The sequence below is a fragment of the Deinococcus peraridilitoris DSM 19664 genome, assembly GCF_000317835.1.
GTDB classification, from domain to species: Bacteria; Deinococcota; Deinococci; order Deinococcales; family Deinococcaceae; genus Deinococcus_A; species Deinococcus_A peraridilitoris.
The window spans coordinates 3,349,910-3,445,000 of sequence record NC_019793.1 but is presented as its reverse complement, the minus strand read 5'-3'; the positions used below and the strand labels follow the sequence as shown (position 1 = coordinate 3,445,000).

The following is a 95,091-nucleotide window of genomic DNA, read 5'->3' as shown; positions in this document are numbered from 1 at the left end:
CGCCTTCGGCGCGCAAAACCAGCAAGAAGCGCAAGCTCGGCGCTTGCGCTTCTTGGGTCAGGATGGGTTCAGTTCTGGGGTGCCAGGCGAAGATACGCCTTGTTCGTGGCATCTTCGATTGCCTTGGCAATGGTGACCAGCCGCTCGTCGCCCAGCGCGGGCGCAATGAATTGCACACCTACGGGCAGTTCCCGTCCCTCTAATGTTTCGTAGCCCGCCGGAATCGAGAGCGCCGGCACACCGGCGAGATTGACCATCACCGTGTCGATGTCCGCCGCATACATACTGAGCGGGTCGTGCGTCTTCTCGCCCAGGCGAAAAGCCGGAAACGGTGAGGTCGGCGTGATGAGCGCGTCGAAGTGCCCGAATGCCCGCGCGAAGTCATCGGCGACAAGACGGCGCACCTTCATGGCTTTGGCATAAAAGGCGTCATAGTAGCCGCTTGAAAGCGCATAGGTGCCCATCAGGATGCGGCGCTTGACCTCGGGCCCGAACGCCGCACCCCGGCTGCTGCTCATGGAAGAGTTGACATCTGTTTGTCCCGCCGCGCGGTGGCTGTAAACCATGCCGTCGTAGCGTGCCAGATTGCTGCTCGCCTCGGGCGTGGCAATCAGATAGTAGGCCGCGACGCCGTAGTGCAAGGTCGGCAGACCCACTTCGGCAACGCTGGCGCCCAGGGATTCCAGCAGGGTGCAGATTTGTTCAACTGCGGCCCTTACGCCGGGGGTGTTGCCGCCTTCCAGGGCCTCGCGGACCAGCCCGAATTTCATGCCCCGCACCTCACGGGTTAACGCTGCCCGAAACGCCGGAAGCGTTTCGAGGCTGGTGGCATCCCGCGCGTCGGGTCCCGAGATGACGTCCATCAGCAGGGCCAGGTCTTCCGCGCTGCGCGCGAAAGGACCGATCTGATCGAGGCTGCTCGCGTAGGCCACCAGGCCGTAACGGGAAACCCGGCCATAAGTGGGCTTGAAGCCGTACACGCCGTTAAACGCTGCCGGCTGCCGGACGCTGCCGCCCGTGTCCGATCCCAGCGCGACGGGCACCATCCCGGCGGCCACCGCCACGGCGCTGCCACCCGATGAGCCGCCCGGAACGCGCGTGTGATCCCAGGGATTTCGGACGACCCCGAAAGCGCTGTTTTCACTGGACGACCCCATGGCGAATTCGTCCATGTTGGCTTTCCCAACCACAACCGCGCCTGCCTCGATCAATCGCTGAACGGCCGTCGCGGTGTATGGACTATGGTAGTTCTCGAGTGCGCGACTTCCACAGGTCGTGCGCGTACCCTTGACGTTCAGGTTGTCCTTGACCACTACGGGAACGCCGGCCAGGGGCAGCGAAACACCTGCCCGAAGGCGTTTCGCGACAAGCTGCGCCTGTTCTGGCGCGCCCTCCACGGTGCTGATGAGGGCACCGAGATGAGCCTGAAGCGAGATCTGCTGAAAAGCCTCCTCCACCAGGTCGCTGGGCTGGCGCTGACCTTGCAGAACAAGTTGGGCAAGTTGGGACGCGGAAGCTGACATTGACACATCTTAAAGGGTGCCCCCGCACGCGGCACGAGGCGGGCCAAGCAAGTTGGGGATCGTGCCCGCATCCGCGCCGAAGAGGAATGCAGGGGCTTCACAGGCCGTCTCCCACGTCGCCCGGGCGCATTACTCCGGGCGAACCAGCACGGTTTCTCCCCCACGCAGCTCATGCAGGACCATGGCTTGAGGAGAAAGCAGCAACTGGACTCCCAGTCCTGGCGCCGTATTGACCGGCAAGGTCATGACCCGTGCGTCCTGAGTGCGAAAAATCACCTTGCCCGAGAAGACACCCAGCTGATTTTCCCAGGCTTGCACAACGCGCTCGTCGATCACTGCTTCGCGTCCCCCCCCGTGCCATACGCTCAGCGTCAGGCGGGCAACGCGAACAGTGCGAGGGATGAGCAGGCCCAGTCGGGCCAGCCGGGCAGCACTGGCCTGTAAGGTCGGGTCACCGGCAAGGCCGCCGAGGGTCGCGCCTTCGCTCAAACGCGTCAGGGCCAGCTTCTCGAAGCGGCTCAGCGTAACCTCGCCCGACGGGACAGCAGCATTCCACTTGGCCGCACCATCAAAAATCAGCTCCGGCACCGGCAGAAGACGCAGTGCACTCAGCAGCCATTGATAAAGCGATCCCGCCTCTCCTGGTGCAGCGTCGCCCGGACGAAACACAAAACCGCCCCGCTGATCACTGAGCAACAAGGCCAGCGCCGCTTCGTTTCGGGCGCCTCCCAGCCACGCTTGACTCGGACGCCCCTGATGCATCGCCAATCGGAAAAGTCCCTTGGGATGATGCACCTCGAACCAGCCGCTTCGCTTCGAGGCCGCCAGCGTCACGAGCAGCTCGACCACGTCATAATCCTGCAGGCTGCCGACAACTTCCGACCCGGCCAAGCCTCAGCCCCTCAGCAGACCAGCGAAGTCTGTCGATTCGAGTGACGGCAACTCCTCCAGCGAGTTCAGGCCAAATTCCAGCAAGAACTTCTGGGTCGTTCCGTACAGGAGCGGTTTCCCGATGGTGTCAGAGCGCCCGACGACCTTGACGAGCTCACGCTCCTGCAAGGTCACAATAGTGCCGGCCGAGGCGCCACGCATCGCCTCGATCTCGGCGCGCGTGACCGGCTGCCGGTACGCGATGACCGCGAGCACTTCGAGCGCTGCCGTCGACAGGCTGGGAAGGGGGGGCGGCGCCAGCAGTGGTGCCAGCCGACCACTGAGGCTGCCGGGCACGACCAGACGATACCCGCCCGCGATCTCTTCAAGCCGGAAGCCCAGCGCCGCTGCTTCGAGCGCCGCACCGTACGCCAAAAGGGCCTGTCGGACCGCCTCATCCGGCAAACCGAGGACCTGCGCGAACTCCTTGATGCTCACGGGTCGTCCCGAAGCGAGCAAGGCCGCCCCCAGCAATTCACGGCTGCTTACGTCATGCACAAGGTGTCCTCGATCTGACGCAGGCTGACCGATCCTATCCGCAGCACCTTATGGGTCAGCGCGTCGTACACCGTGCTGGCCTCACCGGAAGTCGGCGCGCCGGGCAGCACGAAATCGGCCAGCTCAGCGCTCACTGCCGCTGGATAGGACGTGATGGGCGGCTCACCAGAACGGTTGAGGCTGCTCGCCGCCAGCATCCCGACAGCTTCGAGCAGATACCGTGCGTCGGATGAGCCTGGAACGCGAAGTCCAACTTTGCCGTCCCGGGTGAGCCAGCCCGGACAATCCGCGTGCGCTGGCACCACCAGCGTCAGGGCCGCCGGCCACAAGCCGCACAACCGTTTCCAGGTCGTCGAGCTGGCAAAGTCGGGACGCACCCAGGTTTGTGCCTGCTCCTGTGAATGGCATAACACCTGCAACGCTTTCTCCCCCGGTCGGCCCTTCTGCCCGTACAGTCTGAGTACTGCGTCTTCAACGCGTGGATCGGCTCCAATACCCCAGACGGTATCGGTACCAAAGGCCACCGTCCCACCCTGCTCTAGGACCTGCAGGGCGTGCGCAAGGTCGTTGGCTGAAAATTGAGCATGCATGCTGTCTCCACCTTGTTCTGTGTTGATGAAAGTTCATAGAGTTCAATGCTCATGGAACTATAATGGCGCTATGCCCGTTTTTGAGTACCGAGTGCGCGACCGAAATGGCAAGGTTTTTGCCTCGCAAATCGAGGCGGATACCATGGCTCAGGTTCGAGACGCGCTGCGCGCCAAAGAACTGTTCATCGTCAATATTAAGCCGCCCAAGACCGGCTTGCAGGGTGATATCAAAATTCCTTTTCTGGACAACCAGCCTCCTGGGCTGAAACAGGTGGCGCTGTTCTCTCGGCAGCTTGCCACGATGATCAACTCGGGTGTCCCGCTGGTGCAGTCCCTTGCCATCATGCAGCGCCAGATGGAGCACAAGGGATTTCAAAAGATCATCAAGGAAATGCGCGCCGACGTCGAATCGGGCACCCCACTCTCGGACTCGATCGCCAAGTACCCCAAGGTCTTTTCGCGGCTGTACCTCAACTTGATCCGGGCCGGTGAAACCTCCGGCACGCTGGACCTGATTCTCGACCGCATCAGTACCTTTCTGGAGAAAGATCTGGCGCTGCGGGGCAAAATCAAAAGTGCCATGACCTATCCGGTTATCGTGCTGGTCTTCGCGCTGGGCGTCACCTACTTTCTGCTCACCACCATCGTGCCGCAGTTCGCGCAGATTCTGATTCAGCTCGGCGCGCCCCTGCCGCTGATCACCCGCATCCTGATCGCCGTGGCCGACTTCCTGACCTCCAAATCTTGGATGCTCGGGTTGGCGGGAATCGTCGTGTTCTTTGCCTTCCGGGCGTATTACCGCACCGATCAGGGCCGGCACGTCATCGACGACATCAAGCTGCGGGTCGCGGTGCTCGGTCCGCTGATCCGCCGTTCGGCGGTGGCGTCGTTTGCGCGCACCTTCGGTCTGCTCATCACCAGCGGCGTGAACATCATCGAAAGCCTGGAGATCACCAAGGGCACCGCCAACAACATCATCGTCGAGGACGCCATCGAAAACGCCAAGAACGTCGTGATGGTCGGTGAACAGATGTCCGGCTCGCTGGCCACTTCCAAAGTGTTTCCGCCCATGGTGGTGTCGATGGTCTCGATCGGCGAAGAGACTGGTGCACTCGACAAGATGCTCGACAAAGTGGCCGATTACTACGACCGCGAGGTCGACGAGGCGGTCGACAGCATGACGGCCGCTATCGAACCCATCATGATCGTCTTCCTGGGAGGCATCATCGGCATGATCGTGGCCGGCATGTTCCTCCCGATGTTTTCGATCATCGGCCAGCTCAGTCAGTAAGCTCTGTTGCCACAACGGCGGGTGCGCTCCTGCGTGGACAGGTCAAGGCTGATGAATGCGGTAAAACCGCTTACTGTACACATTGACCTCCATCGCGTCGCGCGTCACGATGTGCCCAGCCAGGGGCCCTGCCATGATCTCGAAGCGCTCCAGATCGGCTTCCCGACTGAGCAACCGGCGCTGGGGCGCAATGTCGTCGATCACGAAAAGAGGCGCCTCGACTTCAAGCCACCACTCCTGCGGGTCATGCCAGACCAGCGCGGTGGTGCCCAGGCGCGTCTTTTCGTAGCGGAACAGTTCCCGCTCGTCCACGGACTTCACCGGCAGTGAGCGCGGATCGGCCGTGAGGTTTTGAATCAGGGCAATCAGCTGCGCACCACGCGCGGCGCGAGGTGACGCGGTCAGCCACACTCCACCTCCGACCAGCGCGATCACCGCCAGCGCCAAAATCGCCACGGGCAGCCCGACAACTGGCCCGCGTGAATCAGAAAGTGGATCCGGCGACCCCTCTGTTGCCGCAGGTGCGCTCGGCACGACCGAGGGCCGGGTGGAGCGACCGGTTGCCGCGACGAATGCAGGCCCCTTGGGCAAAAAGGGTTCCTCGATGTGGCGGTAGGACAGGAACGCCGCTCCGTAGGCCAGCAGCAGGGCGGCCACCGTCAGCCCGGCGAAGTGAGTGAGGTCCTGGATACCCATATACCCGTAACGGGGCTGGTGAAGCAGCCGGATCAATTCGAGAATCAGGTAATGCCAGATGTACAGCCCGAAAGAAACCCTGGCGGTGAAGCGAAAGAAGGTGTTGTCAAACGCGCGCCCAACCACGCGACTGAAGGGCAGTGACGCCAGCAGCGCGGCCACCAGCAGTGGAAAGTACGGAAAGAAGTACGGCTGATCGCCGATGCTGAGCGCGAAGTCAGGCAGACGGCGCGCGAGCCACAGCAACATCAATACCCCCACTGCCGCGCCCACGGCAAGCAGGTCGTAGCGGATGTGTCGAGGTGTGGCGCTCAGCTGCCCATGAGCGATCAGCCCGGCAGCCAGGACCCCAAAGACGTAATGTCCGAAGAGACCCACCGGGTTGTAGCGCGGCATCCAGTACTTGGCGCCTCCGACGATGCCGTACTCCCAGCCACGTGCGAAAGGGGACGGAACCAGGTTCGCGAGAATCCACTGGTGAAGGAGCATCGCGAGTGCCAGCACCCCCAGCCAGTACAGCAGTGCCCACGCCAGTCCTCGTTGTGGCAACCCGCGAAAGAGGACCAGCATTCCGAGCGGCATCAGGGCGTAGCAGACCACCTCGAAACCGATGCTCCACAGCGGACCGTTCAGGTCGGCAGGAAAAAATGTCAGGTAATGAAAAGCCGACGTGAACGTCGCGGCACTGACCAGACGCAGCCAGGGCTGTTCGGCACTCTGCACGAACGCGACGCTGAGCAGCACGCTCAGTGCCAGGCTGGCGTAAAAACCCGGCAGGATGCGCAAGGCCCGACGGCGAAAGTATTCTCGCAGTCCCGGGCTCGGCTGCCCCGTCAGGTAACGGCGCCAGAAAGGGAGTGACAGCAGCATGCCCGACAGCACGAAGAAAGCGCTGACGCCCACATGACCAGTAAGCACGAAGGCCTGGACTTCCTGGAGCAGTCGAGGCTGCGCCGACTGATCAAGCCGCTGCGCCAGGTGATGTGCAATGACCATCAGGCACGCCACTGCACGTACGCCGTCCGCTCCGAAAAGCAGCCTTTCAGCTGGGTGCCCGGACGCGACAGCCGTTCTTGGATACGGAAAGCGCCTCGGCAGAACCGGCCGCTTTGCATTTGTGGGCGCCGTGCTGCTGAGGTTCATGCCACGCTTGACCTGATGCGCGGTGACCATGAATACCAGCAGCGTCGGTATGGTCGCCAGGGCGACACCAAAACGAAACGCGCCGGTCCCATCGCCATCCGGGCGGATGACCGTGCTCATGGCCTGCAGGATCAGCTGGGTTTCGGGTTGCTTGAAGACTGCCAGGGCGTTCATGCTGCTGTTCCAGGTCCCGATAAAGGTCAGCAGCCCGATGAGCACCAGCACCGGCTGGGCAAGTGGCAGGATCATCTTGCGGTAGATCAGCCCTGTGCCCGCTCCGTCCATGCGCGCGGCTTCGATGATACTTCCTGGCACGGCGCTGGCGAGGTACTGGCGCGTCAGAAAGATGCCAAAGGCACTGGCGGTGGCAGGCAGCCACATGGCGCGTGCCTGATCCATCCAGCCGAGCACGTGCATCACCATGGTGGTGGGGATGATGTTCAGCGCAGAGGGAAACAACATGATGCACAGCACGGCGGCGTACAGCGCGCGGCGATACCGGAATTCCAGCAGGGCAAAAGCGAACCCCGCCAGGCTGGAGGTCAGCATCGCTCCCAGCGCTGCAAGTACGCTGACGTAGGTGGTGTTCCAGATGTTCCGCCAGAAGTCCGGCACGCGGCCCATCAGGTCGGCGTAATTGTTCTGAAATTCCTGTCCGATGGCAAGAGGAATATTTTCTCCGGAACGGGTGAGGCCGAGGATGACGGACAGGACGGGCAGCACCGACACAGCAATCGCCACGGCCAGCACGAGCTTGAGTACCACTACCGTAGCTTTGTGCAGGTGCAGTGCACCCGGATCTGCTTCACCGTGGGCAGAAACGTCAAGACTCGTGAAGTGACGTCCGATCAACAGGTACACCAGAAAGACGACCATCAGCACCGCGGCAAAGAACGTCCAGGTCTGGGCGGCAGCCAGACCGAAGTCCATCTCGAAAAAGCCAGTGCGAAAGACATAGCCGGGCAAGGTGGTTTCACGCAGACCAGCAAAGGCGGGTTGGAAAACGTTGGCCTGCACCCCCTGCAGAAAGCTGATGGTAAAGGCCACAAAAATCATGGGACGCATCAGTGGCAGCGCGATGGCGCGAAACTGCCAGCCCAGGTTGGCGCCGTCCACCTTGGCCGCCTCGTACAGGCTGGGGGGAACGGTACCCAGGGCCATCAGATACAGCAGGATGTTCCAGCCCAGCGTGATCCACAGTTGCGTGATGGCGTTGTAAGCCAGACTTTGATCGAGCTGGGGAATGAACGCGCCCAAAGCGGGCAGACTGGAAAGCGCGCCCACCAGGGCTTCCAGTGGTCGGTACACGATCAGGAACACCAGGCCAATTGCCCCCCCGGCGGCCATTGGTGAGGTGACGTACGGCAGGAACAGCACGGTGCCCAGTACGCCCTGTGAACGGCGATAAACGAGGTGCAGTGCGAAAGCCAGCGGAATGGCGATCAGGTGCTGCGGAACGGAGGCGGCCAGGCCGGTGCTCAGGGAGCGCCAGAGTGCCGGCCAGTAAAATGGGTCGGTGGCGATGTACTGGTAGGCCCACAGGCCATCCCAGCGAATTTTGCTTACCCCGGAGAGTGGATTCCAGTCACAGAATGAGATGTAGAGAGAAAACAGCAGTGGAAAAATCCCGAAGGCCAGCGTAAGTCCAAAAAAGGGCGCGATCAACGCATAGGCAGACCAGGAAAACCCGCCACGCGAAAACCCGGTTCTATAAGGCGTGCGGACAGTTTTCGATGGGGACACGATCTTCCTTTCATGCCCGGGAGGGTCCTCAAATGGGGACGAGACACCGGCTGAAAACGTTTTCACCCACTACTACCATGTTTCCACTCTCCACAGCGCTGATCTGTATTGCCAACCGACGTCATGCCGCCACCTTCTGCACACCAACAGAAAAGTGGCGCCTTAATCCGCGATCCCACCTGGCCACCAGGGCCACGTTGCGGCGCACTGTGTATGGGGCACCTGTCCCGGTCGCCGCACGTCTTCAGTGAGGCTTGACGCACTGCGCGTTGGACAGGCCCCTGGCGGCTCCCCGCGCCACGTTATCGCACATGACCACGTTGTCGTTTACTGGGCGCAGGGCAAACCCATGTCCCGGTCCGTGGACTTCGGCGACGTTGCGCCGGAACACATTGCCCTGTCCCCAGCCTTTGGCCACATCATGCGTCTGGAACCCATCTCCAGGGGAGTTGGTGCCGCGGTTGCCCTGCACCAGCCAACCATTGCCCTTGACGTCCACCCACGAATCCGCGCCGCGCAGTGCAGATCCGTCGAAGGTGTTGTCGAGCACGTATCCACCAGAGCTTCCCTCCTTGATGTCCAAGGCTTCTGCTGTCGTGAAGCTGACGGTGTTACGCGCAATGACATTACGGTCGCTCCGGTCCGGCTTGCACCGCGTGTATCTGCACCAGTTGGACACGGCGGAACCAACATAGATGCCTTCGCCGAACTTCTCGCGCCTGAGCCCGGTGTGACGGACGGTATTTGCAAGCACGAGGTTGTCGGTGCTGTGCGTACGCAGATGGATCGCCTCATCGCCAATCTGCTCGACCGTCAGTCCCTGGAACACCGAGCCGACGGTGCTGTCCGCCACCAGCCCTTTCTGGCCGTTGCGAATCGTGAAGCCGACGAGGCGCCAATGGTCGCCACCGTCGAGGTGGAACACATACCCACTGCGCGGTCCATCACCCGCGAGTACGGCACGCGGACTTCCGCACAGGTAGATGGGCGAACCGGGAGAGCCGGAGGCAGTAGCGACGAAGCGGCCGGCATATGCTCCGTCCTCGAGTGCGATGACGTCTCCCCCTTTCACGTGTCGCAGGGCACCGGCAAGACTGCTGGCATCCGAGACAACACGCGTGGGCCGTGGGCACGCCACCTCACGGATCACGGGTACCCGGTTCAGGTTGACGGCCACGGCAACGGGCTGTGCTGCTCTCCTTGCAGCTTGAGCTGCCCCTCGGTCAGCATCGCTCCGGCGGTCATCCAGAAGTGTTCTCTGGAGCGCTGCACTGCCCTCCAATGCGATTACAGCCGTCAAGGCAGCGAGCCACGCCAACCAGAATTTCGCGCGAAGCCGGGAAACGTTCATGGCGAAGCCCGAAAGCGGACCAGGGCGAAGCTTCGACGGTACGCATCAATCATCGGCTGGGTATACCACGACCACAGTGACCAAATTGCCAGGGCAGATACCACGAGTGCGAGCGACCCGTCCGCTCATGAAACGGGTCAGGGTCGCTCGCAGCTCAGATTCTGCCGGTGGGTTCGTTACGCTGCCCGCGTGACGTGTGCTTGCCGCGTCGCTTTTATCGACGCCCAGACCGACAGCAGGATGAAACCCAGCCCGATCAGTCCGGTGATGAGTTCGGGAATGTGCACCGCGCGATTCATGTGCAGCAGCATGATGACGGCAAGCGCGCCAATGCCGTAGTGTGCCCCATGCTCGAGGTACTTATACTGCGCGAGCGTGCCCGCTTCCACCAGCCACACCGTCATGCTACGAACGAACACTGCACCGATCGCCAGACCTGCCGCGATGATCACGATTTCCTTGCTGATGGCGAACGCTCCGATCACGCCGTCGAGCGAGAAGCTCGCGTCGAGCACTTCCAGATAAAGAAAGCTCATGGCACCCGCCCGAGTGGCGGTTTGTGCGACCACCCCGGCCGTGGGGCGCGGCGGGCGGGTGGCGTCGTTCGCGTCATTGTCACTGGGTTCGAAGAGGCCCGCGAGGGACTTGACCAGCAGGTATGTCAGGATGCCCAGACCACCGGAGAGCAGTGCTTCGTATTTTTCCCCGGGCGCCACAAAGAACGCCACCAGCCCCAGCAGGGCCGTGAGGGTGATCGACACTTCGATTTTGTCGAGGTGACCTGCGCGTGCGAGGCGGCGTTCAATCGGCCCAATCCAGTGCAGGTCCTTTCCCCGGTCCAGGAAATAATGCAGGAACACCAGCAGCAGGAAGGTCCCACCGAAGGCACTGATCATGACGTGCGCGTCATGGAGATGCGCGCTGTACGCCTGAGCGTCGGTGAAGGCCAGCGAAACCACCTGCCCGAAGCCCAGCCCGGCTGTGACCATGACAATCAGGATCGGGAAGACGAAGCGCATGCCGACCACCGCGATGGCAATTCCCCACGTCAGGAAGCGTCTGCGCCACACGGCGTCCATGGTATGCAGGACTTTCGCGTTCACGACGGCATTGTCAAACGACAGGCTGACCTCCATCACGCCGAGTACCACCGCGATGAACGCAAACTGCAAGGCAATGGTGATGTTTCCGGTAGCCAGGCCATAAACGGCGGCCCCCACAATGCACAGCAGGCTGAAGAGTATCCCGAACCCGAAGTGCTTAAGAAACACGACGCGCCCCCGCTGCCGGGGGCCACGTCGGCATTCGGTTGAGGTTCTTGATGTGAAGTGACGTGGAAACGCAGCACATGAGCAGTCGTGACGCCACACCCAGAAGGGTGTGGCCTGCAAAGCAGGAAACGAACATGAAACCTCCGGCGTGGGTCTTGCCTTTTCTGCACGCACCGGGTCGTCGTTGACGCCGTATTGACGATGCGTGCACCTCTTTGAGGCGGCTACTCCCCCAACTGAGACTCGCGCCGGGAATTGAGCGCAGCTTAGCGCACGATGCCGTTGATCACATGAGGGCGCAAGCGTGAATTTTGCTGAATGCACGTTCACCCGATCCACCTGGTCCTGCCAGGGATCGGCGCAGAAAACGTCCGGTGGGATTCACATCAGGACCGTTGCCGTATATCCAGGCAGCAGGACAGCGTCGAGTTGATGCAGGATGCCGACCGGCCTGTTCACACCACGCGGAAAGATGGATCGAGACCGCCAGGAGGTCGGAAAAGTGCGGAAGTGGAAATCCTGAATCCATTCAGCGCTTCTTGAGGCGTAAAGCATCCCAGCTGCCGTCGTTCGCCCAGCCTCCATCCACACTCAAGGCGTGCCCATTCACGAATCCGCTCGCCTGCGGATCCGCGAGGTACGCAATGGCTTGGGCAATGTCGTTCGGGGAAGCGAAGCGGCCCATCGGCACGCGGTTCACGATGTCCGCGTCGGTATATGCGCCCGCTCCCATGTCCTGCTCGTCCATCTCGGTTTTGACCCAGCCGGGACACACGGCATTGACGCGCACGCCGCGCCCGCCCCATTCAGCGGCGAGCGTTCGGGTAAGGCCGATCAGACCATGCTTGCTGGCGTTGTAGGCCGCGCGGTCCGCAATGCCCAGCAGACCCGCGACGGAGGCGACGTTCACGATGCTGCCCGACCCCTGCGTGAGCATGACGCGCCCCAACGTGCGGCACAGCAGGAAGGGCCCGAGCAGATTCACCGCGAGCACCCGTTCGAACTGTGCGCGGCTGATATCTTCAGCGGGAGTGATGTTGCTGATACCCGCGTTGTTCACGAGCACGTCGATGCGCCCGAAGTGCTCCAGGGCCGTGGCCGCCAGACGCTCGGCGGTACCTTCGGCGCTGACGTCACCCAACACGACCGTGACCTTCGCGCCCAGCAGCTCACGCTCCGTTTCGGTGGGAGAGCGGACGTCATTGACGATCAGGCTGTATCCGCGCTGCGCGAGCACTTGGGCGGTACGGCGGCCAATGCCTTGCGCGGCGCCGGTGATCACGGCGACGGGTGAAGTGGACGTCATGAAGTGAGTCTGGCATACCCGGCGCCAATTGGTTCCGGGTGCGCTGCTCGGGGAGTTCAGGCCGACCGCACGCCGTGCACTGCATGATCACCCCTCTGTGTGAAAGGCGACCTGAGACGCACGAGTCGTCTGTGCAGTTTCATTTCGTGCGTGCCACCCCACCCTGACGGATGATTCCGTATGCCGCGCCTCGTATTACCGGCGGTTTCGGCTTCATGAATGGGATTCAGTGCTCTACAGACAGCCGCAGGGCCAGCGCTCCAAGGGTAATGAGCAGAACCGGAACGGTCAGGACCACGCCCACCCGAAAGTAGTAGGCCCAGGTGATTCGGACTCCCTTGCGGGCCAGCACATGCAGCCACAACAAGGTCGCAAGACTGCCAATGGGTGTGATCTTGGGTCCCAGGTCGCTGCCGACGACATTGGCGTAGATCATGCCCTGCTTGATGGATTGCGGAACGTTCGCCGCGTCAATGGAGAGCGCGCCGACCAGAACGGTGGGCATGTTGTTCATGACACTCGCCAGCAACGCCACGATGAATCCGGTACCGATGGTTGAAATCCACAAACCGTGCTGCGCGAGCGTTTCGAGGATGCCGGTCAGATGACCGGTCAGGCCGGCATTGCGCAAACCGAATACCACCAGATACATCCCGAGCGAAAAAATCACGATACTCCACGGAGCGCCGCGCAGCACGCTGCGGGTACTGATGACGTGCCCACGGGCAGCGTAGAACCACAACAACGCCGCGCCGATCACCGCAACGACGCTCACGGGAATGCCAAGTGGTCCGGCCGCAAAATACCCGATCAGGAGAACTCCAAGAACAACCCAACCGACCTTGAAGACCCGGTGATCCCGAATGGCGCTGTCGGGCGAAGCGAGCACGTCGGTGCGGTAAGTGACGGGGACACTGCGCCTGAAGTACAGCAGCAGCACGCCCAGACTGGCCAAAACAGAAGCGATGTTTACCCAGAACATCACCGAGGCGTATTCCCCGAAGCTGATGGCGAAGTAGTCTGCCGAGACGATGTTTACCAGATTGCTGATCACGAGTGGCAGGCTGGCGGTGTCGGCGATGAATCCGGTGGCCATGATCAGTGCGAGGGTCGCGCCGGCCGAGAAACCCAGCGCGAGCAGCATCTCCAGCACGATGGGCGTCAGAATCAGGGCGGTACCGTCATTAGAAAACAGCGCGCTGACACCGGCGCCAAGCAGCACGACCAGGGCAAAAAGCTGCTTTCCCCGCCCTCCTCCCCAGCGACCGACGTGCAGCGCGGCCCACGTGAAAAAACCGGCTTCGTCGAGGATCAAGCTGATGATGATCAGCGCGATAAAGGTAATCGTGGCGTTCCAGACGATACTCCATACCACGGGAATGTCTGCGGGATGCACGACGCCTGTCAGCAGGGCGAGGATGGCTCCGAGCGTGGCACTCCAGCCAATGCCGAGGCCACGTGGTTGCCAGATCACCAGCACCAGGGTAAGCAGAAAAATCGAAATGGCGAACAACATCCGCTATTGCGCTTCGGCGCCAGGGGTGACTTCGTACGTCTCGGGGACTACGGTGCCGCTGTTCAGGGCAACGACGAACGCTTCGAATTGCAAACGCATCTGGTCCCGTACCGCGCGCCAGCATTCGAGGCTGCCGCCGGACGGGTCCACGAACGGGTAATGCAGTCGGATCGTCGCGCCAGGATAGTTCGGGCAATTCTCAGCAGCGCCGTCGCACACCGTGATCACGTAGTCGAAGTTCCACGGGTCCGGGACATCAGAAAGCGTCTTGCTGGTATGCCCCTGGAGATCGATACCGAGTTCCCGCATCACCTGAACGGCTGGAGCTTTCACATGGGTTGCCTCGGTGCCGGCGCTGTGGACCTCCAGGTCAAGGCCTTGTTGCCGGGCAAAGCTGCGGACCAGGCCTTCGGCCATCTGGCTGCGGGCAGAATTGTGCGTACAGAGGATCAGGACCCGTGTCATAAACCCAACCTAACAAACTGATTTGTTCTGATACAACCCTGATCGGGCAGCCGTGAAGACATCACGCAGCACTTCGCCTCCCAGGGTGTACAGCACCTCGTCGACAAGCCTGTAGTAGCTGTTCTTTCCACGCGACTCGCTAACGACGATTCCAACCTCGCGCAGGATGCCAAGGTGATACGAAACTTTCGATTGAGGCAGCTCCAGCTGCACTTCCAGATCACAGACACAGCGCTCGCCGTCGGCAAGCATCCGAACGATTTCGTAGCGAATGTCGTGCGCGAGTGCTTTGATGCGACTAAGCGCGACTGATTCTTGCGCAACGGTCCGTATCATCAAACTGATTCTATCAAATATACGCTTCCTACCCCGAGGTGGGCGCAGATTCGCGGTATCTTTTCAGACTCACATTGCACAGCGCCCTGCCGAACCCTCCGAAATCTGAGGTTCAGTCGGCCAGACAGACGGTGTGCAAGGTGCTCACATGCTTGTCTGCCGCACCTTCTGCTTCGACGGCGACAGCCAAGGCCCGGGACACTGAGGCAAAAACTGACGCCCACGGCTCCCGTGAGCGCCAGCCTGCGACCCTGCGCCTGCGCAGTGTCAGACGGAGATACTGCCGAGAAGCTGGTGGCAGGCCTGCTCACATCGGTGACAGGCATCCGCACATGCGGCGCAGTGTTCCATGCTCATACTCTGCGCGTGCCTCCGGCATTCGTCACCGCAGGCTGTACCGGCTGTACAGGCTGTACAGGCTGCCAGCTGCGCTCGCATCACGACCTCGGCGCGCTGCGTACGGCACGGTCCGTCACGGTAGGTAAACGGTTCGCAAACTGCCATTTACAGGGCTGCCATGATGCTGGAGGTTCTGTGGAGCGCGGTGCCCGTCGGCGCGTAACTTTCGCACCGACAAGAGGAAGCACGTGCCACGTGCTTCCTCTTGTCGGTATGGGGTTATCGCACGCAGCAGCCGGTCGTCACCGTCCTCGCCATCCACCTTGCTCAGCGCAGGGGAAGAGCTCCGGCCGTCGGCATCGGTGCACTGCTCTGGAGGGTGAAGTTGCGGTTCCAGGAATCGGAGAGCCTGGGGTTGGCCCAGACGGAGGTGCCGAGACGGCTGCTGTCCTTGACGCCGTTGATGGTGACTTTGTACTGACCGTCGAGCTGGTAGAAGACGTTGCCGCTCTGGTTGATCGGACCATCGGTCCACACGGTGTCCTTGGTGGCGCCGCTGCGGGTCACGATGATGTTGTCGCGCAGGGTCAGGATGTCCGTGCCGCACCCTTCGCCGCAGAAGACCCCGACGTTGGTATTGAAGACCGTGTTGTGGTTGAAGACCGTACCGGGATTGGCCCCCCAGCTGCTTCCCCAGCCCCGGATGACGAGCGCTTCACCGCGGCCGTTGGTGTTGAGGGGCGCGTAGATGTTGTACTCGAAGCGGTTGTACTCGCTGCGGTTGCTGCTGCTGCCGCCCAGTTCGGTGAAGGTGGTGTCGTTGATCGAGGTGTTGTGGTGGAAATAGTTGCGCTTGGCGTAGTACAGCTCCAGGGACGCGCCTTCCACCCCGTAATCCTCGCTGCAGGCGGTGTTGCCCTCAAAGTAGTTGTGCGCCACTTCGTTGTCGTTGCCGTTCACCAGCACACCCCACGCGCCGCTGTCGTTGTCGCCGCCGTCGTCGTTGTTCTTGCTCATCACGTTGTTGTTCGTGAAGCGCGAGCGCAGGATCTTGTTGTTGTTGGCGCCGTCCTCCAGGTGCACGCCGGCGGTCAGGCCGTACGCTTCGGCATTCTGCAGGGTGTTGTTGTTGCTGCCGCTCACGAACGAGAAGCCGATGCGCCAGCCGATCGGCCCGTAGCAGCGTCCGCTGTCGACCGAATTCGGCTTGTCGGCCGTGGCACGGAGGTTCTGGATGGTTTTGTGGCTGCCACTGATCGTCACGGCGCCCGGGTTGCCGTTACGGATGAGGGGCAGGTCACCGCTGCCGTACGCGTCGACGATGATGCGTGCGCTGCTGGTGCCACTCCAGCGCAGGTTGAGGGGACCGTTCCAGCTGCAGCCACGCTTGAGCAGCAGGCGTTCACCGGCGTTGAGCCAGCTGTTATTCACCTTGCCGACACTTCTCCAGGCGCTGCCGGTCGAGGTGCCGCTGTTGCTGTCACTGCCGTTCGAGCAGTCCACATAGTACGTCCGGCCAGTGCTGGTGGTGGTGTCACCGCTGCTGCTGGTGCTGCCCACACCGTGAACGACGGCTTCGGTGATGGCGATGGCACTGTTCTCGGTGTTGCCGTAATTGGTGACCCGGATGTAGCGCGCACTTTGATCTGAGACGTTATACCGTTCGAGGTTGGTGGTGCTGCCACTGCTGGTGACTTTGCTCAGCACCTTGGTCCAGTTGCTGCCGTCCTTGCTCAGTTCGACATCGAAGGTGGCTTTGCGGTTGGCGCCGCGGTAAAAGGCCAGGCTGATGGAGTCGATGGTCTTTTCGCTGCCCAGGTCGTAGCGAACCCAGCTGCCCAGGCTGCTGGCGCTCCACCAGGTGCTGAGCTGGTCATCCCAGGAGTACCTGCTGGCGTTGCTGTCACTGGTGGCGCTGCTGGCCGTGCTGCCTTTGATGGGGTGAGCATCTGCGGGCAGGGCCAGCGCAATCAGGGGCGCGGTCTGAGCGACTTCAGGAGCAGGAGGGGTGGTGCTGCCACAGCTGGCAAGCAGGGCCGTGAGGCCAATGAGGCTGAGTTTCAGTGTGGACTGGGTGGTTGAGTAGGACACAGGATTCTCCTGAAGGGGTCAGCTTTGGTCGGTTGAAGCGCGACTCTGATCCTCGCCTCTGATGCTGGAATGAGTTTGACCTAAAGTTTTATTAAAAGAATTTGCCCAAGGCACACTACAGCAGCTTCTAATCATTCAAATTTTCGTCCGGCGTATTCTTTTATCTTTGTTAATATAGGTGAATGAGTACAGGGGGAAATTCAGTTGCGTCTAAGACAACATTCTCAAGCAGCGGCTCATTTGGTGCTCATTCCACGGCAGGAGCAGGGTGTTCTCATGATTGAAGATGCCAACCTGACCTTAATTTCTCAGTCAGATTCGCTGTCGCAAGTCGTGCCTTGCCCTTCCCAACGAGATCAATACCTTTCCTCACGGTGATTCGGGCAAAAAGTCCGTCATAACAAAGTCACCGCAAGCGTTACAACAGCTTATGCACCGCATACGTCCTAAAGATCGGCGTACCAGCGTGCTGGCCACCTCTACCCGGACCGCTCCACACCTCGTCTTGTGGACCAACGAAGCAGATGTAACGACCAAGTGTGGTCCCCCTCGCCTCAGGAGGCAGCATGACCGACGTATACGAACGGCATCCTCGACCACAACTGGCCCGCAGCCGCTGGGTCGACCTGTGCGGGACCTGGAATTTTGCATTTGACGATGCCGATCAGGGTCTCACTGAACGCTGGTTCGAACGAGGCGTGAGCGACGCACAGATTGTGGTTCCTTTTCCACCCGAATCGTCGGCCAGCGAAATTCACGACGCGGGTTATCACGCGATCCTCTGGTACGCCCGGACGTTTCAGATCGCCGACACCGAGCGCTCAGGCCGACTCCTCCTGCACTTCGGCGCTGTCGATTACCGTGCGCGTGTCTGGCTCAACGGGCAGCTGGTCGCCGAGCACGAAGGAGGGCACACGCCCTTCACGGCAGACGTGACGGACGCCCTGGCCAGCGGGACCGAGCAGCTGCTGGTGGTCAGGTCCCAAGACGACCCCACCGACCTCTCTCAACCCCGCGGCAAGCAGGACTGGCAGCAGCAGCCGCATGCCATCTGGTATCACCGCACGTCGGGCATCTGGCAGCCGGTCTGGCTTGAGTGGGTTGGGGGCCTGTATATCCAGGAAGTGCGCTGGACCCCCGACGCCGACCGGACCGAACTGCGGCTGCAGGTCCGGCTGAACCGCCCGCCCACACCTGGCACCCACCTGCGTGTCAGGCTGACCCTGCGCGGCGAACTGCTGGCCCTGCAGGATGTACATGCGCTGTCACGCAGCTTCACCTGCACGCTGCCCTTGCAGTTCCTTTCGATCAACCCGGAACGCGACGACCTTTTGTGGTCCCCGCGCCACCCCAACCTGATCGAGGCACACCTGACACTGCAAGATGGCGAACGCCCACTGGATGAGGTTTTCTCGTATGCCGGTCTGCGCAGTGCCCAGGTGAAGGGTGGGCGCTTTTTGCTCAACGGTCTGTCTTACTACCTGAGGCTGGTCCTGGCACAGAATTATTGGCCGTCATCGCACCTGGCAGCGCCGAGCGCGCAAGCCTTGCGCCGGGAAGTGGAGCTGGCCAAGGAGATGGGCTTCAACGGCGTCCGCATTCACCAGAAGATCGAGGACCCACGTTTTCTGTACTGGTGTGACCGCCTGGGCCTGTTGGTCTGGGAAGAAATGCCCAGCGCCTACGCCTTTACCCCCGAGATGTGCGAGCGCCTGACGCGCGAATGGCTCGAAGTCCTTCGGCGCGATTACAGCCACCCCTGTATTGTCACCTGGGTACCGATGAACGAGTCGTGGGGTGTGCCAAATCTTGAAGGCGACCCGGCCCAGCGCGCATTTGTACGCGGGCTCTATCAGCTCACCCGGGCGCTTGACCCGACCCGGCCAGCGATGGGCAACGACGGCTGGCAGTTTGTCGGCGGTGACCTGATCGGCGTGCATGACTATGCGCCGCACGGCGAGACACTGCGCGAACGCTTTGGTACACTCGGCGCCCTGGAGCACACACTCCGGCAGGTACAGCCATACTTCCGCAATATCCTCAGCGACGATCAGGCGCGCTCACAGGAAGCGGTCGTGCTGAGCGAGTTCGGCGGTCTGAGCTTTGCTCCCGGCGAGGGTGAGCGCTGGTTCGGCTACAGCACGGTACAAAGCAACAAGGAACTGCTCGACCGTTACCAGGAGCTCGTGGAGGCCGTCCTGCACTCCGACGTGCTGGCAGGTTTCTGTTATACCCAGCTGACCGATACCGAGCAGGAGACCAACGGTCTGCTCAGCGCAGAACGCGAGCCCAAACTTCCGCTCGCCAGCCTGCGCGCGATCAACAGCGGCTTCGCCCGCTCGCTGCCTGGTGACGTGCTCGGCAACATTCACCAGGAAGCCCAGGCCCGCCACGAGTCCGGCCAGGAATGAACCACGCCTGGCAAGGGGCGCTCCCGGCACGGTCTGCGCGGGCGCCCTACTCCCAGGCCGACTCCAGCAGACGGCGGGTTTGCTGCACGGCCGTCTGCCAGATCCGTGCCATGTGACGGCCCTCGACCTGATAGGGCCCGCCAAAGTTGCCGTCACCCAACTGAAGGCGAATGTCTTGCGGGGAGCGCCCCTTGAGCTCGCTCCAGTTAATGGCCGCCTTCGCGTTCTCGGGCATCTCGACACCCATCAGACGGGTCCACGGGAAGTTCTCCATCCACGAGGCGTGCGACGCCACGGGATGCACCTCCTGCACTGCCGCCCAGGTCTGTGGAGCAATCCACCAGTCGTGCCATTTGACCCGGGCACCGGGCGAGCGCGCGGTCCATCCGGGCAGAAGTTGCTGGGCCGGTGAATTTCCGCCATGTCCGTTAATGATCAGAATGCGGCGAAAGCCCGTTTCATACAGGCTGCCCAGCAGCTCGCTCAGCAGGGCGGTGTACGTCGCGTAACTCGCGCTGACCGTCCCGGGGTAAGCCATGAAGTGCGGGGTGATACCAAAGGTCAGCGCCGGAAACACCGAAATATTCAGTCCCTCGGCCACGTCACCGGCCAGTTTGGTCGCCAGAATGGTGTCGGTGGCGAGGCTCAGGTACGCGTGCTGTTCGGTGCAGCCCAGCGGCAGAATGCATCGGTCGTCGCGCAGCAGGTACTCTTCGACCTGCATCCAGTTCATGTCGGTGATCCGCACAGCAAGATCATAGTCAAACGAACGGTCACGGTTTCGCGAACTTCGCAACTGCCCCGGTCTGCGACAGGCGAACCCCTCGTAGACCTGCAGGGCTGCACTCTGGATGAAGAGCACCAGAACCGTCCGGAGGACGCCTCTCAAGCGGGCCGCGCATAACGGGCTTATGAAGCACACCTTGTTATGGGCTGGACTGGGCGTCGGAGCCCTGCTGGCATACCGTCGCCTGACCGCAACCCCGCTCGAACTGGCAGGAAAGGTGGCGCTCGTCACCGGCGGATCACGTGGCCTGGGCCTGATCCTTTCTCGGCAACTGGCCGCCCAGGGCGCTCATCTTGTCATCGTGGCGCGTGATGAGGGCGAACTTCGCCGCGCCGAGGAAGAACTCGCCGATCGGGGGGCGCGGGTCCTGGCCATCGTATGTGACGTCGCCGACCCCGATCAGGTCACGGCCGCCGTCAAGCGCACCGTCGACCACTACGGCCGTCTGGACATCCTGATCAACAACGCCGGCATCATTCAGGTGGGACCGCTCGAAACGATGATCCTTGAGGACTATCACGCCGCGATGGACGTGAATTTCTGGGGAGCGCTTCACTTCATGCTGGCGGTTCGTGACACCATGAAAGCGCAAGGGGGCGGAAGAATCGTGAACATCGCCAGCATCGGCGGCAAGGTGGCCGTGCCGCACCTGGTGCCCTACGCTGCCAGCAAATTTGCGCTGGTAGGTCTCAGCGAAGGCTGGCGCGCAGAGCTGCTGAAAGACAAGGTGCTGGTCACGACCATCTGCCCGAACCTGATGCGCACCGGCAGTCCACGCAATGCCGAGTTCAAGGGACGCCACGAACAGGAATACCAGTGGTTCGCCCTGAGCGACAATCTACCCGGGTTGTCCCAGAGCGGCGAGAGTGCGGCGGCGGAAATCATCGACGCGCTGCGCTTCGGTCGCGCCGAGGTGGTCACCGGAATTCCGGCAAAGCTGCTGGCAACCTTTCATGCGCTTTTCCCCGGTCAGACAACCAACCTGCTGGCGGTCGCCAACACTTTCCTGCCTGCACGCGGTGGCATCGGCACGCAGAGCCGCAAGGGCTTCGAGAGCGAAACCCCGCTCACACGTCGTTTTCCGCTCAAGGAACAAGCAGAACTCGCGCACAACCAGGAGTGAGCGAAGTAAATCGGGAAAACGTGCATGGGTACGTCAGCCGCCTGCTCCGCCCGCACGCTCGGGCCCTGCCGATCAGAGGTGACCCTGCGGGCCGTTTTCCCAGCCAGCCAGGATGTGGACGTGGGTATGAAAAACTTCCTGTCCTCCCTGCTTGCCCACATTCACCGTCAGGCGGTAGTCGGGCGAGAGGCTGCGCGCCACCTGGATGGCCGTCTGCATCAACTCACCCAGCTCGCTGGAGTCGTGGATGTCGTCGAGACGGGCGCTGAAGCGCTTCGGAATGACCAGGACGTGAATGGGCGCCCGAGGCTGGATGTCACGGATGGCAATATAGGCGTCGTTCTCGAAAACGATGTCGCTGGGAATTTCCCGGTCAATGATCCGCTGAAAGATCGTCTTGTCGCTCATACCCCGAGTGTACCCGCGAAAACAGCTCCCGTACGCCCTGCAGCGGGGTAACGTCACCCCGAGCGACGCGGGAACGCACGCACTGCAGCGAGGCGTGACCGACGTTTCGGACGAAGGCGTGCCACACTTCCTCACGCAGCAGATCCTCGAACCACGAGACGGTCTGTGCGTCGCGTTTTTCCTGAATTCGGTGCGGCCCCAGCCGTTCCAGGTAAAACCGAACCGCTTCCCATACCGCTGGCACGCCTTCTCCGGAGAGGGCGCTGGTCTGCAGCACGCGAGGTGTCCAGAGCGCACCATGAGGGGTCAGCAGCCGCAGGGCGTTGCGCAGGTCGCCCTGCGCTCGGTTGGCGGCAGCGCGGTCGGTCTCGGCCTTGTTAATCACCACCAGATCGGCCAGCTCCATGATGCCTCGTTTGATGCCCTGCAACTCATCTCCGGCGTTCGGCAGGGTCAGCAGCACGAAAAGGTCAGTCATGGCGGCCACCGCGACCTCGCTCTGCCCCACCCCGACGGTTTCCACCAGAATGACGTCATATCCGGCCGCTTCGCACAGCAGCAGGGACTCGCGGGTACGCCGCGTCACGCCGCCCAGGGTACCCGCGCTCGGGCTGGGCCGGATGAACGCCTGGGGATGCACGCTCAGGCGGGACATCCGGGTCTTGTCACCCATGATCGAGCCTCCCGTGCGCCCAGACGAAGGGTCCACGGCCAGCACTGCCACTCGGTGGCCCGCCTCCGCCAGCAGCAGGCCCAGGCGCTCGATGAACGTGCTCTTCCCCACCCCTGGCACGCCCGTCAGTCCGACCCGCACAGAATGGCCCGTGTACGGCAGCAGCTGGATCAGCAGCTCCTGGGCGGCCTCCGCGTGATCTGCGCGCGCACTCTCGGTCAGCGTGATGGCCTTGGCCAGCGCCCGCCGGGAACCTTGCCGCAACTGCGCTGCCAGAACGTCGATCATGGTGTCGACCCGAACCGCACGATCGAGGTGTCTCCAACCTCGCGGGGCATCAGCTCACCGTTTGGCGCTCGCGCAGCAGCCTCAGCACTTCTCGTGCCGCTTGCGGAATGACCGTACCCGGTCCGAAGATGGCCGCCACTCCCGCCGAGCGCAGAACGTCGTAATCCTGCTGCGGAATGACTCCACCGGCGATCACCAGCACGTCCTCGGCGCCTTCGGCGCGCAGCGCTTCGATCAGGTGCGGGATCAGGGTTTTATGACCGGCGGCCTGCGAACTGACCCCGACCACGTGCACGTCGTTCTCGACTGCTTGCCGGGCAGCTTCCTCGGGAGTCTGGAACAACGGGCCCACGTCCACATCGAAGCCCAGGTCAGCGAACGCGGTAGCGATGACCTTGGCGCCACGGTCGTGACCGTCCTGCCCCATCTTGACGACCAGCAGCCGTGGGCGGCGTCCCTCTTCACGCCCGAAGGCTTCCACGTCATCCAGCACAGCCTGAAAATCCTGGTCTCCCTCATACCCCTGGGCGTAGACACCGCTCAGGGTGCGGACCTCGGCCTGGTGGCGGCCCCATACGCGTTCCAGGGCGTCTGATACCTCGCCGACGGTGGCGCGCGCGCGCATAGCCTCAACGGTGAGGGCGAGCAGGTTACCTTCACCGCTCCGGGCACCCGCTTCCAGCGCCGAGAGCGCTTCCTCGACCCGCCGGGCATCACGGGAGGCACGCAGTTCCTGCAGCCGGACAATCTGACCTTCACGCACCCGCCCATTGTCGATGTCAAGCACTTCGACCTTGACGTCATCCGGTGCGCGGTATTTGTTGACACCGACGATGACGTCCTCACCCCGGTCGATGCGGGCCTGCTTGCGTGCCGCGCTTTCCTCAATGCGCAGCTTGGGCAGCCCGGCCTCCACCGCCCGCGCCATCCCGCCCATCTCCTCGACTTCCCGGATGATCTTCAGGGCTTCATCTGCCAGATCCCGGGTGAGTCGCTCCATCATGTAAGACCCCCCCCATGGGTCCACGACATACGGGATGGCCGTTTCCTCTTGAATGATCAGCTGCGTGTTGCGCGCGATGCGGGCACTGAACTCGGTGGGCAGCCCGATGGCCTCGTCGAAGGCGTTGGTGTGCAGGCTTTGTGTGCCGCCGAACACCGCCGCCATGGCCTCGATGGTCGTGCGGATAATGTTGTTGTAAGGATCCTGTTCGGTCAGGCTCCAGCCGCTCGTCTGACAGTGGGTGCGCAAGGCCTTGCTGAGGGGATTGACTGGACCGAACTGTTCCATCAGCTGTGACCACAACAGCCGTGCGGCGCGCAGTTTGGCCACCTCGACGTAGAAGTTCATGCCGATGGCAAAGAAGAACGACAGTCGGGGTGCGAATTCGTCGACGCCCAGCCCTTTGGCGAGGGCGGCACGAACGTACTCCAGGCCGTCGGCCAGGGTGTAAGCCAGTTCCAGGGCGGCGTTGGCGCCCGCTTCCTGCAAGTGATAACCGCTGATGGAAATCGAGTTGAACCGTGGCATTTCGCGCGCAGTGTACTCGATGATGTCGGCCACGATCCGCATGGAAGGCGCCGGAGGATAGATGTAGGTGTTGCGCACCATGAACTCTTTGAGAATGTCGTTCTGAATGGTGCCGCTGAGCAACGAGCGCTCGACGCCCTGCTCTTCGCCCGCCACGATGAAGGCACCCAGCACCGGCAGCACCGCGCCGTTCATGGTCATGGAGACGCTCATCCGGTCAAGGGGAATTCCGTCGAAGAGCAGCTTCATGTCCTCAACGCTGTCGATGGCGACTCCGGCTTTGCCGACGTCACCCACCACGCGGGGATGGTCGCTGTCGTACCCCCGGTGCGTGGCCAGGTCAAAAGCCACCGAGAGGCCCTTTTGACCTGCGGCCAAGTTGCGCTTGTAAAACGCGTTAGACTCCGCCGCCGTCGAGAAACCAGCGTACTGCCGGATGGTCCAGGGGCGCCCGGCGTACATGGTGGCGCGCGGCCCACGCAGGAAAGGGGGTACACCAGGCAGGGCGTCGAGCGCTTCTGGAGGCAAATCCTGCACCGTGTACAGCGCTTTCAGGGTCAGGCCTTCCGGGGTTCTGGTGTTGAGCGCTTCGGGTTCCCGCTTCATTTCCCGACGTGCCAGTGCCTCCCAGGCGCTGAGGTTGTGCTTTTCGTCAAACTTGGTCATTGGTCACCCTCCGGCGAAAATCCGCAGCCAGGCCCAGGCCAGGACGTAAAACAGGAAAAAGCCGCCGGTAAACAGGGCAATCGGGGCCCACAGGACTTGAAAGGCCGCGACGACCATCGCCAGAAAATCCCGCCAGTCGAAGTCGGGCACCGCAGCCCCACGGACTCCTCGCCCGCTGGCCTGCGGCCCTGTTGGGCCCGTCGATTTCAGGACGCGCGCGTCCGGTTGCTGTTCGGTCACCCGCTTATGATGGCACACTCTCTAACGAGCGTTTGGGGGCACGGCTGGGGGCCTCACGCGTCCCGATCACTCAGTTGGCGTACTTCACAGTGACGCTGTAGATCCGGGTGACCTTACCTCGCGCCGGCACGTCGACCCGCACGAGCAGTCCCTGCAACACCCGCTCGACCTGACCGCTGACGGCGACGTTCCCGTCAATGAGCTCGCGCAATTCCGCGCGCAGTGCGCGGTCCTTGTCGTTCTGCACCGTCAGCGTCACACGGTAGGACGCGCCATTCTTGTCCTGCGTGAGCACCTGCACGCTGCGCGTGAAGCTCACATCAGGGTCGGCGCCCAGGTCGAGTTCAGCCGCCTCACCGATCGAGGTGTCGTTCAGACGCACCTGACCGACAATGCGGCCCTCATCCCGCACGGTCATCATCCCGGCTGGCAGCAGCACGTCAGAGCGCAGACGGTAGTTGCGGTTGAGCTTGCCGCTTGCCGCGCTCACCGAAAACCCGCTGGTCAGCCCGGCGTAACGCTCGAAACTCACCTTGGGCGTCAGAAAGGGCACGGACAGCGTGCTGTCAGGCAGCAGCGAAAAACCCTGCGCCAGGGTGTAGCGGTACAGGCCCCGGCTTTCACCTGCGGGTGTGACCTTGGGCGCGGCCACTGCGTCTGCGGGGCCCGCTTCCATCACACCACCCCGAGCAAATGGCTGCACGGGCGGCTCGCTCACGTTGACCTCCCCGGCGAGCAGTTCGCCGGTGCTGACTTCCACAGCTTCGTCACTCGAATTGCGGATCTCGGCCAGGGCTGTCAGCGAGGCGGTCGTACCGCTCACCTTGAGGGTGTAGCGGGGCTTCCAACTGAGGGCGCGCGTCAGGTAACTCAGGGTGGCGCTTCCGCCCGCGGTCACGCGGAAGGTGACGCTCGGGGTGGGAGCAAGGGCATTCTGAGGCGGCAAGGCATCAAACGCGAGCTGCTCGAAACGGACATTGCGGTAACGGCCCGCGGCGTCGCGGATCAGCAGGTCACTGGCCCGAATGAGCGTCACGCGCTCCGCGCGGCCATCTTCCATCAGGGTGACGTGCTTGCCTTCCTGCGACGAAAGCCAGGAGAACTGCTGGCGCTGTAAGTGCGCCAGCACATTTACGCCCTCCAGATCGAGACTTCCGGGCAACACCTGGTTCCAGACGTTCTGGGACAGCGTCACCCGAAACTCAGGTGCGCTGACCTGAACGCGCTCGCGCACCTCGGCGAAGGTGGAGTAGATCCGCACTTCGGCAGCCGAAGCCGAGCCCAGCAACAACACTCCGAGCCAGAATCGTTTCATGGATTCAGTCTTCACCCTAAAAGCTGATTCCTCATGAGGACGGCCTCCGCCTTTCCCCGGCGCGGCCCCAAGGACCGAGGGGCATAAAAATACAACAAGGCCCGCAGTGATGCGGGCCTTGTCACCGGACAGCTGAGTACAGCCTCCAGAAAATTCAGAGAACGTCGTCGCGGATACAGGCCTTGAAGTGACCGGGGGCCACTTCGCGCAGCTCGGGCACAACATTGGCACACTCGGGGATGGCGTAGCGGCAGCGGGTGCGGAACACGCAGCCTGAGGGTGGATTGATCGGGCTGGGAATGTCGCCTTCCAGAATGATGCGCTTGCGCTTCACGGTGGGATCAGGCACGGGAGCTGCAGACAACAGCGCCTCGGTGTACGGATGCTTGGGGTTCAGGTAGAGCTCTTTGCTGGGCGCCACTTCCATGATGCGGCCCAGGTACATCACGATCACGCGGTCGCAGATGTACTCCACCACGGCCAGATCGTGGGCGATAAAGAGCACTGTCAGGCCCAGCTCTTCTTGCAGATCCTGAATGAGGTTCACGACCTGCGCCTGAATCGACACGTCGAGCGCCGACACCGGTTCGTCAGCCACGATGAAGCTGGGGTCCACTGCCAGGGCGCGCGCGATACCGATACGCTGACGTTGACCACCCGAGAACTCGTGTGGGTAGCGCCGCATGCTTTCGGGGACCAGACCGACCTTGCGCAGCAATTCGCCGATGCGCTCGACGCGCTCCTTGCCCGGGTGCAGATTATGAATCTGCAGCGCCTCGCCGATGATGTCGGCGACCGTCATACGCGGGTTGAGGCTCGCAAAGGGGTCCTGGAAAATGATCTGCATTTCGCGGCGGTAATCACGCATCTCGGCTTTGCTGAGCTTGGTGACATCCACGCCGTTGAAGACCACTTCCCCGCCGGAGGGCTCGATCAGGCGCAGCAGCGAACGTCCCACGGTGGTCTTGCCCGAGCCGGACTCGCCGACCAGTCCGACCACCTCGCCGCGCTTGACCATGAAAGAGACGTCTTGCACGGCCTGTACATTTGCAACCACGCGTGACAGCAGACCTCCACGAATCGGGAAGTACTTTTTCAGGTTGCGCACGTCCAGCAGGGGCTGGCCCATCGGGGGCAGTGCGTCCATGCGCACCTGATTCTTGGCGGCAGCCTTTTCAGCAGTGGTCACAGTCCCCTCCAGAGACGATGAGGATGAGTCAGGACACGCGAGCGGTCGCTCGCGAGCGTTCGGCCGGTCACAGTTCCCTCCAGCGGATGCAGCGTGACATGTGGCCCTGGCCAGTGTCTTCGAGCGCGGGCACGGCTTTGCGGCAGTCCTCGACGGCGAACTTGCAGCGTGGCTCAAAGGCGCAGCCGGGCGGCAGGCTCAGCGGGTTGGGCACATTGCCGGGAATGGCTTCCAGGCGCTCTTTCTTACTCGACGCGTGCCCTTCGTACTCGGCGGCATGATCGACGCGCGGAATGGAGTTCAGCAACCCCATGGTGTACGGGTGCTTGGGCGACTTGAAAATTTCGATCACGTCGCCCTCCTCGACCACCCGCCCGCCGTACATCACCACAACGCGGTCGGCCATTTCGGCGACCACCCCAAGGTTGTGGGTGATGAACAGGATGCTCATACCAATTTCTTCCTGCAGTTTGCGCATCAAGTCGAGAATCTGCGCCTGAATGGTCACGTCGAGGGCCGTGGTGGGCTCGTCGGCAATCAAAAGCGCCGGATTGCACGACAAGGCCATGGCGATCATCACACGCTGACGCATGCCGCCCGACATCTGGTGCGGATACTCGTGCACGCGCTTTTTGGGGGCGGGAATACCGACGAGTTCCAGCATGCCGGCGGCCATGTCCATGGCCTCCTTTTTGCTTTTGCCCTGGTGCAGCATGATTGCTTCGGCGATCTGGTCCCCGACGGTGTACACCGGGTTGAGGCTGGTCATCGGCTCCTGGAAGATCATCGAGATGTCGTTGCCACGAATGCGGCGCATCTCGGCTTCCGGCAGTTTGGTGATGTCCTTGGTGCGACCGTCCTTGCCGGTGAAGAGCACTTCGCCTTCCACGATCTTTCCGGGAGGCGAGGCGATAAGCCGCATGATCGAGAGACTCGTGACCGACTTGCCCGAGCCGGATTCGCCTACCACGGCCAGTGTCTCGCCTTTGTTGAGGTGAAAAGTTACGCCGTCCACCGACTTCACCACACCGTCGTCGGTGTAGAAGTAGGTTTTCAGGCCATTCACCGCCAGCAACGTATCCGTTGCGACTGTAGTCATTGCCACTCCTTTAATGCTTTCTGAAACTGCACTGCAAGAATCATACCAAGTTTTTGTATGTCTGGACGTGCCGTCAGGGCGTACCCGCAAGGTTTCGCGGGGAAGTATCCCCGCGAAACCTGACGTTTGCGTCCAAAGCGGTGAACGGATCTATTGACGTTTCCTTGGATCGAGCGCGTCACGCAACCCGTCGCCAAGCAATTGGTAACACGCCACCGTGAACACGATGAAAAAGCCTGGAATCAGAACCCACGGACGGTCCGTAATCGACGACAAGCCGCCTTCGCGCGCCTGATTGAGCAGACTGCCCCAACTCGCGTACGGCTCGACAGCCCCAATGCCCAGAAAGCTGAGACCCGACTCGGCCAGGATGGTACCTGGTATGGCGAGACTGGTCGACACGATCAGGAACGTCGTGATCGAGGGCAGCATGTGCCTGAAAATGATGCGTTTGTCATCCGCGCCGAGAGAAGTCGCTGCTGCCACATAATCAAGCTGCCGCACCGAAAGCAGCTGGCTGCGCACCTCACGCGCCAAACCGCCCCAGCTGATGAATGCCAGGATCCCCAGAATGACGTAGAGCGCCAGAATCGGGTTCATGTCCGCCGGGAAGATCGCCCGGAGGGAAATCAGCAGAAACAGACCTGGAATTGCGGCGATCACCTCGACCAGACGCATGATCAGGTTATCAATCAGACCACCGAAATACGCGGCGATCGCGCCCATGATAATCCCGATGATGGTTGAAACCAGAACAGCCCCCACACCGATGGTCAGCGAAATCTGCGCCGCGTAAAGGCTCCGGCTGAAAAGATCTCGACCGAAGGTATCTGCCCCCATGATGTAGAACCGCCCCGGCTCCTGTACACCGTACAGGTGCAGGCGGCTGGGGAACAGACCGAACATCCGGTATTCTTCACCCTGCACGAAGAAGTAAATCGGATAACGCTGGCTGGTGTCGGGCATGTACTCATTCTGGAACGTCTCCAGGTTGAGTTGTCGGCTGTAGCCATACACAAACGGCCGGGTGAAACGTCCGGTTTCCGGATCACGGAACTGAGGCGGGGTCGGGGGGTGGAACTTCGTGATGTTGTCCGTGCTGTACTTCGACAGCGGGTCCGGAGCAAGAAAGGGCGCGAAAATGGCGATCAGGTACAGCATGATCAGCAGCCCGCCGCCAATCTGTGCGAGGCGGTGCTTGCGAAACTGTTTCCAGGCGATCTGCCATTGCGATTGGGACGTACTCTTGTTCACCGACGGAGTTTGCGGGGTGGAAACCACAGCGTCAGGCATAACGGATCCTCGGGTCGACCAGGCTCAACAGAATATCGCTCAGCAGATTACCGAAAATCAGCAGGATGATGCTGACCAGGTTGAATCCTGCCAGAACGTACAAGTCTCGGGAAGCGAGTGCGTCGAGCAACATCGGAGTAATGCCAGGATAACTGAACACTACCTCGATCAGGCCCGCTCCCCCAATCAAGGCCGGCAGAAGAGAACCGATACCGGCGATGAACGGAATGATCGCGTTGCGCAGCGTGTGCTTGTAAATCACCTTGAATTCGTTAAGCCCCTTGGACCGCGCAGTACGCACGAAATCCGAATTCATGTACTCCAGCATCTGCCCACGCAGAACCCGCGTGAACCCTGCCATGGTACTGAGTGCCAGCACGATTGCCGGTATCGCCACATGCTTGAGGACATCCAGGAACTTCCCGAATGGCGTGAGCTCGTTGTAATTGTTCGATGTCATGCCACCCACTGGAATGTCCCAACCGGTCGCAAAGCGCACCTGCAGAATCACGAAGATCACCAGGATCGCCAGGAAGAAGGTGGGAAAACCCAGCAGGATATACATCATGGTGCTGGAAACCTTGTCGCCCAGGCTGTATTGACGAACAGCCCCGTAGACCCCAAGGGGAATGGCCAGCAGGTAGAAGATGATCTGGCTGAGCAACACCAGGTACAGCGAGTTCATGACCCGTGGCGCGATGACCTGGGCCACCGGCTGTTTGTACGCGAAAGAGTCGCCCAGATTACCCTGCAGCAGTTCTTTCATCCAGTAGAAGTACTGCACGATCAGCGGCTTATCGAGGCCGTAAATACGCCGCAAATTGTCGATCTGCTGTTGAGAGATGTTGGGGTCGAGCAGCTGAATGGTCAAAAAGTCACCAGGGGCCAGTGAGATGATGAAGAAAATCAGCAGCGTGGCACCGATGACCGTCGGTATTGAGTTGACGAGCCGCCGAAGCATGAAGGGCAGCAAGACGTACCTCCAGAGGATGAGGGTAGCCCACAAAAAGGGCTACCCCAAGAAGAAACAAACCGGTTGAGAACTCAGCGCCTTACTTGATGTACGTCAGGGCCTGAACGCGGTGGCCGTAGTAGGCGTCCATCATTTCACGCGGGTACTGGCCGCCAAGGCGGCTGTTGTACGCGACGTGAAAGTTCGGGGCGGCGAGGTAGACCACCGGCTGCAGTTCGGATTCGACCTTGACGAGCTGCGCGCTGATCTGCTTGCGCTTGGCGACGTCGAGTTCCTGGTCACCCTGGAAGTACAGCTTGGACATCAGTTGCTCTTGCGCGGTGAGGCACTTGCCCGAGCGGTTGTACGAGTGCAGGTTACCAGTGCAGGGAACCACGTTGCTGCCGTAAGGCCAGATGTTGGCGCCACCCGAGAGACCGAGCAGAATCGCGTCGAAGGGGCGCTTGTCACCGGTGCTGGTCAGCTGGTTTACGAGGACGTTGAAGTCGATCGCCTGCGCGTTGACCTTGACGCCAACTTTCTTGGCTTCGTCGGCAAAGACGCGCATCAGGCCTTCACGCTGGTTGTTGCCGGCGTTGGTGGCGAGGCTGAATTCCAGGCGGCGGCCCTGAGCGTTCACCAGCCAGCCTTCGCTGTCCTTCTTGGTGTAACCCAGTTGTCCAAGGAGTTTGGTGGCTTCCGCGAGGTTGTACTGGTAGCGGGGAGTGTTCGTAGGGGCCCAGGCCTTCTCGAAGATGGGGTACAGGCTGTAGTAGCTCGGGGAGCCCAGGCCACCGTACACCAGGTCAACCATCGCCTGGCGGTTGGCGATGTGGCTCATGGCGCGCCGGAAGCGCACGTCACGGAAGAGCTTCTGCTTGTCCGCGTTGTCGCCCTGGTTCCAGTTGAAGGTGATCCAGGTGCTGCTGGCCTGCGGGCTCACGTTGGCGATCAGGCTTGCACGCAGGTTGCCGCCGTCGATGGCACGCTTGATCTGCGCCAGCTGGTCGGCGGTGGCCACGGGCACGGTGTCCAGTTCGCCCGCCACAAAGGAAGCAATGTTGGCGTTCTGGTCCGCGACGATTCGCACCGACATCCGGTCGAGGTAGGGCAGCGCGTTGCCGGCGCTGTCCTTGTTCCACTCGCCCCAGTTGGGGTTCTTGCGGAAGACGGTACGCTCACCAGCACGGTAGTTTTCAACGACCCACATGCCGGCCGACACGATCTGGTTGGCGGGCGTGTTGAGCGTCCAGAGGTTCTTGATGGCAGCTGCGCCACCCGAGGTATGGGCCTTGCCGAAGACGTGGTCGGGCCAGACCTGGTAGGACATGCGGCTCAGCGCGGAGGAGCTGACCTGAGGGAAATCGAACTGCAGGCGGTAGGTGTCAAGCTTACGCACCTGGATGGGCTTGTCCGACAGGAAGAACGAGGCATACGAGTTGCTGCCCACGTCTTTGTCCATATGGATCTTCATGGTCGTGACGAAGTCATCGGCGGTGATTTCCTGACCGTCGCTGAACTTCATTCCTTCGCGCAGCTTGACTACGAAGCGCTTGCCGTTGTTGCTGACAGTGGGCGCCGCTTCGGCCATGTGAGGAATGAACTCATCGCTGGTTGGATCTTGCAGGAACAGCGTCGCACCCGAACCCATACGCAGCGGAATGCTGTCGGCTTCCGAAGAAGTGAAGGGGTTCATCGACTTGAAGTCGGAGATGGCGGAGAGACGCAGCTCGCCACCTTTTTTGGCTGCACTGGGAGCGTCAGCCGACCACTTGGCGGGCCACACGAATGGCGCCGCAAGAGCGGACGTCAGCGACATCGCCACGGCAACAAACAAGGCTTTCTTCATAGGTCCTCCTGGGCTGGTTACTTCTGATCGATACACCGATGACATGCCTCTCGGCATTGAATTCACCAGGGTGATGTATAGGTTTCCAGCGATGCTACTATAGGGTGAACCACATGAGCCGTCAATAGCCCAGCCTCTCACGCTGAATCGAAACAATGGTGTTCCACACGTTGTTTTGGCCATCGCGGGCGGAGCTTCTCCATGGCTCGAAAGCCAAGGAGACTTTCCTGGTATACACGTTCGGCCGCCTCAACCTCAAAGCGCACAAGCAGAGCAGACGCTGCTTCCCAGGCCTGGGAAGCAGCGTCTGTGAATACAAAATTGATCAGCGCGGAATGATCGCCAACAGCAGGCAGATCACCATGAACAGGCCGCCCGCCACCGCAGTCAGGCGCACCAGTCCCCCCTCAACGCCCTGACCGCCGAACAGGTTACCGCCACCCCCCATGCTGGCCGACAGGCCCGCCTGCTTGGGAACCTGCAGCAACACAAAGAATACCAGCACGACACAGACCAGGGCCAGCAGCACTTCCAACAGAATCGAGATCATCGTGACTTCCTTTCAGATTGCGCGCACGGCGCCTGATCGATATGGCTGCATAACTTTGCACGAAACTGCAGCGTTTGTGGCCCAAATTTTGGATGCCGGTACAGCAAGGTGGGGGCCAAACGGCCCCCACCCGATACGTATTGCGCTTGGTGCCGAGGAAGGGACTCGAACCCTTACGGTTTCCCGCTCGATTTTGAGTCGAGTGCGTCTACCAATTCCGCCACCCCGGCCCGCATCCCGCTCAACAGGCCAAATGGGACGTGGAGATGCTATCAGCTCGGCGGAGGCACGTCAACGCGTTTTTGCGCGTACAGCGACGCCGACGCGAAATCCGATATCACGCCTCAGCTGCGCTCCTGGAAACCGGACACGTTCGACCACAGCGTACGCGCGCTCCACGGCCTCATCCAAATCGTCTCCCCGGGCCTGTACTGCCAGCACCCGCCCGCCAGCAGCGACGAGTTGCCCATTCTGAAGCGCCGTGCCCGCATGAAAAATCCGTTCGGACGCCTGCAGGGCGGGCAACTCCACGACAGCACCCTTGTGCGCTTCCCCAGGGTAACCGGGCGCTGCCATCACGACGACAGCGCTGGCGCCGTCGTCGAACTGCACCAGCTCCGGCGTGAGGCGTCCATTGAGGCAGGCCTCGATGATCTTCAGAAGGTCGCTGCGAAGCAACGGCAGCACCGCCTCGGCTTCCGGGTCACCAAAGCGGCAGTTGAATTCCACGACCTTGGGCCCCTCCGCCGTCAGCATCAGACCGGCATACAAGACGCCCACGAACGGCGCTCCTTCACGGCGCAGTCCGGCAAGGGTGGGGCCAAGAATCTCGCGCTCAATGCGGGCATGCTGCTCGTGCGTGAGGGGAAACGGACAAATCACACCCATGCCCCCCGTCATGGGACCGGTATCGTTCTCGAAGATGGTCTTGTGGTCCTGCGCTGTCGGCATGGCCACGGCGCGGGTGCCGTCCGTAAAGGCGAGAACCGTGACCTCCTGCCCGACCATGAATTCTTCCAGCACTGCACAGGCGTCGGGCTGGCTGAAAATGTCAAGCAGCGCCGTCTCGACCTCGTCACGGGCATGGCAGATTGTTACGCCCTTCCCGGCACGCAATCCGGCATCCTTGACCACCAGTGGAAGTGGAAAGCGCTCGGCTGCGTCCCGCGCCGCCGTCAGGTCGGTCAGACTTTCATGGCGTGCGGTGGGAATGCCGTGGCGTGACATAAAGGCTTTTGACCACGCTTTGTCGCCCTCGATCCGCGCCGCTTTGCGGGTCGGTCCGAAGATTCGCAGGCCACGAGCCTCAAACTCGTCGACCACGCCGGCCACCAAAGGAACTTCAGGACCAACGACAGTCAGATCGACCTGCTCGCGTTGTGCAAGATCGGCCAGCGCTGAAGGCGACTGCACAGCCTCGACGATCCGTGCAAACTGGGCGATGCCGGGATTGCCGGGCGTCGCCAGCAGCGCCGAAAGACTTGGCGAGCGCGACAATGCTTCTGCCAGGGCGTGCTCACGCCCTCCACTTCCGATCAGTAACACCTTCATCGATACTCCTTTGGCGCCTCGCATCTTTGGCTGATCGCCTGGACGCCTCACAGCTCAGTACGTCGTCGTGTCCCACTCGTCTGCCGTGACCGCCAGCGCCCGGGCGCAATGGGCTCCGAGCCCCAGCGTCTCTGCCTGCACCAGCAGTTCGCCACGCTTTTCCCAGCGTGCACGCCGCTCACTGAGCGAATCGAGGGTTGTCCAGGCGAGGCGAAGCTCGTCAGTGGAGCGCGCCAAAGACGTCAGAGGGGTGAGATGACCTTCAAGTGCGTCCGCGACAGCGTCTTCCCTGCCCCAGTCGCGCAGCAGGCGTGCGGCCCGCACGCCTTGTGCGTCCGCCGCAACGTTCACGCCGAACTCGGCCTCGATCTCACCAGGCTGCGGGCGGGGAAACGCCAGGCCACGCAGCACCAGCCGCACGGCCTGCGGATAGGCTTCGTGCTCGGCGGGCAACAGGCGCCGCGACAGCGTTTCCTCGGTGTCACCCGCCTGTACAGGCACTCGCTTTTGCAAAATCACCTCGCCGGTGTCGCAACCGGCGTCGACAAAATGCACGCTGCAGCCGGTGAATGCGGCTCCGGCGTTCAGTGCCTGGGCATGCGCATGCAGGCCGGGAAAAGCGGGCAGCAATGACGGATGGATGTTGAGAATGCGGCCGTGCCAGGCGCGCGTGAAGCCGGGTGACAGCAGGCGCATGAAGCCTGCGAGCAGCACCAGCGTAACCTGACGCGAGCTGAGCAGCGTTTCCACCGCCGCTTCGAAATCCCGTGCGCCGCCCGGAGGCCAGGGCACGTGCAGCGCTTCGATACCGGCTGCACGTGCGCGCTCCAGGGCTGGAGCGTCACGCTTGTTGGAAATCACCACTGCGACCTGTCCGGGAAAGGCTTCCAGCAGGGCCGCGAGGTTGGAGCCCCTTCCGGAAGCCAGCACCGCCAGTCTCGCCGATGGGGCGAGCGTCATCACCGATCCTCGGACGGGCGGGCGTCGTGCTTACCCCAGTAGCGCGTGAGGCCCTGTACGCTCATCCACGCGGGGCTGGCAAAGCGCATACGCTCGGCCAGATCCGGTCCTTCTTCTGACAGCTGGGCTTCGAGCCGGTCGACGAATGTGCGGGTCAAATCATCCGAAGTCTCGGCACGTGCCAGACTGTCGCGCACCACCTGCGCGTCACGCTCCATATTGGCGAGCAGCTGTCGCCAGTGCTCCTGCACATCGCTATAACTGCCAAAGTGCGTCAGGTGCACGACCCGCGCGTTCAGGGCCATCAGCCGCTCCAGGCTTTCACGCCACAGCTCGAGATCGATGTCCGGAGGCGGCGTGGGTGCGCGGGGAGACTGCGAGTTCGACAGCCGCACGCCCGCCACGTCCCCACAGAACAGTTCGTCGCCAACGTGCCAGGCAACGTGGTGCACCGCGTGACCGGGTGTATACAGCACTTCGAGCCTTACCCCGCCGAGGGTGAGTGTCTCGCCGCCGTCGACGGTGACCAATCGTGCCTCGGGCACGGCAGGCATACCCCCCCACAACGGGTCCATCTGCTCACCGTAAATCTGCGTCGCGCTCGCCAACAGGCGCTCGGGCCGGACGAGATGAGCGGCGCCGCGCGCGTGAACGTACACGGTGGCGCCACTTTCGCGTGCGATGTTCCCGGCCGCCCCCGCGTGGTCAAGATGAATGTGGGTCAGCAGCACGTGGCGAACCTCACCGAGCGTAAAGCCCAGGTCACGCAATCCCGACCGCAACGCCCCCAGGCTACTGCTCGGACCAGGATCGATCAGGATCAGCCCTTCCGTGCTCTCCAGCACGTAACAGGCGATCACGCCCGCTACCCCCTGAAAGTGCAGGTCGATGGTGTGCATCACGCAAACCCCGTCAGACGCGCCAGGACCAGCACCCCCGCCACCGCGAACTGCACCATTGCCACCAGGCGCAAAGTGCGCGCGCTGCCCGTGGCGCGCAGGGGCCCGATGGCAGCGTACAAAATGGCCAGAGCCGACAGCAGCACGAGCAAGACAAAAACCCACAACATGGCGGAAGTCTACCGGATCATGGCAACGCACGTCACAGGACATCCGTGCCGACGAGGCGGTCCTACTTCACGGGGCGGCCCGACAACTCGACGATCAGCGCGTAGTCGTCGCTTTGCTGCGGATCGTCCAGGGCAGCTTTGTTACGGCCCACAAAACCGCAGCGCTCGCAGCGGTGCACGATGATCCAGCCTTTCTTGGCACTATGCTCCACTCCTACCGGCCGCAGGGGGCCCCGGCAGGGATTGGCGCGGTCACCGGGAAACTCGTCGACGTGCAGGCTCCACAGGCACACCGGACAGTGGTTGCGCACGCTGCCGCTCCGCAGGGGCGCGACCTCGGCGCCGCAATGAACGCAGGTGAAGCCTTCGTTGGTGCCCTGCACCGTAAAGCGGCGACTCAAGGCCGCTCACCCCGACGGGCCTCCAGGTACGTCTCGACGTCGGGCAGCGCGATGAGCGCAAAACCACATCCGATGAAGGCCAGGCCAACAAAGAACACCACAAAGCCCCAGTCGGAGCCCGTCGATGCGATCAGACCCAGCAAGGCGGCCAGCATCCCCCCGATGAACGCCAGGGCCACCGTGAGGTGACGCGCCCAGCGCGTCCCGCGGAACGCCTGTCCGAACAGCCCGGCGGTGAGGCCCAGGGTCAGGAGGTGCCCGCCCACACGCCGCAAATCTCCACGCAGCCACTCGGCGAGCATCGGTGCCAGGATGAGCACCAGCAGCATGCCCAGAATCAGGAGCAACTGCCCTCGTCCACGAAGCACGGCGCCTGGAATCGTCACGAGGCTATTTGAGCACAAGGCGTGTGAACGCTGTGCGACCCGCATCCTGAAGTCGGCAGCCTCCCCCGCACCTGCTCATTCGTGCCGGACGCGCTTGCCCACCCACACCTCGACGGCGCGCAGCCCCAGCAGGACCAGCAGCGACAGGATTGTCACCCCCACCGCGAGCAAGTACTGCTGCACCGCGACGCTGATGCCGATGGCGGCAGACATCAGCAGTGACGCCGCCGTGGTGAGACCTTACACGTCATCGCCTCGGCGGGTCCGCAGGATCGACCCGGCAGCGATAAAACCCACCGCAGCGACGACAGCTTCGACGACCCGGATCGGGTCACTGCGCACATCGGCGGCCAAGGGGAGGAACTGGCGCAGCAGCGCTTCACCAAGACCCACCAGCAAAGCCGCCGCACCCGCGATGAGCATGTGCGTACGAAAACCAGCCGGACGCTGGGCGAATTCACGCTCCAGGCCGATCAGTCCGCCGAGCAGCATGGCGAGCGACACTTCCAGCAGGATGCCCAGTTGCGCGTTCCACTCCATATCTGCCGCCGAGCATAAGGTATATGGAAGCGAAACACACCCACCATCGACCCGTATGGCCTGAGATATGACCGCTCCACGGCGGAGCTGCGAATTGCGGGGTGGTGGGCGTGAAGCGGGTGCGGAACACCAAGAAGCAGTAAATCCCTGCACTGCAGGTGATGGGTTAACCTCCGGCCAGGAGTGCTGGGACTTCTCAGGAGGCAACACCATGAACATTGCGGAGAGACAATCGATCAAAGAGCAGTTCAGTGAAAGCGAGTGGAGCGATATCCTGAAGGGTCCGAATTGCGCGGCCCTGTACGTGATGTCGGCGAGCCCCAGTGGAGCGCTGGGGCTGCGCGCCGAGACACGGGCAGTCAACGACATCCTGGTGAATCTCGTACGGAACAATCCGGACAGTGCCCTGCTCGGCGCCCTCGCCCTCGATTATCACTACGCTCCTGAAGCGGCAGCTCCAGCACAGGAAGCCGTGAGCCACGTGGCCGAAGTGAGCGGCGCAGCCCTCGCGGGTGTGCGCCAGGCACTGCTGCTCGTTGACAGCCGTGCCAGCAGCCAGGATGCACAGGAATACCGCCAACTGCTGTTGCAGACCGCCATTGGTGCTGCAAAGGCTTCGGCCCAAGGCGGTATTCTGGGCCTGGGCGGCGTACAGGTGGACAGCGATGAACGGCGAGCCCTGCGTGAGCTGGAGGAGTTGCTGGCGACCAGCGCAGAGTGAAGTTCTTGCTTCAGGCAACAAAGCCGCTAGGGTGCTGAAGCGCGGCAAAGCGCGAAGCGCATGGGAGGATCACCTCCCATGCGCTTCGCGCTTTGCCACCTTATTCTGATGACGGCCCTTCTTCACGCTGCCGTCCGAAATCACGGTTCCCTGGGCGGTCAGCCGTCCCGCCCTGTTCGAAGACGCCACGGATGAATCTCCGCGTGAACTTGAGTTACTCACGAGAGCCCCGGGATGCATGCGCTATGAAGCCCCGTTCACCGACCTCAACTGTTTTCTCGACGAGAACCGCGGAGCGCGGCCGAACGAATTCACGCCGAAACACGCGACCATCAGAGCGTCGTCAACTTACTCCTGCCACCACGTATCGAGCGGCATGACGGGAAGTTGGCGTTTGTGACGGCTATTCAGGAAGTAGCGTTCGAGCCGCGCAGCCACCTCGTCGCTGACGGGCCGGCCTTCCAGATAGTCGTCGATTTCGCGGTACGACAGGCCCAGCGCTTCCTCGTCGGGCAATCCAGGTCGGGCTTCTTCCAGGTCGGCGGTCGGTATTTTCTCAAAGAGGCGGCGTGGCGCACCCAGGTACTCCAGCATGGCGCGCCCCTGCCGCTTGCTGAGGCCCGCAATGGGCATCAGGTCGGTGGCGCCGTCGCCGTGCTTCGTGAAAAAGCCGGTGATGGCTTCGGCCGCGTGGTCGGTGCCCACCACCAGCAGGTTTTCCTGCCCGGCGACGGCATACTGCGCCAGCATCCGCTCGCGGGCCTTGATGTTCCCCTTCACGAAATCGCCGACCGGCGCCCCGAGTGCCCGCTCGACGCTGCTGGCCGAAGCGTCCACAGCAGGCTTGATGTTCACGGTGACCGTGCGCTCGGGGCGAATGAATGAAAGCGCCAGCTGAGCGTCGTCTTCGTCGGCCTGTACGCCGTAAGGCAGACGCACGGCGATAAAAGTGAAGTCACCTCGCGAATCACCATTCTGACCCGCGTTCAGTTCCTCGATGGCGAGCTGCACAAGCCGCCCGGTGAGGCTGGAGTCCTGCCCGCCGCTGACGCCCAACACAAAGCCGCGGGCGGGAGTGGTGAGCAGATAGCGTTTAAGAAACTCCGTGCGTCGCCGAATCTCCATTGCCGGGTCAATGACCGGCTGTGCGGCAAGCTCGGATAAAATGCGCGCTCTGAGGCTGTCGGGTGCGTGGTTCATAGGGGAAGTGTGGCACAGGGGTGCCCGCTGCTGGCACCCTGGCGTGACCGTCAAGGTTTGCTTGAGGCCGCGCCGGACAGTTCAGGGCCCCGGACGGACTTCATGAGTTAGGCTTGACCCTTGGAGTTTACCGTGACCAATGCCCTCACAAAATCAGAAACCATCGACTCCGCCATCGACCGTATCGGACTCGGACGTTTTCAGTGGCGCCTGCTGGCAGTAGGCGGCCTCACTTGGGCCGCGGACGCCATGGAAGTGCTGCTCGCCGGCTTCGCACTGCCGGGACTGGTGGCCGAATTCGCCTTTCCACGCACCGGAACCAACGCCACCCTCTTCGTGTCAGCCGCTTTTGTCGGCATGTTTTTCGGCGCGCTGTTCTGGGGGCCCGTGGCCGACCGGATCGGGCGGCGGCGGGTGCTGCTCACGACCGTTTTTCTGGGCGTGCTGTTCGGACTCGCCACCGCGCTGGCCCCGAGTTTCGCACTGGTGCTGCTGTTTCGCTTCCTGACCGGTTTCGCCATCGGCGGCACCCTGCCCGTCGACTACGCCCTGATTGCCGAGTACGTCCCGACCAAGGTACGAGGACGTTTCCTGGTGTATCTGGAAAGCTTCTGGGCCCTGGGAACCATTGCGGTGGCCGGCCTGTCGTGGTGGCTCTTTACCTCGCTGCCACCCGAGGGCGCCTGGCGCTGGGTGGTCGGCCTCGCCGCGCTGCCAGGACTGGTCGGTCTGTGGATTCGCCGCACGATTCCCGAATCACCGCGCTACCTGGCCCTTCAGGGAAAGCGTGACGAGGCGCGCGAGGTGTTGCGTCAGGTGGCAGCGTACAACGGCAGTGCGGTTGACATCGGAGAGCTGGCTCCTCCGGCGGGCCGTGCCGGCACACCGCTCTCCGCTCTCTGGAAGCCGGCCCTCGTGCGACGCACGGTGCTGCTGTCCGTCACCTGGTTCTGCCTGTCGCTCGGTTATTACGGCATCTTTACCTGGCTGCCGACGTTTTTCCGCCTGCAGGGACTGGATCTGGGGCTGGTATACCGCAACACCCTGATCCTGGCGCTCGCCCAGATTCCCGGTTACATACTGGCGGCCTATCTGGTCGAGCGCGTGGGGCGCCGGCCCACCCTGGCGGGTTTTCTGCTGGTCGGCGCGCTGGCCAGCTTTCTCTTTACACTGGTCGGCAGTGGTGTGGCGTCGCTGGTGGTGAGCGCCCTGCTCTCAGCGGCGCTGCTGGGCGCGTGGGGAGCGCTGTACGCCTTCACACCGGAACTTTACCCCACCGAGTCCCGCTCCACCGGTATGGGCTGGGTGAGCAGCATGGCCCGCCTCGCCAGCATCTTCGCCCCCACCGTCGGCGCCGTTCTGCTCACTTCGGCCCTGCCGCTGGCCCTGAGCATCTACGCTTCCTTCTTTGTGGTGGGCGCGCTGGCGGTGTTGTTCATCGGCCAGGAAACGCGTGGGCGGCGTCTGTCGGAGACGGCCGCCGAGGCCAGCAGCACGTGAGCACGCCACTGAGTCCGCTCTTTACAGACCTCTACCAGCTCACCATGCTGGCAGGTTACTTGCGCTGGGGGCTGCACGAGCAGGAAGCAACCTTCGACCTGTATTTCCGCCGCTCCCCGTTTGGCGGGTCATACGCGGTGTGGGCTGGTCTGGAGAGCGCTCTTGACTACCTGACCCAGTTGCGTTTTGAGGACGAGCACCTTGCCTACCTGCGCAACTTGCAGCTTTTTGACGAGGCCTTTCTGGCTTACCTGCAGAGTTGGCGCTTCTCGGGCGAGGTCATCGCCTTTCCCGAAGGTTCGGTGGTCTTTCCGAACGAGCCGCTGCTGACGGTGCGCGCCCCTCTTGGCGAAGCGCAGCTGGTCGAGACGGCCCTTTTGAATCTGCTGAACTTCCAGACCCTGATCGCCACCAAAGCGGCGCGCGCTTTTCTGAGTGCGTCGGGCAGCCCGCACGGGGGCAGCGTCGTCGAGTTCGGCGCGCGGCGGGCGCAAGGGCCAAACGGCGCCCTCCTCGCTGCACGTGCGGCCTTTATCGGCGGGGCCACCGGCACCAGCAACGTCGAGGCCGGGCAACGGTTTGGCATTCCGGTCGTGGGAACCCACGCTCACGCCTGGGTGGAAGCCTTTCCCTCGGAAATTGCCGCATTTCGGGCGTATGCCGACGCATTTCCCGACGATTCCACCCTGCTGATCGACACCTTCGACACCCTGAAGAGCGGCCTCCCAAACGCCATCACGGTCGCGCACGAACTCGCCGGGCGTGGGCACGCGCTCAGGGGTGTGCGACTCGACTCGGGCGACCTCGCTTACCTGAGCCGGAGAGCGCGCGAAATGCTTGACGGCGCGGGCCTGGAAAACGTCAAGATCGTCGCTTCCAATGACCTGGACGAATTCGTGATCGATTCGGTGATTCGTGAAGGTGGGCGCATCGACGTATACGGAGTAGGGACCCGGCTGGCCACCGGCGGTGGCGAGGGTGGCGGCGCGCTGGGAGGCGTCTACAAGCTCGTGCAGCTGGGAAGCACGCCAAAGATGAAACTCACGGCCGACCGTGCCAAATCCACCGTGCCAGGCCGCAAGCGGGTATGGCGCGCGCGGGACGAGGCTGGCACCGCGCTGCTCGACGTGGTGTCACTGGAAGGTGAGAGGCCCCAGAAGGGACAGCTGGTCACCGACCCGGCAAATCCGCTCAACCGCACCCGGCTGCCCGAGCGCTGCACGCTGGAAAGCGCCCGTCGGGTGGTCCTGGAGGCAGGAAAGCGCACCGAACCTGCTTCACCCCTGAGCGAACTGCAGGCCTATGCCGCATCCGAGCTTCGCCGGCTGCCTGAGGGAACGACCCGCCTGCTCAATCCGCATGTGTACCGCGTGGCCCTCAGCGAAGGTCTGCAAAGCTTGCGGGCCCGCATGATCGCCGAGCTCGAAGCCGACGCGCCCGGCGCATGACTGGCGTGCGGCTCGGGGTGTACATCGGGCGTTTTCAGCCTCTGCACAACGCGCATCAGCAGGTCATGCTCGAAGCGCTTTCGCAGGTAGAGCAACTGGTGGTGATTCTCGGAAGCGCCCGTGCGGCGCGCTCGATCAAGAACCCGTTCACCGTTTCCGAACGTCAGGACATGATCACCGCGGCCCTGCAGCAGGCCGGAGTTGCGCCCACACGTCTGCACTTCATGGGGGTGCGTGACTTCTGGGACACGCCGGCCTGGGCTTCGGCGGTGCGTGAAGCCGTGAGTCACGTGCAGAACGGCGCACACGACCTGATTCTCTTCGGCCACGAAAAGGACGCCAGCAGCGCTTACCTGCGCGAATTTCCCGACTGGACCTTCCGGCCCACCCAGGTGCGCTCCGCCCTCAGCGCTACGCCGCTGCGACGCGCCTGGCTGCGGGGTGACTGGGTGACGCTGGAAGACGCCGTCCCTTCGGCCGTGCTGTGCTGGTTACGGGACTTTGCCCGGCGAGCAGAGTACGCCGCGCTGCAGGAAGAAGCGCTTGCCCTGCACCACTGGAGGGCAGCCTGGACCTCGGCGCCGCATACCCCGACGTTCGTCTCGGCGCATGCCCTCGTGCAAAGTGAAAGGGCGGTGCTTTTGCACCGCCGGGTCCAGATGCCGGGCCGGTCACTGTGGCAGCTGCCCGGCGGCCTGCTGCATCCACAGGCCAGCCTGCGTGACTCGGCCACGCGGCACCTGCGTGAGCAGACCGGTCTGGACACGTCCCTGCCTCCCCCGGAGATCGTGCTGACTTTCGACCACCCCGAGCGTTCACTCCTGGGGCGCGAAGTGGCATACGTGCATGCCTGGCGCATACCGCACCATCGCTTTGCGGCCAGCGCCTCGTCACACTGGCTTCACGATGACGAGGCGCTGGCCCAGCCCGAACAGTTTTACGCCGATCATTACCGACTGCTGGAACTGACGCTCGAACGCCTGGAAAAGCGAGGAGGATGACCCCGTAGGGCGACTTCTGCGGGCTTCTGCAGCTCCGTCCTGGCCCACTGGTACAACGAAACCAGGAGGAGTTTTGCTGGAACTCCCCCTGAAGACCCGATGTTATACGGTGACAGGCTCGGTGTACTCGCCGTATACCTTGCGCAGCACATCCATCTGTTCGCCCAGCGTGGCGTACGCGTGAGCACACTCCAGGAAGGCAGGCATGGTGTTGGCGCCGTTCACGGCCGCGTCGCGCAGCATGTTCAGCGCTGCCTCGTGGCGCTGTGGATCGCGTTCGCGGCGTACACGCGCGAGCCGTTCGGCCTGCACCCGCTCAACTTCCGGGTCGATCAGCTGAATGGGCACCTGGACAGGTTCGGTCACGAAATCGTTCACGCCCACGATGATGCGGTCCTTGCTGTCGACTTCCCGCTGGTAGCGGTAGGCGGCCTCGCCAATCTCATTGGCAAAGAAACCCAGGTCGATACACTTCTCGACTCCGCCCAGCGCCCGGATCTGCTCGATGTAGCCGAGAGCGGCGGCCTCGATATCGTTCGTGAGCTTCTCGACGTAATAGCTGCCCGCCAGCGGATCGACCACGCCCGCCACGCCGGTTTCGTAAGCGATGATCTGCTGGGTGCGCAGGGCGATGGTGGCCGCCTCCTCGGTGGGCAGGGCGAGCGCCTCGTCGTAGCTGTCGGTGTGCAGCGAGTTGGTGCCGCCCAGCACTGCCGCGAGCGCCTGAATGGCCACGCGCGCGATGTTGTTGAGCGGCTGCTGGGCTGGCAGACTCACCCCGGCGGTCTGGGCGTGCGTGCGCAGCATCCAGCTTCGGGGATTCTTGGCACCGTAGCGTTCCCGCATCTGACGCGCCCAGATGCGGCGGGCAGCACGGAATTTGGCGATCTCCTCGAAGAAGTCGTTGTGTACGTCCCAGAAAAACGAGATGCGCGGTGCGAACTCGTCGATGTCCAAACCGCGCTCAAGGGCCTTCTCAACGTAGTGGAAGCCGTCGGCGAGGGTAAAGGCCAGCTCCTGCACCCCGGTCGCTCCGGCCTCGCGGATGTGGTAGCCGGACACCGAGATGAAATTCCACTTCGGCAGGTTCTTCGGTCCCCATTCAAAGGTATCGATGACCAGCTTCACGCTGGGCGCAGGCGGGTAGATGTACTCCTTCTGGGCGATGAACTCTTTCAGGATGTCGTTCTGAATGGTTCCGCCCAGGTTGGCGAGATTGGCGCCTTTTTTCTGAGCCATGGCGATGTACATCGCCCAGATGGCGCTGGCCGGGCTGTTGATGGTCATGGAAGTCGTGACCTGCTCGGGGTCGATGCCGTCGAACAGAATCTCCATGTCGGCCAGCGAGGCCACGGCAACCCCGCACTTGCCAACCTCGCCCATGCTGAACGGATGATCGCTGTCGTAACCCATCAGGGTCGGCAGGTCAAAGGCGGTCGAGAGGCCCGTCTGACCGGCTTTCAGCAGCGCGTGAAAACGCTCATTGGTCTGCTCGGCGCTGCCAAAACCTGCGAACATCCGCATGGTCCAGAGCTTGCCGCGGTACATGGTGCTCTGCACGCCGCGGGTGTACGGATATTCGCCCGGGTAACCCAGATCGCGCTCGACATCGAGGCCTTCGAGATCATCCTGGGTATAGATGGGATCGGGGTCCATGTCGGACAGGTTCGTGTAGTTGTACTTGCGCTCGGGAAATTTCTGGGTTGCGGGCGCGTAGACACTCTGCAGCCACTGGTTCTTCTTCATGCAGCACCTCTCGAACAAGCGTTCGTTATAGGGTAACACACCCACGCAGCGGCGTTTCATGAGGTCAGAACGTACACCAGGTGTTCACTCGCGCGCTTCCTCGCCGCCCAATTCGCGCTCGACTTCCTTCAGCAGCTGGCGCTGGGTGGTGTCGACTTCGACGTTCACCTCTTCACCGCTCTGCAGGTCCATCACAAAGTGGTCACCCTCAAGCCTCACCCGGTCCAGAATGCGTTCCTCGCGCTCGTCGCGCATACGGGCGCGCAACGAAACATACCGGGCCAGCGGCGAGCGGATCACCTTCGGCGCGAGGATCTCCTCGACCTGAAAAATTCCGCCGGAATTGTTCATCGTGACGTCAATGGCCACCGGCGTGCCCTGACCACGCGAAATGGTCACGTTATCGACCGCCAGCGCGCTGATCGAATGAATGTCCACGCTGCCCAGCGCAAACGCTTTGCGCCCCCGGCCTTTGGTAATGTCGATGCCGTCTGCCACGGCGGTCACGCCACCTTCGATCGTGAGTGGCACCGGGTTGAGGTCGTGACAGTCAATGCAGTGCAGCACGAAAGACCGCACCTTGGTGCGTTTGAACACGTCCGGATAGATCGGCTGCAGAATGCGGTCTACGATGGGCAGGGCCAGCACCACCCCGTGCGCCTCGTGAGCGACCCGGTGGACCTGGTTGCCGATGTCGTGCAGCATGGTGCCCAGAATGACCGCAAGATACGCGTCGTCGAGGTCGCCCAGACCGGAGTCCACCAGATCGGGCTGCACGCCACCCTGCACCAGCAGATCCAGAATTGCCATGCTGGCCGCGCCCGTCACCCAGGCATGAACCCGACCATGGTCGTTGTAGCCCAGCTTGCGCATGGTGAGATAGTTGGCCATGTCCCAGCAGGCGAGCGCCTCGGGATCGCGGCTGAGGGCGTCATAGGCGCTCAGGGCCTTCGGAAAGGGCGCCAGGTCACGCCGGATGGCACGGTCGGCCTCATCGATCAGCTTGGCCCGGGGAGTAGCGAACTCGACGGCCCGCGGGCTTCGCGTCGTTCCGGCCCTTTCCTGCTCCACGTCCTGCAAGGTGCCGCCTGCGACGGTCACCACCAGTTTTTCTTGTTCAGGTGTCATTCACTATTCCTTGGTATTGGGTCACAAAAGCAGACAAAAACAAGGCCAATCGTCAGATAACGAACACGGACAGGGCCCCAGAGACCCTGTCCGTACTATGCGCGTATTCACGCTCCGCGCGGTCTTGAACCTTCGTAAAGCCTTGCGTGAATCACTCGCCCTGAAAACGTGCGGGGCGCTTCTCCAGAAAGGCACGTGTGCCTTCCTTGAAGTCCTTGGTGGCGGCGGCCATGCCGAACATGTCGGCTTCGATTTCCAGCGCGTGGTCAAAGGTCGTATCGAGACCCCGGCGCACCGCCTCCTTGACCAGCCCCAGCGCCATCGGCGCGTTCCTGAGCATCTGCTGGGCCAGCTCGCGGGCGCGCATCAGGGGCTGGTCGGCGACGTAATTCACCAGGCCCATCGACAGCGCTTCTTCGGCTCCGACCTGACGGCCCGTGAGCATCAGGTCAAGCGCACGTCCTGCTCCGATCAGGCGTGGGAGGCGCTGGGTCCCGCCAAAGCCGGGCACCAGGCCCAGACCGGCTTCGGGCAGGCCGAGCTTCGCCGTGGGCGCGGCGACGCGCACATCGCAGGCCAAGGCCAGTTCCAGGCCGCCTCCCAGCGCAAAGCCGTTGATGGCCGCGATGGTCGGAAAGGGCAAGGTGGCAATGGTCTGCATCACGTCCTGCCCCGCCAGGCTCAACTCACGGCCAGCGAATACGCTGTCCATGTCGGCCAGCTCGGAGATGTCCGCCCCGGCCACGAAGGCCCGGTCCCCGCCACCGGTGACGATCAAGGCACCCACCTCGGCGGTGTCCATGATCAGCTCGACGGCCTGCGCGATTTCGGACAGCGTGTCGGCGTTCAGGGCGTTGAGGGCCTGGGGGCGGTTCACGGTCAGCACGGCCAGCGCTCCGTGCTGATCGAGCTGGAGATTCTCGAACTCGGCGTCAATTAAGGTCATCAGGCTCCTTGGATTGCAGGGTGAAGAGGGGCGGGAGATTGAACGTTGCAGGGCGTACGGGGCAATGGAAGCGGGTCTGGAACTCGGGGACCGGCAAGGCAGCGCCCGAACCAGGCAGGCGCGGGCGTGACCTCAGCGTTCACCCCGCGCGATCAGCACGAAGGCGTCGAGGGCAGTGCGCACCATCTCGTCGACGCCGCGGGCCAGCACCTCGTCGGGCACCAGTTGCGGATCGCCGATGTCGTTGCTCACCGTGACAAGGCACCCGGCCTGTACTCCGCGCATGGCGGCGACCAGAAAGAGCGCGCTGGCTTCCATCTCGAAGGCGAGCACGCCGTACCCAGCCCATTTTCGGGCATGCTCGGGTGACGAGGCATAGAAGGCGTCCTCGGTCATGATCAGCCCGACATGATGCCTCAGGCCGTGCGCGCGCGCGGCCTTGACGCTGGCCTCTACCAGCGCGTAGCTGGCCGTGGGTGCATAAGGTGCGCCGCCCAGATACTGGCGGGTGGTGCCGTCGTTGGGCACCGCCGCCTGAGCGATCACCAGCTCGGCTGCCTTGAGTGTGGGGGTCGCGGCACCGCAGGTACCGACACGCAACAGGTGGGTGGCGCCCAGGCGCACCAGCTCTTCGGCCACGATGCTGGCGCTCGGGCAGCCCATGCCAGTGGTCTGCACGCTTACCCGAATCCCCTGGTAGGTGCCGGTGAAGCCGAGAAGCCCGCGGTGCTCGGTGTAGAGCGCGGGGTCGTCCAGGTAGGTTTCAGCAATCCAGCGGGCCCGACCCGGATCACCGGGCAGCAGGACAAACGGCGCCACGTCCTGAGGTTGGGCGCGCACGTGAATCTGACTCATGCTGGCCAGTATACGAAGACGCGCTTGCCCGGTGCGCACTCCGACCAGGCGTCCTTTTTTCAGTTCACCCTGCCGCTCGCCGGGTTAGCATTCGGTGGACACGCGGTAAAGCAGCGTCCCCGAACGTCTTGGCCGTTGTGAAAATCCCAGCTCATACCTGACCGGTTCCTTTACAGTGCGGCGAGTTCCTCAAGGATGAGCTGCCGTTCTCTTCATAAGATGCTCATGTCGTCTTCTTACGGTGGTTCCATGCAGTGAGCCGTGCGTGGCCTGTCGTCATGCACCTCGTTGTAAATTCGTACCGACATTGAGAAGGAGATCGACATGCGCAAGCCAGTACTTCTGGTCTCGGCCCTCACGGTCGCGCTCGGCCTTGGCGCCGCAGCAGCTCAGACCAACACCACCCAGACGACCACGCAGGCGCCGGCTTCGTTCAGCGACGTTCCCGCCGGGCACTGGGCTCGGGAAGCGGTGGAGCTGATCACGCAACGCGGCCTCATTCAGGGATTCCCCGACGGTACGTTCCGCGGCAACGAAAACCTGACCCGCTACCAGGCAGCCCTGATTTTCTTCCGCCTGCTGCAGAGCGGTCAGCTTTCCAGCATGACTCCGCAGGACCAGGGTACCGTCGCCCAAGGCATGGCCGAAGTGGCCGCCGAGCTGGCCTCGGTCACTGCGCGCCTGAACGATCTCGAAGCAGCCAACGCGCAACAGCAGGCCCGCCTGCAGGCACTGGAGCAACAGGTCCAGCGCGCGGGCAGCGCTGCGACCACCGGCAACACCGCCGCGCTGGAGCAGCGCATTGCAGCGCTGGAGCAAGCCATCCAGACGCTGCAGCGACAGGCCGCAACGCCCGCGCCTGCGCCCGCTCCTGCCGGAAACACCACTGCGCTGGAGCAGCGCATTGCGGCGCTCGAGCAGCGCGCCGCGCAACCGGCGCCCGCTCCGTCGACCCCGCCCGCTTCCAACACGGGCGTGGCCGTGGTCCCCGGGCAAGGCACGACCGTCGTGGTTGGCAGCGGCGCCGCACCGATCATCACCTCACCGAACACCTTTGTGGGGATCAGCGGCAATTACGCCTTCGGTTCACCGTTCAGCTTCAGCACGCTCGGCTACAACGTCACGCTGGGCACCTCGAACCTGTTCGGCCGTTTCGGTGGTCGCCTTGACGTCGGCTTTGCTCCCGGTACCGGCGCCATTGACGGCGCGGCCAGCCTGAAACTCGACCTGGCTTCCGGCACACTCGAACCCTACGTGGGGCTCGGCGCTGGCGCGACGTATTCTGCTGCCACCGACGGCAGCGGTGCCAGCGTACTGGACTACTACGCCAACAGCTTCTTCGGAGCCGATTTCCGTTTCACGGACACGCTGGCGGTCTTCGCGGAAGTCAACCCCCGCTACTACTTCAGCAACATGGGCAGCGCTTCGATGCCCGGCTTCGGCATCGGTGCCAAAGCCGGCTTGAAGTTCTTCTTCTAAGCCCTGTTCTAAGTACGCAGGAAGGAAGGCGCCTGGCAATGCCAGGCGCCTTCCTTCCTGGAAAGTATCCCTGGAAGCACCCAAACGCTGCGCGCTTGCGACCCTCGCTGAGCAGCGTTCACCCCAAGCACGCCGCAAATTAATTGGGCCCGGCTTGCCTTTGCGCCCAAACAGTCCGGACCGACCCTCAGATGGGGAAAACAGTCTCGCGCACCTGTTCCTCGATGCGGCCGTCGAGCAGGTGCAGCACCCGGTCAGCGCGGGCCGCCAAATTTTCGTCGTGGGTCACCAGCAGCACCCCGGCCCGTTCGGAACGCGCCAGCCTCACCAGCAGTTCGGCCACTGCCACCGCGTTGGCGCGGTCGAGGCTGCCGGTCGGCTCATCGGCGAGCAGCAGCGCAGGGCGCGTCAGCAAGGCGCGGGCCAACGCAGCCCGCTGGCGTTCGCCTCCCGACAGCGTGCCCGGCCGCTGCTGCTCACGGTGAGCGAGTCCGACCTGTGCGAGCAGCGCGCGCGCCCGTGCGCGCCCGTCGCCGCCCAGCACCAGCGCAGGCAGTGCCACATTTTCGAGCACGCTCAGATCGTCGAGCAGGTAATGATGTTGAAACACCAGCCCCAGACGACGCGCGCGCAATCCCGCGCGAACCTCGCCACTGAGGTGGTCGATTCGCTGACCGTCCCAGTGAATTTCGCCTCCGGTCGGTTGATCGAGCCCGGCGATCAGGTGCAGCAGCGTGGACTTTCCGCTGCCCGACGGCCCGGCAACCGCCACCACTTCGCCGGGCTGCACGGTCAGGCTGACTCCGTGAAGAATCCGCACGTCGCCAAACTGGTGCCGAAGGTCAAGGGCCATCAGTGCGCTGGTCACCCTGGGATAGTAATGCACTGGAGGTAGCCTGATGGTGTCGTGCGCGCACGACTTCGCCCCCACGCTCCGGAAAGAGCGCTGTGGTGGCCGCGTGCGTTTGGACGGGCGCCTCGTCGGGCGTGTACCATGGGCAGGATGCCGCAACGCCAAGATCTGCTGGGGTCTCCGCTCTTTCATAACGTCCCCGAAACCGCCATTCGTATGGCCGAGGAGGCGGTGGTCGAGCGCTCTTTTGCCTGCGGTGAAGTGCTGGTTTCCCAAGAGGCCCAGGGAGAAGCGTTGTTTCTGATCACCCAGGGTCGGGCGCGCGTCGTGCGGGTCAGTTTAGGCGGTCGCGAGCGCGTGTTGGGCTTTATGTACGCTCCGGCCGTGTTCGGCGAAATCGCGGTACTGTCGACCAGTGAGCGCAGCGCCAGCGTGGTCGCTGACACTGAGGTGCACGCCCTGATGCTGCACCGCAACGAATTCGAGCAGCTTTTGACCCGCTTTCCCAAAGTGCTGCTCAACCTCGCCAAAATCCTGGCAGACCGCGTCGCCTCGCTGAACGACGAACTGATCGCATTGGGAATCAGCACCGAGGCTTCGATGGCGCACCTCTTCGTGAACCTTTACCGGCAACGCGCCGCTGCGGGCGAAGCGAACGCACGGGAACTGCCACTGCTGCAAAATGATTTGATGCTGCGCCTCTCGGCCTCGCGCGAGACGGTGTCGCGCGTGCTCAAAAAGCTCGAGCGCGACAAACTGGTGCGCAACGCCAACGGGCATATTCAGGTGCTGGACCTCGAACGCCTGGAGAGACTCGGCTACGGTCTCGACGAGGACTGAGCGCCTTCACTCCCACGCGGCCGCCCGCCGAGAGGTGCGCCTGGCGCTGCGTCGAGACCGGACACCTTTGGTAGTTCAAACAAAAGAGAGAAGGCCCGAATGATCAGGCCTTCTCTTCTCGTCGTTGGCGTGAATTGTCGCTCAGGCTGTGACGTTTTGCTGGGCGTAGCGACCGATGATGTGGCGGGAGATGATCAGCCTCTGCACTTCGCTCGTACCCTCGCCGATGCGGGTCAGGCGGTTATCACGCCAGAAACGCTCGACCGGATATTCCTTGATGTAACCGTACCCGCCCAGAATCTGAATCGCCTCATCGCAGGCCTTGACGCCCACTTCAGATGCGAACAGCTTGGCGCGCGCGGCACTCACCGTAAAATCACGCCCCTGATCCTTGAGGTCGGCCGCCTTACGCAGCAGCAGACGCGCCGCTTCGAGCTGGGTGTCCATGTCGGCCAGCTTGAAGCCGATGCCCTGATTGTGCGCGATCGGTTGCCCGAACTGCTCGCGTTCGACGGCGTACCGGGCGGCGAATTCGAAGGCAGCGCGCCCCAGGCCCAGGCCCATCGCGCCGATACCGATCCGACCACCGTCCAGTACGCGCATCACGTCCTTGAAGGCTCCTCCGCGCTGACCGAGCAACGCGCCCGCGTCCAGCCGCACATCCTCGAAGATCAGCTGCGCGGTATCGCTGGAGCGCAAGCCCAGTTTGTCCTCGGTGCGGCCGATCGAAAATCCCTGAACCTCGTCACGGTTGAATACGAAGGCGCTGATGCCGTCGTTCTTGCTGCGTCCCGGGCGGGGGGCATCAGTGCGCGCGAGAATGACATAGGTGCCACCCACACTGCCCTGGGTGATGAAGTTCTTGCTGCCGTTGAGAATCCAGGAGCCGTCGTCCTGCAGGACCGCACGGGTCCCGAGACCGCCCGAGTCGCTGCCGCTGCCCGGTTCGGTCAAACCCCAGGCGCCGAGTTTGCGGGCGCTGGCGAGGTCAGGCAGGAATCGGCGCTTTTGCTCTTCTGTGCCGGCAATGAGGATATGCCCCTGGCACAGCGAGTTGTGCGATGCGACCGTCAGACACAGGCTGCCGTCCACTGCCGCAATCTCCTCGATGATCATGGCAAAAGTGGCGGTGTCGAGCCCAGCGCCACCGTACTCCTCGGGCGTCTGGGCCCCCATCACACCCAGCTCTCCCAATTCACGGGTCAATTCAAGCGGAAATTCGCCGGTCTGGTCCCGCTCGGCGGCACCGGGGGCAACCCGGTTGCGCAGAAAGCTTTTGAGGGCATCGAGAATCACTCGTTGGTCGGGCGTCGGATCATAGGTCATGCAGTACCTCGAAGATGGTCAAACCGAAAAGTTCGTCGCTTCGGTCACGTGGGCAGACGAACGTTCGTTTCATGCTATCGCACAGCGTCCCTAACAAACAACCGTTAGTGTGGCAGAAAGCACCGTTTGGCCGCCTTGATTCCAAAAGTTCAGCATGGCCTCAGAACCGGCGCGCTACAGTGGAGGCGATGAAGGGCCCCCCCGCTGCGCCGTCTTCCACCCCATCACGACGACCTCTCGTGTGGCTCGGTGTCGCCTTGCTGACCACCACGGCACTGAGCCTGACCGTGGCCACCCGCGATGAAGCCGGACTGCCCGACGGTACCACCGTTGCGGGCGTCGTCCTCAGCGGGTTGACGCCGCACGAAGCTCAACTGCGTCTTGAAGCCGCGGAACTCCGCGCGCCACAGGTCACCGTACGGGCCGGCGACCAGAGCTGGCTCGTGGACGGCGCCCAGCTGGGCTGGCGCGTGGACGCCGCGGCCACCGTACGTGAGCTGCAGGCAGGCCTTGGCAGTGTCCTTAACCGGACCGTCGCGCGGCTCAGCGGACGTGGTCCTTCCGAGGGACGGCTGGTCGTGCAAATTGACCCCACCCTCGCCAAGAGCAAGCTCGACGCGCTGACCGGACCATTTCAGCGCGCGCCCCAGGATGCCGAGATCTATTTCGATTCGTCGGCGCGGCGCTACGCCTGGCGCGCCGACCGGAGCGGCGTCATTTTCGATACCCAGCAGGCCACCAACGATTTCTTGGGGCACCCGCAACAATTTGAACTGACGGTCCCGTTCACCGTCCGCCATGCATCGTTCACGAGTGACGAGGCGCAGGTCGTGGTGGGCGAAGGAAACCGGCTGATGCGCCCGCTCAGCCTGAAGCTCGTGGGTTCCTCACGTCAGCTGCAGCTCACGCCGACCCAGGTGGCCAACCTGTACTGGGTACGTCCTCACGGCATCGAACTGGACCATAAAACCATCGCTGAGGCCGTCGACCGTACCAGTCGGCAGGTCGGGCAACCGGCCCTGGACGCACGCTTCGTTCCTCAGCACGGCCGGCTTGTCCCCCAGAAAGAACAGACGGGTCTGGTGTCCGCCAAGAGTGCGGCCGCCATGTTGCGTCAGGCAGTCATGCGACCCGAGGTGCAAAACCTGACCCTGCCTTCGGAAACGGTCCTGCCCTCGCTCACCGTGGACGGGCTCCCCGATCCTGCCAAGCTCTCGGTGATCGGCGAAGGCCGCAGCGGGTATCTGGGTTCCTCGGCGCAGCGGGTTACCAACGTCAACGTGGCCGCACGAAAACTCAGCGGCTACGTGGTTGCCCCCGGCGAGGACTTTTCCTTTCTGAGCGCCATCGGGCGCATCAACGCCGATTCAGGCTACGCGAGCGCTCTGGTCATTGCGGGCGGACGTACCGTCGAGGGTGTGGGGGGTGGTGTGTGCCAGGTGTCCACGACGGCCTTCCGGGCACTCTACTCGGCCGGCCTGCCAGTGGTGGAGCGTCACCAGCACGCATACCGGGTCGGCTGGTACAACCCCCAGGTCGGCTTCGAAGCTGCCGTCTACGATCCCGGCCTCGATCTGCGCATGAAAAACGACACAGGAGGGCCGCTGCTCATCCGGGCCTTCAACGATCCGCAAAAAGGCCAGCTGGTCGTGCGGCTCTATGGTGTAGCTCAGCAGCGGAAAGTGAGCGTCGGTCCGGCCGTGATTCTGTCACGAACTCCCGCGCCCGCCCCGCAGTATGTGGTGAATCCACACCTGGCTGCCGGTCAACGAAGGCAGGTCGACTGGGCGGCCGACGGCTACAACCTCTACATCACGCGGACCATCACCGACGCCGGCGGACAGCACACCGAGAAACTCAGCACCACCTACAAGCCCTGGCGCGCGGTGTACGAGGTCGGCCAGGCGCCCGTCGCCACTCCGCCACCCCCTTGGAACACGACCAAACCTCCTGTTTCCAGCAAACCTACCGGTCAAAGCTGAGCGAGGTCTGCCGCCAGAGCCAGGCGTCCAGGCCTCAGACGAAGGCGCTCAGGCCGGTGATGGCCCGCCCGACCACGAGGGTATTGATTTCGTTGGTGCCCTCGTAACTGTGGATAGCCTCGGTGTCATACAAAAAGCGGGCGACTTCGTGATCGAGCAGTATGCCGTTGCCACCATGCACTTCGCGGGCAAAAGCCACCGTCTCGCGATAGCGGGCGGCCGTGAAGACCTTGGCTGCTCGTCTCGCATCTCACCGGCGTCCTGCAGCTGCGAAAGGCGCAGACACTTCGTCTGGGACGCATCCACCCGCGCCATCTCCATGGTGGCGAACCCTCAAGCACACTGGCATCTGGATGGCGTTCGCCGGTTTCAGTGCAGATCTTGCGAATCAGGTCGAGTTGCCGGAACTTGCCGATCAGATCCCGTGGAAAAGTGTCACGGCTCCAGTACTCGTTGGGCAGTGGACGTACCTCGTCTTCCATGAAGCGCCGCACTCGCCGCAGAATTTCCCGCTGGCGTTCGGTCAGCCTGGCGCCGATACTGAAAAAGTCACCGTCAGGAGCGGGAAGTGCTTTTTGCTTGCCGCTTCCTGGAGCAGCTTCGTGAGCTGCTCCAGCTGCCGGTCGTCGAGCCGCGAAGCGGCGTCGAGCAGGGCGGCCAGGTCCACGCGCTGCGCCACTCGCCCGAGCTTGACGAGGTCAAGGCGACCGAGCACCTTCATCAGATCTGCGGGCGTCTGGGTCATGGCGCTGTCATACCTCGAGCAGCGCGGGGCTTCTGAAAGAACAACGGACTGAATGCCGGGTAAACCCTGTCTGAGAACGGGCTTGGGGGCAGGAAAGCACACTCGGTGCGCTCGTGCGCAGTGTTCCCACGTCCCAAGCCGCTACTCTCGTAGCCGTGCGTCCTACAGTGCCCATGGAGTACAAGCCCGCGGGATACCTGCTGCTTGAAAGCTACAGTTCCCTGCGGCGCTTCTGGTCCTATCTCGACGGTGCCGAGCGTACAGGGCGCCAACTGGCACAGGTGCGCGGCGATCACGAGCATACCTGCCGGCGGCGCATTGAGGGCTACACCCTGCCAGGTGCGGGCGGCCTGGTTGACCTCGACAAGGCCAGGGCAGAGATCGAGGACGATTTCATTCCGGGCGTGGAGCTGCTCGCCCTGGCTGCCGGCGACCCGCGCCCGCTGCAGGAGATGCTCAGCGAGCGCTATGACCTGCAGATCGGCCTTACGCTGGCCTTCACCCGCACCCGCGATCTGATCCTGAAGCCGGAATTGCTTTACCGGGCGAAAGAAGCGGACGCGCTGGGCATCAGGTTCACGCCGCGCCGCTTCGGGCGTGACGAGCTGCGCGTGATGCTCGACCGGGCCTGCGGCCTGACCTGATCTGGCCGTTCCCGCCCTCAGGAACCCTGAACGCCCGGAGCACCCCCGGTGGGAATGTCGTTATTCCCCGGCCTCCTCGTTCCAGTACTCTTTCCTGTCGCGGTCAGGCAGCTGGTTCGCCGCGTCCCAGTTGGGATTATCTGCACACGCTCCTGTTCGACGTTCTGCTCGTACTGTCGGTTGTTTGCCTGTCCATCGGTCATGCCGACCTCCTGAGACGGAACTTGTCTCATGTTCGGCTGGCTCGGCGCAGACATGTGTCCATTGAGCGAAGCCTCGTTATTAGTTTGCGAGCAAAAGCGAATTCTGCCCTCCGACGTCACTCGACTGTCACGGAACCAGTGACAATGCAGGGCACAACGGCCTCTGTACAGCGAGCTACACTGTGAACGTTCAAGGGGCTCTGACCCCAAAAGGAGTGACTCTCAATGGCACAGAACCTGTTTGGTGCGCGTGAAGTCCTGATGGAGCGCGCGGATGGCAAGCTGTACTTCTACCGCCTGAACAAGCTCAACGAGCTCGGTTTCAACGTCGACCAGTTGCCGTTCAGCATCAAGGTGCTGCTGGAAAGCGTACTGCGCGAAGCCAACAACTACGACGTCACGGAAGATGACGTTCGCAATCTGGCGCAGTGGGGAACCGAGGGCGTCGACATGAACGCCGAGGTACCCTTCAAAACCGCCCGGGTGATTCTGCAGGATTTTACGGGCGTACCCGCCGTGGTCGATCTGGCAGCCATGCGCACCGCGATGGTAAAGCTGGGAGGCGACCCGAAGAAGATCAATCCATTGATTCCAGTGGATCTGGTCATCGACCACAGCGTCCAGGTCGACGAGTTCGGCACCGAGTTCGCGCTGGCGAACAACATGGCCATCGAATTCGAACGTAACCGCGAGCGCTACGAGTTTCTGCGCTGGGGACAGCAGGCCTTTGACAACTTCGGCGTGGTCCCTCCCGCGAGCGGCATCGTTCACCAGGTGAACCTGGAGTACCTTGCCAAGGGCGTCATGACCCGCCCGGAGGACGACGGTTACGTCGCCTACCCCGATTCGCTGGTCGGCACCGACAGCCACACCACCATGATCAATGGCCTGGGCATCGTGGGCTGGGGGGTGGGCGGCATCGAAGCCGAGGCGGTGATGCTTGGCCAGCCGATCTACATGCTGGTGCCCGAAGTCGTGGGCTTCAAGGTGACCGGCACGCTGCCCGAAGGAGCCACCGCCACCGACCTGGCGCTGCGCGTCACCGAGATTCTGCGTGCCAACAACGTGGTAGGCAAGTTCGTGGAATTCTACGGACCGGGCCTGTCCAACATGACCCTGCCCGACCGTGCCACCATTGCCAACATGGCGCCCGAGTACGGCGCGACGATGGGCTTCTTTCCCGTGGACGACGAGAGCCTGCGTTACCTGCGCCGGACCGGTCGCCTTGAGACCGAAATCGAACTTGTTGAGCGCTACACCAAGGCCCAGGGCTTGTTCCGCACCGACGAGACTCCTGACCCGGTCTTCTCCAGCACCATCGAACTCGACCTCAGCACCGTCGTACCCAGTCTTGCCGGGCCCAAACGTCCCCAGGACCGCGTCAGCCTCTCCGACATGAAACGGGTGTTCAAGGACGCGCTGGTCGCGCCGGTCAAGAACCGTGGTTTCGAGCTGACAGAGGACGAACTGAAATCGACCGGTATGGTGGTGAACGAACGAGGTGAAAGCGAGATTGGGCACGGCGCGGTGGTGCTGGCCTCGATCACCTCGTGCACCAACACCAGCAATCCCAGCGTGCTGATCGCCGCGGGCCTGGTGGCCAAGAAGGCCGTGGAGCGTGGTCTGCAGAGCAAGCCTCACGTCAAGACCAGCCTGGCACCCGGTTCGCGCGTCGTGACAGAGTACCTCACCGAGGCGGGCCTCCAGCCGTATCTCGATCAGATCGGCTTTCAGACGGTCGGGTACGGCTGTATGACCTGTATCGGCAACTCCGGTCCGCTGCCCGAAGAAGTCGTCAAGCCCATCGTGGAGGCCAATCTGGTGGCGGCGTCGGTGCTGTCGGGCAACCGCAACTTCGAAGGGCGCATCAATCCCTACATCAAGGCCAATTACCTGGCCTCGCCGCCGCTGGTGGTGGTCTACGCCCTGGCAGGACGCGTGGACATGGACCTCGCCTCCGAGCCGCTCGGAGTCGGCAGCGACGGCAGTCCGGTGTACCTGCGTGACATCTGGCCCACCAACGCCGAGATTCAGGAGATCATGGACCGCGCCATCAACGCCGAAATGTTCAAACGGGTCTACGATGGAATCGAACAGAGCAACGCAGCCTGGAACGAGATTCCGGTCTCCGGCGGTGAGCTCTACGAGTGGAACGAGGACAGCACCTACATCCAGAACCCGCCGTTCTTCGATAATCTGGGCGGTGAGATTCAGCCGATCACGAGCATCGAGGGGGCCCGAGTGCTGGTGAAGGTGGGGGACAGTGTCACCACCGACCACATCTCCCCTGCCGGCAGTTTCGGTGCCAATACCCCCGCCGGAAAGTTCCTGCTCGAACGTGGCGTGCAACAGCGCGATTTCAACAGCTACGGGTCACGTCGCGGCAACGACCGCATCATGACGCGAGGCACCTTTGCCAACATCCGTCTCAAGAACCAGCTGGCGCCGGGCACCGAGGGGGGCTTTACCACCAACTACCTGAGCGGTGAAGTCACCACCATTTTCGAAGCCAGCGAGCAGTACAAGGCCGCCGGGATCCCCCTGGTGATCATCGCGGGTAAGGATTATGGCATGGGATCTAGCCGTGACTGGGCTGCCAAAGGTACCTTCCTGCTGGGGGTCAAGGCCGTGATCGCCGAGAGCTTCGAGCGCATTCACCGCAGCAACTTGGTCGGCATGGGCGTCTTGCCGCTGCAATTCGCGGCAGGTGAGAATGCGGACACCCTGGGGCTCAAGGGTGACGAGACGTACGTCATTGAGCTGCCCGAAAACCTCAAGCCCCGCCAGAACGTCACGGTCCGTGTGACGGACAGCGAAGGCAACGCGCGCGAGCTGACGGTGAAGTGCCGCATCGACGCTCCCGTTGAGATCGATTACTACCGCAACGGTGGCATCCTGCAGACGGTGCTGATGCAGCTGCACAAAAACGAGCGCAAAGTCCAGGCCTGAACTCCGGATCCAACCAAAAGGGCCGACCTCAGATGAGGTCGGCCCTTTGTTGGAAAGGGTGTCCACAGCAAGGGGGCCTGGACTGCAGTCCAGGCCCCCAGTTTCGACGGGTGATCAGGCTTTCTGGCTGGTGACGCTTGAACGCAGGTACAGGGCGTACAGCACCGTGACGACAAAGCCGTCGAGGGCCATCAGTTGGAACAGCGCGGAAGAGGGATAGTAGGTAAAGACGACGGCACCCACGACGAACATCAGCACCAGGGCTTGCAGCAGGGCAGGACGCTTCTCGGGACGGTTGAAAAATCCCCAGGTTCCGACTGACATGGCAAACACCAAAGGACCGAAGAGGGTGTTGAACATTTCGATTTCCATCATGCGGCTGCTCCTTAACTGGCTTCACGATAACCAAGTCGAATGAAGTTTTCCAGAGCCCTTCCACATGATGTTCTCATATTTTCCATCGATGAAGGCGCTGCGCATCCACCCGGATTGTCCGCAACTCGTCAACCCAAAGCTCTCCTTCGTGCAGCACGATATGCTCGCCCACGATGTCCTCTGGGAGCTTCAAAAAAAAGCTCAGCTCGCACGGATGGGTCACACCTTGCTGACTAGACATCAGCGCCGCATGCACTGTTCCCAGCGACGTCGAGGCCTGTGAGCCGACCATCACGCCCTTGCCATGACGACGCGCGAGCGCCAGCATACGCAGGCTCTCGGTGAAACCTGTTCGCGCCGTCTTGATGTTCAGGATATCGAAGGTATCAAAGTCCAGCTCCCGTTCCAGATCGGGCAGTGAAAAGCAGGAGTCGTCCGCGATCACCGGCAACTCGCCGAACTTCTTTAACGACGCGCGGGCACGGAGCGAGCGTACCGGCAGCGGCTCCTCGACGTACAGCAGGCCTGCCTCCCGCATGGCACGCAACGCTTCCCGGGCCAGTTTGGGAGTGAGGGTTTCGTTGCTGTCGGCGTAAAGATCAACTCCGGCTCCCTCAAACTCGTGCGCCAGTGCGCCGATGACCGCCAGGTCCTTGTGGTGATCACGACCAACCTTGACTTTCAGGACGCGCACGCCCGCCTCGACGACACGGCGCGCTTCGTCCAGCATGACCTGCCGGTCGCTGATGCCGAGAATGTAGGACACGCGCAGCCGCCGCTGAGGGCCCAGCAGCCGGTCGAACAGGGTCGTGCCGCTTACCTGTGCCCGCGCGTCCCAGCAGGCCATGTCGAGGGCGCCGCGCGCCGTGTGGTTGTTGGCCACGCTGCCCAGCACGCTGGCGATGGCCTCCTCATCGCGGATGTCCAGGCCGATCAAAGCTTCTTTCAGGTGTCCCAGTATCGCCTGAATGCTCGCAACCGTTTCTCCGTAAATGGTCGGTCTGGGGGGCGCCTCAGCTTCACCCACCGCACCACCGCGCACGTGCACGCGTACCAGTACGTGCTCGGCGGCGTCCAGACGGCTGTGCTTTCCCCAGGCCAGCATGCCAAGCAGCGGCAGGCGGTAAGGAATCGCCTCGATCTGCTCGATGACGGTCACGCCAATCCTCGCGCAATACACAGACCCACGGTCAGGTCCCTCACAACCACTCCTGAATGCGCCGAGCCACGTCTGTAGCGGAAAAAGCCGCCGTATCGAGAATCAGTGCGCGCCGTGGCGGCAAGTGTTCCAGCCATTCCTGGGCTGACCGGGGGTCGTAATGACGACGCTCGCTCACCACGATCCGGACCTTCCCCAACACGTCTGCACGGTCGATTCCCTCACCGGGCAGCGCAGCCAGCTGCTCGAGCGCGTCTTCCTCGAAGACTTCACGCACTCCCTCCAGCGCCCGCAACTGCGCAAGCAACCTTTGCCCGCCGGCCTCCTCTCCCGTGGTGACTACCCGATCGAAGTGATCCGCGCGCCCCAGCAGTCGGCGCACCCGCACCATATCGGGTGCGCCCAGCACCACGAAGCGCGCCAGGGGCAGGTGCTCGGTGGCGTACCTCACTTCATCCAGGCCACGCAAGCCGTCAAACAGCAGCGGGGACGTCCAGTGATTCAAGTCCACCGCAAGTGAGGCCAGTGCCTGTGCCATGCCCCCCGGGTGCGTCTCGCGGTACCTCGCCGTCAAGCGAAAGCGCTCCTCACGGTCGCTCACCGGACTGCCCGCCAGCGGTTCGATCATCACGGCATCCGTCACCTCGCGGCGGTTGGGCAGCACCGAAAACCGCACACCCAACTGTTCCAGAGAACTCAAGGTGGTACTCTTGCCCACGCCGGTGACCCCGACCAGTACCAGCAGCGGCAGGCCCGGCAGCGGCTGGAATGTTTCCGGCAATCCATTCGTCCACGGCTTCATGCCTGGCATTCGCTCAACACTCACGACGATCAGTTTACGCATGCAAGCAACGCGTCATGCCGGAGCGCGCTGAACAATTGGTCTGACCGCCGATTACGGGTGCTGTCTTCAGGCCGGCCAGAGGGTGCATTTGGCGACATGCCGCGCTGTGGGCCGCCCTATACTGATCGCGTGCCCCGCCTACACCGACTTGAAATCCAGCGCCTGGCCACCATCGAGCGACTCGACCTGGACCTGGGAAACGGCTTCAACGTCTTCACCGGCGAAACAGGGGCGGGGAAAAGTATCATTGTAGACGCGCTGGGTCTGTTGCTGGGCACGCGGGGAGGAAGCGACCTCGTGCGCAGTGGCGCCGAGGATCTGCTGGTCAGTGGATTCTGGAGCGAGGATGTAGCTTCGCGCCGCGTCACTGCCGCGGGGCGCTCGACGGCTCGCCTTCAAGGTGAGGTGGTCAGCCTGCGGGAGCTGGGAGAGTGGACGACCGAGCGCCTCACCATTCACTGGCAGCACTCGGCCCAGAGCCTGCTGTCCCCGGCGCATCAGCGCGCCATGCTGGACCGCACGCTCAAGGGCAGTGAGATGAGCACCTACCAGGCGGCTTACGGCGCCTGGAGATCAGCGCAAGAGCGCCTGGAGCAGCTGCGGCTGAGCGAACGTGAGCGCGCACGGCAGATCGACCTGCTCGAATACCAGCTCAACGAGATCGAGACAGTCTCGCCGGTCGTGGGTGAAGAAGAGCCGCTGGAGGCGCAGCTGACCCGACTGTCGAATTTGGAAGCCATCGCGCAAGGCGCGGCGGGCGCCATCGAGCTGCTTTCCGACGCCGAAGTCAACGCCCAGGGGCTGGTCGCGGAAGCCATACGCAGCCTGGGGGCAGCGGCCAAGTATGACGCCAATCTCGCTGCACTGCAAGATGAGCTTCGCACGGCCTACGAAGCCCTCAAGGCGGTCTCGCTGGAACTCACTTCCGTGGCCGAGGACAACGCCCCCGATCCCGAGGACGTGGCACGCATCGAGACACGCATCACGCAGCTGTCCAAGTTGCGGGCCAAATACGGTCCCTCGCTGAAGGACGTGCTCAACTACGGCGCCGAAATTGCCGATCAGCTGACAGCACTGCGGCGTGACGAGCACGACGCCAGCAGCCTGGAAGGTGAAGTCAACCGCCTGGCCCGCGAGGTAAAGACCTGTGGCGAGACGCTGGGCCGGGCCCGCGCCGCCGTCGCCCCGAAACTCGCGCGAAATCTGCAAAGCGTCGTGCGTGAACTCGGTATGCCCCACGCCCGCCTGGAATTCGCCCTGAGTGAACTGGCTGAACCCGCACCCTACGGACTGGAAAACGTCGAACTGCGCTTCAGCGCCAACCCGGGCGAATCTTTGGGACACCTTGCAGATGTGGCGTCCGGTGGGGAGCTGTCGCGTGTGATGCTGGCCGTCAGCACCGTTCTGGGCGCCGACACCCCCAGCGTGGTTTTTGACGAAGTTGACGCGGGCGTTGGTGGAGCGGCGGCCAATGCAGTCGCCGCGCAGCTCGCCCAGCTGGCGCTCGAGCGACAGGTGCTGGTCGTAACCCACCTGGCGCAGATCGCGGCACGCGCCGACCATCATTACAAGGTCGAAAAATACCTCGAAGGTGGGCGCACCCTGACCCGCGTGCGCGCCCTGAACGCCGACGAACGCGAAGCCGAAATTGCCCGCATGCTGAGCGGTACCGACTCTGCGGCGGCCCGTGAGCACGCCCGCGAGTTGCTGGGGGCACTCAGTTGAAGCGTACAGACGCTGCCTGGCGTGAAGAAAACATTCAGTGACGCGTCAGTTTCGAACATTAAGCTACGACCATGAACAAGCAACGCAGCGGCCTTTTCCTGCTGAGTGCCGTCCTCCTCGGCGCTTGCAGCATGAACGGCCCCAACAATTTCGAGGTCCACGAGGCCCTGCTTTACGGTGCCTCTACCGAGCGGATCGGCTGGGTCTACGGCAGTCTGAACGGTGTTGCGCAAAGTGAAGTCAAACTCGGCGAGCAGCAGCTGACCCTTCGCCCGCAGGTACCCGACCCACTCGCCATCAACGGCACCCTCAGCATCAACGGCCGCGCGACACTGCGCACACCGACGAGCAATGTCGGCCGCAAGGTGACCGTCAGCCGCGAGAACGGGATGAACTTCATCGTCCAGGCCAACGCCAACGTGGAGGGCGTATACTTCACGGACGGCACGGCGTGGTACAAGCTGTCCTCGCGTCTGCAGGCCGGAAGCCTGGTGCGCGTCAGCGCTCAGGAGCAGCGTGGCCTGCGAGGCGCCGGCAAACTCACTGAAGCCGAAGCCGACGCTCTGGCGAACGCGCTGCAAGGCCAGGGCCAGCTGGCCGTCGCAGTCATTCCCGAAGCCGAGGTGCCCGACGCGCCCCTCAAAGCTCAGCCCGAACCGAAAAATACCCTGCGCACGGCGCTGTTCTTGCAAAGTCAGGTCAACACGGCAACGACTGCCGCGCCCGCTCCGGCTCCAGGTGTGGCAGCGCCAGTCACATCGGTGCCCGCGCCGCGCGTGCCAGCACCGGTCACGCCCGCTCCGGCTACTCCACCCGCCTCGGGTACAGCCTCGGGCAGCACTCTTTCGGGAGGTCAATTGAACATCCGCGAGCTCGGCCGGGGTGCCTACAGCGCCTACGAACAACAGCAGGCCAGCGTGAGACTCGCGCGTTCACCTTCAGAGTTGGGCAGCCTCTGGAGTACCGCGAACGGCAACGTGTCGCCCCCCCCGGCCGTTCCCTCGGTCACCTTTGCCAGCAACTCGGTGGTGGCGTTTTTCCTCGGTCAGCGCCCCACGGGCGGCTACGGCGTGCGTGTGCTCTCCACTCGCGCGAACGGAACGACGCTCATGGTCACTGTCGAGGTCACGTCGCCGGGCGAGGGGGCCATCACGACCCAGGCCCTCACCAGCCCGTGGGTGGCCTTTCAGGTACCGGGTACGTTCCAGCGCGTCGTGGTGCAAGACCCTCAGGGCCGCACGCTGGCACAGACGAACTGAAGAACCGGTAAGCCGCAAAAGGCGGAAGGCTTTGGCCTTCCGCCTTTCCGCGTGGTCCGGCTTACAGGCTCAGGATATCGACACCCTGCGCGGTCACGGCGATGGTGTGCTCGAACTGGGCGCTGGGCTTGCCGTCGGCGGTCACGACGGTCCAGTCGTCGCCCAGCAGGCGCGTCTCGGGCCGCCCGAGATTGATCATCGGCTCCACCGTGAACACCATGCCCTCGACCAGCCTGAGACCGCTCCCAGGCTTGCCCCAGTGGTAAATGGTGGGTTCTTCGTGCAGGCGCTGCCCGATGCCGTGACCGGTATACTCGCGGACCACGCTGAAACCGCGCGACTCGGCCAGCGTCTGAATGGCGTGACCGATATCACCGGTGCGCGCGCCGGGCTTGATGACGGCGAGCCCGGCTGCCAGACATTCGCGGGTGGTGTCCACCAGTTTACGGACCTGCGGATTCACGCCTCCTACCACGTAGGTGTAACACGCGTCGCCGAAAAAGCCGTTCAGCTTCACACCGATATCCACGCCGATGATGTCGCCCTCACGCAGACGGCGCTGCGAAGGAATGCCGTGGCAGATCACCTCGTTCACCGAGGCGCAGATGGTTGCCGGGAAGGGCACGCCATTGGGCGCGTAGCCCTTGTAAGCCGGAATGGCGCCTTGCGCGCGAATGAAGTCTTCGGCAATGCGGTCGAGCTCTCCCAGGCTGGCACCGGGTTTGACGTGAGGTTCGAGCACCTCGAAGGTCTGCGCGACGAGATGGTTGGCTTGCCGAAGCGCCTCGATCTCACGTGGGTTTTTCAGGACGATGCGGGCCATGTAAGTGTTCCTCCAAGCGGAATGCGCCGCTGGACGCAAGAGTTCGGCGTGCGGTCCCACGTTCCGGCGGACCCGTCACGAGAAGGCTAACATGGACGACTCGCCGGGCAGTGGCCCAGCTCCTTCCTCACCGATCGGTCAGGCGCGCACGCAGGGTATTCAGGCTGGATTGCCAGGCGAGGTAGCCCTCGGCGTCCTGCCAGCGCTCTCGCAACTCCGAAGTTTCGCCATCGACCAGCTCGAGCACCGTCAGTGCGGGCGCGCGCAGGGATTCTAGCGTCTCGGGCGGAAACTGCGTGACCCAGGCGCGCAGATCGGCCGGCAAGCCTTCGCCGTTCCCGGTCAGGATAGCCCCCAGCAGGGCCAGGGCCGCGACCGCGCGTGCGCCTTCCGGCGCCTGCAGATCGTCCTCGGCGTCCAGCGCGACGTCAATGGCCTCTTCGATGGCCACAGGGCCGTCTTCCAGCACTTCGGCCAAAAAGGTCTGGGCATCGTCGTTTTCGAACGGTTGTACGCCCCACACGCCATCCGCGCGGCCCATCAGCCCGGCACCCGTTCGCTGTAAGTCTTCTCAACATAGGCTTCGAGCAGCGCCTGAAAGTCCTGCACGATGGTCGGACCGCGCAGGGTCGTGAGCAGCGCCCCATCCTGATAGACCGGCGCACGGGGATCTTCACCGGTGCCGGGCAGGCTGATGCCGATGTTGGCGTGCTTGCTCTCGCCGGGGCCGTTCACAATGCATCCCATCACGGCGACCTGCATTGCCTCGACACCCGGATGCGCACTTTTCCATTCGGGCATGCGCAGGGCGATGTATCCCTGAATCTGCTGAGCCAGTTCCTGAAAGAACGAACTGGTGGTGCGTCCGCATCCCGGGCAGGCCGTGACTTGCGGGAGGAACTGCCGGATGCCCATCGACTGCAGGATCTGCTGGGCCACCTCGACTTCGAGTTTGCGTGAGGCTCCCGGTTCGGGCGTCAACGACACGCGAATGGTATCGCCGATACCTTCCAGCAAGAGGGGCGCGAGGGCTGCGCTGGAAGCGACCATACCCTTCATGCCCATGCCCGCTTCGGTGAGCCCGAGGTGAAGCGGGTAGTCGCACTGGGCGGCCAGCAGCCGGTACACCTGCCACAGCTCCGGCGCGGAGCTGACTTTGGCGCTGATGATGATCTGGTCGTGCCCCAAACCGAGTTCTTCGGCAAAACGTGCGCTTTCGAGCGCCGAAACGATCATCGCGTCGATCATGACGTCAGTACCACTGCGGGGATGGGGCAACCGGGCGTTCTCGTCCATCATCCGGGCCAGCACCCCCTGATCGAGGCTGCCCCAGTTCACGCCTATGCGCACCGGCTTGCCGTACTCCTTGGCGACCTCGATCATGGTGGCGAAGTTCCGGTCATGTTGCTGACCCGCACCGACGTTGCCCGGGTTGATGCGGTACTTGGCGAGCAGACGCGCCGCCTCAGGATGCTCGCGCAGCAGGATGTGACCGTTGTAATGAAAATCGCCCACGACGGGCACGTCCACGCCCACGTCGTGCAGTCGTTGCACGATTTCGGGCAGGGCGCTGGCCGCAGCCTTGTTGTTCACGGTGACACGCACGATTTCGGAGCCCGCGCGGGCCAGCTGCGCGATCTGAATGGCCGTCGCTTCGGCGTTGGCCGTGTCGGTGTTGGTCATGGACTGCACCACGACCGGATGGGCGGACCCGACAGGAACCCGGCCCACCCAGGTTGTGACGGTTTGGCGGCGCTGAATCATGCGTGCAGTCTAGTGCGCTCCGCCGAAGGCAGAAAGCGCCAACCTCGCCATTTCCGGCAGCGCGGGCTGTTCGGCTGCCTTGCAGAAGGTAAGGCGGCCTCTCAACACCCTGATCCCGGGTGCTAGAATGCGATGTTGTTTTTTGCATGTTGAGCTTGAAAGTCACGACCAGTGTTATGCTGGCACCGTACTTGAAGATTCATCCCACCCGCCTGGGTCCATACACCTCAAGGGAGAGGTCAGTTTGAACAACATCATCGTGCGCGGTGCGCGAGAGCACAACCTCAAAAACGTCACCGTGGAGCTGCCCCGCAACAAATTCGTGGTCATCACCGGGGTGTCGGGATCGGGCAAGAGCACGCTCGCTTTCGATACCATTTATGCCGAAGGGCAGCGCCGCTACGTCGAGTCGCTCAGCGCCTACGCGCGCCAGTTCCTCGGCTTGATGGAAAAGCCCGATGTGGACGCCATCGAAGGACTCTCGCCGGCGATCTCGATCGACCAGAAGACCACCAGCCACAATCCCAGAAGCACGGTGGGCACTGTCACCGAAATTCACGATTACCTGAGGTTGCTCTACGCCCGGGTCGGCACACCGTATTGCCCGGTCTGTGGTCGCAAGATCGAGCGCCAGAGCCCCAGCGAGATCACCGACAAGCTGCTGTCGCACTTCCCCGACGCCCGCACCATTCTGCTCGCGCCCATCGTGCGTGGGCGCAAGGGTGAGTACCGCAAGATGATCGCCGACCTCAAGCGCGAGGGGTTCGCGCGCGCGCGGGTCGACGGGACCATCTACGACATCGACGAGGCCGAGAAGCTGAAGCTCGAAAAATTCGAGAAGCACGATATCGACGTGGTGGTCGACCGGCTGGTGCTGAAGGAAGGCGACCGCAGCCGCATCGCCGAAAGCGTGGAGCTGGGCCTCAGGCGCGGCGAAGGACTGCTGCGGGTGCTCTTTCCCGACAGTGGCCAGGAAGAGCTGTACTCCGAGAAGTTCGCCTGCCCGGAACACGGCAGCGTGCTTGAAGAACTCGAACCGCGCTCCTTTTCCTTTAACAATCCTTACGGCGCCTGCGGGGACTGCGCCGGTCTGGGCAGCAAGCTGGAGTTCTCCGCCGACGCGGTGATCGACGAGCACCTCTCGATTGCCGAGGGCGCCATCATCCCCTGGAGCAAAAAGGGCACCGGGGGCGGCGTGTACTACTGGGACAAGCTGCGCGCCCTCTCCGAGCACCTGGGTTTCGACCTCAAGTCGCCCTGGCGCGATCTGCCCGCCACGGTGCAGAGCACCATTTTGCGCGGTCTGCCAGAACCTTTCGAGGTGGTGTACCGCCGGGGCGGCAAGGAAACCATGCGCTTCATGACCGAATACGAGGGTGTCATTGTCAACCTCGAGCGCCGCTACGCCGAAACCGAGAGCGACTACATGCGCGAAAAGCTCGAGGAACTGATGGAGATGGTCGAGTGCCCGACCTGCGGTGGCACCCGCTACAAGCCCGAGATTCTGGCGGTGCGGGTCGGCGGCGTGAACATTGCCCAGACCAGCAACATGAGCGTGCTGGAAGCCGACGCTTTTTTCGGCCGGTTGCAGGATGGCCTGGTAGGCGAAACGGACATCGTCGGGTTTCTGGAGACCGGCAAGGGGGGCACTGCCAAAGTCGCTCCGCCTCGCAGCTTCGACTTTCAGCTGGGCGGCTTCGGCTCGGCAGTGGCAGCGCCGATTCTGAAGGCCATCCGCACGCGCCTGAAGTTTTTGGTGGACGTCGGCCTCGACTACCTGTCACTCGACCGTACTGCCAACACGCTGTCCGGCGGCGAGGCGCAGCGCATCCGGCTGGCCACGCAGGTCGGCAGCGGCCTGACCGGCGTGCTGTACGTACTCGACGAGCCCTCAATCGGGCTGCATCCCAAGGACAACGGACGCCTGATCCAGACCCTCAAGAGTTTGCGCGACCTGGGCAACACCCTGCTGGTCGTGGAGCACGACGAGGAAACCATGATGGAGTCCGACTGGGTGGTCGACATGGGTCCCGGCGCAGGCGTTCACGGCGGTGACGTCGTCGCGGTGGGTACGCCCCAGGACATCGCAGCGGCCCCCGACAGCCTGACCGGCAAGTATCTGCGAGGTGAAATCCGAATCGAGGTGCCCACCACCCGCCGCCGCGGCACCGGCAAGAAGCTGCGCATTCGTGGCGCACGCGAGCACAATCTGCGTAACGTAACCGTCGAAATTCCGCTGGGCACCATGACGGTCGTGACCGGCCCTTCGGGCAGCGGCAAGTCGACCTTGATTCACGACATCCTGCACGCCACCCTGGCACGCGACCTCAACCGCGCCAAGACCAGCCCCGGCAAGTTCGACGGTCTGGACGGCATGGACAACCTCGATAAGGTCATCGAGATCGACCAGAGCCCGATCGGTCGCACGCCGCGCAGCAACCCCGCCACCTATACCGGGGTCTTCACCGAAATTCGTGACCTGTTTACCCGCACGACCGAGGCGCGGCGGCGCGGTTACCAGGCCGGGCGCTTCTCGTTCAACGTCAAGGGCGGACGCTGCGAAAACTGCAAGGGTGACGGGGTCATGAAGATCGAAATGAACTTCCTGCCCGACATCTATGTGCCATGCGAGGTGTGCAAGGGCGCTCGCTACAACCGTGAGACGCTCGAGGTGAAGTACAACCACAAGAGCATCGCCGACGTGCTCGACATGACGGTAGAGGCCGCGCGCGAGTTCTTCGAGGCGATTCCGAACATCGAGCGCAAACTGCAGCTGCTGTGCGATGTCGGTCTGGGCTACATGAAGATCGGTCAACCCAGCACCACGCTGTCGGGCGGCGAGGCGCAGCGCATCAAACTGGCCTCGGAGCTTTCCAAGCGCGCGACGGGCAAGACCATCTACATTCTCGACGAGCCCACCACCGGTTTGCACTTCGAGGACGTCCGGCGCCTGATGGGCGTGCTGGAGCGGCTGGTCGAAGCGGGCAATACCCTTTTGATCATCGAGCACAACCTCGACGTCATCAAGACCGCCGACTGGCTGATCGACCTCGGGCCGGAGGGTGGCATTCGCGGAGGTGAGATTGTCACGATCGGCACGCCGGAAGAGGTGGCAGCGCACCCCACGAGCCACACCGGGGCGTACCTCTCGCGGGTGCCGGGCATCACGCCGACAGCACCCCGCCCCGAAGCGGTGCCGGTCATCGAGAGCAAACCCAAGAGCACGCGCGCCAAGCGTGAGAAGGTGGCCGGATGACCCTGACCGCCCGGCAGGGTCGGGAAGCAGGCAGCCTGAGGGCCTGGCTCGTCGGGCTTTCCAGCCTGGTGCTGTTGACCGTGCTGCTGTTCTCCACCCTGGACTGGCCGGTCAAGCTGGGCGCGTGGGTGCTGCTGACCCTGATTCTCGACGAGTGCGGAGGCTGGTTCGGCTATACTGGCGCGGTCGCCGGAGCACTGCCGCTTGTCGCGCCGTTGCTGGCCCCGCTGCTGGAAGGCCGTCTCAACCTGACCGCCGCCCCCCCGGAATGGAGCGTTGTCTTTCCGCTGGTGTGCTCCGGGCTCGTCGCGCTGCTGCTGGTGAAACACGCGGGTGGGCTGCTGGCGCTGCCGCTCGCCCTGGGTGCGTTCGTGCTGCCCATCCTGCTGGCGCGCATGCTCGCGCCCCAGCTGGACACTTCACTGACGCTGCCGGCCAGCCGGACGTTCTTTTCGTGGGCCCTGTGGCCCGCGGTCATCGGTGTGTCGCTGGCCGCCGTCCGGCACTTCGTATTGCCGCAACGCCGCATGGCGTAAGTGTTACCAAAGCAGTGTGGCCTGCCTTGTTCGAGGCGGGCTTTTCGCATTCGGCACAATCCGCGAGGCTCGTCAGCCTGATGCAGTGGGAGCTCCGGATGGAGCAGCACGTTGCTGCATGCCAAGCGGTCAAGGGGCCGAAACGCTGCCTTCCGGAAGCAGCGCACCACAACGCCGACAGTAAACAGCGTCGGACTCGTGTCTGGGAAGATGACATTGTTCGCAGGCCCGGTCCTCGCGGCGTTGTTGCGCCCGGGCCAGGCTTACCGTCACGATGCCGGTCGGAACCGCGATGATCGCGTAACCCAGCAGCATCGCCAATGTCGCCACCAGCTTGCCGAGCCAGGTCTGCGGAACGATATCGCCGTACCCCACCGTCGCGAGGGTGACAACCGCCCAGTAAATGCTGATGGGAATGGACGTAAACCCGCCTGCCGGGCCTTCAATCAGGTAGAGGGCCGTGCCGAAAACGGTCACCAAAGTCAGCACCGTCACCAGGAACACCGTGATCTTCGACTGGCTTTCACGCAGCGCGACGCCCAGCACATTGGCTTCGGACAGGTAGCGGAGCATCTTGAAGACCCGGAACATCCGCAGCAGCCGCAAGGCGCGTACGACCAGCAGATACTGCCCGCCGGGAACCAGCAGGCTCAGGTAGGACGGCAGAATCGACAGCAGGTCGATCAGACCGTAGTAACTGCGAACGTAGTTCCAGGCGCGCCGTGCCGAAAGAAGACGCAGCAGGTACTCGATTGTGAATACGGCCGTAAAAAACCATTCCAAGAGGCGCAGTGCTCGACCGAACTGCTGGTTGATCTCTGGCACGCTTTCAAACATGACGGCCAGCACACTGGCAAAAATCAGCCAGATCAACGCGACATCAAAAGCGCGCGCTGCGGGCGTCTCCAGCCCGAAGATGACGTCACCCAGCGCACGCCGCCAGGCACTTCTCGTGTCTCGGCCGTTCACCTTCGAAGTGTAAAGCCAATCCGGTGCACGCTGCAGCACTTCATCGTGTGCGCCGGGCGGTCATCATGCGCCCAGCAACTCGCGTGACGCCCGCGCCAGATCGCCGGAAGCGGCGAGCGCGCTGCCTACCAGCACCGCGTCGGCGAGCCCCTGCAACTCCTGAATCTGTTCACGTCGGTGGTAGCCGCTCTCAGCCACCAGTGTCCCACCGTATCCCGCGTCCCGTGCCCGACGGATGAGGCGTGGAGACGTCGCGAGATCGATCTCGAGGGTGGTGAGATCGCGGTTGTTCACGCCGATGATCTCGGCCCCAGCCTCGATGGCCAGGTCGAGCTCACGCTCGTCGTGCACTTCGACCAGGGCGTCAAGGCCCAACACATGCGCCACCTGCAGGTACTCGGCCGTGTCCTCACCCAGCACGGCCACGATCAGCAGTGCGGCACCCGCGCCCCACTGGGCCGCTTCGGCGAGCATGGCCTTGTGGACCACGAAATCCTTGCGTAACGTGGGTAAATCCAGCGCCCGTGAGACACTTTGCAGGGCCTCGTTCGATCCACCGAAGTGACGTGGTTCGGTCAGCACGGAGATGGCGGCCGCACCACCCTGCCGGTAAGCACGTGCCGCCTCCAGCGGATCGAGGGCGGCAATGTGACCTTGACTGGGACTGGCCCGCTTGACTTCAGCGATCAGCGCGATGGAGCCGCCGGTGATGGCGCGCCGAAAGGGGTAAGTGCGCTGGACCGGCCCTCCGGGTGCGAACGCGGCGTCACGGTAGTCGTCGGCGCGCTCGCGGGCAATGCGCCCGAGGACGCCGGGCACGGCAGACAGGTTCATGCGGTGAGTATAGAGCGCCCGTCAGGTTGGTCGACCGGACGCCGTGGGCATGACGTGCTGCCCCGGCGGTGATACGATTCCACAATGACGTTTGCCCCGTCGAACGGACCCGTTCAGATTTCGACCGAAGAGCTGCAGTCACGCATTCGTGACCTCGGTGCCCAGATCGCCCGCGACTACGAGGGTAAGGAGCCGCACCTGATCTGCGTCCTCAACGGCGCCTTTTTGTTTCACTCCGACCTGGTGCGGGCTCTGTCCATGCCGTTGACCGTGGACTTCCTGGCCGTCTCCAGTTACGGAAACGCCAAGCAGTCGAGCGGAGAGGTACGGCTGGTCAAGGACCTCAGCCTGCCCCTCTCGAACCGTCACGTGATCCTCGTGGAAGATATTGTCGACACTGGCATCACCATGCACTACCTGCTGCACTACCTCGAAGGACGCGGCCCGGCGTCGCTGAAAGTCGCTGCCCTGCTGAGCAAGCCGTCAAGACGCAAGGTGGAAGTCCCGGTCGATTATCTGGGATTCACCATCCCCGACGCGTTCGTGTACGGGTATGGACTTGACCGGGCGCAGTTTGACCGCAACCTGCCATTCATCACCTCGCAGGAATAACGCCCGCCGCCCCGGTGGGGCGTTGTTCTTTCAGGGATCGACCCGGTGCCGGGCTTGCAACAAAGAGAGTGGAGGGCGAAAGGGCCCTCCACTCTCTTTCACTGCTGATGCTTACTTGCGTCCGCCCTTTTTGACGCCACCTTTTTTATCTCCCCCACCGGTGCGTTCTTTGGCGTCGCGCATGAACGAGCGAAGCTTGGCCTCGAACTGTGGGGACTGGCGACCGATGGCACGCGGACGCGGCACTTCCTCGGGTTCGTCGAGCAGTTCTTTGATCGACAGGTCAAGGCGGCCCTTTTCATCACGGCCCAGGACTTTCACCTCGACCGTCTGGCCTTCGCTGATGTGGTCACTCACCGAGCGAACGAAGCTGTGCGCGATTTGCGAAATGTGTACGAGCCCAGTTTCGCCGTTCTCGAACTGAATGAAGGCACCGAAGTCGGTTACGCGCGTCACGCGTCCTTCGACCACCGCGCCGGAATCAAGTTGCACCGTCAAGGTCCTCCCTATCTTGCATACGGACCTATCCTACTACAAGAAAATGAAGCGGGCTGCGGGCACGCCTGAGACTGATCTCTTGATAAAGTGAAAACAATGAAACTGCGTGGCACACTGGGCGGCCTCAACCTCCTGATCGAAGCGGGCGATTCGGCCCAGAGCATTGAAGCAGCGCTCCTCGGCAAGCGGGAACTGCTCGCCGAGCATGTCACGGTAGAACTCGAAGGAGAGGTCGACGTGGCCGCGGTGGAAGCAGCGCTCAACGTCGTACGGGCTGCAGGAGGAGAAATTCACCGACTGCGCGCCGGGCGGCTTCCGACACCCGAATCCGACGCCAGCGCCCGCACGGTCATCGTACCGCACAGCGTCCGCGCGGGCTTTCGCGGAGAGTACAAGGGCAGTGTGGTGATTCTGGGAGACGTGAACCCGGGTGCGGCCGTGATCGCCGGCGGTGACGTGATCGTCATGGGCGCGCTGCGCGGTGTGGTGCACGCAGGTGCGGGCGGCAAGCAGGACGCCATCGTGTGGGCCCGCCCGATTGCCTCGCCGCAGATCCGGTTGGGTGACGCCATGGCACGCGCTCCGGAAGACAATGCGCTCGCCAGCATGCGCCGCATCGAGGAAGGGCACGCCGAGATCGCACGTCTGCACGAAGGCGCGATTGTCATCGAATCGCACAGCGTCCGCTCCTGACGCGGCGCACGGCTGAGCGCGCTGCTTCCCAGCAGACCCAGGAACTGCCCCGAATCGCCAAAATAAGCTTTCCAGGCTATACTATGAAGGCAATTCCTCTTGTCGGGGGGTGGGCGGTGGCCCACCCTTCTTTCGTGAGGCAGCACCACGCCACCCGAACTGCAGCGCGCAACTTCGGGTGGAAAGGACGAAAGGGGTGAACCACGGCGTGTTGGCGGGAGAAATCCGCCCGCGCCATCCCTATGACACAAAACCTGAAGCGTCTTCGTGCTACAAGGCGGCTGGTGAGGCACGCCAAGCCTCGCCCGCGGGTCCATTCACTTCCCGGAGACCACGTATGAGCAGCAATCTGGAACACATCGCACACGAAGTCCTGTCCCCGTTGGGGTTCGAGGTGCTCGAAGTGCACCTTCAAAATCCCGGCAAGCGGCCGACGCTGCTGGTGCGCATCGACCGGCTCGACGAGCAACCGGTCACGGTCGAAGACCTGCAAACGGCCAGTGACGTACTTTCGCTGGAGCTCGACCGGCTCGATCCCATTCAGGGCGAGTACCGTCTGGAACTCGAATCTCCCGGCGCCAAACGCCCGCTGAGGCGTCCGCGCCACTTCGAACGCATGGTCGGTCTGAAAGCCAAGGTGCGTGGTGGCGGGCACAGCTTCACTGCTCCCATTCTCGGCGTCGAGGGCGAGGAGGTCACCTTCGACCTGAACGGCGAGCACCTGACCTTGCGAGCTTCGGATATCCAGGCAAACCTGGCGGAGTTTCCGCCGTCTCACCGTTAGTGCGGTCACCGGCCCTGGCAGGGCCGGTGATCAGGAGGACATGTTCATGTCGGCAGAATTCAATTTCGTGGACGCCTTGCGTGAAGTTGCGCAGGCCCGAAACATCAACGAAATGCAGTTGATCGAAGCCTTCGAGCAGTCGCTCGCCCAGGCCTACACCCGCAACGTCGAACCCGACAAGCGCATCGAAGTGCACCTCGATCCCAAAAGCGGCGAACTCGAAGTGTTGGTCGTGAAGGAAGTCGTCGAAAAGCTTGAGGACGAAAATTTACAGATTTCCCTCGCCGACGCCCTGGAGCTCGACCCGGAAGTCGAGATCGGCATGGAGATGGAATTCCCGGTGGAGCGCGAGAAGTTCACCCGCATCGCGCTGCAGGCGGCCAAGCAGACCCTCACGCAGAAAATGCGCGAGACGGAGCGCAACGTCGTCTTCAACGAGTACAAGGACAAGGAAGGCCAGGTCATGACCGCCACGGTCGTGCGCATGGACAACAAGCAGAACATCTTCGTGGAACTCGGCGCCGGTGAGGCGATCATGCCTCCACGCGAACAGATTCCCGGCGAGCGGCTGCTCAACGGCAACCGCGTCAAAATCTACCTCAAGGAAGTGCGCAAGACGCCCAAAGGCCCGACCATTCTGGCCAGCCGGGCCGACGAGCGGCTGCTGGAGTACCTGCTCAAGCAGGAAATTCCCGAGGTCGCCGAAGGCGTGGTGGAGGTCAAGGCCATCGCGCGTGAAGCCGGCCAGCGCAGCAAGGTCGCCGTGTGGAGCCGCAACTCCAACGTGGACCCGATCGGCGCCTGCATCGGACACCGTGGCAACCGCATCCAGGCGGTTACAGGAGAACTGGGCCGTGAGCGCGTCGACGTGATCCTGTGGGACGCCAGCACGCGTGAGTTCATTCGCAACGCCCTGTCGCCGGCCAAGGTCGGCATCATCGAGGTGAACGGCGACGCCAAGGAGGCCACCGTCACCGTCACCTCCGACCAGTTGTCGCTCGCCATCGGCAAGGGTGGGCAGAACGTGCGCCTGGCTGCCAAACTGACCGGGTTCAAGATCGATCTGAAAGAAACCCAGGCGGTCAGTGATCTCGACGAGGCACTCGCGCAGGTCATGCAGGAGCAGGACGCCCCACGCGAAACGACCTCGGGTGCCCGCGCGGCCTTCGACGCCCTCTTCAAGGACGCCAAAACGGTCGCGAGCGCCTCACCCGAGGGCGACACCGAGCTGAACGACTGAGCAGCAATCAGTACATCAGCTCAGGAGGCCTGATGCCCACGTCCACACACATCCCAGAGCGTACCTGCATTGCCTGCCGCCGCAAGCGGGCACAGGGTGAGCTGCTGCGTCTGACGCGCACGCCGCGGGGCTGGCAGCTGCTCGCCGGTCACCGCACGGGTCGCGGCGCGTACGTGTGCGCGGATGACGTGGGCTGTTGGGCGGAAAAAAAGCTGCGGCGTCTGGGCACGAGCGCACCCGCGCTCAGCGAGCAATTGAAAGCGCGCTCAGCGCGCGAAGTCGCGAGTCACGAGACAATGATCATGCGCAGGTCGTAAAGGCGCGCCCGGCCCACGCGGCCACGAGCGCGCCCTATTCCGGAGGTTCACATGTCAAAAGTACGCATTTACGCACTCGCCAAAGACCTTGGTGTAGACAGCGGTCGGATGCTCGAGATCCTGAGTGATTTGGGCGTCCAGTTCAAATCATCATCCTCAACGCTGGACGAAGAAACGGTCGAAGCCATCAAAACAATTCTTGCCGAAGAGAAAAACAGCGCCACGCCCACCACCCCCACAGCCACGACGCCCAGCGCGCAGGGTGACAGCGCTCCTGCGCTGCAAAACCAGGGCGCGCCCACCGCGACCGTCGAACGGGAAGTGGCGCCCAGGGACACGGCCCCGAAAAACGAAGTACCTCACCGCGCGCCGGTCGTGACCATCATGGGCCACGTCGACCACGGCAAAACCAGCCTGCTCGACTACATTCGCAAGACGCGCGTCGCAGCCAAGGAAGCAGGCGGCATCACCCAACACGTCGGTGCCTTCGAGGCCAAGACCAGTAAGGGCAAGATCGTCTTCATCGATACGCCTGGCCACGAAGCGTTCACGAGCATCCGGGCGCGTGGTGCGAACGTTGCCGACATCGCCATCATCGTGGTGGCCGCCGATGACTCGATCATGCCGCAGACCCGTGAGGCCATCGCGCACGCGCAGGCTGCCAAAGTGCCCCTGATCGTCGCCATCAACAAGATGGACCTGCCCACCGCCAACATCGACAAGGTCAAGCAGGACCTGATCGCGCAGAACCTGGTTCCCGAAGAGTTCGGCGGCGACACCATCGTGGTGGGTGTCTCAGCCCGCACCGGCGAAGGCGTCGAGGACCTGCTGGAAATGATCTCGCTGGTCGCCGAACTCGAGGACCTGCGCGCTGATCCCAAGGCTGAATTGGGAGGCGTTGTGGTGGAAAGCCGCGTCGACCGCCAGATGGGCGTGCTGGCCAATGTCATCGTGCAGCAAGGAACGCTGCGCGTCGGGGATTTCCTGGTGGTGGGCGAGCGTTACGGCAAGATCAAGGCCCTGACCGACTCACTCGGCGCACGGATCAAGGACGCCGGCCCCAGCACGCCGGTGCAGATTCTGGGCTTCAGTGAAGCGCCCACCGCCGGTGATATGGTCGCCAGCGCCCGCAATGAACACGAAGCGCGCGAGATGGTGCAAAGCCGCGTCACCGTGCGCCGCGACGGCGAGCAGGCACGTGAGAAGCGCCGCATGACCCTTGACGACATCTTCGGGGCGGGCGGTGAAGTGCGCGAGATCAACCTGGTGCTGCGCGCCGACACCCAGGGTTCGGTCGAAGCCATTCAGGGCATTCTGGCGCGCAAGACCAGCGAGCAGGTCAATCTGAACGTGATGCTCGCCGGCATCGGCGCGCCCACCGAAGGCGACGTGCTGCTGGCTTCCACCGCCAACGCGACGATCCTGTGCTTTTCGGTCGTGCCCTCCCCGGGCGTACAGAAAGTCGCCACCCAGAAAGGCATTGAACTCAAGACCTACCGCATCATTTACGAACTCATCGACGAGGTGGACCGCCTGATCAAGGGCACCCAGGAACCCGTCTTCGAGGAGCGCTACCTGGGGCGCGCCGAAGTGCGCATGGTCATCCGTCACCCCAAGGCAGGCTCTGTGGCCGGATCATACGTGCAAGATGGCCTGCTGCGCCGGAATGCGCGCGCCAAGGTCACCCGCGGCAAACAGGTCGTCTACGAAGGCACCATCGCCGGTCTCAAACGCTTCAAGGACGACGTCCGTGAAGTGCAGGCGGGCTACGAGTGTGGTGTGAACTTCGATTGGAACGACGTGCAGGAAGGCGACATCATCGAAGCCAGCGAGATGGTGGAAATCACCTCCTGAGTGCTTTACACAAGAAGCGGGATGTGGGCATTGCTCTCATCCCGCTTCTTGTGTGCTAACGCAGCGTCAGGCGGATCGCGCTACATTGGGAGCGCATGAAGTCCAGACCTCGGCACCAAACCTGGCAGCGCCTGCTGGCGCTGCTTTCGGTGCTGGCGGTCTTCGCGGGCCTCGCACCTCATGACGGCCCGACCTCTCGCAACACCCCAAGCCTGGCCCCGGCGCCGCTGCCGGAGTTCCGCGCGGTCGTTGCCGTGCCCTCCGTCAACTTGCAGGATGCAGGAGCACTTCCCGGCACGCTCGCAGTCACCTGGCCGGGAACGCACGACGAATCCGGGCCACGCGCGCGCATGGAAGCCGGTTTTCATCCGCGTCCGCGCGCGCTGAGCAGCGTGCGGCAGCTTGGCGGAGGCTGAGCACCGGCCTACCGATGTCGGGTTCGCATCGACGAATCCACCAATTCAGGCGTCCACCCAAACTCGCCTCGCGCCGATCAGTCTCACTGCTGTTTTATGGAGTTTCCCGTGTCCGATCCCCGTACCCGCAACCGAAATCGCAACAACGCCCGCCGACGCGGCGCGCCGCCCGCCTCCCGTTTTCCCTGGACGGCCCTGATGATCCTGGCTGTACTGCTGTTGTCGCTCGCCTATATCTGGCGCCCCTGGCAGCACTCCAGCACTCCCTGGACCCTCTGGCAGCCACAGACGGGCGGCTTCAAATTCGTCAACCTCGGCCTCGACTTGCAAGGTGGGCTGCGCGTGGCGCTGGAACCCGACAAAGAAGGCTACACCAAAGAGGACCTCGAGAAAGTCCGCACCATCATCGAAAACCGCGTGAACGCTCTCGGGGTCGCTGAACCACTCGTACAGACCCAGGGCGACCGGCGCGTGGTGGTTGAGTTGCCCGGCCTGACGAGCGCGCAGCAGGAGAACGCCCGCAACGTGATCGGTCAGGCGGCCGTGCTGGAATTCCGTCTGGTGAAGGACAACGTGCCCGCTGACCGGGCTACCTCGGGATACACGCTCGAGGACCTCGGCCCGGTACTTGCGACCGGCGAAATCATCAGCAACGCCGCGCCGGCCACCGACCCGACCAACGGACGCTGGGTGGTGAGTTTCCAGACCACCTCGGAAGGCGCCGACAAGCTGCTGAGCTTTACCCGGCCCAACATCGGCAAGCTGATGGCAATCGTGCTCGACGAGAAGATTCAGAGCGTCGCCACCATCCAGGGAGCGCTCAGCACCAACGTGCAGATCAGCGGCAACTTCTCGGCCGAGGAGGCGAGCAATCTGGCCCTGGTGCTGCGCTCGGGCTCGCTGCCAGTGCCCATCAAGTTTGCCGAGCAGCGTGAGATCGGCCCGACACTCGGCGCAGACGCCATTCGCAGCGGAGCGATTGCCGCGCTGATTGGCATCGCGCTGGTGTTCGTGCTGCTCTTCGTGTACTACGGCTTCTGGTTCGGCCTGGTCGGGTCGCTGGGTCTGCTGTTCACCTCGATCATCATTCTGGGCATGCTGGGCGGCTTGGGCGCAACGCTCACCTTGCCGGGCATCGCCGGTCTGGTCCTCACCATCGGCGCGGCAGTGGACGGAAACGTCATTTCCTTCGAGCGTGTCAAGGAAGAGCTCAACCGCGGCAAGGGCATCAAGAACGCCATCAATGCGGGTTATGGTCACTCGTTCTGGACGATTTTCGACGTGAACCTGTCGCACCTGCTCGCCGCCCTGGCGCTTTACAACTACGCCACCGGCCCCGTGAAGGGCTTCGCGGTGGTGCTGGCCATCGGTGTGCTGGCCTCGGCCTTCTCGAACCTCATCTTTGCGAAGTGGATGATGGAAGTCGTCGCGCGCCGCCGCACCTTTTCCGCGCCGCAGTGGTTCAAGACGCCCAACTTCGACTTCCTGAAACCGGCACTGCTGATCACCTCACTGTCGCTGGCCCTGGCCGTTGCCGGTGGCGTGGTCATGCTCACCAAAGGATTCAATCTCGGGGTCGACTTCACTTCGGGTACCGCGCTGACGCTGCGCACCGACGAAGGCACCACCGTGGAACAGGTGCGCAGTGCCGTGAGTGCGGCTGGCGTCACCGGCGTGACGGGCGCAGGCGCCACCATTCAGAGCACCACCAATCCGGCCGTGGCAGGCACGAGTTACACGGTCAAGGTTCCCCAGCTCAACCAGGGCCAGATCGAGCAGCTGCGCGCCCAGTTCACCCAGCTGCCCGGCGGTGAAGTTCAGGCAGTCGACACGGTCGGTCCTTCGGTCGGTGCCGAGTTGCGCGGGCAGACCGTGCGCGCCGTACTGCTGGGACTCGCGCTCATTCTGGTGTACGTGTGGTTCCGCTTCGACTTCGCTTTCGGGCTCGGTTCGGTGGTCGCCGTGATCCACGACGTGGCCATCGTAATGGGCCTGTATGCGCTGCTGGGCCTGGAGTTCAACATCACGACCGTCGCGGCGATCTTGACCCTGATCGGGTACAGTATCAATGACTCCATTATCGTGTCCGACCGCATCCGTGAAAACCTGCGCTCCATGCGCGGAGTGCCTTACCGCACCATCGTGAATGCCGCCATCAACCAGACGCTGTCGCGTACCCTTATGACTTCCATATCGACGCTGCTGCCGCTCGTGTCGCTGCTGTTCATCGGCGGCGCGGTGTTGCGCGACTTCAGCCTCATCCTGATCGTTGGTATCCTCGTCGGGACCTACTCGAGCATTTACATCGTGTCCCCGATGGTGGTGTTTTTCGAGAACCGCAAGGCCCAGCGCCGGACCACCGGCACCACACCCAGCAAGGTATAAACAGGAAAGACAGGAAAGAGGGAACGGTTATAGCCATCCGTTCCCTCTTTCCCAGCTTGGGAAACTCGCCTGACCTGTCCCTTGACCTCACGCACCACGCCACAGACTTCACGCTCTACACTGATGAAGATGCGCCTGGTGCAATTCTTTCAAGTCGTGTTGCTGCTCGCCCTTGCGGCGTACGTGATGCTGGTTCAGCTCGAAAATCCCCTGCTGCTGCGCCTGCCCTTTCCAGGAGCAAATGAAGCGGAACTGCCACTGGGGCTGGTACTGGCCCTGGCGCTGCTGGTTGGGGCGCTGTACGCGAGCCTGCTCTACACGCCAAAATTCGTGCAGAACGCCTTGCGCCATCAACGCGAAGCGCGCGAGCGGCGCGCGCTGGAAGCCAAGCTCAGCACGACCCTGCAGGCGAAACTCGCGGCCACCCCGGTAGGCCAGTGGGCCGAAGACGCACAACCGGACGAGGGCCTGACCGAACCCCCCGAGGCCCCCGGATCCGGCTTCGCGCCGGCGCGGAGTGAGCCGTGAGCCGCCCCCCGGCCCGCTGGGTGCTCGCTCCACCGGCGAGCCGTGAGGAGTTGCTGGCCGTCATGAGCGAGTTTTCGGTGTCTCCCCCGCTCGCGCAGGTCATTCATGCACGAGGCTTTTCGCGCGATCACCTGACCCCTGAGCTGAGGCTTACCCCCAACCCCGGGCTGCGTGAGGCGGCAGGGCGAATCGTGCGCGCCCTGAAAGCAGGCAAACGCATTCGCGTTCACGGCGACTACGACGCCGACGGGGTCACGGCCACCAGCCTGCTGGTGCTGGGACTACGCGCGCAGGGCGCAAACGTTCACGGCTTCATTCCTCACCGTCTGAACGAGGGCTACGGCATTCACCCTGACAAAGTCGAAGAGCACGCCAACAGCTGCGATTTGCTGGTCACCGTGGACTGCGGGGTGACGAACCTGCAGGAAGTGCGCGGTATTCTCGCGCGCGGCGTGGAGGTCATCGTGACCGATCACCACAGCCCCGGCCCGGATTATCCGGACTGCCTGGTGGTCCACCCGAAACTCACGCACGACTACGACCACGCGCTGCACAACCTCTCGGGTTCCGGGGTTGCCTACCACCTGCTGTGGGCCGTGCACCAGGAGCTCGGTCTAGCCGCCCCACTCGAGTACGCCGACATCGCCACCATTGGCATCATCGCAGACGTCGCGCCCCTGATCGGCGAGAACCGTGCCCTGGTGATGGCGGGCCTGCAGCAGTTCACCCGCACGGTGCATCCCGGCGTGAAGGCCCTGATGGGCAGCAAGCAGCTCACGAGGCCAAGCGCGCGTGATGTGGCCTTTATCATCGCGCCGCGCATCAATGCTGCCGGGCGTCTGGGCGAAGCCGACCTGGCGCTGGAGCTGCTCACCACGACCGACACGGCCCGGGCCCACGAGCTCGCCGAGTATCTCGACCAGCGCAATCAGGAGCGGCGCACCATTCAGGACCAGATGTTCAAGGAAGCGCTGCAGATCGTGGACCCGAGCGATCCCGCGATCGTGGTCACCAAGGAAAACTGGCACGCGGGCATCATGGGCATCGTCGCGAGCAAGCTGCTGGAAGCCTATTACAAGCCGGTGTTCATCATCGCGCAGGGCAAGGGCAGCGTGCGCTCCACGCCGGGCATCAGCGCCGTGGAGGGCCTGCGCCACGCGAGCCACCTGCTCAAGCGTTTCGGAGGGCATCCGGGCGCGGCCGGGTTCGCGATCTATGAGGAGCACATTCCGGCCCTGCGCTCGGCCCTGCACGAGTTCGCGCGCCAGCACCCGGTGCCGGTGCCGACCTACCACCTCGACGCGGCCCTGCCGACAGGCGCGGCGGTCCTCTCGCTGACACGCGAAATCGAAGCCTTCGAGCCTTACGGAGAAGGGCACCCCTCGCCGCTGTGGTGGCTGCGCGGAGAACTACACGACACGCGGCTGGTGGGCAAAAGCGGCGAATCACTGCAGTTTCGCTTTGGTGGCGCAAGGGGCGTCAAACACGGCGAGCGGGCGCTCCCGAGCGGCGAGCAGGATCTCGCAGCCCAGTTGCGGCGCGACAGTTACAAAGGACGCGAAAAGCTCGAATATTCCGGCGAGGCGCTGCGGACGGCCGCGCCGCTGGAGCTCGGTAAGCGCCTGTCAGAGGCAGAACATGCCTCTTACCCTCCCCTGCCGCGCCTGCGGCCACAGGAGGCCATGGCCCTGCTGCGCCGCGGTGCCCGCGCCTACGCGGACGGCCCGGTTGCGGCGTACCTGCGCGACAACGTCCCGGGTGTACAGTTTGCGCAGGACGGCGAACGGTGGCGAGGAGAGCTGGTGCTGTTCTGCCTGCCGCCGGAGGACGACCTGCGCCGCTGGCTGGACTCGGCCGAGGTCAGTTTCGCCTGGGGTCCCAAAACCCTCGACGCGCTTGAGGGCAACTACGGCTTTCACCGCGAAGGGCTGCGCCTGGACCCAGACCCGCGCGTGCTGGCCGAGATCGGCGTTTTGAGCGCGCTGGAACTGGGCGAGCGCGATCTGTGGCGCAGCGCCAGCCTGCGCGAAGCCGCCGCCGAGGCTTACCGGCGCTGGCTATGGGCGCAGCTGTACGTCGGCCTCGGCGACGAGGACTGGACCCGGGCGGTGCGCCTGATGGTAGCGTCCACGCGGCACAACAGCCAGGCCGCGCAGGCGGTTCCCGGCTAAGGAACGAAGGCGGTCAGGCGCGCGCTTCGACGTCCTCCTGAGCGCTTTCCCAGGCGCTCATGGTGGCGAGCAGTTCCGCCTCGGCCGCCGCCACGGCGTTGCCGAGGGCGCCCCAGTCGGCGCCTTCCGAGGCCGCGCTGAGGGACGCCTGCGCCGCTTCGAGCTTCTGCTCGGCCGCCGCGACGGCCGCTTCGAGCTCTTCTGCGCGGCGCTTGAGGTGCCAGAGGCTCGGCCCGCGCTTTTCCCTTTCCCGGGGAGCCGCGCGTACCGCTTCGTCCTTGGCGCCGACTGGTACGTGCTTCTCCTTGTAATAGGCGTAGCCTCCCGGATACTCGTACAGTCGGCCGTCCTCGAGCAGCCAGATCCGGTCGGCCAGGTGCTCGATCAGGCGCCGGTCGTGCGAGACCATCAGCAGCGTTCCACCGAACTCGTCCAGGGCCGTCTCGACACTTTCGAGCATCTCCATGTCGAGGTGGTTGCTGGGCTCGTCGAGCACCAGCAGGTTGTTGTCCTCCTGCGCCAGCTTGAGCAGGGCGAGCCGGGCCCGTTCGCCGCCGGAAAGCACGCCGACCCGCTTGGCGTGCGCGTCATAGGGAAAGAGAAACGTGCCGAGCAGGTTGTGGGCCTCGGTGTCCTTTTCGGTGTAGGCGCGCGCTTCCTGGTACACGGTGTTGCTCGGGTCCACACCGCGCAGTTGCTGGTCGTAGTACCCGACCTTCACGCGGGCACCGGTGCGTACGTCGCTGCGCGGGTCGTCCGAGGGCGTCAGGCCCAGCAGGCAGCGCAGAAAGGTCGTCTTGCCCGCACCATTGCGCCCGATCAGGGCCACGCGCTCTCCCTGGCGGATGGTCACGCTGACATTCTCGAAGAGCGTGCGGCCCGCAAGTCGCTTGGTGAGATGCCGGGCGTCGAGCACCAGCTCACCGCTGGGCGGCGCGTGAAACAGGATGCGTGCGGTGCGCTCCTCAGGTGGCGGGGCACTTGTACGGACGCTCTTCATGCGCTCCAGACGGGTTTCCATGGCCTTGGCGCGCCGCGCAAGCTTGCTCATGCCGAGGCCCCAAATCTTCATGCGGGCCGTCGAGCGGGCGAGCGCGTCGATCTTGTCCTGCTCCTGCTCGAAGCGGGCAAGCTGCCGTTCCAGGTCCGCTTCAAGGGCCGCCCGGAAGGTGCTGTAACTACCCGGGTACACCTTGAGCTCGCCGTCACGCAAATATGCGGTGGAGGTACTGACCGCGTCCAGAAAGGCCCGGTCGTGTGAAATCAGCATCACCGCACCGCTATAGCGCGACAGGAAGCCTTCCATCCATTCGATCATCACGATGTCGAGGTGGTTGGTCGGTTCGTCGAGCAGCAGCACGTCAGGATTCTCAACGAGCAGGGCGGCCAGCCCCAGCCGAGTTCGCTCGCCGCCCGACAGGCCGCTGACCTGCTCTCCTTCGCGGCCGCGAAAGCCGAAGGCTAGTGCCGCTGCGTCCTTGCGTGAGCGGCGCTCGAAGCCACCCCGGCGCGCGAAGTGTTCGAGCAGCTCGGCGTGATGTTCGATGGCCTCGTCCGAACCGCTGGCCATTTGCTGGGCCGCTTCGTTCAGTTCGGCTTCCAGGGCGTCGAGCTCGTGGAAGGCCGCTTCCAGCACACTTTCCACGGTGGCGCCTTCGGGAAAGGTTGGATCCTGCTTGAGTGAGGCGGCCCGCACCCCGGCTGCGCGGCGAACCTCGCCGGCGTCCGGCACTTCCTCACCGGTCAGCAGACGCAGCAGGGTCGATTTTCCAGCACCGTTGCGCCCGACCAGGGCGAGCCGGTCGCCCGCACGCACCGTGAGCGTCACGCCGCCCAGCACCGTGTGCGCGCCATACTCCTTGTGAACGTTGTCGAGGGCGAGCAGCATAAAGGAAGTCTAGCGTGCTCGCCCTGCGGGCGGCCCGGCTTGCAAACGCAAGGAGCCCACATTGGGGGCTTTAGGAGTCTGCAACCGTGCCTATACCCAGACAGTGCCTATACCCAACGCCGAACGGAGCGGGCAAGCGTCCCGAAGGGCGTCCATTGCCCAAGACCGTGAGCGTACTTAAACGGGCTCGCGGCAATGGAGGAGCACCTGAGAACAATACTCAGGTGCTCCGAAATGAACGCAGGTTCGTCTTATCCCCCAGCGCTGGCCAGAATCCACATGGGCTGACCGGATACCCAGCCGTACACCAGGCCCGGCAGGATACCGAGCAGCACGATGGCCACCACGCACACCGTCAGGGTGGCGTTGGTGAAGCGACCGGCACGCGCACTGGCGGCACCTGGGGCCACCTCGCCCTGCGGAGCGAACATCAGCGCCGCGGGACGCAGGTAGTAGACCAGGGCCACAACGCTCATCAGTGCGGCCAGGACCGTCACCATCACGTGACCGTTCTGAAACGCGGCCTGAAAGACCAAGTACTTGCCGAAAAAACCGGCAAAAGGCGGCAGACCGGCCAGGGACGCCAGGCAGGCGGCCAGCAGCAGGGCCAGCACCGGTGAGCGGTAGTACAGCCCACGCAGATCCTCGATGCGCACGCCACGCTCGGAAGGCTGCAGCAGGGTCAGTACCGCCAGCGCGCCCGCGGTCATCAGGGTATAGATCAGCAGGTAGTACACCAGGGCGGCACCACCCTGCGCAGGCTCGGCCAGCAGGGCGAGGGCCAGGAAACCGGTGTGGGCGACTGCCGAATAAGCCAGCAACCGTTTGAAGTTGGTCTGCACCAGGGCCGCCAGGTTCCCGATCACCAGGGTCGCGGCGATCAGAACCTCGGCCACGCCTGACCAGGCTTCCAGCCCCGGAAGTGCGCCGCCAAAGACCCGGATCATGCCGGCAAACGCCGCCACCTTGACCACGGTCGAAAGAAACAGCGTCACGATGGTGGGCGCGCCGCCGTAAACGTCAGGTGTCCACTGGTGAAAGGGAGCCAGAGCAACCTTGAAGCCAAATCCGGCCAACATCATCAGCGCGCCCGCGATCAGCAGCCCGGTGTTGGCCAGCTGACCGCCATTCACGCTGGCCGCGATGGCCGCCAGATTGAGGGTTCCCGTCGCTCCAAACGTGAGGGCAATCCCGTAAATCAGGATGGCACTGCCAATCGAGCCCAGCAGAAAGTACTTGAGGCCGGATTCCTCGGCGCTGTGGTTGCCACGCAAAGTCGCGAGCACGTACCCCGCGAGGCTCATCACTTCCAGACCGATCAGCAGCACGATCAGATCGCCCGCGAAGGCGATCAGCAGCGTACCGGTGACCGCGTAAAGCAGCATCGCGTCAAATTCCGGAAACGACAGCTGAGTTCTGACGGCGTGATCGAGGGTAATCAAGAGGGTGATGATCGAGCCGACCAGAATGACCAGACCGAAGGCCAGTGCCGCGTTGTCCGCACGCAGGGCTCCGGCAAAAGCCGTGGAGTTCGCGCCCCACAGGGTCAGCATCGAGAAACCCGAAAGGACCAGCGCCACCAGGCTCACGATGGTGGTGATCCGGCGAGGCGACTTGAAGGCAATGGTGGCGACAATTGCTCCCAGCAAGGGAATGAGGATCGGCAGCAGTGGGGCCAGCGCGATATCCGGGGGAGTGAGCGGGGCGGTCACGCTCCACCTCCCAGAAGACGCACAGAGGGCTGAATCAGATTGAGGGCAGGCAAACTGTAGACTCCGAAGAAAATCGCGACGGCCAGCGGAATGGCCAGCACGGCCCATTCACTGCCGCGCAAATCGAGCAGGCGCGCTTCGCCGGCAGGACGGACCTGCCAGTAGGTCCGCTGGTAAGCCGTCAGGGCGTAGGCGGCGGCGGCAATAGTGGAGAGGCCCGCAATAAAGGCCAGCCACGGGTAAACCTGGTAAGCCCCCAGCATGACGCTGAATTCCCCCACGAAACCGGCCAGACCGGGCACCGCGATCGAGGCGAACCACAAGCTCATGGTCAACCCGGCCAGCGCGGGCGCCTGCGTCATGACGCCGCCCTGCTGGACCGACAGGCTTCCGACCCGCTGCCACAGCATGCCCGCCGCCAGAAAGAGCGCGCAGGTGTACACGTTCTGAAAGGCCAGCAGGTACAGGCCACCCGTGACGGCAATCGGCTGCAGGCTGAAAATGCCCAGGCCGACCAGACCCATGTGACTCAGGCCAGCGTACGCCAGCAGGCGCTTCCAGTCGGTTTGCTGAAAGGCGATCCAGGCGGCATACAAAGCGGTGAACGCAGCGAGTCCCATCAGCACCGGCCGCAGGGTGAGGGCCGCCTCGGGAAAGAGTGGAATGGCGAAGATGAAGAGGCCATATCCGCCGACCTTGTACATGGTTCCCATGGCGTCGGCCACCCCGCTCGGGTGATTTTGCGCGTGGAAATCCGGCAGCCAGGCGTGCAGCGGAAACAGGGGCAGTTTCACCGCGAAGGCCAGCAGAAAACCCAGGAAAAGCCACATGCCCGCCGCACCCTCGACACGGTGGGCGAGCAGGTCGTTCAGCGCGAAGGTGGGTGAACCGCCCAGCGCTTTGGTGCCGATCATGGCGATCAGCATGAAGAGCGAACCGAACAGCGTGTAGGCACCAAACTTGAGCAGGGCGGGAATACGCTTCGGACCCCCATAAGTGGCGAGCATCAGCAACGCCGGAACGAGGGCGGTCTCGAAAAACACGTAAAACAGAATCAGGTCGCGGGCGGCGAAAATACCCAGCAGACCCGACTCCATCGCCAGGATGTAGGTAAGCATCGCGCCAGGATTCTCGACGCTGCGCAGGGTATAAACCAGCACCACCAGCGTCATGAGCGCGGTCACGAGGGCCAACAGCAACCCGACTCCGGTGAGCTCCACGCTGTAGGTGACTCCCAGGGCACCCACCCAGGGAACGCTGTAGAGAGGCGAACCGCCACCCGACCAGATCAGCAGGCCCAGCAGCAACGTGACTGCCCCGGCGCCCACGGCGGGAAGCGCACGCTGCCGACCGGGCAGCGCACTCAGCAGCAGCGCAGCCACGAGGGGCAGGAAAATGAACAGGTGAATCACCAGGACCCCCGAAAGGCCGCACCGGGCCGGCGAACTGAATGAGAAGAGTTTGACGCGCTCACGAGCGACCTCCCAAGGACACGAAGGCCCAGTAGATCATGACTGCCGCCGTACCCAGGATCATGCTGAGGGCATAAGTGCGCACAAATCCGTTCTGCAACAGCGAAAACGCCCGGCCCGAGGGTTGCGCCATCACCTGGGCCGAACCGGTGATGCCACCATCGATGCCGGTGTCCATGCCCGTCAGGCCGCGTGCGATGGCTTTACTGGGAGTCGAGACAGCCCCGTCATACAGGTCGTCAAGGTACAGCGCCCGCAGGCTGGCGTCGCGCAGGGGCCCGTCGACCAGGGTGCCGCGCTTATGGCGCGAGTAGGCCAGAAAGAGCCCCAACACGCCCACGCCCACCGCCGCGAGGGTCAGCAGTACCTCAGCACCGACCGAGAGTGTCGCTTCATGGACGGGCAGCACTTCTTCGAGGAAGTGACCCAGATAGTTGGTTCCGATGAAATGTGGCAGGCCCAGAAAGCCGCCCACCGCCGCGAGCGCCGCCAGGGTCCAGAGGGGCACGGCAAACAGTGCGCCGCCTTCGTGCGGATGGGCGTGCCCACGGTAGCGGCCACGGAACACCAGAAAGTACCAGCGGCCCATGTAAAAGGCAGTGAGCAGCGCGACCAGCAGGCCGACACCCCACAGGATGTAGCCCGCCACCGCGCCGTGCGCGCCGAGTTCGAAAGCGCCCGCCAGGATGGCGTCCTTGGAGAAAAAACCGCTGAAGATCGGAATGCCGCTGATCGCCAGTACCCCGATCAGGCTGACCGCGTGCGTGGTCGGCAGTTTCTTGGCGAGACCGCCCATCTGGCGCACGTCCTGCTCCTCGTGCACCGCGTGAATGACGCTGCCTGCAGCGAGGAACAGCAGGGCCTTGAAGAAGGCGTGCGTGACCAGGTGAAAGATGCCCGCCGTGTACGCACCGACGCCCACGGCCAGGAACATGTAGCCCAGCTGCGAGACCGTGCTGAAGGCCAGGATCTTTTTGATGTCGTACTGGTTGAGCGCGCTGATGGCGCCGTACAGCGCGGTCGCCGCCCCGACGACGGCCACCAGCAGCATGGCGGAGGGCGCCGCTTCGAAGAGCGGAAACGAACGCGCGACCAGATAGACGCCCGCGGTGACCATAGTGGCCGCGTGAATGAGCGCCGACACCGGGGTAGGGCCCGCCATCGCGTCGGGCAGCCAGGTGGTGAGCGGCAGCTGCGCGCTCTTGCCTGCTGCGCCGACCAGCAAAAAGAGGCAGATCAGCTCGAACGAGGCGCGCGGCGCCTGAAGCTCGGCGCCGAACAGCTCTGGCAGGACCAGCGTCCCGAACTTGGCGAAGATCAGGAACATCGCCAGCATGAAGCCCAGGTCACCGATGCGGTTCATGATGAAGGCTTTACGCGCCGCGTTGGAGTTGACGAGCGCCTCGGCACTGGTGGTGGGCGGCACGCTGCCGTCCTCGGACGCGCGGCCCGAGAACCAGAAGCCGATCAGCAGGTAAGAAGCGAGGCCCACGCCTTCCCAGCCCACGAAGATCATCGGGAACGAGTCGCCCAGCACCAGAATCAGCATCAGGGCCACAAAGAAATTCAGAAAAGCAAAGAAACGCGCAAAACGCGGATCACCCGCCATGTAGGCGATGCTGAAGATGTGGATCAGAAACCCGACCCCGGTGATGACCAGGGTCAGGACCGCCGAGAGCTGGTCAAGGTAAAAGCCGATGGACAGGTTGCCATCACGCGCCATGCCGGGCAGCCATGACCACAGCACATCGTGCCGGGGTTCGCCCAATTGCAGGAAATTCAGCAGGGCCACCACGAACGAGGCCAGCACCGCGCCCGAGGCCAGCCAGCCGGCACCCGAGCCGCGAAAATACCGGCCACCGAAAATCAGCAGCGCAAAACCGATCAGTGGAAACAAAGGGTACAAGAACAGTGGCAGCACGAAATCAGCCTCTCAGCTCGGCGAGGTCGTCCACGTTGGTGGAAGCGCGCTTGCGGAAAATGGTCACGATGATCGCCAGACCGATGGCGACCTCGGCCGCGGCCAGGGTCATGATGATGAACACGGCAGTCTGAGCGACCAGTTCACCCCAGGCCCGCGCAAAGGCAACAAAAGCCAGGTTGGCCGCGTTGAGCATCAGCTCGACGGACAGAAAGATCATCACGGCCGTGCGGCGCCTTAGCACGCCCACCATGCCAATTGCGAACAGAATGCCCGACAGGGCGATGTACCACTCGGTGCCGACCATCAGGTGCTCACCCTTTCCCCGGTTTCGACTGGCCTGGCCTCGGGCGCTTCCTCACTTTGCGCGACCGGACGACGAATGAGCACCACCGAACCGACTACCGCGACCAGCAGCAGGATGCTCACGGCTTCAAATGGCATCACAAAACGCGTCAGGAGCGTCTCGCCAATGGCACCGGGCGTGCCATTTCGCAGCAGGGCCGCGCCTTCGGCCAACGGTCGGGGGTCACGCCAACTCAGGGCCAGCAATCCAAAGGCGCCCGCCAGGAGTGCTCCACCCAGTGCCGCGACCTCACCGACGTAAGGAATGGGGTTCGTGGCCGTGACGGGCGCAGTCGCGTTGAGCAGCATGATCACGAACAAGAAGAGCACCATGATGGCGCCGGCATACACGATCACCTGCACCGCGCCCAGAAAATGCGCATCCAGCGTGATGTACATCATCGCCAGCGCGACCAGCGTCGCCACCAGCCCGAGGGCGGCGTGCAGCGCGTTCGAGGCGATCACCGTGACGAGGGCGCCCGTGATGATCAGCAGGGAGATGAGGATGAAGGCCAGCGAGCTCACGCGAGCCTCCAGCGCGCCGAGGAGCGACTCATTTGTAGTCCACCCCTTCCAGTTCGGCGCGCGGCGTCACGTCAAAGCCCACCCGCACGGGTTTGCCCTTCATGCCCGCCTCGCGGCGCTGCGGCAGGCTGCCGGACTGGCCGACCAACATGTCTTCCTTGCCGTACACGAGGTCGCGGTACTTGTAATCGGCCATCTCGAACTCGTTGCCCAGCACGACTGCGCCGGTCGGGCAGGCTTCCTCGCACATGCCACAGAAAATACAGCGCAGCATGTTGATCTCGTAGACCTTGGCGTAACGCTCGCCAGGTGAAACGGGGGCCCGTGGATCGTTCTCGCCGGCCTCGACGTAGATGGCGTAGGCCGGGCAGACGGCGGCGCAAAGCGAGCAGCCGATGCACTTTTCCAGGCCCGTGCCGGGGTGGCGCGTGAGATAGTGGCGACCGCGGAAGCGCGGCTTAAGCTGAACCTTCTGTTCCGGGTAAGAGACGGTCACGGGCTTCTGAAAAAGCTTGCCCAGCGTGACGCCCATGCCCTTGGCGATTTCGAGGACGCCCATTACAGGCCTCCCAGGGAAACGGCAGATGCCGTTTTGATGGAGCGGAGCGGATGAGGATCGCGGCCGCCCGCGATCCGGGCCCGCCAGTTCAGCATGGTCACGATCAGTCTCCTCCTGCGGTACGTGTGGGAATGTCAAGAATTTTGGGTGGATTGATGATGGTCCGCAGACGCCCGCTGAGGGCCACGAGACCCAGCAGCAGCAGCAGGCCGATCAAGGCCAGCGGCCACAGCGACGCGCCGGGCAGAAAGGCCACGTACGCGGCGACGATCAGGGTGTTCACGAGCGCCAGCGGAAAGAGGAACTTCCAGCCAAAACGCATCAGCTGGTCGTAGCGCAGGCGCGGCAGCGTAGCGCGCACCCAGATGAACAGGAACAGGAAGAAGGCGATCTTGAGGATCAGCCACAAAAACGGCACGGTGCTGATGCCCGGAATGAGCGCGTCAAGAAACTGCGGTCCGCGCCAGCCCCCGAAGAACAGCGTGGCCATCACGGCCGAAGCAGTGATCATGTTGACGTACTCGGCCATCTGAAACAGCGCCCATTTGATGGCGTTGTACTCGGTGAGGTAACCGGCCACCAGCTCCTGCTCGGCCTCGACGAAGTCGAAGGGCGTGCGGTTGACTTCTGCAAAGGAACTGACGATAAAGGTAGCGAAGCCCACCAGCTGAAAGACGATCATCCAGCCGTTGGCCCCCTGCCAGTCCACGATGGCGCGCAGGTTGGTGCTGCCCACCAGGATCAGCATCCCCAAAATCGAGAGGCCCAGCCCGAGTTCGTAGCTGATCATCTGCGCGCTGCCGCGCAGACCGCCGAGCAGCGGGTACTTGCTGCCGCTCGCCCAACCGCCCAGGAAGATGCTGTAGACACCGATCGAGGTGATCGCCAGCACCGCCAGAATGCCGATGTCGAGGTCGTACACCCAGGGATTCATGCCAAAAAAGCTGTTGGGCGGCCCGGCGGGGATGGCCCCGAAGGCCGTGAGCGCCGTGGTGATGGCGATCAGGGGAGCCAGGGTGTAGACGATCTTGTCGGCGGCCGTCACCCGGAAGTCTTCCTTGAAGATGCTCTTGATGGCGTCGGCAAGCGGTTGCAGCAGTCCCATTGGACCCACACGGTTGGGACCGTGGCGAATCTGCATGCGGGCCAGCAGGCGCCGCTCGACCAGGGTCATGTAGGCAAAGGTCGTGAGAAGCGCAAAGGCAACCAGCACACCCTTGAGGGTGACGAGCAGCAGCTCGATCAGCCAGTGCGGCATCAGTCGTCACCTCCCGCGAAGCTGGCCGGCGACGGCTGCGCCATCGGCAGCGCAATCAGGGCGGTGCGGCGCATGCCAGGCTTCCAGAGCTGCGGAACGTGCGTGAGGCTGCTGGGCGCGGTGTGCCGCTCGCCCAGATTGACGATCAGCCCGGTGCGGGGCAGCTGCGCGACATTCACCCCGAAGCGTTCGCCCAGCATCTTCTGCGCGCTGCGCAGGCCGCGCACCACGGGACGCAGCCCCAGCGCTTCGGCAAGGGCGTTGAGGGCGCCGATCAGGTCCACACCCTCGCCCGAATCGACGGCGGCCTGGGTCAGGGGCAGCAAGCGACCTTCGAGGTTCACGGTCGTGCCGCGCTTTTCGTAGTTGCTCACGGCGGGCAGCACCACGTCCGCTTGGCGCGCCGTCTCGGTCAGGTGCGTGTCATGCACGA

The 95,091-nt window shown here is 63.2% G+C and carries 85 protein-coding genes, 1 tRNA gene and 1 pseudogene (1 of these 87 running past the window's edge); 26 read left to right on the top strand and 61 right to left on the bottom strand.

Translation table 11 applies throughout. The features are described from left to right. Positions 1–68 precede the first annotated feature (68 nt). The 4 genes from gatA to DEIPE_RS16680 all read right to left on the bottom strand — a co-directional run bounded on the left by gatA (position 69) and on the right by DEIPE_RS16680 (position 3,541). Positions 69–1,523: an Asp-tRNA(Asn)/Glu-tRNA(Gln) amidotransferase subunit GatA gene (gene gatA / locus DEIPE_RS16695; RefSeq protein ID WP_015237153.1), complete on the bottom strand. Its 1,455-nt coding sequence runs from the start codon at positions 1,521–1,523 to the stop codon at positions 69–71. 129 nt (positions 1,524–1,652) lie between these two features. Continuing rightward, positions 1,653–2,414 carry a DUF4388 domain-containing protein gene (locus DEIPE_RS22475; RefSeq protein ID WP_015237152.1) on the bottom strand — a complete coding sequence of 254 codons (762 nt, stop codon included), beginning with the start codon at positions 2,412–2,414 and terminating at the stop codon, positions 1,653–1,655. Positions 2,415–2,417: 3 nt separating this feature from the next. After that, the gene (gene scpB / locus DEIPE_RS16685) at positions 2,418–2,951 is read right to left on the bottom strand and encodes an SMC-Scp complex subunit ScpB (protein WP_015237151.1); all 534 of its coding nucleotides are present in this window, start codon (positions 2,949–2,951) and stop codon (positions 2,418–2,420) included. Continuing rightward, positions 2,939–3,541 carry an L-threonylcarbamoyladenylate synthase gene (locus tag DEIPE_RS16680; RefSeq protein ID WP_015237150.1) on the bottom strand — a complete coding sequence of 201 codons (603 nt, stop codon included), beginning with the start codon at positions 3,539–3,541 and terminating at the stop codon, positions 2,939–2,941. Before DEIPE_RS16680 ends, scpB begins: the two co-directional genes overlap by 13 nt. Before the next feature lie 70 nt (positions 3,542–3,611). On the opposite strand from DEIPE_RS16680, the gene pilC reads away from it, so the two are divergent. Next, positions 3,612–4,832: a type IV pilus assembly protein PilC gene (gene pilC, locus DEIPE_RS16675; protein WP_015237149.1), complete on the top strand. Its 1,221-nt coding sequence runs from the start codon at positions 3,612–3,614 to the stop codon at positions 4,830–4,832. A gap of 42 nt (positions 4,833–4,874) precedes the next feature. On the opposite strand, the gene DEIPE_RS22470 is transcribed toward pilC, so the two are convergent. The 9 genes from DEIPE_RS22470 to DEIPE_RS16635 form a co-directional block, all read right to left on the bottom strand. Further along, complete coding sequence (locus DEIPE_RS22470; RefSeq protein ID WP_015237148.1) at positions 4,875–8,414, bottom strand: acyltransferase family protein; 3,540 nt, start codon at positions 8,412–8,414, stop codon at positions 4,875–4,877. Between the two features lie 244 nt (positions 8,415–8,658). Continuing rightward, entirely contained in the window at positions 8,659–9,591 is a 933-nt protein-coding gene (locus tag DEIPE_RS16665) for a right-handed parallel beta-helix repeat-containing protein (RefSeq protein WP_015237147.1), read from the bottom strand. 350 nt (positions 9,592–9,941) lie between these two features. Next, positions 9,942–11,036 carry a DUF475 domain-containing protein gene (locus DEIPE_RS16660; RefSeq protein ID WP_015237146.1) on the bottom strand — a complete coding sequence of 365 codons (1,095 nt, stop codon included), beginning with the start codon at positions 11,034–11,036 and terminating at the stop codon, positions 9,942–9,944. Between the two features lie 529 nt (positions 11,037–11,565). Then, positions 11,566–12,342 (bottom strand): SDR family NAD(P)-dependent oxidoreductase, encoded by a 777-nt coding sequence (locus DEIPE_RS16655; RefSeq protein ID WP_015237145.1) that lies wholly within the window; start codon positions 12,340–12,342, stop codon positions 11,566–11,568. A gap of 226 nt (positions 12,343–12,568) precedes the next feature. Then, entirely contained in the window at positions 12,569–13,858 is a 1,290-nt protein-coding gene (locus DEIPE_RS16650) for an arsenic transporter (RefSeq protein WP_015237144.1), read from the bottom strand. Positions 13,859–13,861: 3 nt separating this feature from the next. After that, entirely contained in the window at positions 13,862–14,323 is a 462-nt protein-coding gene (locus tag DEIPE_RS16645; protein WP_015237143.1) for an arsenate reductase ArsC, read from the bottom strand. A 9-nt stretch (positions 14,324–14,332) separates the two neighbouring features. After that, positions 14,333–14,659 (bottom strand): ArsR/SmtB family transcription factor, encoded by a 327-nt coding sequence (locus DEIPE_RS16640; protein WP_015237142.1) that lies wholly within the window; start codon positions 14,657–14,659, stop codon positions 14,333–14,335. Positions 14,660–14,926: 267 nt separating this feature from the next. Further along, the gene (locus DEIPE_RS25710; RefSeq protein WP_483782827.1) at positions 14,927–15,097 is read right to left on the bottom strand and encodes a four-helix bundle copper-binding protein; all 171 of its coding nucleotides are present in this window, start codon (positions 15,095–15,097) and stop codon (positions 14,927–14,929) included. Positions 15,098–15,325: 228 nt separating this feature from the next. After that, positions 15,326–17,089: a discoidin domain-containing protein gene (locus DEIPE_RS16635; RefSeq protein ID WP_015237141.1), complete on the bottom strand. Its 1,764-nt coding sequence runs from the start codon at positions 17,087–17,089 to the stop codon at positions 15,326–15,328. 566 nt (positions 17,090–17,655) lie between these two features. Here DEIPE_RS16635 and DEIPE_RS16625 point away from each other — a divergent pair. Then, the gene (locus DEIPE_RS16625; protein ID WP_015237140.1) at positions 17,656–19,500 is read left to right on the top strand and encodes a glycoside hydrolase family 2 protein; all 1,845 of its coding nucleotides are present in this window, start codon (positions 17,656–17,658) and stop codon (positions 19,498–19,500) included. A 46-nt stretch (positions 19,501–19,546) separates the two neighbouring features. Here the strand turns inward: DEIPE_RS16625 and DEIPE_RS16620 are convergent, their stop codons facing one another. Continuing rightward, positions 19,547–20,248, bottom strand: coding sequence for a creatininase family protein (locus DEIPE_RS16620; protein ID WP_041231669.1), 702 nt, complete (start codon positions 20,246–20,248; stop codon positions 19,547–19,549). 163 nt (positions 20,249–20,411) lie between these two features. On the opposite strand from DEIPE_RS16620, the gene DEIPE_RS16615 reads away from it, so the two are divergent. Further along, entirely contained in the window at positions 20,412–21,410 is a 999-nt protein-coding gene (locus DEIPE_RS16615) for an SDR family NAD(P)-dependent oxidoreductase (RefSeq protein ID WP_015237138.1), read from the top strand. Positions 21,411–21,482: 72 nt separating this feature from the next. On the opposite strand, the gene DEIPE_RS16610 is transcribed toward DEIPE_RS16615, so the two are convergent. The 19 genes and pseudogenes from DEIPE_RS16610 to DEIPE_RS25415 all read right to left on the bottom strand — a co-directional run bounded on the left by DEIPE_RS16610 (position 21,483) and on the right by DEIPE_RS25415 (position 38,322). Continuing rightward, positions 21,483–21,818, bottom strand: coding sequence for an HIT domain-containing protein (locus DEIPE_RS16610; protein WP_015237137.1), 336 nt, complete (start codon positions 21,816–21,818; stop codon positions 21,483–21,485). Continuing rightward, positions 21,784–22,779 (bottom strand): methylmalonyl Co-A mutase-associated GTPase MeaB, encoded by a 996-nt coding sequence (gene meaB, locus DEIPE_RS16605; RefSeq protein WP_015237136.1) that lies wholly within the window; start codon positions 22,777–22,779, stop codon positions 21,784–21,786. The genes DEIPE_RS16610 and meaB overlap by 35 nt, the downstream gene beginning before the upstream one ends. Positions 22,780–22,828: 49 nt before the next feature. Continuing rightward, positions 22,829–24,976, bottom strand: coding sequence for a methylmalonyl-CoA mutase (scpA, locus tag DEIPE_RS16600; protein WP_015237135.1), 2,148 nt, complete (start codon positions 24,974–24,976; stop codon positions 22,829–22,831). Between the two features lie 3 nt (positions 24,977–24,979). After that, on the bottom strand, positions 24,980–25,216 hold the full coding sequence (locus tag DEIPE_RS24130; RefSeq protein ID WP_015237134.1) for a hypothetical protein: 237 nt from the start codon (positions 25,214–25,216) through the stop codon (positions 24,980–24,982). A 70-nt stretch (positions 25,217–25,286) separates the two neighbouring features. Beyond that, complete coding sequence (locus DEIPE_RS16595; protein WP_015237133.1) at positions 25,287–26,531, bottom strand: DUF4139 domain-containing protein; 1,245 nt, start codon at positions 26,529–26,531, stop codon at positions 25,287–25,289. A gap of 154 nt (positions 26,532–26,685) precedes the next feature. Then, a complete protein-coding gene (locus DEIPE_RS16590) occupies positions 26,686–27,678 on the bottom strand; it encodes an ABC transporter ATP-binding protein (RefSeq protein ID WP_052326812.1) in 993 nt (330 codons plus the stop codon). Between the two features lie 109 nt (positions 27,679–27,787). Continuing rightward, positions 27,788–28,819 carry an ABC transporter ATP-binding protein gene (locus DEIPE_RS16585; RefSeq protein WP_015237131.1) on the bottom strand — a complete coding sequence of 344 codons (1,032 nt, stop codon included), beginning with the start codon at positions 28,817–28,819 and terminating at the stop codon, positions 27,788–27,790. 150 nt (positions 28,820–28,969) lie between these two features. Continuing rightward, the gene (locus DEIPE_RS16580; RefSeq protein ID WP_015237130.1) at positions 28,970–30,112 is read right to left on the bottom strand and encodes an ABC transporter permease; all 1,143 of its coding nucleotides are present in this window, start codon (positions 30,110–30,112) and stop codon (positions 28,970–28,972) included. Further along, a complete protein-coding gene (locus DEIPE_RS16575) occupies positions 30,105–31,085 on the bottom strand; it encodes an ABC transporter permease (protein ID WP_015237129.1) in 981 nt (326 codons plus the stop codon). Before DEIPE_RS16575 ends, DEIPE_RS16580 begins: the two co-directional genes overlap by 8 nt. A gap of 79 nt (positions 31,086–31,164) precedes the next feature. Beyond that, positions 31,165–32,913: an ABC transporter substrate-binding protein gene (locus DEIPE_RS16570; RefSeq protein ID WP_015237128.1), complete on the bottom strand. Its 1,749-nt coding sequence runs from the start codon at positions 32,911–32,913 to the stop codon at positions 31,165–31,167. Between the two features lie 325 nt (positions 32,914–33,238). After that, the gene (secG, locus tag DEIPE_RS16565) at positions 33,239–33,463 is read right to left on the bottom strand and encodes a preprotein translocase subunit SecG (RefSeq protein WP_015237126.1); all 225 of its coding nucleotides are present in this window, start codon (positions 33,461–33,463) and stop codon (positions 33,239–33,241) included. A gap of 147 nt (positions 33,464–33,610) precedes the next feature. Further along, positions 33,611–33,693, bottom strand: a tRNA-Leu gene (locus tag DEIPE_RS16560). Between the two features lie 61 nt (positions 33,694–33,754). After that, positions 33,755–35,014: a phosphoribosylamine--glycine ligase gene (gene purD, locus DEIPE_RS16555; protein WP_015237125.1), complete on the bottom strand. Its 1,260-nt coding sequence runs from the start codon at positions 35,012–35,014 to the stop codon at positions 33,755–33,757. A gap of 54 nt (positions 35,015–35,068) precedes the next feature. Further along, positions 35,069–35,974 (bottom strand): phosphoribosylglycinamide formyltransferase, encoded by a 906-nt coding sequence (gene purN / locus DEIPE_RS16550; protein WP_015237124.1) that lies wholly within the window; start codon positions 35,972–35,974, stop codon positions 35,069–35,071. Next, a complete protein-coding gene (locus tag DEIPE_RS16545; protein ID WP_015237123.1) occupies positions 35,974–36,873 on the bottom strand; it encodes an MBL fold metallo-hydrolase in 900 nt (299 codons plus the stop codon). The genes purN and DEIPE_RS16545 overlap by 1 nt, the downstream gene beginning before the upstream one ends. Further along, positions 36,873–37,043 (bottom strand): hypothetical protein, encoded by a 171-nt coding sequence (locus DEIPE_RS23635; RefSeq protein ID WP_015237122.1) that lies wholly within the window; start codon positions 37,041–37,043, stop codon positions 36,873–36,875. The genes DEIPE_RS16545 and DEIPE_RS23635 overlap by 1 nt, the downstream gene beginning before the upstream one ends. A 62-nt stretch (positions 37,044–37,105) precedes the next feature. After that, positions 37,106–37,444 (bottom strand): RNHCP domain-containing protein, encoded by a 339-nt coding sequence (locus tag DEIPE_RS16540; RefSeq protein WP_015237121.1) that lies wholly within the window; start codon positions 37,442–37,444, stop codon positions 37,106–37,108. Next, positions 37,441–37,830 carry a hypothetical protein gene (locus tag DEIPE_RS16535; RefSeq protein WP_157448906.1) on the bottom strand — a complete coding sequence of 130 codons (390 nt, stop codon included), beginning with the start codon at positions 37,828–37,830 and terminating at the stop codon, positions 37,441–37,443. The genes DEIPE_RS16540 and DEIPE_RS16535 overlap by 4 nt, the downstream gene beginning before the upstream one ends. 75 nt (positions 37,831–37,905) lie before the next feature. Beyond that, positions 37,906–38,322: pseudogene (locus DEIPE_RS25415) on the bottom strand (MgtC/SapB family protein). Between the two features lie 259 nt (positions 38,323–38,581). Between DEIPE_RS25415 and DEIPE_RS16525 the strand changes: the two are divergent. Continuing rightward, positions 38,582–39,091, top strand: coding sequence for a hypothetical protein (locus tag DEIPE_RS16525; RefSeq protein WP_015237119.1), 510 nt, complete (start codon positions 38,582–38,584; stop codon positions 39,089–39,091). Between the two features lie 348 nt (positions 39,092–39,439). On the opposite strand, the gene nadE is transcribed toward DEIPE_RS16525, so the two are convergent. Next, positions 39,440–40,291: an ammonia-dependent NAD(+) synthetase gene (gene nadE / locus DEIPE_RS16520; protein WP_015237118.1), complete on the bottom strand. Its 852-nt coding sequence runs from the start codon at positions 40,289–40,291 to the stop codon at positions 39,440–39,442. Positions 40,292–40,423: 132 nt separating this feature from the next. On the opposite strand from nadE, the gene DEIPE_RS16515 reads away from it, so the two are divergent. The 3 genes from DEIPE_RS16515 to DEIPE_RS16505 are packed head-to-tail and all read left to right on the top strand — an operon-like array spanning position 40,424 to position 44,240. Further along, a complete protein-coding gene (locus DEIPE_RS16515) occupies positions 40,424–41,791 on the top strand; it encodes an MFS transporter (protein WP_015237117.1) in 1,368 nt (455 codons plus the stop codon). Further along, positions 41,788–43,239, top strand: coding sequence for a nicotinate phosphoribosyltransferase (locus DEIPE_RS16510; RefSeq protein WP_015237116.1), 1,452 nt, complete (start codon positions 41,788–41,790; stop codon positions 43,237–43,239). The genes DEIPE_RS16515 and DEIPE_RS16510 overlap by 4 nt, the downstream gene beginning before the upstream one ends. Beyond that, positions 43,236–44,240, top strand: coding sequence for an adenylyltransferase/cytidyltransferase family protein (locus tag DEIPE_RS16505; protein ID WP_015237115.1), 1,005 nt, complete (start codon positions 43,236–43,238; stop codon positions 44,238–44,240). Before DEIPE_RS16510 ends, DEIPE_RS16505 begins: the two co-directional genes overlap by 4 nt. Before the next feature lie 102 nt (positions 44,241–44,342). On the opposite strand, the gene DEIPE_RS16500 is transcribed toward DEIPE_RS16505, so the two are convergent. From DEIPE_RS16500 to DEIPE_RS16485, 4 genes are all read right to left on the bottom strand, one after another. After that, on the bottom strand, positions 44,343–45,986 hold the full coding sequence (locus DEIPE_RS16500; RefSeq protein ID WP_015237114.1) for an acyl-CoA mutase large subunit family protein: 1,644 nt from the start codon (positions 45,984–45,986) through the stop codon (positions 44,343–44,345). Between the two features lie 84 nt (positions 45,987–46,070). Next, a complete protein-coding gene (locus tag DEIPE_RS16495; protein ID WP_015237113.1) occupies positions 46,071–47,114 on the bottom strand; it encodes a hypothetical protein in 1,044 nt (347 codons plus the stop codon). A gap of 151 nt (positions 47,115–47,265) precedes the next feature. Then, positions 47,266–48,060, bottom strand: coding sequence for an enoyl-CoA hydratase-related protein (locus DEIPE_RS16490; RefSeq protein ID WP_015237112.1), 795 nt, complete (start codon positions 48,058–48,060; stop codon positions 47,266–47,268). A 132-nt stretch (positions 48,061–48,192) separates the two neighbouring features. Beyond that, the gene (locus tag DEIPE_RS16485; protein WP_015237111.1) at positions 48,193–48,915 is read right to left on the bottom strand and encodes a DeoD-type purine-nucleoside phosphorylase; all 723 of its coding nucleotides are present in this window, start codon (positions 48,913–48,915) and stop codon (positions 48,193–48,195) included. Positions 48,916–49,239: 324 nt separating this feature from the next. Between DEIPE_RS16485 and DEIPE_RS16480 the strand changes: the two genes are divergently transcribed. Further along, positions 49,240–50,394 (top strand): S-layer homology domain-containing protein, encoded by a 1,155-nt coding sequence (locus DEIPE_RS16480; protein WP_015237110.1) that lies wholly within the window; start codon positions 49,240–49,242, stop codon positions 50,392–50,394. Between the two features lie 187 nt (positions 50,395–50,581). Here the strand turns inward: DEIPE_RS16480 and DEIPE_RS16475 are convergent, their stop codons facing one another. Then, the gene (locus tag DEIPE_RS16475; RefSeq protein WP_015237109.1) at positions 50,582–51,247 is read right to left on the bottom strand and encodes an ABC transporter ATP-binding protein; all 666 of its coding nucleotides are present in this window, start codon (positions 51,245–51,247) and stop codon (positions 50,582–50,584) included. Positions 51,248–51,397: 150 nt separating this feature from the next. Between DEIPE_RS16475 and DEIPE_RS16470 the strand changes: the two genes are divergently transcribed. Further along, positions 51,398–52,087 (top strand): Crp/Fnr family transcriptional regulator, encoded by a 690-nt coding sequence (locus tag DEIPE_RS16470; protein ID WP_041230953.1) that lies wholly within the window; start codon positions 51,398–51,400, stop codon positions 52,085–52,087. 141 nt (positions 52,088–52,228) lie between these two features. Here DEIPE_RS16470 and DEIPE_RS16465 read toward each other — a convergent pair whose 3' ends face one another. Further along, on the bottom strand, positions 52,229–53,413 hold the full coding sequence (locus DEIPE_RS16465; protein WP_015237107.1) for an acyl-CoA dehydrogenase family protein: 1,185 nt from the start codon (positions 53,411–53,413) through the stop codon (positions 52,229–52,231). Between the two features lie 188 nt (positions 53,414–53,601). Between DEIPE_RS16465 and DEIPE_RS16460 the strand changes: the two genes are divergently transcribed. Further along, positions 53,602–55,395, top strand: coding sequence for a VanW family protein (locus DEIPE_RS16460; RefSeq protein ID WP_083865840.1), 1,794 nt, complete (start codon positions 53,602–53,604; stop codon positions 55,393–55,395). A gap of 34 nt (positions 55,396–55,429) precedes the next feature. Here DEIPE_RS16460 and DEIPE_RS25045 read toward each other — a convergent pair whose 3' ends face one another. From DEIPE_RS25045 to DEIPE_RS25035, 3 genes are read right to left on the bottom strand one after another with little or no spacing between them, the layout of a single operon-like run. Continuing rightward, positions 55,430–55,594, bottom strand: a complete 165-nt coding sequence (locus tag DEIPE_RS25045; RefSeq protein ID WP_083865839.1) for an acyl-CoA dehydrogenase family protein — start codon at positions 55,592–55,594, stop codon at positions 55,430–55,432. Next, entirely contained in the window at positions 55,521–55,877 is a 357-nt protein-coding gene (locus DEIPE_RS25040; RefSeq protein WP_245557552.1) for an acyl-CoA dehydrogenase family protein, read from the bottom strand. The genes DEIPE_RS25045 and DEIPE_RS25040 overlap by 74 nt, the downstream gene beginning before the upstream one ends. A gap of 41 nt (positions 55,878–55,918) precedes the next feature. After that, entirely contained in the window at positions 55,919–56,140 is a 222-nt protein-coding gene (locus DEIPE_RS25035; protein ID WP_015237105.1) for a hypothetical protein, read from the bottom strand. Between the two features lie 173 nt (positions 56,141–56,313). On the opposite strand from DEIPE_RS25035, the gene DEIPE_RS16450 reads away from it, so the two are divergent. Further along, positions 56,314–56,784, top strand: coding sequence for a hypothetical protein (locus DEIPE_RS16450; protein WP_015237104.1), 471 nt, complete (start codon positions 56,314–56,316; stop codon positions 56,782–56,784). A 428-nt stretch (positions 56,785–57,212) separates the two neighbouring features. After that, positions 57,213–59,936 (top strand): aconitate hydratase AcnA, encoded by a 2,724-nt coding sequence (gene acnA, locus DEIPE_RS16445; protein ID WP_015237102.1) that lies wholly within the window; start codon positions 57,213–57,215, stop codon positions 59,934–59,936. A 114-nt stretch (positions 59,937–60,050) separates the two neighbouring features. On the opposite strand, the gene DEIPE_RS16440 is transcribed toward acnA, so the two are convergent. From DEIPE_RS16440 to DEIPE_RS16430, 3 genes are all read right to left on the bottom strand, one after another. Continuing rightward, a complete protein-coding gene (locus tag DEIPE_RS16440; RefSeq protein WP_015237101.1) occupies positions 60,051–60,311 on the bottom strand; it encodes a hypothetical protein in 261 nt (86 codons plus the stop codon). Positions 60,312–60,384: 73 nt separating this feature from the next. Then, on the bottom strand, positions 60,385–61,470 hold the full coding sequence (locus DEIPE_RS16435; RefSeq protein WP_015237100.1) for an enolase C-terminal domain-like protein: 1,086 nt from the start codon (positions 61,468–61,470) through the stop codon (positions 60,385–60,387). A gap of 40 nt (positions 61,471–61,510) precedes the next feature. Continuing rightward, complete coding sequence (locus DEIPE_RS16430) at positions 61,511–62,296, bottom strand: ATPase (protein ID WP_245557551.1); 786 nt, start codon at positions 62,294–62,296, stop codon at positions 61,511–61,513. Positions 62,297–62,410: 114 nt separating this feature from the next. Here DEIPE_RS16430 and DEIPE_RS16425 point away from each other — a divergent pair, with 114 nt between their 5' ends. Both DEIPE_RS16425 and DEIPE_RS16420 read left to right on the top strand, forming a co-directional pair. Continuing rightward, the gene (locus DEIPE_RS16425) at positions 62,411–64,039 is read left to right on the top strand and encodes a DNA repair protein RecN (RefSeq protein WP_015237098.1); all 1,629 of its coding nucleotides are present in this window, start codon (positions 62,411–62,413) and stop codon (positions 64,037–64,039) included. A gap of 71 nt (positions 64,040–64,110) precedes the next feature. Further along, positions 64,111–65,298 carry a protease complex subunit PrcB family protein gene (locus DEIPE_RS16420; RefSeq protein WP_015237097.1) on the top strand — a complete coding sequence of 396 codons (1,188 nt, stop codon included), beginning with the start codon at positions 64,111–64,113 and terminating at the stop codon, positions 65,296–65,298. A gap of 61 nt (positions 65,299–65,359) precedes the next feature. On the opposite strand, the gene map is transcribed toward DEIPE_RS16420, so the two are convergent. The 3 genes from map to ispG form a co-directional block, all read right to left on the bottom strand. Then, positions 65,360–66,121 (bottom strand): type I methionyl aminopeptidase, encoded by a 762-nt coding sequence (gene map / locus DEIPE_RS16415; protein ID WP_015237096.1) that lies wholly within the window; start codon positions 66,119–66,121, stop codon positions 65,360–65,362. A 127-nt stretch (positions 66,122–66,248) separates the two neighbouring features. Next, positions 66,249–66,662: a DUF4259 domain-containing protein gene (locus DEIPE_RS16410; RefSeq protein WP_015237095.1), complete on the bottom strand. Its 414-nt coding sequence runs from the start codon at positions 66,660–66,662 to the stop codon at positions 66,249–66,251. Then, positions 66,662–67,885 (bottom strand): flavodoxin-dependent (E)-4-hydroxy-3-methylbut-2-enyl-diphosphate synthase, encoded by a 1,224-nt coding sequence (gene ispG, locus DEIPE_RS16405; protein WP_015237094.1) that lies wholly within the window; start codon positions 67,883–67,885, stop codon positions 66,662–66,664. The genes DEIPE_RS16410 and ispG overlap by 1 nt, the downstream gene beginning before the upstream one ends. A 244-nt stretch (positions 67,886–68,129) precedes the next feature. On the opposite strand from ispG, the gene uvrA reads away from it, so the two are divergent. Both uvrA and DEIPE_RS16395 read left to right on the top strand, forming a co-directional pair. Next, entirely contained in the window at positions 68,130–71,141 is a 3,012-nt protein-coding gene (gene uvrA / locus DEIPE_RS16400; RefSeq protein WP_015237093.1) for an excinuclease ABC subunit UvrA, read from the top strand. Next, the gene (locus DEIPE_RS16395) at positions 71,138–71,677 is read left to right on the top strand and encodes a hypothetical protein (protein WP_015237092.1); all 540 of its coding nucleotides are present in this window, start codon (positions 71,138–71,140) and stop codon (positions 71,675–71,677) included. The genes uvrA and DEIPE_RS16395 overlap by 4 nt, the downstream gene beginning before the upstream one ends. Before the next feature lie 129 nt (positions 71,678–71,806). Here the strand turns inward: DEIPE_RS16395 and DEIPE_RS16390 are convergent, their stop codons facing one another. After that, positions 71,807–72,646, bottom strand: coding sequence for an ion transporter (locus tag DEIPE_RS16390; protein ID WP_015237091.1), 840 nt, complete (start codon positions 72,644–72,646; stop codon positions 71,807–71,809). Positions 72,647–72,709: 63 nt separating this feature from the next. Next, positions 72,710–73,480 carry an indole-3-glycerol phosphate synthase TrpC gene (gene trpC, locus DEIPE_RS16385; protein WP_015237090.1) on the bottom strand — a complete coding sequence of 257 codons (771 nt, stop codon included), beginning with the start codon at positions 73,478–73,480 and terminating at the stop codon, positions 72,710–72,712. Positions 73,481–73,564: 84 nt separating this feature from the next. On the opposite strand from trpC, the gene hpt reads away from it, so the two are divergent. Beyond that, positions 73,565–74,092: a hypoxanthine phosphoribosyltransferase gene (hpt, locus tag DEIPE_RS16380; protein WP_015237089.1), complete on the top strand. Its 528-nt coding sequence runs from the start codon at positions 73,565–73,567 to the stop codon at positions 74,090–74,092. 111 nt (positions 74,093–74,203) lie between these two features. Here hpt and DEIPE_RS16375 read toward each other — a convergent pair whose 3' ends face one another. Next, positions 74,204–74,584, bottom strand: coding sequence for a S1 RNA-binding domain-containing protein (locus tag DEIPE_RS16375; protein ID WP_015237088.1), 381 nt, complete (start codon positions 74,582–74,584; stop codon positions 74,204–74,206). A 102-nt stretch (positions 74,585–74,686) separates the two neighbouring features. On the opposite strand from DEIPE_RS16375, the gene DEIPE_RS16370 reads away from it, so the two are divergent. The 9 genes from DEIPE_RS16370 to recJ all read left to right on the top strand — a co-directional run bounded on the left by DEIPE_RS16370 (position 74,687) and on the right by recJ (position 84,978). After that, a complete protein-coding gene (locus DEIPE_RS16370; RefSeq protein ID WP_015237087.1) occupies positions 74,687–75,283 on the top strand; it encodes a septum site-determining protein MinC in 597 nt (198 codons plus the stop codon). Between the two features lie 337 nt (positions 75,284–75,620). Then, positions 75,621–76,067, top strand: a complete 447-nt coding sequence (gene rimP / locus DEIPE_RS16365; protein WP_015237086.1) for a ribosome maturation factor RimP — start codon at positions 75,621–75,623, stop codon at positions 76,065–76,067. A 46-nt stretch (positions 76,068–76,113) separates the two neighbouring features. Continuing rightward, positions 76,114–77,307 (top strand): transcription termination factor NusA, encoded by a 1,194-nt coding sequence (gene nusA / locus DEIPE_RS16360; RefSeq protein WP_015237085.1) that lies wholly within the window; start codon positions 76,114–76,116, stop codon positions 77,305–77,307. 32 nt (positions 77,308–77,339) lie between these two features. Next, complete coding sequence (locus tag DEIPE_RS16355; protein WP_015237084.1) at positions 77,340–77,624, top strand: YlxR family protein; 285 nt, start codon at positions 77,340–77,342, stop codon at positions 77,622–77,624. Between the two features lie 51 nt (positions 77,625–77,675). After that, positions 77,676–79,478 carry a translation initiation factor IF-2 gene (gene infB, locus DEIPE_RS16350; RefSeq protein WP_015237083.1) on the top strand — a complete coding sequence of 601 codons (1,803 nt, stop codon included), beginning with the start codon at positions 77,676–77,678 and terminating at the stop codon, positions 79,476–79,478. Positions 79,479–79,573: 95 nt separating this feature from the next. Beyond that, complete coding sequence (locus tag DEIPE_RS16345; RefSeq protein WP_015237082.1) at positions 79,574–79,894, top strand: hypothetical protein; 321 nt, start codon at positions 79,574–79,576, stop codon at positions 79,892–79,894. A 96-nt stretch (positions 79,895–79,990) separates the two neighbouring features. Continuing rightward, positions 79,991–82,279 (top strand): protein translocase subunit SecD, encoded by a 2,289-nt coding sequence (secD, locus tag DEIPE_RS16340; protein ID WP_041230952.1) that lies wholly within the window; start codon positions 79,991–79,993, stop codon positions 82,277–82,279. Between the two features lie 129 nt (positions 82,280–82,408). Continuing rightward, the gene (locus tag DEIPE_RS16335) at positions 82,409–82,807 is read left to right on the top strand and encodes a lipopolysaccharide assembly protein LapA domain-containing protein (RefSeq protein ID WP_157448904.1); all 399 of its coding nucleotides are present in this window, start codon (positions 82,409–82,411) and stop codon (positions 82,805–82,807) included. After that, complete coding sequence (recJ, locus tag DEIPE_RS16330; RefSeq protein ID WP_015237079.1) at positions 82,804–84,978, top strand: single-stranded-DNA-specific exonuclease RecJ; 2,175 nt, start codon at positions 82,804–82,806, stop codon at positions 84,976–84,978. The genes DEIPE_RS16335 and recJ overlap by 4 nt, the downstream gene beginning before the upstream one ends. A 13-nt stretch (positions 84,979–84,991) precedes the next feature. Here the strand turns inward: recJ and DEIPE_RS16325 are convergent, their stop codons facing one another. The 9 genes from DEIPE_RS16325 to nuoG form a co-directional block, all read right to left on the bottom strand. Further along, a complete protein-coding gene (locus DEIPE_RS16325) occupies positions 84,992–86,866 on the bottom strand; it encodes an ABC-F family ATP-binding cassette domain-containing protein (RefSeq protein ID WP_015237078.1) in 1,875 nt (624 codons plus the stop codon). Between the two features lie 251 nt (positions 86,867–87,117). Continuing rightward, entirely contained in the window at positions 87,118–88,578 is a 1,461-nt protein-coding gene (locus DEIPE_RS16320; RefSeq protein WP_015237077.1) for an NADH-quinone oxidoreductase subunit N, read from the bottom strand. Then, positions 88,575–89,990, bottom strand: a complete 1,416-nt coding sequence (locus DEIPE_RS16315; RefSeq protein WP_015237076.1) for an NADH-quinone oxidoreductase subunit M — start codon at positions 89,988–89,990, stop codon at positions 88,575–88,577. Before DEIPE_RS16315 ends, DEIPE_RS16320 begins: the two co-directional genes overlap by 4 nt. Before the next feature lie 58 nt (positions 89,991–90,048). Then, on the bottom strand, positions 90,049–91,971 hold the full coding sequence (gene nuoL / locus DEIPE_RS16310) for an NADH-quinone oxidoreductase subunit L (protein WP_015237075.1): 1,923 nt from the start codon (positions 91,969–91,971) through the stop codon (positions 90,049–90,051). Positions 91,972–91,975: 4 nt separating this feature from the next. Next, a complete protein-coding gene (nuoK, locus tag DEIPE_RS16305) occupies positions 91,976–92,278 on the bottom strand; it encodes an NADH-quinone oxidoreductase subunit NuoK (RefSeq protein WP_015237074.1) in 303 nt (100 codons plus the stop codon). Continuing rightward, the gene (locus DEIPE_RS16300; RefSeq protein WP_015237073.1) at positions 92,278–92,841 is read right to left on the bottom strand and encodes an NADH-quinone oxidoreductase subunit J family protein; all 564 of its coding nucleotides are present in this window, start codon (positions 92,839–92,841) and stop codon (positions 92,278–92,280) included. Before DEIPE_RS16300 ends, nuoK begins: the two co-directional genes overlap by 1 nt. A gap of 28 nt (positions 92,842–92,869) precedes the next feature. Further along, positions 92,870–93,400, bottom strand: a complete 531-nt coding sequence (gene nuoI / locus DEIPE_RS16295) for an NADH-quinone oxidoreductase subunit NuoI (protein WP_015237072.1) — start codon at positions 93,398–93,400, stop codon at positions 92,870–92,872. 103 nt (positions 93,401–93,503) lie between these two features. Beyond that, complete coding sequence (gene nuoH, locus DEIPE_RS16290; RefSeq protein WP_015237071.1) at positions 93,504–94,658, bottom strand: NADH-quinone oxidoreductase subunit NuoH; 1,155 nt, start codon at positions 94,656–94,658, stop codon at positions 93,504–93,506. Beyond that, positions 94,658–95,091 carry the end of an NADH-quinone oxidoreductase subunit NuoG gene (gene nuoG / locus DEIPE_RS16285; protein ID WP_157448903.1) on the bottom strand. Its footprint extends 1,708 nt past the window's final position, so 434 of the gene's 2,142 nt are visible here — the last part of the coding sequence; the start codon falls outside the window, past its right edge — the gene reads right to left on this strand; its stop codon occupies positions 94,658–94,660. Before nuoG ends, nuoH begins: the two co-directional genes overlap by 1 nt.

Coding starts and splice junctions, on each gene's coding strand:
- DEIPE_RS16495 (WP_015237113.1), bottom strand. CDS start 47,114: ATGACACCTGAACAAGAAAAACTGGTGGTGACCGTCGCAGGCGGCACC.
- DEIPE_RS23635 (WP_015237122.1), bottom strand. CDS start 37,043: ATGTTGTGGGTTTTTGTCTTGCTCGTGCTGCTGTCGGCTCTGGCCATT.
- DEIPE_RS16490 (WP_015237112.1), bottom strand. CDS start 48,060: ATGACCTTAATTGACGCCGAGTTCGAGAATCTCCAGCTCGATCAGCAC.
- DEIPE_RS16580 (WP_015237130.1), bottom strand. CDS start 30,112: ATGCCTGACGCTGTGGTTTCCACCCCGCAAACTCCGTCGGTGAACAAG.
- DEIPE_RS16465 (WP_015237107.1), bottom strand. CDS start 53,413: ATGACCTATGATCCGACGCCCGACCAACGAGTGATTCTCGATGCCCTC.
- DEIPE_RS16645 (WP_015237143.1), bottom strand. CDS start 14,323: ATGACACGGGTCCTGATCCTCTGTACGCACAATTCTGCCCGCAGCCAG.
- DEIPE_RS16370 (WP_015237087.1), top strand. CDS start 74,687: ATGAAACTGCGTGGCACACTGGGCGGCCTCAACCTCCTGATCGAAGCG.
- DEIPE_RS16485 (WP_015237111.1), bottom strand. CDS start 48,915: ATGAGTCAGATTCACGTGCGCGCCCAACCTCAGGACGTGGCGCCGTTT.
- DEIPE_RS16470 (WP_041230953.1), top strand. CDS start 51,398: ATGCCGCAACGCCAAGATCTGCTGGGGTCTCCGCTCTTTCATAACGTC.
- infB (WP_015237083.1), top strand. CDS start 77,676: ATGTCAAAAGTACGCATTTACGCACTCGCCAAAGACCTTGGTGTAGAC.
- DEIPE_RS25710 (WP_483782827.1), bottom strand. CDS start 15,097: ATGCGAGCGCAGCTGGCAGCCTGTACAGCCTGTACAGCCGGTACAGCC.
- DEIPE_RS16610 (WP_015237137.1), bottom strand. CDS start 21,818: ATGAGCGACAAGACGATCTTTCAGCGGATCATTGACCGGGAAATTCCC.
- DEIPE_RS16475 (WP_015237109.1), bottom strand. CDS start 51,247: ATGGCCCTTGACCTTCGGCACCAGTTTGGCGACGTGCGGATTCTTCAC.
- purD (WP_015237125.1), bottom strand. CDS start 35,014: ATGAAGGTGTTACTGATCGGAAGTGGAGGGCGTGAGCACGCCCTGGCA.
- DEIPE_RS16480 (WP_015237110.1), top strand. CDS start 49,240: ATGCGCAAGCCAGTACTTCTGGTCTCGGCCCTCACGGTCGCGCTCGGC.
- DEIPE_RS16410 (WP_015237095.1), bottom strand. CDS start 66,662: ATGGGCCGCGCGGATGGCGTGTGGGGCGTACAACCGTTCGAAAACGAC.
- map (WP_015237096.1), bottom strand. CDS start 66,121: ATGGCCCGCATCGTCCTGAAAAACCCACGTGAGATCGAGGCGCTTCGG.
- nuoH (WP_015237071.1), bottom strand. CDS start 94,658: ATGCCGCACTGGCTGATCGAGCTGCTGCTCGTCACCCTCAAGGGTGTG.
- DEIPE_RS16395 (WP_015237092.1), top strand. CDS start 71,138: ATGACCCTGACCGCCCGGCAGGGTCGGGAAGCAGGCAGCCTGAGGGCC.
- DEIPE_RS16325 (WP_015237078.1), bottom strand. CDS start 86,866: ATGCTGCTCGCCCTCGACAACGTTCACAAGGAGTATGGCGCGCACACG.
- DEIPE_RS16525 (WP_015237119.1), top strand. CDS start 38,582: ATGAACATTGCGGAGAGACAATCGATCAAAGAGCAGTTCAGTGAAAGC.
- meaB (WP_015237136.1), bottom strand. CDS start 22,779: ATGATCGACGTTCTGGCAGCGCAGTTGCGGCAAGGTTCCCGGCGGGCG.
- DEIPE_RS16460 (WP_083865840.1), top strand. CDS start 53,602: ATGAAGGGCCCCCCCGCTGCGCCGTCTTCCACCCCATCACGACGACCT.
- rimP (WP_015237086.1), top strand. CDS start 75,621: ATGAGCAGCAATCTGGAACACATCGCACACGAAGTCCTGTCCCCGTTG.
- DEIPE_RS16425 (WP_015237098.1), top strand. CDS start 62,411: ATGCCGCGCTGTGGGCCGCCCTATACTGATCGCGTGCCCCGCCTACAC.
- DEIPE_RS25035 (WP_015237105.1), bottom strand. CDS start 56,140: ATGACCCAGACGCCCGCAGATCTGATGAAGGTGCTCGGTCGCCTTGAC.
- DEIPE_RS16335 (WP_157448904.1), top strand. CDS start 82,409: ATGCGCCTGGTGCAATTCTTTCAAGTCGTGTTGCTGCTCGCCCTTGCG.
- nusA (WP_015237085.1), top strand. CDS start 76,114: ATGTCGGCAGAATTCAATTTCGTGGACGCCTTGCGTGAAGTTGCGCAG.
- DEIPE_RS16680 (WP_015237150.1), bottom strand. CDS start 3,541: ATGCATGCTCAATTTTCAGCCAACGACCTTGCGCACGCCCTGCAGGTC.
- DEIPE_RS16420 (WP_015237097.1), top strand. CDS start 64,111: ATGAACAAGCAACGCAGCGGCCTTTTCCTGCTGAGTGCCGTCCTCCTC.
- hpt (WP_015237089.1), top strand. CDS start 73,565: ATGACGTTTGCCCCGTCGAACGGACCCGTTCAGATTTCGACCGAAGAG.
- gatA (WP_015237153.1), bottom strand. CDS start 1,523: ATGTCAGCTTCCGCGTCCCAACTTGCCCAACTTGTTCTGCAAGGTCAG.
- DEIPE_RS16595 (WP_015237133.1), bottom strand. CDS start 26,531: ATGAAACGATTCTGGCTCGGAGTGTTGTTGCTGGGCTCGGCTTCGGCT.
- DEIPE_RS16355 (WP_015237084.1), top strand. CDS start 77,340: ATGCCCACGTCCACACACATCCCAGAGCGTACCTGCATTGCCTGCCGC.
- DEIPE_RS16590 (WP_052326812.1), bottom strand. CDS start 27,678: ATGGACGCACTGCCCCCGATGGGCCAGCCCCTGCTGGACGTGCGCAAC.
- trpC (WP_015237090.1), bottom strand. CDS start 73,480: ATGAACCTGTCTGCCGTGCCCGGCGTCCTCGGGCGCATTGCCCGCGAG.
- DEIPE_RS25040 (WP_245557552.1), bottom strand. CDS start 55,877: ATGGAAGACGAGGTACGTCCACTGCCCAACGAGTACTGGAGCCGTGAC.
- nuoK (WP_015237074.1), bottom strand. CDS start 92,278: ATGGTCGGCACCGAGTGGTACATCGCCCTGTCGGGCATTCTGTTCGCA.
- DEIPE_RS16450 (WP_015237104.1), top strand. CDS start 56,314: ATGGAGTACAAGCCCGCGGGATACCTGCTGCTTGAAAGCTACAGTTCC.
- DEIPE_RS16585 (WP_015237131.1), bottom strand. CDS start 28,819: ATGACTACAGTCGCAACGGATACGTTGCTGGCGGTGAATGGCCTGAAA.
- DEIPE_RS16625 (WP_015237140.1), top strand. CDS start 17,656: ATGACCGACGTATACGAACGGCATCCTCGACCACAACTGGCCCGCAGC.
- DEIPE_RS16640 (WP_015237142.1), bottom strand. CDS start 14,659: ATGATACGGACCGTTGCGCAAGAATCAGTCGCGCTTAGTCGCATCAAA.
- nadE (WP_015237118.1), bottom strand. CDS start 40,291: ATGAACCACGCACCCGACAGCCTCAGAGCGCGCATTTTATCCGAGCTT.
- pilC (WP_015237149.1), top strand. CDS start 3,612: ATGCCCGTTTTTGAGTACCGAGTGCGCGACCGAAATGGCAAGGTTTTT.
- purN (WP_015237124.1), bottom strand. CDS start 35,974: ATGACGCTCGCCCCATCGGCGAGACTGGCGGTGCTGGCTTCCGGAAGG.
- acnA (WP_015237102.1), top strand. CDS start 57,213: ATGGCACAGAACCTGTTTGGTGCGCGTGAAGTCCTGATGGAGCGCGCG.
- DEIPE_RS16545 (WP_015237123.1), bottom strand. CDS start 36,873: ATGCACACCATCGACCTGCACTTTCAGGGGGTAGCGGGCGTGATCGCC.
- DEIPE_RS16500 (WP_015237114.1), bottom strand. CDS start 45,986: ATGAAGAAGAACCAGTGGCTGCAGAGTGTCTACGCGCCCGCAACCCAG.
- DEIPE_RS16615 (WP_015237138.1), top strand. CDS start 20,412: ATGAAGCACACCTTGTTATGGGCTGGACTGGGCGTCGGAGCCCTGCTG.
- DEIPE_RS16440 (WP_015237101.1), bottom strand. CDS start 60,311: ATGATGGAAATCGAAATGTTCAACACCCTCTTCGGTCCTTTGGTGTTT.
- DEIPE_RS16505 (WP_015237115.1), top strand. CDS start 43,236: ATGACTGGCGTGCGGCTCGGGGTGTACATCGGGCGTTTTCAGCCTCTG.
- DEIPE_RS16655 (WP_015237145.1), bottom strand. CDS start 12,342: ATGACGTCCACTTCACCCGTCGCCGTGATCACCGGCGCCGCGCAAGGC.
- DEIPE_RS16650 (WP_015237144.1), bottom strand. CDS start 13,858: ATGTTGTTCGCCATTTCGATTTTTCTGCTTACCCTGGTGCTGGTGATC.
- secG (WP_015237126.1), bottom strand. CDS start 33,463: ATGATCTCGATTCTGTTGGAAGTGCTGCTGGCCCTGGTCTGTGTCGTG.
- scpA (WP_015237135.1), bottom strand. CDS start 24,976: ATGACCAAGTTTGACGAAAAGCACAACCTCAGCGCCTGGGAGGCACTG.
- DEIPE_RS16345 (WP_015237082.1), top strand. CDS start 79,574: ATGAAGTCCAGACCTCGGCACCAAACCTGGCAGCGCCTGCTGGCGCTG.
- DEIPE_RS16570 (WP_015237128.1), bottom strand. CDS start 32,913: ATGAAGAAAGCCTTGTTTGTTGCCGTGGCGATGTCGCTGACGTCCGCT.
- secD (WP_041230952.1), top strand. CDS start 79,991: ATGGAGTTTCCCGTGTCCGATCCCCGTACCCGCAACCGAAATCGCAAC.
- nuoI (WP_015237072.1), bottom strand. CDS start 93,400: ATGGGCGTCCTCGAAATCGCCAAGGGCATGGGCGTCACGCTGGGCAAG.
- ispG (WP_015237094.1), bottom strand. CDS start 67,885: ATGATTCAGCGCCGCCAAACCGTCACAACCTGGGTGGGCCGGGTTCCT.